The sequence below is a fragment of the Streptomyces celluloflavus genome, from assembly GCA_000720995.1.
Taxonomy (GTDB): Bacteria; Actinomycetota; Actinomycetes; order Streptomycetales; family Streptomycetaceae; genus Streptomyces; species Streptomyces celluloflavus.
The window spans coordinates 287,978-403,320 of sequence record JOEL01000001.1; the positions used below are offsets into that span (position 1 = coordinate 287,978).

The following is a 115,343-nucleotide window of genomic DNA, read 5'->3' on the forward strand; positions in this document are numbered from 1 at the left end:
CCCCGGCCGGGCGCGCCAGGGGAGGCAGGGAGGTGCCGGGGCCGCCGGGCCGAGCAATTAATTCGCGTTAAGATGCTGGGTATGAGCCCAAGAGCAGCGGCCCGCCCCGGAGGGCGCAGCGCCCGCGTTCAGCAATCGGTGCACACGGCGGTGCGCGAACTCCAGGCCGAACACGGCCGCGACGATCTCACCGTCCCGCAGATCGCCGCGCGCGCCGGCGTCACCCCGTCGACGGTCTACCGCCGCTGGGGGAGCCTGAGCGAACTGCTGTCGGACGTCGCGGTGGAGCGGCTGCGCCCGGAAGCACAGCCGGCCGACCACGGGAATCTGCGCGAGGACCTGGAGCACTGGGCCGCCGACTTCCTGGAGGAGATGTCCTCCCCGCCGGGGCGCTCCTACATCCGCGACGCGCTCTCCGGTGATCCGGACGGCAGCAACGCCGGACAGTGCTCCGGCTACGCCGTCGAACAGGTCACCACCATCCTCCACCGCGCCGCGGAGCGCGGTGAGGACGTGCCGGACACCGACACCGTCATGGACCACATCGTGGCCCCGCTGATGTACCGCATCCTCTTCCGCCCGGGGCTCCTCGACCCGCGCTACGCCCGCGATCTGGTCACCACCGTCTTCTACCGGCTCATGCCGCTGCCGTGACACGGCCGCCCGCCGGCCGACCGCCCCGCCCCCGTCGTCACTCCGGCCGGCCCTGACCGGCGGGCACGCCGCCGTCCAGTCCCGACACGGAGGCAGGGTCCGGTGCGGGCCGGGGTGTCCCCGGCGACGGCACCACCTCCGGTGCGGGGGCCGAGCCGACCACCGGACCGATCGCGCACGACGACGTCGTCACCACGTACCTGACCCGGTGGTCCAGCACCCCGATCAGCGCCGCGCCCGCGGTGAGGGGCAGGGCTGCGCCCGTCCTCCGCAGTGTTGACTGCCCCTGCATCCGGGCAGGGGCGTACAAATGCACCGCGACCACCCTCGGCACCGCGGCGACGGACCACCGGCGCCGGAGATCTGAGGCGGCCCCGCCCGCTCGGGGGCCGGGGCCGCCCCGCCCCCTGACGGCGCCCGCTCAGCCGGTCCCCTGTGCGGAGAAGAGCGCGGTGATGCCCAGGCCGCCGGCGATGCCCAGCATGGCCAGGCCCCGGGCGCCGAGCGGGGTGTCGGCGGCCGGGGCGCGGACGAGCTGGCTGAACAGGCGGGTCACCAGGATCGCGCCGGAGGCGCCGAAGGGGTGGCCGAGGGCGAGGGCGCCGCCGTCGAGGTTGACCCGTTCGTCCGCGATGCCGAGCGCGTCCAGCGAGGCGAGGACCTGGGAGGCGAACGCCTCGTTGAACTCGATGCGTTCGACCGTGGCCGGTACGGGACCCCCGGGACCGGCGCAGCCCGGGACGCCGGCGGCGAGGTCGGGGCGGCGGGCCAGCAGCCGCCGGGTCGAGGCGATCGGACCGGTGCCCAGCAGGTTCGGGTCCACCCCGGCGCTGCTCGCGTCGACGAAACCGAGCACGCGCCGGTGGCCGAGCGCACGGGCCACCGACCGGCTGGTGACCAGGACCATGGCCGCACCGTCGTTCAGCGGACAGGAGTTGCCCGCGGTGACCGTGCCCTCGCCGGGTGCGGCGAAGAGCGGACGCAGGGCGGCCAGCGCGGTCGGCGAGGTGTCGGGGCGCGGGCACTCGTCGGCGGTGACGGTGCCGCGGCCCGTCCGCACCGGGGTGATCTCGGCGGTGAAGCGGCCGTTCTCCCGGGCGTCGACCGCGCGCCGGTGGCTGCGCAGGGCGAACGCGTCCTGCCTGCGGCGGGTGATGCCGTAGTGCCGGGCGACGTTCTCCGCGGCCACCCCCATATCGGGGTCCCCCACCGACTCCGGGGCGAACCGGGCCCGTGCGTAGAACTCCGGGAGGGCACCCGGGCGTGCGGGCTGCCGCACCCGCCAGGGGGCGGTGCTCACACTCTCGCCGCCACCCGCGAGATAGACCTCACCGGCCCCGGCGGCGACCAGTCGGCAGGCGAGGACGATCGCCTCCAGACCGGAGCCGCACTGCCGGTCCACGGTGACGCCGGGGACCTCGGCCGGCAGTCCCGCCTCCAGCGCGGCCAGCCGCGCGAGGTTGCCGCCACCGCCGGCCGCGTTGCCGACGATGACGTCGCAGACCCGCGCGGGCTCGGCGCGGGAGTCGGCCAGCACGTCCCGGATCACGGCCGCGACCAGCTGGTACGCCTCGACCCCGGCCAGCGAGCCGGCCGCCCGGCCGATGGGGGTGCGGCGGGCGGCGACCACCACCGGCTGCCGGTCGTCGGGGAGTTCGCCGGGTCCGGCGGCCTCAGCCACGGGGCCCGTCCGGGAGCGGGACGATCCGTGCGTCGTCATGGGCGATCCACTCCTCGATCCGGCTCCGTGCGATCTTGCCGCTCGATGTCAGCGGCCAGGTGGCAAGCGTGAAGAAACGGCGGGGGACCATATAGCGCGGTAACACGGTGCCGCAGAGTTCGCGTACCGCGGCCTGGCTCAGTCCGTCCGTACCGGGCCCGGAGACGACGGCGACCAGCGCCTGGCCCAGATGGTCGTCGGGTACCGAGGTCACCACCGCCGTGTCGATCCGGGCCAGCCGGACGAGGGCGTTCTCCACCTCGGACGGATAGACGTTCAGGCCCCCGGTGATCACCATGCCGCCGCGGCCGACGAGATGGAGCCGGCCGTCCGCCGTGAGCCGGCCGATGTCCCCGACGGTGGACCAGCCCCCTTCGGTGCGGAAACCGCCCTCGCCCCACACATAGCCGTCGCACACCAGAGGGCTGCGCACATGCACCATGCCTGTCGCGCCGCGCGGTACGGGCACCCCCTCGGCATCGCGGATCTCCAGCGTGACGGAGGGGAAGGCCGTGCCGACATCGCGGGCGGCCGTTGCCGGGCCGGGGGAGCCGACGGTGACGAAGCCGAGTTCCGAGGCGCCGTAGTACTCCCGTATCCGCGCCTCGGGCAGCAGCGCGCCGACGGGCGCGAGCAGCCGCGGGGGGAGCTTGGCGCCGCCGCTGACCACCGCCTTGACGCCGGTGAACCGTCGCGCCGGGCCGTCCGCGGCGCCGCCGGCGGCCGCGCAGAGCGCGCTGAGCATGGTCGGCACCACGATCAGCCGGCGTACGGATGCCGCCGCCAGCAGCCGCAGCACCGCCCCGGCGTCGAACCTGCTCAGCCCGTGGAAGGCCGCCCCGCTCTCCAGGCACTCCGCCAGTGCGTAGAGGCTCAGGCCGTGGGCCAGCGGTCCCGGCGCGAGCGTGGACTGCTCGGCGTCCAGGCCCCAGACCCGTCGGCCTGCGGCGAGGCTGATCCGCCAGGAACCGCGGGTCCGGTGGAAGGCGTGCGGCAGACCGGAGGTCCCGGAGGTGAAGCCGACGAAGAAAGGGGCGGCGTCGTCGCCGGGCAGCAGATGTTCCGCCGGGGCCGCCCCGGACCAGCCGTCCCGCCATCTCTCGTACGTGCCAGGGGTGGTGTCGCCGTCGGCGGTCAGTGTCCGGATGCCGAGGCGGTCTGCCACGGCGTGCAGCGCGTCCTGTCCGGCCGCGAGGACCAGCAGATCGGGGCGGAGCCGGTCCAGTACGGCGGCGGTCTGCTCCGTGCCCCACTGCGGGTCGAGGACGGCGCAGACACCGTCACCCGCGGTCGCACCGGTGAACAGTTCGGCGAAGACCGGGTGGTTGCCCGTGCCGATGGCCAGCAGTCGGGCGCCCGTCGGCAGCCACTCGCGGCGGCCGGCGGGGACGGTCCGCAGTCCGGCCGCCACCGCGGCGGCCCGGTCGGCAAGTTGGCGATGGGTCAGCACCCGCCCGTCCAGGACGAAGGCGGGCTCCTCCTGGCGCGGTCCCGCCGCGGTCCGCGCGACCCGATGTGCCACCGGCATCCGTGCTCACCTCGGTTCGATCGGATAGGAGCGCCGTACGTGGTGCGCGACGGCCGCCGCGACCGCCGCCTTGAGCGTGTCCCCGATCGCGAAGTAGGCGGCGCCGAGGGCGGCCTTCCCGATTCCCAGGCCCGTGGTCATCGACGTCCACGGGACACCGACGGCGTAGACGACGAGGAGTCCGCCGACGAGGCAGGCGGCGAAGTGGGCGGCCAGCGACGTGAGGCGGCCGCCGGCCCGTACCGCGAACCGCTTCACCAGCCACCCGGTGACGAACGCGCCGGGGATCCAGCCCAGCAGATACCCGCCGGTCGGCCCCGGGATCACACCCAGTCCGCCCCGGCCGCCGGAGAGCACCGGCAGTCCGAGCACGGTCAGCAGCACGACCAGGGCGCAGGCACCGGCGCCGCGTACGGGACCCAGCACCGCTCCCGCGAGCATCACGCCCAGCGTCTGCAAGGTGACCGGCACCGGAATGACCGCGATGCTGACCGGTGGGAGCAGCCCCAGCGCGACGATGACCGCGCAGAACAGGGCGATCAGCACCAGGTCCTGAGTGCTCATGGGGCGTCGGGTGCGTACGGTCATCCGGGTGCCTTTCCGCTGAGCCGGTCGTCACGGTCGGGGTGCCGGGAGCGGGCCGGCGGGTAGCAGCGGGCGTCGATGGCGGCCGCGATGTCCTCCGCCGACCTCAGCACCCGGATCACCAGGGGCACGACGAGCGCGAGCGGACTGCCCCGCAGCCCGCGCGCCGCCTGGGCCTCCCGGATCTCCTGGAACTGCTGGAACACCTCCGGGATGAAGCGCAGCGCCAGCGACACGGCGAGCGCGACGGCCGGCGCGTTCACCAGCCCCGCCCGGTCCAGTGGACGCAGCATCACCTCCAGTACGCCCTGGAGTTCGGAGGTCCGGGTGGTGAGGGTGACGCTCAGCGCGGTCAGCAGCAGGATGACCAGACGCAGTCCCACGACGAGCGCCGCGTGCCCCGACTCGCTTAGGGCGGCGACCGCCACCACGGCGGCCAGGACCCACAGCGGGCCGCGCAACTGGCGGGCGAGCTGCTCCCGGGGGGCCCGTACGGTCAGCAGCAGGACCAGTGCGAGGCCGGCGGCCGGGCCGAGCAGCGTCACGGACCTGGTGAGGAACACGGCCACACCGCACAGCAGCAGCACCGCCAGCTTCCACCCGGCCGGGACCCGGTGCAGCGGCGAGGTGCCGGGCACGTACAGGGACATCCTCATGAGTGGTGCGCCACGTACCAGGGGACGGCGGTCCGCGGCGGGCCGTCGTACGCGATGCGGCCCGCGTCGAGGACCAGTACCCGGTCGAAGCCGTCGAGCAGACCGAGGTCGTGGGTCAGGACGACGGCCTGCTGCGGCAGGGCGGCGATCACGGCCCGGAGCCGATTGCGGTTGCGCAGGTCCAGCAGGGTGGTCGGCTCGTCGAACACCACCGTCTCCGGTCGCATGACCAACACCGCGGCCAGCGCGACGAGTTGCTTCTCGCCGCCGCTGAGGGCATGGCTGGGCCGGCCGGCCAGTGCGGCGATGCCGAGATCCGCCAGTTGCTCGCGGACCCGGCCGGGTATCTCCTTACGGGGCACGCCGGTGTTCCGCAGCCCGAAGGCCAGGTCCTCCTCGACGAGGGGCAGGACGATCTGGTTGTCCGGGTTCTGGAAGACGAAGCCCACCCGGCGGCGGATCCGGCGGGCGTCCGTCGCCGTGTCGTCCGCCCCGACCAGGACCGTTCCCGCACTCGGCAGGACCAGACCGTTGAGCAGCCGGGCGAAGGTGCTCTTGCCGGAACCGTTGGCGCCGATCACGCCGATCCGCCGCTCGGTCAGTTCGACGCTGACGGCGTCCAGTACCGTGCGCGGGCCGAACCGTACGGACACACCGTCCAGGGCTATCCGCACGGCTACCGGTCCCCGGTCCCGGGCCGTGGGGCGGCGGGCTCCGGGGCGGGAGGCACGGCGGCGAGGGCGTCGCGGGTCGGCGCGGGCACGGGGCGGGGCCGGCCGGTCTTCTTGTCGACGCAGACCCAGACGACCTCGGCCCGTGCGACCGGCGCCCCGTCCCCGGCGCGTACCACCGCGGCGGAGAAGGTCAGACTGCTGGTGCCGATCCGCCGCACGCCCGCGCTGATGTCCAGGAGGTCGTCGAAGCCCGCCGCACCCTCGTAGCAGAGCTCGATCTTCTTCACGTGGTAGACGACGCCGTGGGAGTCGGCCCGGGGGTCGAAACGATCGGAGAGGCCCGCCTCGCGGAGGAACTCGTTGATCGCGGTCTCCGCGTAGGAGCAGTAGACGCCGTTGTGCACATGACCGTGCATGTCCACATCGGAGAACGGAACTCGCTGCCGCACGAACCCCCCGCTCGCCGTGTAGGGTCACGGGCGGCCCGGGCCCGTGCGCACAGCACCGTACCCAGACCGCCACCACACTGTCACCACCATGTGAGGACTTCGCCGATGTCCCGAAGCCTCCGAGGCATCGTCAGGGAGTTCGGTCCCGCCGCCCAGGTGGTCGGCACGGAGCGCTACGAACCCACCCGGCCGGGGCCCGGACAGGTGGCCGTCCGCATGGTGCTGGCGAGCATCAACCCCTCCGACCTGGTGACCATCTCCGGTGCGTACGCCTCCCGCACCGTGCTGCCGTTCGTGCCCGGTTTCGAAGGCGTCGGGGTGGTCGAGGAGACCGGCCCCGGGGTGCGGGACCTCCGGGCCGGACAGCGGGTGCTCCCGCTCGGCAGCGCGGGCGCCTGGCAGCAGACCAAGGTCACCGACAGCCGGTGGTGCCTGGCCGTCCGACCCGAGCTCACCGACGAACAGGCCGCCACCGCGTACATCAACCCGCTCACCGCGCTGCTGATGACCCGGCACCATGTGCTGGACACCGGGGCCGAGGTGGTCGCGGTCAACGCCGCCGCCTCCGCCATCGGCCGGATGCTGATCCGGATGCTCAACCGGGCGGGGATCCGGCCCATCGCCCTCGTCCGCCGGCCGCACAGCCTGGCGCGGCTCGCCGGCACCGAGCTGACCGCCGCGGTGTGCACCGCCGACCGTCCGGCGGGGGAGGCCCTGCACGAGATCACCCGGGGTCGCGGTCTCGATGTGGCACTGGACGCGGTGGGCGGTACGGAGGGCGCGGAACTCGGCCGCGCGCTGGCCGCCGGCGGCACCCTGGTGCACTACGGCCTGCTCTCCGGACAACCGCTGCCACCGCAGTTGCCGGCCGAGCGGCGCGATGTGCGGATCGTCCTGTTCCGGCTCCGGGACTGGGTGCACACCGTTCAGGCCGAGGCCCCGGACCGGCTCGCCGACGCCCTGGCCGAGGTCTTCGGCCTGGTGCTGGACGGCACGGCCGCCTCGCAGGTGGCGGGCGTGTACCCGCTGTCCGCCGTACGACAGGCGCTGGAGCGGGACGCGGCACCGGGACGGCGGGGGAAGGTGCTGTTGCGCCTCACCGAGTGAACGGCCGGCCACCGGCGGTGCGGTGCGCGCCCGCCCGACGGGACCGTGCTCGTCCGGCGGCGATGCCCGGGGCCGGTCGCGTTCGCCCGGCATCACGTCCGGTACCCCGCAGACCGGCGGTGCCGCCGTGGCGACGGCGACGCGCCCGCCGTGGTCAGTCCCGTCTGGCAAGGACGGCGCGGAGGACCTCGGCGAGCGTCGCGGCCGGGTCCGGCGCGGCGGACGGGCTGCGCCAGGCGACGAAACCGTCCGGGCGGACGAGTACCGCACCGTCGGCGTCGATGCCGTGCGCCGTCTCACCGTCCTCGACGTCGATGTCCGCGCCGAGGACGTACGCCCGGACCGCCACGCCCATCGCGGCACCGAGGTCCTTCGCGGTCCCGGCCCATCCCTGGCCGTCGTGGCCGGCCAGGAGGACGAAAGTCTCGCCGTACAGGTCGAGGGTGGAACCGCCGTCCGCGGTCGGCCGGTGCGGTGCCCGCGTGCCGGGTTGCGCACGCAGCTCGACGGCGCGGATCGGGGCGGTCTCGCGGTTGCCGGGCACGGCCGCCGAGGCGTACCGGAAGCCCATCGTCACCGCCGAGTAGTCGAGCAGCTCCACCTGCGCGCCACCGGCCATCCGGTCGCCGAACCGGGCGAACGCCTGCCGCATGGCGAGCTCACCGTAGGGCCGCCGCTCGGCGTCGTAGGTGTCGAGCAACCCGGGACCGGCCCACCCGGTGAGGACGGCGGCGAGTTTCCAGGCCAGGTTGTGGACGTCCTGGATCCCGGTGCTCCCGCCGAACCCGCCCGTGGGCGGCTGGCTGCGGGCGGCGTCCCCGGCCAGGAACACCCGGCCCGAGCGGTACGAACGCGCGACCCGGGCGCCGACCGGGAAGCCGAGCACGGTCACGTCGGTGCCGGGTATCTGGGGCAGCAACGAGACGTCGACCCCGTCCAGTCCGGACGCCTCCCGCACCATCCCCGCCACGCGCTCGGCGGTGAAGTCCGCCACCGACTCGTGCCGCGGGTCGTACCCGGTGCTGAACAGCCAGCGCGAGCCCGCGGCGTCGTGCGGCATCACCGCGCTGAACGGGCGCGGCTTCTGCAGGTAGACGATGCCGATACTGCGGCCGCGCACGGCGGCCGAGAGGTCCGCGTCGACGATCGCCGTGATCGTGTGGAACAGCTCTCCCGGCCCGTCGGTCTCGATCCCCAGCCATGCGCGGATCCGGCTCCTCGACCCGTCGGCCGCGATGACGTAGTCCGCGCGGATCACTTCCTCGTCGCCGCTCGCGCGGTCCCGGACGGTCACCGTGACACCGTCGGCGTCCTGGTCCAGAGAGGTCATCTCGGTGAAGTGCCGGATATCGGCGCCGAGTTCGCGGGCGCGGTCGCGCAGCAGGAGTTCGAGCCGGTCCTGGTCGATCCCCGCGTTGGCCGATGGGCTGAAGGCGCGGGGGTCGATGAACTCCGTGTGGCTGGCCTCCTCCACCGGTTCGTACTCGTCCGCGAGCGTGTTCGCCCGCAGTGGCACGAAGCCGACGTCCTCGCCGCGGAAGCTCTCCTTGCGGATCGCCGGACCGAGCCCGACCTGGCGGAAGACCTCGACGGTCCGCGGTGTGATGCCGCGCAGCCTCGGGTGTAAGAGCAGGTCGGGATGGCGCTCCACCACCGTTGCCCGGATGCCCTGGTGGGCGAGGAAGACGGCGGCGCTCAGCCCGGTGAGGGCGCCTCCGACGACAAGTACCTGAGTCTTCTGCTGATGCATACCAACAGAATCAATCGCTTGGATGAGCTTGTCAATCAGATGGATGATTAAGTTAACCGGTCGGATGGCAGAATCCTGGCCATGACCAGTGAGAAGAGGGCCGCGGACGCACGGCGGACGACGCGGCGGGCGCCGGCCGCGCACGAGCGGCAGCGTGACCCGGAGCGCACCAAGGCGCTGATCCTCGACGCCGCGACCGAGGAGTTCTCCGCCAAGGGCTTCGCCGGCGCCCGGGTGGCCGAGATCGCCGCCCGCGCCGGCGTGAACCAGCAGCTCATCACGTACTACTTCGACGGCAAGGCGGGCCTGTACCGGGAGATCGGCCGACGATGGCGGGCCTACGAGAGCCAGGCGTTCCCCGACGACATGGACTACGCCGAGATGATCAAGAGCTATGTGCGGGTGAGCGTCGACCCCCGTCTCGGCGGGCGCCTCCTCGCCTGGGAAGGTCTCGCCGACACCGGCGAGGACGACGAGGAGGAAGCGGCCGAACGCAACGCCCGGCTGCGACACGAGGTGGCGGTGATCCGCGAGCGCCAGCTGGCCGGCGAACTCGACGACCGGTTCGACCCGGCCGCACTGCTGCTCATCACGATGAGCACGGCGAACGCGCTGACGGTCTACCCCCAGCTGGCCCGCGGCCTGTTCGGCGCCGACGCGAGCTCTCCCGAACTGGTCGAGCACTACGCCGAACAGCTCGCCCTCCTGATCGGCTGCCTCACGGGCGGCGGCTCCGGTCTGGCGGGTGGCGGCTCGGGTCAAGCCGACTGATCTTGGGCTGCGGGGCGGGGGAGGGTGCGGCCTCCGTCCCGACGGCGCGGCCTGTTCAGTAGTTCTTCGGTTTCGGCTCCGTGCCGACGTGCCGTGTCCGACTTCGGCGCTATGGCCCCAACGTCCCGCCATCACACGGAACATGACGAGGCGGAGCGCGTCGCCGCGCGAGCTGTAACATAGTAATGTGAAATTGCACTGACCCTGTACGCGTTCCGACGCACCCGCCGACGCACCTTCCGTTCAACCCTCCGCAGCACCTTTCCTTGCACCCTCCGCCGCACCTTCCGCTCGCGTCCTCTTCAGGGAGCCCTCGTGACCGAAGCCGTTGCCCACCCCGCTCCGGCGTTGCACACCGGCAGCCATGACCTGCCGGTCTCCGCCGAGTTGTCCCGCTTCATGGCGAGCGCCTGGGCCTCGTCCACCCTCCCCGACTCCGCGCGGGTCGCCGCGTACGCCGTCACCCCGGCGCGCCGGGACCGGCTCTCAGCCCACTTCCCCGGCGAGCGGCTGATCATCCCGGCCGGTGAGCTCACCGTCCGCTCCAACGACTGCGACCACCGGTTCCGCCCGCACAGCGCCTACGCCTGGCTGACCGGTCTGACGGGGGAGGACCAGGCCGGTCACGTCCTGGTCCTGGAGCCCTCGGGCCCGCACGGGCACGAGGCGGTGCTCCACCTGCGGCCGCGTTCACCGCGCGTCGACGGCAACGAGGAGTTCTACCGGGACCGGCGCTACGGCGAGTTCTGGGTCGGGCGCCGCCCCGACCTCGCCGAGGCGGAACGGCTCACCGGCCTCCGCTGCGCCCACCTGGACACCTTGGGCACCCCGACGGGGCGGAACGCCGCCACCGACGCCGAACTGGCCACCGCCCTCTCGGAACTGCGCCTGGTCAAGGACGCCTGGGAGGTCGAGCAGCTCCAGCTCGCCGTCGACCACACCACCACCGGGTTCGAGGACGTGGTCCGGGCCCTGCCGGGCGCGCTCGCACACCCGCGCGGAGAGCGCTGCGTCGAGGGGGTCTTCGGTCTGCGGGCCCGCGCCGAGGGCAACGGCACCGGCTACGAGACCATCGCGGCCTCCGGCGCCCACGCCTGCGTCCTGCACTGGATCCGCAACGACGGACGCCTGAACCGCGACGAACTGCTCCTCCTCGACGCGGGGGTGGAAACCGACAGCCTCTATACGGCCGACATCACGCGCACCCTGCCACTCTCCGGCCGCTTCGACCCCGTTCAACGCCAGGTGTACGAAGTGGTGCTGGCGGCCCAGGAGGCGGGAATCGCGGCGCTGCGTCCCGGCGCCAGCTTCCGCGACTTCCACCGGGCCGGTATGCGGGTCATCGCGGAAGGGCTGGCCGACTGGGGCGTGCTCAAGGACGCCGACGGCGATGCGCACCGCCGCTACACCCTGTGCAGCAGCGGCCATATGCTCGGCCTGGACGTCCACGACTGCGCCAAGGCACGGGCCGAGACATACCTGGACGGCGTTCTGGAGGAGGGCCAGGTCCTCACCGTGGAGCCCGGCCTCTACCTCCAGCCGGACGACGAAACCCTCCCGGCCGAACTGCGCGGTATCGGCGTACGGATCGAGGACGACCTCGTCATCACACCGGACGGCGCCCGCCTGATGTCGGGCGCGCTGCCGCGTACGGTCGCCGGCATCGAAGAATGGATGGGCACTCTGCTCGAAGGCAAGAGCTGAAGGTCGGCCTGGAGCCGGGCTGTCACCCCTGCTCGCCATGTGCGGGGCCGTCACTCCGGCTCGGGTGTTCCCCACCGAGATCCCCGGGGGCCACTGGGGTGGGGGCACGGGCAGAGCATACTCACCGCGGCGTTCCTGCACTTCCTGGGAGCCCCTCAGCCGTCCCAGACGTCGTAATCCAGCAATTCTTCAACACCGCCAAAGCCGGAGCGCCGATGGCCAACGGGCCATCGGCGCCCTGCTTGCAGTGCGCATCTCGGCCGGATCGAACCCAGCCGGGTCGGCTCAGCCGACCTTGAAGTTGTCGTCCATCAAGTGAGCAGCGCTGCTCGGGAGGGCAATGAGCTGGGCTCCGCGGACGCTTCACGCAGTCGACGTAGGTGCCGGTTCAGCGGGGGCATTCCACCAGACGAAGACCTCGGTGCTCGGCCGGCGTTCGGAGAACCGGCCCGACGGGGAGGCTTCCCGCAGTAGTCGACGCAGGTCTGCCTCGAAGTCGTCGCGGCGCGGACCGAACAGGTGCGGAGCCGAGAACGACATCGAGAACACCCCCGCGACGACATCGGCACACGTCCGCGTCAGTGCCTGTCCGCCGGGAACGACATGACGCTGCGGACCGGAGAATCCCGCCCGGGTGAGAACGGTGGCCTCACCGTCGGGTGTTCCCTGTGGCAGTACGCCCCGGCCGGCTCGTCGCACCGGTCCGAGATAGTGCCTGACCAACTCCTCCATTGCCGTATAGGGCACCGCCGGATGCGGAAGGCCGTCGACGGTTCGGGTCTCCGTCTTCAGGTCCGAGACGTGCACCAGCGCTCCGCCGGGCTGGAGCATGTCCCGGACGGTTGCCGCCACCAGGTCCTGGTCCATCCAGTGGAAGGACTGGCCGAAGGTCGCGACGGTGAACGTACCGAGTCCTGCGGGCAGATCCTCGGCCCGAGCTTGCACCCACTGCGTCTTCCCGGTCACCCCGCGCTCGGCGGCTTCGCGAGTGGCTTCGGCGATCATCCCGCTGTCCGGGTCCACGCCGACGACATCGCTGAACAAGTGCGCCAGGCTCAGGGCAAGGGTGCCCGGTCCGCATCCCACGTCGATGAGGCGTCCTCGCCTGTCGAGCTTCAGAACCTCGGCGAGCACGTCCGCCAGCCCGGGGGCGTAAGGCAGCCTGCCGCGCCGGTAGTAGGGGGCCGTACCCGAGAACAAGGTGTCGTCCCACTCCCAGTCGGCAGCCATGTCCACTTACCACCCCTCACAGAGATCACGTGCCTATCAGGCGGCTCGACGATGCCACGGCCTACGACTTGATCGGGGTTGAGGCGCTTCGTTCACGGAAGGGGCAACGCGGCTGACAGAGGCGCCGGTATATCCGGTATATGGGGACTGGCTTCCCGGCGTGATGTAGATCCGGGCGAATCGTCGGCTCAGGTGTGGTGTGTCGTGGCGAGGCAGAGTGCTTTGGGGTCGATCGACGGTGTGCGCCGCAGGTTCGCAGGACGAGGATCGGATTCGCCGCATCGCGATCTCGGGGAAGGCCGCAAGGTGGTGGCGGACTTGAGCGGGGCTGCCCTCTCGTCCGCTGGAGCGCCGGAGATTAGCCTGCGCTCATGGCCGAGTCAGCCCCCGATCCTCGTCAGCGGTCATTGACCAACCGACTCCGGCCGGGCCCGGTGCGGAGGGCGAAGGCCGTCGAGTTCGGCGGGGCAGATGTCCTCGTGAGTGGGTCTTGAGGGCTCGCGGGAGCGGAACGTCGAGGCCGGGCGCATCCCCCGGCATGAGACGTCGATACGCCGGGTTGACCACCCGCTTCGGTCAGCTCCCGCTGAAACGCCCGCCCGCGCTGACCCACGCCCTGCCCGTCGGCACTCCACCGTCGCCGGTGCTGGTCAATCCGGCCTACCAGGAGCAGTGGCGGCCGAGCCCGGGGGAGCCCTGCGCAGACCTGTTGGCGTGCGATCGGGGAGAGGCTCGGCCTGACCCGGAAGATCCGGCCCCAGACCCCGCGGCCGGCCATGCCGCCGTAGGTGTGCATGCCCTCGTAGAGGACGACCAGACCGCGTGCCTGCTCGGCCAGCTCGTCGTCGCGCAGGCCGAGCCAGCCGCCGATGTTGGCGAAGCTGTCCTTCTTCGCGGACATGGTGGCGCCGTCGGTGAGATCGCACATCGCGCGCAGGATGCCGGCGATGCTCCGGCCGGACCAGCCCGGTTCGCGTGACTTGACGAAGTACGCGTTCTCCACGGCACGGGCCGCGTCGAGGATGACCTTGATGCCGTGGCGCAGGGTGAGTTCGCGGACCCGGGCGAGGCATTCCATGCTGATCGGCTGCCCGCCTGCCATGTTCACCGGGGCTCCGACGCAGACGTACGGGATGGTGTCCGCGCCTGCCTCGCGGATCAGTGCCGCCAGCTTCGTGATATCGACGTCGCCCTTGAAGGGGCTCTCGTCGGCGGGGTCGTGCGCCTCGTCGACGATGACGTCGTGGAAGGTGCTGCCGTTGAGTTCCGGATGTGCGCGGGTGGTGGTGAAGTACATGTCGCCGGGTAGGCGATGGCCGGGCCGGATCAGGCAGCGGGAGAGGATGTTTTCCGCGCCGCGGCCCTGGTGGACGGGGATGGCGTGCTCGTATCCGTAGTACGCGCGGACGGTGTCGCGCAGCCGGTAGAAGCTGCTCGCGCCGCAGTACGACTCGTCGCCGCGGAACATCGCGGACCACCGGCGGTCGGACATGGCGCTGGTGCCGGAGTCGGTGAACAGGTCGATATACACGTCCTCGGCGCGCAGCAGGCACGGGTTGTAGGCGGCGGCGCGGAGGGCGGATTCGCGCTCGGCGTGGGTGGTGGTCCGGATCGGTTCCACCATCTTGATGCGCCAGGGCTCCGCGGGGTGGGCGGCCGTCATGAGTGCTTCTTCTCGCAATGGGAGGGGAGGGGAACGAGGGCCATATGCCCCTGGGAGACGGCTACTTGATGCCGGTGATGATCCCGTGCGGCGTCCAGGAGGCCGCGGACTTGCGGGTGATGGCGGCCCGGTCGAAGCCTGCCTCGTGCAGCCAGTGCTCGTACTGGTGCCAGGAGTAGATCATGCCGCCGCGGGCGGGGAGCGAGGCGAAGTAGACGCTGTCCAGAGCTGCCATGAGCGGGCCTTCACCCCGGTCGTCGGAGACCGAGCTGAAGATGATCAACCGGCCGCCCTCGGGCAGCGCCTCGTACGCGCGCCGCAACAGGGCGACGTTCTCCTGCGGCTCCCAGATGACCAGTTGGTGGGCGAACAGCACGCAGTCGGCGTCCGTCGGGAAGGGATCGCGGAACATATCGCCTTCGCACAGGGTGATCCGGTCGGTGAGGCCCTGGTCCGCGATCCGTTTGCGGGCGATGGCGACGGTGGCCGGGATCTCCAGAATGGTGATGTGCAGGTGGGGGTGGGCGCGGGCGAGGGCGATGGCGTTCACCGCGTCGCCGCCCCCGACGTCGAGGAACCGCCGGACCGCGGCGAAGCCGCCGTTCGCCAGCAGGAACGGATTCGACAGCTCCGACCAGGCGCGCATGTACCGGTAGAAGACGCGCTCCAGGTCCGGATTCTCCGCGAACCGGTGGTACAGGTCGCGGCCGGTGCCGGGGATGCGGCGCAGGCCCACGTTGGTGTTCTGCCGCAGGGATTCGGTGAAGTCGGCCTGGGCCTCGTAGACGATGTGGGCCTCGAAGGCCACCACGCTCGTGAAGTGGGCCCACCGGCCGTCGGCGAAGAGCTCCTTGATCGCCGGGGCGTTGCGGTAGCGGCCGTCCTCGTGGGCGGTCAGGCCGAGCGAGGTCGTGCCGAGCAGCAGGATGTCGGTGGCGCGTGGGGCCAAGGAGAGTTCCGCGCCCACCTGTGCCTTGTCGAGGTCCGGATTCTCCCGCAGCAGCTCGAACAGACCGAGTTCGCAACCGGAGTTGAGGCACTGGAAGGCGGCATGCCCGAAGAGCACGGGCGTCAGGTGGTCCAGAGTCCGCAGCGGAATCGTGGTCATGGTGCCTTCTCCAGGTCGGGGGATCAGGGGGCGAGGCGGGTCAGGGCCGGGCCTTGCGCGCCACGAGTGCGGCGGTGGTGGGTGCCCCGTCGAGAAGGGAGCCACGCTCGGTCCGCAGACCCACCTCCCGCAGCCAGGATGTGTACTCGGCCGCCGTGTAGTTGCGCCCCCACGCCTCGACCAGCATGTTGAGGCTCATCAGCGCGGCCGGCGCGGGGCCGCGCTTGTCGTCGCCGACGAAGGATTCGCAGATGATCAGGGTGCCGTCCGCCGGCAGGGCGTCGGCGCAGATGGCCAGGATGCGCCGGGCGTCCGCCTCGTTCCAGTCGTGCAGGATGTTGGAGAGGAGCACGGTGTCGTGGCCCTCGGGGAGCCGGTCGGCGAAGAAGTCCCCGGCGACGAACGGGATGCGGTCCGCCAGGCCCGCCGCGGTGATCCGGGTGCGCGTGAGGTCGCAGACGAATGGCAGGTCGAAGATGGTGACCCGGACTCCGGGGTGGTGCCGGCACAGCTCCACCGCGAACGCGCCCCCGCCGCCGCCCACGTCCAGGACGCGCCGGATGGCCGTGAAGTCCAGTTTCTCGGCGACCCTGCGGGCACTGAACGCGGACAGTGTGTACCTGCCCTCCCAGAAGAACTCCACCATGACCGGGTCGTCCGGCGCGAAGAGCGACTCCTGCCGCTCGGCGTCCCAGGTGACGGGATAGTTGCCGCGCAGTGAGTCCGCGAGCTTGAGGTACGCGGGGTACTCGTGGCGGTCCACGACGGCCACCCGGCCGCCGAAGTAGTACGGCTTGCCGCGGACGAGGAACTCCTGGGACAGCTCCGTGTTCGTATAGGTGCCCGAGTCGTCGAGGTGCAGCAGTCCCAGCGCGGTACAGGCGGTCAGCAGGAGTTCGGCGGGCCGCTCGTCGATGCCGTGCCGCTCGGCGAAGCGGGGCACCGTGGTACTGCTGCCGGACAACTCGGTGAACACTCCGAGGTCGGTGGCCAGGGCCAGTGCCTTGAAGGCGTGCACGCCGAAGGTGAGGTTCAGCAGGGGGAGCGGGACGACCTGGGAATTCATGGCAGTCCTCCGGACCTCGGACGACGGAGTGTGCACGGGCTGTGTGCACGGGCTCACGGCTTCGCGGCCTTCCGCGTACGGGGGAACGACCGGTCAGCCGTTCAGCCGTCGTGGTCCGCGGAGGACTCCGGCAGACCTGTGTCCGGGTGGCCGCGGCGGATTTCCGGGAACGCCGTTTTTCCCGCGGCGGGCTCCGGACGTGTCGGCCATGGACGTGTCCGCCATCCGGGCGACCGTGGTGCGGGCTGCGTCCCGTCGACGGCGGACGGACGGAAAGCCGGACGGAAAGCCGGACTGACAGCCAGTCCACCACGGCCGCCCCCGTGCCGCCACCGGGAGCGGAGGCCGGCCCGGCGACTTGCGGCGCGCGGGCCGCACCCGGACGGCGTCCTGGCGGGGAGTGCCCCGGCCCGGGGAGTTCGCCGCGCCGTGTGCGACCCCGGCTCCCGGGGGCGGGCACCCGGTGACCTGGCCGCCGGGCCGCCGTACGGCCGGGCCGGCCGGGTACGACGACGCGTACCGGCCGCCCGCCGGGTGCCGGTGCCGCGATGGCGGCCCAGTCGATGGCGGCGGCCTACTTGATGACGGCGTTGGCCATGGCTATCAGTACGCCGAGCGTCGCATCGGCGAAACCGAAGAGCAGGGTCGCTCTCCGGCGGTACCCCAGCCGTCGTGCGGAGACGACGCCCCAGACGAGCAGGAGCGCGGTGTTGAGGGTCAGCCCGGTCGCGGTGACCGGTGGCTCGGGCCAGTCGGACGCACCGGCGGCGATCAGCAGCAGGACGGTGGGCAGACACCCGGCGATCAGCGGCCATTCACCGAACAGGGTGCGGGCCAGCCGGTTCCAGCGGTGGCTGTCCGCACCGTGCTGATCGGACGTCATGTGGTGGGCGTAGCCGTGGGCGAGCGCGGAGGTGACCGCCGTCATCATGATCCACGCGGCGTGCTGGTAAGGGACGTATACGTCTCCCTCGGAGTGGAGGGCGGCGAGCAGGGCGCTGGCCAGCACGGTGCCGTAGACGCCGCCGAAGATCAGGCCCGCGCCGGAGGCAGGCGGGACACCGCCCGGCCGGCCGGGCGCGGGCTGGTCGGGACGGCGGCGGTGGTCCGTATCGGCGTGGTGCTGAGGCATGCAGACGATCCTGCGGGTCCCGACCTGAAGAGAACCTGAGGATTCTGAAGGTTCGGACGGGGTCTTCAGGAAGTGCGCGGGGGCGCGGAGAGGAGGGCCGCTCACGGGCCTTGAGCCGGCCCCTCCCGTTCCTCTTCCTGTTTCCCGGCGCGCACCGCCCCCGGCAAACCCGGAGGCGGCCCGGACGCCCCACTCGTGAACCGGCCCGCCGGGACGGAACCGCCCGGCCCGTAGCCGGCGCACCCCGCCCGGCCCCGCGCCGCCTGCTCAGTGCACGCGGGCGAGGGCCTCGGGCCCCACCGGATGTGCGGGCTCCCGCCCGTCCAGGAGCCGGCGGACCTCGTCGGCGGCGCTCGCCCCGAGACGGAGCCGGCCCTCGGCCGTGCCCGCCGCCTGGTGCGGGGTGAGCAGCACATTGGGCAGGGTCCGGAAGGGGTGGTCCACCGGGAGCGGCTCCGTGTCGAAGACGTCGATCGCCGCGTCGAGCCGTCCGCCGCGCACCTCGGCGAGCAGCGCCTCCTCGTCCACGAGCCAGGAGCGCGCGGTGTTCACCAGGCCCGCCCCGTCCGGCATCGAGGCCAGCCGCCGCGCGTCGAGGAGCCGCCGGGTCGCCGCGGTCGCGGGCGCGTGCACCGCCACCACCCGGCTGCCCCGCAGCAGCCGGCCGAGCGAGACCCGGCGTACGCCCAGCCGCGCCGCCTCCTCGGCGTCGAGGAAGGGGTCGCTGACCGAGACCCGGGCACCCAGGGCGCGGACCAGCTCGATATAGGCACGGCCGGTGCGCGAGGCGCCGATCACCCCGATCTCGCTCCCGTGGATCTCGTGCCGGGGCGGGGCCGTGCTCGCGCTCTCCCAGTCCGCGCCGGAGCGCAGCGCGTGATCGAAACGGTGCACGCGATGCAGCAGCGCGAGCGTGAACGCGAGCGCGACCTCGGCGACCGGGCGGGCCATCGCGTCCCCGGCCTGCGTCACCCGGATGTTCCGCGCGAAGACCTCGGGCGCGACATAGGGCGCCACCGCGGACCCCGTGTGCGCCACGAGCGCGAGCCGGTCCCCGGCGGCCAGCAGCGCGCCGGTCAGCCGCGGAGTGCCCCACGAGGTGATCAGGGCCCGCGCTCCGGGCAGGGCCGCGGCCAGCGCCGCCGCGTCCGTGTGGGCGTCCAGCACGGTCAGCTCCGCGGCGGACTCCAGCGCCGCCCACACCTCGGGGGCGAAGAACGCGGTGCGCAGCCGCGGCGGTACGGACACCACGACCCGCGGCCGGTCCCGCCCCGCGGCGCCGGGCCCCGGGCGGTCACGAGAGCCAGGCATCGCGGTGCTCCGCCACGAAGGTGTCGTCGGTCAGCCACGGATAGGCGGCGCTGACCCGCGTCAACTCCTCGGCCTGGCCCGGGGAGAGCGTCTCCTGCGGGTCCAGACAGCGGATGTCGTCCAGCAGTCCCTGGCGGCGCAGCACCTCGTGGACCCCGGCGATACAGCCCCGGAACGCGCCGCGCACGTCGAACACCGCGCCGTTGGCGTCGGTCAGTTCGGTCCGCCGCGCGAGGCAGCGCGCCATCGCCTCGGCATCGCCCTCCCGGGCCCGGCGCAGCTCCGCGAAGAGCCGCACGGCGGCGTGGGTCCACACCGCCCACTGGCCGAGCAGTCCGCCCGCCAGCCGGCGCCGCCGTCCGCCGGCGGTCGTGTACGAGGTGAGGAGGTCCCCGATGATGTCGTCGTCGTTGCCCGTGTAGAGGGTCACCTCGTCCGCCCGGTCGGCCCGCGCCACGGCCCGGACGACGTCGGCGGTGCGGTAGCGGTCGAAGGGGGCGATCTTCACGGCGGCCGTCGAGGGGAGGTCCGCGAACGCCGACCAGAAGTCCGGTGACAGGTACCGGCCGCCCACCGCCTCCTGGAGGTAGAAGCCGATCACCGGCAGGACCTCGCCCACCGCGCGGGCCCGGTCCAGCAGGCCCTTCTCGTCGGCGCCGGGCACGGCCGGGCTCAGCAGGACCGCGTCGTAGCCCAGCGACGCGGCGAGTTCGGCCTCGGCGACGGCCTGCGCGACGTAGCCGCACGCGCCCGCGACCTTCACGACCGGGCGCCCCGCCTCGGCGCGTACGGTCTCGGCGGCGAGTTCCAGCACCGGTGCGAGCAGGCCCACTTGCGGTTCCCGGATGGCGAACTGCGTGGTGTGCACGCCCACCGCGATCCCGCCGGCCTCCGAGGCCAGGTAGTAGCGGGTCAGGGCGCGCTGGCGGCGCTCGTCGAGGCCGCGTGCGGGCGTGAGGGCGAGGGGGTGGGCGGGGATCACCGTGCCCTGCGCGAGCAGGTCCAGTGCGGAGGTGGCGGCGGGGCCCCCGCCGGGCGGCGGGGTGGGGGAGGAGAGGGACATGGCGCGGTTCAGAACCTTCCGTCGCGAGTCTGGAACTTGGTGGGCCGGCCGGACAGCGGCAGCCCCCGGCGCAGCCAGTCGGCCTGCCAGTGGACGAGGGTGCGCAGCGGTACGCCGGGGTAGCCGAAGAGGGCGTGGCACCGGCTCGCGTCGGACAGCAGCGCGGTCGGCGCCTCGGTCCCGGTCAGGACCGGCGGCCGGCCCAGCTCGTGGCCGAACCACTCCGCGATCCGCCGTACCGAAGCGGTCTCCGGCCCGGTCAGGTTCAGCGTGAAGCCCTCTCCGGTGGTCGCGTGGCGCAGGGAGCGCAGGGCCACCTCGTTCGCGTAGCCCTGCCATACGACGTTGGCGTGGCCGGTGGTCAGGTCCACGGGTTCACCGGCCCGGACCCGGGCCCCGATGTCCGCGAGCACCCCGTACCGCAGGTCGACCGCGTAGTTGAGACGGATCAGGGCGACCCGCGCGTCCCGGGTGAGGGCCGCGTGCTGGAAGACGCGTTCACGCCCCAGGCAGGACATCGCGTACTCGCCGACCGGCGCCACCGCGTCGTCCTCGGTGCTGCCGCCGGAGCCGATCGGTACGAGCGGATAGACGTTGCCGGTCGAGAAGGCGGCGATCCGCGCCCCGGACCAGCGCCGCGCCACCCGGTCGGGCATCGCCGCGTTGACGGCCCACGCGTGCGCGGGCGCCCCGCTGGAGCCGAACTTGGCGCCCACCATGAACACCACGTTGCCCGCGTCGGGCAGCGCGGTGAGGTCGGCGTCCGGGTCCATCAGGTCGAACGCCACGGTGCGGACGCCGTGTTCGGCGAGCCGCTGCGCGGCGGCCGGATCGGACCAGCGCGACACCGCGTGCACCGTCACATCCCCGCGCCCGGCTTCGTCGAGCGCGCGCCGGGCCAGCCGGCACAGGCTCGGCCCCATCTTCCCGCCGGCGCCCAGCACCAGCAGGTCGCCCTCCAGCGCGGCCAGATCGCGGACCAGCGCGGGGGAGGGGGCGGTGAGCCGCTCCTCCAGCGCGGCTTCGCTCGGGAACCCGGGGCCGGTGCCCGTCAGTTCATCCGGCGGGGGAAGTACTGCGGAAGGAGTCATGTGAGGTTCTCATCCCTTGATTCCGGACGTCGTGACGCCCTCGGTGAAGTAGCGCTGCCCGACGAGGTAGGCGGCGAAGATCGGTACGAACGCGATGACGGAGCCGGACAGGACGACGTTGAGCGGCACGTTCTGCTGCTGGAGCGAGGCGATGCCGACCGTCAGGGTGCGCATATCGGTGGACTGGCCGATGACCAGCGGCCACAGGAAGTCGTTCCAGTGCCACAGGAAGACGAACACGCCGAGCGTCGCGAGGATCGGCTTGAGCAGCGGCAGCACGATCCGGTAGAAGATCTGCCACTCGCCGCACCCGTCCAGCCGGGCCGCCTCGAAGAGTTCGTCGGGCAGGCTCCGCACGAACTGGCGCATCAGGAAGACCGCCTGGGCGTTGGCGAGGGTGGGGATGATCAGCCCCCAGTAGGTGTCGACCCCGCCGAGCTTCGCGATCATGGCGAAGGTCGGGATCATCGTGACGTGGTACGGGACCATCACCATGGACAGGAACGACCAGAACATCGCCTCCCGGCCGGGGAACCGCTTCTTCGCGAAGGCGTAGCCGGCCAGCGCGGCGAGCAGCAGCACCCCGACCACCGAGACCAGCGAGTACACGAGGGTGTTGAGCAGCCAGCGCGGCACGCTCTGCGCGCCGAGCACCGTGCCGTACGCCTCGCCGGTGAGCGGCCAGGGCAGGAGGCTGCCGGGGAACTCGACGGCCGCGGACGGCTTCAGGGAGAGCACGACCATCGCGTAGAACGGGAAGACCGTCACGAGCGCGGCGAGGGTCAGCAGCACGCCCCGGACGATCCGCCCGCCGCGGGTGCCGCGCATCGCGTGCGGTACGCCGTCCCGTTCGGCGGCCCGGCGCCGCGCGCGCTCGGCCCGGCGCCCGGTGCGGTCCGGGCCCGGCGGGGCGGGCGCGGGCGGTGTGTGCGGTGTCCGCTCGGCGGAGGCGGTGGTCATGGTCACTGGTCCTTCCCGATGACGAGCCGCTGGACCAGTGCGACCACGAGGGTCAGCACGAACAGCGCGACCCCGATGGTCGCGGCGTAGCCCAGGTCGAAGTACTTGAAGCCCGCGTCGTAGAGCTGGAAGACGAGCGTGTAGCTCGCGTTGGCGGGGCCGCCGCCGGTCATCGTGTAGATCGCGTCGAAGACCTGGAAGGAGGAGGTGGTCTCGAGGACGGCGAGGAAGAACAACGCGGGCCGCAGCTGCGGGAGTACGAGGTACCGGAACCGCTGCCAGGGTCCCGCGCCGTCGGTCAGCGCGGCCTCCTCCAGCTCGCGCGGGATGTCCTGCATGCGCGCGAGCAGGATGAGCATGCCGTAGCCGAAGCGGGACCAGACCCCGACGATCGCGAGGGCCGGGAGCACGAAGACGTCGTCGCCGAGCCACCCCGAGTCGGAGAGGCCCAGCCAGCTCACGAACGTCGCCCAGGGGCCGCCGGTGGAGAAGATCCACACGAAGACCGTCGCGGCGAGGACGAGGGAGGTGACGACCGGCAGGAAGAACACCGAGCGGAACAGCTTGGCGCCCCGGAAGGCCCGCCGGGTCAGCAGGGCCAGCGCCACCGAGGCGAGCAGCGTCCCCGGCACGGCCATGACCGTGTAGAGGACGGTGACCTTGAGGGAGCTCCAGAACAGCGGGTCGTGCCACAGGCGGATGAAGTTGTCGAGGCCGATGAAGTGCCCGCCGCCGGTGAGCGAGTAGTCGGTGAAGCTCATCAGCACACCGGCGATGCCGGGGCCGAAGCGGAAGGCGAGGAAGAGGAGGAAACAGGGGAGGACGAAGAGCAGGCCGATCCGGGCCTCGCGGCGTGCCTGCGGCCCGCTGCGGCGGCCCCGGCGCCCGGGTTCCGCGACGACTGCCACGGGGACTCCTTACGGGGTGGTACGGGGAGGGTGAGGGGGAGGTGGTGGCGGGGCGGGTCAGCGGCCGAGCATCGCGTCGGCCGCGGTCGCGGCCGTGCGCAGCGCGTCCTCGGGGGACTTCTTGCCGAGCAGCGCCGCCTGGATCTCGGGGCCCAGCAGCCCCATCACCTCACGGGACTTGGCCGCCAGCGGGCCGGCGGCCATGCTCGGCAGCGTCTTGGACACCGCGCTCTGGAGGGGGTCACCCGGGTACAGGTCCTTCGCGGAGCGGCGGGCCGGGAAGTAGCCGGCCTCCTTCTCCAGGCCCGCCGCGTTCGCCGGCTCGGCCACGAAGTCGATCCACTCGCCGGCCGCCTTGGTGTTGCCGCCCTTGAGCAGGGACAGCGCGCCCACGGTCCCGTAGCCGACCGACTTGACGTCCTTGAGCGGCGGCAGCACGACGGTGTTCGCCTTGCCCCAGAAGGGTTCGACGTCGGCGGGGGTGTTCTGCCAGGTGCAGGCGACCTTGCCCCGGGCGACGGGGGTCTGCTCCAGCTTCGGGGTGGTCGTCACCATGTCGCGGTCGGTGTAGCCGCCGTCCACGAGCTTCTTCAGATACGTGAGGGCCTTGACGCCCGCCGCGTCGGCGAAGGCGGTCTTCTTGTCGTCCTTGCCGAAGACGTCCCCGCCCGCCTGCCACAGCAGCGGATAGAAGGTCAGGTTCAGGGTCTGCTGGGTGTCGCCGCTGTAACTCGTCGCGTAGTAGCCCTTCTCCTTGAGCCGGGGCGCGAGCCGTGCGAGGTCCTCCCAGGTGCCCGGGTACTGCTGCTCGCCGATCGCCGTGAACACCCGCTTATCGCAGATCAGCGGGTTGCCGCTGGTCAGTACGGGGGTGCCGAGGGTCTTGCCGTCGGCGGTGACCGACGTGAGGGCGAAGTCCGTGTAGTCCGCGCGGGCGTTCTTGGACATGTACTCCTCGGCCGGCACGATGTTCCGCGCGTACTTGGGGAGTTGGTCGGGGACGAGGTACACGACGTCGGGGCCCTTGCCGGACGCGATGGCGGTGGCGAGCGCGGTGTCGCGGTTGGCCCACGGGAAGGTCTCCACCTTGACCTTGATGCCGGTGTGCTGCTTCTCGAATGCCTTGACCAGCCCGTCCCAGTACGCCTTGTTCTTCGCCTCGTCGAAGATCACCGGGTAGGTCCACATCGTGACGGTGTCGCTGTCGCTCCCCCTGCCCGCGCCGCCGCAGCCGGCGAGGGTGGTGGCGGCCAGGGCGGCGGCGAGCGCCGGGACGGCGACCGCGCGCAGTCTGCGGCGCCGGCCGTCCGGGGCCGGGGTCCGGGAGATGAGGGACATGAGGGTGCCTCCGAAGGCATCGGTGGTGGGTCGGGAAGCGTGGGGGAGGGGTTGCCGCGAGGGATGGGTGGTGCGCACTCAGCGGGCGGGGACCTGCTGCACGGTGCGGGTGTGCCGGGCCCGTTCCGCGGCGAAGGCGGCGAGGTGGCTGCCCAGGGACGCGTCCGTGCCGGAGCGGATCGCGCCCGGGTCGCCGGTGGCGACCGCCCGGACGAAGGCTTCGACGAGCGCGGTGTCGCCGCCGCCGTGCCCCTCGGCCGCGTTCGAACCGCTCGCGCCGAGTTCGTGGACCCGGCTGTGCCCGGTGCGGAAGTCCTGCACGGTGACCCGCTCGCCGTCGCCGCTGAGCCAGCCGTGCGAGCCGAAGATCCTGGTCTGCCGGTGGGTCTGCTCGGTGAAGGCCATCATCTGGAAGGTCGCCGTGACGGAGCCGGTCAGCCGCATCGCGACCACCTGGTGGTCCACGACATCGTTGCCGCCCGCGTACACGCACGCGCCGTACGGGCCGGTGCGCAGCGCCTCGTGCAGCCCGGCCTCGTCGGTGGCCTCGGTGACATGGGTGACCGGCCACACCGGGCCCTGCTCGCGCAGGGTGGGCGGGTAGAGCTTGAGGGCGCTGTAGGGGCAGTCGGCCTCGACGGCGCAGTCCAGGCACCGCTCCCCGGCCCCGGCCGGCTTGTTCTGCGGGCGGAAGTGCTTGAGGCCGCCGAAGCTCGCGACCTCCTCGATCCGGGCGCCGAGGACGTAGCTGATCCAGTCCAGGTCGTGGCAGGACTTGGCGAGGAGCATCGGCGAGGAGTCCCGTTCGCTGTGCCACGGCCCGCGCACATAGCTGTGCGCGTAGTGCCACCAGCCGACCGGCTCCAGATGCTCCAGCGAGACGAGTTCGCCCAGCACCCCGGAGTCCACGACGCTCTTCACCAGATCCGTGTACGGCGTGTACCGCATGACATGGCAGACGGCGAACAGCACGCCCGCCGCGCGCACCCCCTCGACGAGCCTCCTGGTCTCCTCCTCGGTGGGCGCCAGCGGCTTCTCGGCGAGGATCGCGTATCCGGCCCGCGCCAGGGCCAGGACCGGTTCGACATGGTCGCGGTCCTGGGTCGCGACGATCACCGCGTCGGCGATCCGGTGCTCGGCGAGCGGGCGCCAGTCCTCGTACTCCAGGGGCGCCCCCGAGGCCGCGCGGGCGGCGGGCCGCGGGTCGGCCACGGCGACCAGTTCGGCGTGCTCCGGATGCGCCGCGATCCAGTCGGCGTAGGTGAGGCCGCGGTTGCCGGCGCCGACGAGGGCGACCCGGACCGGGCGGCCGGTGATCGGGGTGTGCAGGGTCACGAGAGTTCCCGGGGAGGTCTGAGGGAAGGGGAAGGGGGCGGTGGGGCCGCCGCCCGGTGCGGGCGGGGCGGCGGACGTGGCTCAGGGGCGGAGGTTGCCCTTGGTGTGGGCGATGCGCGTGTTCTCCTCGGGCATCGCGGCGCGGGTGGTGCCGTCCTCGACGCACGCGGTGTGCAGCAGATGGCTGCCCGCGCCGAAGCCGCCCGGCCGCAGGTCCAGGGCCCCTCCGGTGAAGGTGCAGCCGCTCGCGCGGTACCGGTTGGTCCCCTCCCCGATGCTCAGGTGGGCGCGGCCGTCGGGGGCTTTCGCGTCGACGCCGGTGAGCTGCCAGGTCACGGTGCGGTCGCCGCCGCCGCGGGAGAGCAGCGCGGCCCCGCCCCCGCTCGCGCCGAGCCGGACCCCGGCCAGCCGCAGCAGTTGGTCCCCGGTGCCGCTCAGCCGCACGGCGGCCTCGCGCAGTTCCCCGCCCTCGACATGGACCTCGCCGTGCCGGTACTCCACCGGGGCGGCGCCCTGGGACGCGGTGAGGACGCAGTGGTCGAGCACGAGCGGCCCGCTGCCGTTGAAGCGCGCGCCGTCGACCCCGGCGAGCGTCGTCCGCTCCAGCGTCAGCGGGGCGTCGACCGACTCCTGAGTGATCTCGGCGCCCTGGGCGAAGGCGAACGACGAGTCGGCGACGGTACTGGGCCGCTTGGACAGGGCGGAGGCCCGGGACACGATCAGCGGCCCGCTCGCGGTGCAGCCGCGCACCTGCAGTCCGTCCGCGTTGACCCAGAGCATCCCCGAGCCGTCGAGGGACTTCTTGCCGATGACGGTCATGTCCTCCAGGGTCAGGTCGGTGACCCTGACCCGGGCCACGAACCATGAGCAGGAGTGGCGGCGCACCGTGATCCGTTTGGCCGCCCCGCCCCAGGCCGTACCGGAGTTGGCGAAGGTCATCAGCCCGGAGTTGCCGGTGTAGACGAGATCGTGCTCGAACTGCCCGTGTGTGACGAAGGGGCCCTGGTCGTCGCCGTCGCCGTGGCAGTTGGTCACATAGCAGTAGGCGGAGGCGGTGAAGTCGTTGAGGTGGCGGGCGTTGGAGGTGTGACAGTCGGAGACGTGGCCGTAGAGGCAGTAGATCTGCTGCGTGAGGTAGCCGGCCCCGCCGTAGGTGACCGACCGGGGGTTGGCCAGCGAGCACTGTTCGGTGCGGTAGTGGGTGCACCAGCGGCGCATCACCACCGGCCAGAAGGTGCCGGTGGCCTCGATACCGGAGACGTCGCAGTGCACCGCGTACTCGTAGGCGACCGGGTGCGATCCGGTGTACTCGTCGTCCCCCGCCCCCTCGAAGACGAGGTTGCGCACATGGCTGCGGTTCACCGGCTCGATCCGGGTCCAGGTGAGGGTGCGGCCCGCCGCCAGCTCCCAGCCGATCTGGTAGGCGACCCGGATGTGGCCGCCGTCGACCACATCGGTGACCTGGACCAGGCGCTGGACCTCCTTCTCGTAGGTCCCCTTCAGCGCGTTCACCTCGACGGCCCACCACTGGCCGACGGCGAAACCGGCGGAGTCACCCACCTCGAAGAGGTCGCTCAGGTCGGGCATCACCGCGCCGAGGGTGTGCCGGTGCACGGTGTCGGTGACCTTGCCCCGGAAGGAGAACACCGCCCCGAAGGGGTTGTCCCGGGTGTTCTTCTCGATCCCGGCCGTACGCACGTGGTGGCCGCCGAAGTCCAGCTCGATGCCCGACCGGGACCACAGATGGCGGCTGCGGAACAGCAGATCGGTGCGGCCCTCGACGCGGTGCACGGCCGGGTCGGCGACCAGCGCGTCGAGCGCGTCGTCCGCAGGGGTCCCGGCGTCGAAGAGCCCGAAGGTCCGCAGGTCGACGGTGCCGTCGTGCAGTTGGAGCCAGCGGCCGCGGCGCGGCGCCGAGGCCGGTGCGAGCACGGTCCCGCCGTTGTGGGCGGCGGTTGCGGACGCCGACCAGCGGACCGCCATGGCGCCGCCGTCACCCGCCGCGCGGTAGCCGGCGAGCAGCGCGAGCGCGCCGTCCTCGGCCGCGGTGGGACGCAGTTCGCGCAGTCGCGCCACGGTGTCGAGGTGGCGGACCGTACCGGCGGCGTGCGGTGGCGCGGCGGGTGCGGCCGTGGCCGTACCCGATCCGGCCACCGCGCCGGCGGCGAGCAGCCCGGCCAGGCCCGAGGCGCGCAGCAGCGTACGCCGGGTGTTCGAGGGCGTAGGGCCGGAGGGGAGGGAGGGGGGAACGCTCATGACGGACTTCGCCTTCCGAGAAGTGCCGAAGGGGGAGCGTTCCTGCTCAGGGCTGCCGTGGGGCGGATGGCTGAGAAAGCTGGGAACACGGTGCGACCGGGGGCCGGGGCGTTCTGGGCAGGCGCCGGGGCGGGCCGCGATACGGGTCCGGTGCGCGCTCGCACCGTGGCCGCCGTGCCGCTGCGCGGCCGGTGGTGGCCACGGGCCGCGCGGTTGGCACGGAAGCTACGTGGGGCGTGCGGCCCGCGTCAAGGCCCGGTCGTGCTCCCGCCGTCCGGCCGTGCGGTCGGCGCGTCCCGCACCCGCGCCGGTTGCCGGACGGAATCCTCCGGTGCGCCCTCCTCCCGGCCCAGGCCCTCGCTGATCCGCCGCGCGGCGTCCCTGACCTGGCCGCCCAGCTCCTGGTAACGCCACGCGGGCAGGCCGAGCTTGAGGCCGGTGATGCTGATGGCGCCCACGCAGATGTCCAGGTGGTCGCGGACCGGGGCGCCGATGCAGATGACCCCCTCGGCGTCCTCCTCGTCGTCCAGCGCGTAGCCGATCCGCTCGATGTCGCGCAGATGCGCGAGGAAGGTCGCCGGGTCGGTGATCGTCCGGGGGGTGCGGCGCGGCAGCCCGAAACGCTCGACCACGAGCGCCGCCTCGGTGAGGGAGAAGGCGGCGAGCAGCGCCTTGCCCAGCCCGGTGCAGTGCGGCAGTTCGCGCTGCCCCATGCGCAGGTCGAGGCGGATGCGCTGGTCGATCTCCACCTGGTCCACCACCACGGCGTGGCCGTCCTCGGGCACCGCCAGGCGCGAGGCCATACCGGTGACGGCGGTCAGTTCGCGCAGCACCGGGTGGGCGATCGTGCGCAGGGACACCTGGGACCGGGCGCGGTCGCCGAGCCGCGCGAGCCCCATGCCCAGGCGGTAGCGCCGGCTCATGCCCTCGCCGTCGTCGGAGACGAACCCGTAGGCCCGCAGGGTCTGGAGCATGCCGAAGGTGGCGCTCTTGGCGATCCGGCAGGTCTGCGCGACCTCGGTGACGCTCATTCCCCGGCCCGGCTCGGCGGTGCCCAGGGCTTCGAGGATGTCCGCGGCCCGCGCCACGCTCTTGACCCAGTACTTCGGCTCGGCCGGAGCTTCTCTGTTCGTCATAGCAGAACAGCGTAGTGCCTACTCCTGTGGTTCTGGGGCGAGTTCGCGCCGAAAGGGGGTTGACCCCCGCGATTTTCGGCCCGTACGATCCTGAACTGTTCTGGAATACAGAACGCTGTTCTGAAAAATTTCCTGCGAAGACTGCCGGGCGGATGGCGCCAGGGCTCCCGGGGACCGGGCAGGACCCGGGGAGCCGACGACTCTCGACGCAAGGAGTACCGACCATGAGCGCAGAGCAGGACGGCACACCCGCCGCACGGCTCGCCCGGCGAGCCCGTCAGGTCGTGCCCGGTGGTGTGAACAGCGGCCAGCGCAGCATCCCCGGGCTGACCGACCTCGTCGTCACCGGCACCGCGGGCGCCCGCTTCCGCACCGCCGACGGACGCGAGTTCACGGACTTCCACGCCGCCTTCGGCCCCCCGCTGCTCGGCCACAACGACCCCGACGTGGCCCGCGCCACCGAGGAGGCCGGCCGGCGCCTCGGCCATATGGGCGTGGGCATCACCGAAGGCGAGGTCCACCTCGCCGAACAGCTCGCCGAGCTCATCCCCTCGGTCGAGAAACTGCTGCTCACCTCGACCGGCAGCGAGGCCACCTTCCACGCCCTGCGCGTCGCCCGCGCCGCGACCGGCCGCCGTCTGATCGTCAAGTTCCAGGGCTGCTACCACGGCTGGCACGACGCGGTCAGCCTCAACGTCATCTCGGCGCCCGAGAAGGTCGGCGGCCACGACCCGATCTCCACCGGCATCCTGCCCGAGGTCCTCGCCGCCACCCTCGTCCTGCCCTTCAACGACAGCGAGGCGGTCCGCGGCGCCTTCGCCGAGCACGGCCCGGACATCGCCGCCGTCATCGTCGAACCCGTACCCCACAACGTCGGTGCCCTCCTCCCGCACCAGGAGTTCCTGCGGACCCTGCGCGAGGAGACCACGAAGGCCGGCAGCGTCCTCGTCTTCGACGAAGTGATCACCGGCTTCCGCCACGACCTCGGCGGCTGGCAGCGCATCAGCGGCATCACCCCCGACCTCACGACCCTCGGCAAGGCCATCGCCAACGGCGCCCCCGTCGCGGCGCTGGGCGGACGGGCCGACCTGATGGACCTGTTCTCGACCACGCCCGGCGCCCCCGCCTTCTTCGCCGGCACCTACAACGGCCACCCCTCGGTCGTGGCCGCCGCCCTGGCCACCCTCCGCAAGCTCCGCGAGGAGCCGGTCCACGAGCACGTCTTCCGGCTCGGCGACCGCGTCCGCCGCGAACTCACCGCGCTCTACGACCGCCTCGGCGTACCCGCCGTCGTCACCGGCTACGGCTCCGTGTTCGTCACCTACTTCATGCCGGGCTTCACCCCCGACGCGCCGCCGCGCACCTACCGCGACCTGCTGGCCAACGACGCCTCCCTCTTCGTCGGCTACCGCCGCCACCTCACCGGGCACGGCCTGTTCGAACTGCCCCTCAACCTCAAGCGCAGCCATATCAGCTACGCCCACACCGACGCGGACATCGACCGCCTCCTCGAAGGCACCGAGGCCGCCGTCGGGGCCGCCCTCGCCGAGGGCGGCGTCCGCGACCTCAGCCACACCTCGACCATGGGCGGAGCCCTCGCCTGATGCTCACCGTCAACCACACCCGCCCCACCGGCCCGGCCGGCCGCGTCAGCCGGGTGGAAACCCTGATGCTCGGCACCGCGTGGCGCGACTTCGGCTACGTCCGCGTGCACACCGACGAAGGACTCTCCGGCATCGGCGAGATCACCCACCCCTACCGGGGAGCGGAGGTGTGCGCCCTCACCGAGTCCCTCGCCGGCCGGCACCTGCTCGGCGCCGACCCCTTCGACACCGAGGAGATCTGGCTCCGCCTCTACCAGGGCGACTTCCTGCGCGGCGGAGACCTCGGCGGTATCGCCCTCTCCGGCCTCGACCAGGCCCTGCACGACCTCATGGGCAAGGCCCTCGGCGTCCCCGTCTACCGGCTCACCGGCGGCGCCTGCCGCGACACCGTCCGCGTTTACGCCAACGGCTGGTACAACGGCGAACGCGACCCCGAGACCTTCGCCGCCAAGGCGCGGGAGACCCTCGCCAAGGGCTACAGCGCCCTCAAGTTCGACCCCTTCGGCCCCGGACTGCACGAACTGGAGCGGGCCGAACTGCGCCGCTCCGTCGACCTGGTCGCGGCCGTCCGCGAGGCCGTCGGCCCCGACACCGACCTCTTCATCGAGGGGCACGCGCGGTTCGCGATGCCCACCGCCGCCCGGCTGCTGCGCGAGCTCGAACCCTTCGACATCGGCTGGTTCGAGGAGCCGATGCCCTGGACCCATATCGAGCGCTACCGCGAACTGCGGCAGCGGGCCGCCTTCCCGATCTCCGGCGGCGAGCACTTCCACAACCGCTACGAGTACAAGCAGCTCTTCGCGACCGAGGCCGTCGACATCGTGCAGCCCGACCTCTCGATGGCCGGCGGCTTCACCGAGATACGCAAGATCGCCGCCACCGCCGACACCCACGGCATGCTCGTCGCCCCGCACAACTCCAACTCCCCGCTGTGCACGACGGCCTCCGCCCACGCGGCTCTCGGCATCCCGAACCTCAAGATCCTGGAGACCTTCGACAGCCTCCTGGAGGACCACGTCTTCGCGGCGCTGCGCGGCACCCTGCCCGTCGAGAACGGACACCTGCCGCTGCCCACCGCCCCCGGGCTCGGCGTGGAACTGGCCGACGAGGTCTTCGCGGAGCATCCGCCCACCCACCGCTTCTGGAACATGTTCAGCGAAGGCTGGGAGAAGAGGAACCGCACATGAGCCCGGCCCCCACCGCCCCCGGAAGACGCCGATGATCACCGACGTCCACTCCCACCTCTTCCGCCACAGTCACGATCTCGGCGAGCCCTTCACCTCCGACTCGGCACGCGCCCACGCGGGCGAGGTCGACCTCACCGTCACCTGGGACGAGTACGCCGCGACCTGCCCGCCCGGCACCCGCACGATCGTGGTCGGCGGCAAGGCCCGCCGCAGCGGCCTGTGGGTCGACGACACCGCCGTGGCCGCCTACACCGCCCGCCACCCCGACCGGCTCATCGGCTACCTCTCGCTGGACCCCACCCAGCCCGGCTGGCAGGACGAACTCCGTTACGGCCACCAGGAACTGGGCCTGCGCGGGATCAAACTCATGCCGATGTACGCCGGGTTCGACCCGGCCGCCGAGGAGTACGACGAGCTGTACACCTACGCCGAACGCCACGGGCTGCCGCTGCTCGTGCACACCGGCACCACCTTCGTCTCCGCGGCCCCGCTGGAGTGGGCGATGCCCCGCCACCTCGACGCCGTCGCCATCCGCCACCCCGAACTGCGGATGGTCCTCGCCCACCTCTCCCACCCCTTCGAGGGGGAGTGCATCGCCGTCATCCGCAAGCACCCGCACGTCTACGCCGACATCAGCGCCCTGCACTACCGGCCCTTCCAGCTCTGGCACAGCCTCCGCCTGGTCCAGGACTACGGAGTCTGGGACAAGCTGCTGTTCGGCAGCGACTACCCGTTCACCACGGTGGACGCCTCGGTCGCGGGCCTGCGCGAGATCGCGGCGATCCCCGGCATCCCCGGTCTGCCGCCACTCGACCCGGAGGCCGTCGAAGCCCTCATCCACCGGCCCTCCCTCGATCTGCTGGGCCTCGCGGACTGACGCGCCCCCGACCGACTGCCGACCGACTGCTGACCGACTGACCGACCGGCCCGCCCGTCCTGTCCGCCGCGATCACCCCGACCGCCCGAGCCGCCGCATCGCGTGCGCCGGTGGCCCGGCCCGCGGGCTCCCCGTCTCCGCACCGCACCCCTCCCGAGGACCACGCCGTGACCCATTCGCCAGCCCCGCGCGGCACCGACCGCTTCGACCTCACCGGACGCACCGCCCTGGTCACCGGCGCGGCCCGCGGCCTCGGCCGCGCCTTCGCGACCGGCCTCGCCGCTGCCGGGGCCGACCTCGTCCTCGTCGACCTCCCCGGCGCCGAGGGCCTCGAAGAGACCGCCGACCAGGTCCGCGCCCTCGGCCGCCGCTGCCACACCTACCCCCAGGACCTCGCCCACACCGAACAGCTCGCCGGCCTCGCCGACACCGTCCGCGCCGAGGTCGGGCCCGTACACATCCTCGTCAACAACGCGGGCACCGCCGCCCTGGAGCGCTGCAACGAGATCACCCCGGAGAGCTGGAGCCGGGTGATGAAGGTCAATGTCGACGCGGTCTTCTTCCTGACCCAGCGCGTCGCCGAGCACATGACCGCCGACGGCACACCCGGCCGCATCATCACCGTGACCTCGAAGAACGCCCTCGTCGCGGAAGCGGGCCTCGCCCACTACAACGCTTCCAAGGCCGCCGCGCAGCTGCTCACCGAGACCTTCGCGATCGAACTCGCCCCGCACGGCATCACCGCCAACACCCTCGCCCCCGGCATGGTCGACACCCCCATCGACGGGGACTTCCCGCTCGACCGGGAGCCCTTCGAGGCGGCCTGGCGCGAGCGCATCCCGCTCGGCCGCTACGCCCGGCCCGACGACTGCGTCGGCGCCCTGCTGCTCCTCGCCTCCGACGCGGGCGCCTACCTCACCGGCGCGCGCCTCGTGGTCGACGGCGGAGTCCTCGCCGACCAACTGCCCCGGATGCGCTGGATGCCGCCGTACCGCAACACCGTCGACGACACCGCCCGCCCGCACACCGGCGACTGACCCCGGCCGCCCGCCGACCGACCCGGTACGGGCACCCCGTACCGGGCCCGCGGTGCACGACCGGCCCGGCCGCCCCGGACCCGTACCCGCCCGCCGCCGCACACCCGTGGAGGAAACCGTGCACCGTCCGCCCGACGCCACCACCCGTCGCCGTGTCCTGGCCACCGCGGGACTCGCGGCCGGCGCCGCCGCCCTCCCGGCCGCCCCGGCCCACGCGGCGGCCGCCGCCCGCCCGCCCCTCGTACACACCGGTGTCCGCGCCCTCCTGGACCGGGGCGGGGACAAGCTCGCCGACGGCGACACGGCCCTCCTGACCGGCTACCGCGAGCCCGGTGACGGCGGGGGCATGCTGCTGCGCTGGGACCCCCGCTCCAGCGCTCCGCCCAACGGCGGCACCGTCCTCGCACCCGCGAACACCCGGCGCGGGCGCTGGCTCCGCGTCCACGAGGGCGTACTCGACTTCCGGTCCTTCGGCCACTTCGACGCGGCGCACCCCGCCGACGACGCACTCGACGCGATGCTCGCCGACCCCGCCGTCCACCGCATCGAGGCCCATACCGACCTGCTCCTGCGCAGACGCCACCGCATCCACCGCTCCCGGATCACCCTCGACTTCGGCGGGCACACCGTCCACACCACGGGCATCGAACGGGGCAGCCACGACGACCCCTTCAGCGCGGTCCTCTCCTTCTCCGGCACCCGCACCTCGACCACCCTCACCCACGCCCTCGCCGCGCCGGTGCCCGAACTCACCGACACCTACCCGGTGCCGGACTCCGGGGCCTTCCGCGTCGGGCAGTGGTGGGCTCTCGCCGTGGACCCCGTCGCAGGCGGCGGCCGCGACGAACGGGAACTCCAGAAACTCGTCGAGATCACCGAGATCGTCGACCCGACGCACGTCCGCGTCGGCTACCTCAGCGGCTGGGAACTCGCCGCGGGCCGCCGGCTGACCTGGACCCGCGTCGAACCCGTACGCGAAGCCCATGTCCGCGCCCTGCGCTTCGAGGGCGCCGGGGCCGACGAGTACACCGGCTCCCACCCCGTGGCCTACGAGTACGCGGTGGACTGCGATGTCCACGCGATCCACGCCGTCGGAACCTTCTGGCCGGTGATCATGCGCCGCTGGTGCACCCGCTTCCGCACCGAGAACTGCTCCCTCAAGAACCCGCCCACCGTCGAGTACGGCGGCGCCGGCTACCTCACCCAGAACATCTACTGCCTGTACGGCCGCATCGCCGACTGCACCACCAGCAACGTCCGCCACCTCAGCGACCTCACCGCCTCCGCGTACTGCCTCGTCGAGAACTGCCACGGGGACGGCGACGACGCGGGCGGCAACCCCTTCACCACGCACGGCCAGTACGAGCACGACCTGCTCTTCGACGGCAACTCCGGCCTCATGGACCTCGCCAACTCGGGCGCGCAGTGGGGCACTTCCGCCAAGCGCATCACCGTACGCAAGCACGTGTGCTCCTGGTTCACCGCCAACACGAGGATCACCGACCTCACCCTGGAGGACGTCCGGGTCATCGCCCGCCCCACCTTCGACCGGGCCGGGACCCTCACCGTCAACGCGGACGGCGCCCAGGTACGTGGCTGCACCGCGAAGACCTTCAGCCTCACCCAGCGCTCCACGCGCTCGCGGCGCCCCACCGTCGTCAGCGACTGCGCGTTCGCCGCACCGCCCGACACCGTGCTGATCCAGAGCGCGGTCACCACCCCCGTCCACTTCGTGCGCTGCGAGCTGACCGGCCTCGACGGCGCCGCCCTGCGCGGCACCGGCCCGGTCCGCCTCACCGACTGCCGCCTGGCCGCCGCCGAACACGGCGCCCCCCTGACCGTCGCCGCCGCCGAACTCCGCGTCCACGGCGGCCGCCTCGAAGGACTCGGCCTGCGGCTCACCGCCGAGCGGGACCAGCAGCTGCGGATCACCGGCGGTACGGCCCTGACCGGCACACCCGCGGGCGGCGCCTTCCTCAGCCGTGCCGCGAGCGAGGCCACCGTCGTATGGGACCTCTCGGACCTCACCGCCACCACTACCGCGAGCGGAACCGCGCACGCGCGCATCGACCACGGCGCCAATCACTGGTCGGCCACCGGCTGCCGCTTCACCGGCGGCACCCTCCACCTCGCCCCCGACGCCCTGCGCTCGACCCTGCACAGCACCTGCGTCGAGGACGGCACCCGCCGCACCGCCTTCCCCCAGCCCGGCGACACCGCCCAGATCACGGGAAACCTCCTGCTGTGACCCGCATCCGCACCGCGCGCCCCGCCGACGAGCCCGCCCTGCACGCCCTGTGGGCGGAGTGCTTCGCCGCTGCCCCCCACCTGCCCGCCCTGTACGCCCTGGACCCCGGCCGCCACCACCGCACCTTCCTCGCGGTCCGCGAGAACGGCACGGTCGACGCCGTCGTCGTCTACGTGCCCCGCGACATCCGCGACGCCGACGGCACCCCCGTGCGGGTCGGCGGCATCGGCAGCGTCGCGACCCGCCCCGAAGCCCGCGGCAGAGGGCTCGTCCGCGCGCTGCTCCAGGAGGCGGTCGCGACGATGCGGGCGGAGTCCTGCGCATGGTCGCTGCTGTTCACCGGTACGCCCCGCGTCTATACGGGCTCCGGCTGGCGGAGCTTCCCCACCCACCTTCACGAGGGCACCCTCAGCAGCGCCCCGCCCACCCGCTCGCCGTACCGGGTCCGCCCCGCACGCCCCGCCGACCTGCCGACTCTCGCCGGACTCGCCCGCACCCGCGCCCCGCTGACTGCGGTCCGGACCGGGGCGGACTGGCGGACGCGGCTGCCCGCCTGGTACGGCCCGCCCCGCGACTGGCTGGTCGCACAGGACCCGGACACCGCCCGGCCGGTGGGCTGGGCGGTCGCCGCCCACGGCGAGGGAACCGTGGACGTACACGAGTACGCGGCGACCGGGCCCGGCGCCCTGGCGGCGCTCTTCGCGGCCGTCGCCGCGCGCGCCCGCCGCGCGGGACTGCGCGAGGCGCGCTTTCGGGGCCCGGCCCCCGGCCCCGCCGTACGGGAGGCGCTGCCCCACCTCATGACCGGGGCCACGGCCCGCACCGAGCACACCGGAATGATCCGCCCGCTGCTGACCCCGCCGCAGCACGCGCACGCCGTGCCCCGCGTCCCCGGGGCGGTCCACTGGTATGGCGACTCCTTCTGACCGGACGCCCGCCCGCGACGGACCAGGCCGGCCCCTCCCGCGCGGGCGCCGACTCATCCCTTCGGAGGTGGAGCTACGCGAACGGAGGCCGCCCCCTCCCGCGCGGGTACCGAACGAGAGGATCGCCCCACAAGGAAGGTACGGACCCGCATGAACTCCCCTTCTCCCGCAGAGCCCGTCTGGTCGGACCGGCTCGACCTGGGCGAGGGCATCCGCTGGCTCCCGGGCGGACCCGTCCTGGTGGACATCCCGGGCGGCCGCCTCCTGCGCGGTCCACTCGGCCACCAAGGCGGCCCGCTCGACGAACTGGCACGGCTGGACGTCCCGCTGGGCGCCGTGGCCCCCGTCGCGGGCCGCCCCGGACAGTGGATCGCGGCAGCCGGCACCGGCATCTGCCTCTTCCGCACGGGGCACACCCGCGCCCGGCACGCCGCCCCGCACTGGCTCGCCCGGCCCGAGGACACCTCGCCGGTCCCCATCCGGATGAACGACGGCACCGCCGACCCGCACGGCCGGTTCTGGGCAGGCAGCATGCCGTACGCGGCGGACGAGGGCGCGGGCAGCCTCTACCGCGTGGACCACGACGGCACCGTGCACCGGGTGTTCGACGGCCTGACCGTGCCGAACGGCCCCGCCTTCCGGGCGGACGGGACAGCGCTGTACCTCGCGGACAGCGCCCGGGGCACCATCCTGATGTGCCGCATCGACCCGCGCACCGGAGAACCGGCCCACGCACCGGAGGAGTTCGCCACGGTGCGCGCGGGGTACCCGGACGGCATGGCGGTGGACATCGAGGGCGGGGTGTGGAGCGCGATATGGGGCGAGGGCCGCGTCCACCACTACCGCGCCGACGGCACCCTCGACCAGGTGCTGCCCCTCCCCGCCCGGCAACCGGCCGGTCTCTGCCTGGGCGGGGCCGACCTGCGCACGCTGTACATCACCACGGCCCGGACCGGCCTGACGGCCCCGGCCCCGGCGGACGGCGCGGTGTTCACCGCACGGGCAACTGTCCCCGGCTTCCCCACGGCCGCCTTCCGGCCGGCCGCGACCCTGTCCGTGGGCGCGCCCGCCTGCCGGTGATCACGCCGGTCGAGCGGCGCGAGGAGGCCGCGCGGGTCATCGGGACCGCCCACACCGCAGGGAACTGCCTCCGACTGTCCGGCCACCGCAGCCCCAGCCCCCGCTACCTGGCTCCTCTTCTCAAATCGCACCAGGGAACGGGCGCATGTACCGTCGAATCAAGGATCTCCCCGTCCTCTATTTGCGGAGTTCGACCGTGAACGCACGCATCGAAGACCGGGCGGCCATCGCTGACCTGATGACCGGGTGGATGCACCGTGACCTGGGTGAATGGGACCGCCTGCGGGATCTGTTCCACCCCGGTGCGACCATCGCGATCACCTGGTTCGACGGCCCGGCCGTCGACTTCGTGGAGGGCTCCGCCCGCATGGGCGCCTCCGATCTGCGCAGCAAACACCTGATCGCCAACCCCTCGATCACCTTCAACGGCGACCGGGCCCTGGTGGAGACCAACGCGATGATCATGGCGGAGAATCCCGCCCTGGACCTGGGCTGCACCACCCACAACCGCTTCTGGGACCAGGTCGAGAAGCGCGACGGCACCTGGCGCATCACCCGGCGCGAGAGCAGCTACGACATGAGCTCGTTCACCTTCCTGGCCAGGATCCCGGACATCGACGAGAAGGCGGTACGCCGCTACCCGCGGGAGTACGCCGCGCTGGCCTACCTGCTGGAGCGGTCCGGCTTCTCCGTCGCACGCGAGTTCCCGACCCGGGGCAGCGCGCTGGAGGCCGAGATGAAGGCCGCCGGGAACGCCTGGCTCAACCGGAGCTGAGCGCTGTGTGCCTCTCCGGAATGGCGGGGCCGGCCACCCGCTACGACAAGACACCGGACAGCTACCTCGCCGGGCTCCGCCTCCGCGGAGCCATGCTGTGGTGACGCAGCCTCCCGGCCGCTCCGTGATCTCCACTCCTGTCGCGGCCGGCGCGTCCGTGGGGGCCCGTTCGGGTCCCACCTGGGGACCCGAACATCGAGTCTTACCCGGGTGCCCTCACTTCCACGGGTCGGTGAACGACCTGCCGGGCACCGGCTTGGCGATGAGCGCCACGGGGATGAAGAAGTTCACCTGGCCGATCGCGAACATCAGCGTGGCGAGCGCCTTGGCCTCATAGTGCTCGGCTGCCTGCGCATACAGCTCGTCGGAGACCCTCTCGCCGTCTGCGGACGGCTGAAGCACGGCTTCCACAAGTGCCAGTGCGGCACGCTCGGCACCAGTGAAGTACGGAGAGTCCTGCCAGGACGCCACCGACGTGATCCGCTCCTCCGACTCCCCGGCCTTGTGCAGGAAGCCCGTGTGCAGAACGGTGAGGTAGGTGCTGCCGACGATCTGACCAGCACGCAGCTGAACCAGGCTGATCGTGGAGCGCGGTACCGAACGGTTGCCGGTGACCTTGAATAGCGCCGATGACACCTCCGCCAGTTCGGGGACGAGCTCAGTGGGGTCCTCGGACATCCGCGGAAGCATCGGGACCTCAGCCGTGATCGAACGTGTTTCCATCGCCGTCTCCTTCGGGCTTTCCTGTTGCTGTCACTGCGGTGACGGATCGCGACAGAGAAAGGTGACAGACGGAAGGCAGTCGTTCTCGGGCAGGCAGCGGCCCAGGTCCAAGCAGTGTCAACGAGTGGCGCTCGCGCTCACCGTGATCTCAGCTCAGAACAGGCCCTGGGAACCGCGTGCGCGGGTCAGCCTGCCGATGGCCCCGGTCGATAGCCGAGACGGTCTCCATATCGACGTTGACCGGAGACCGCCGGCCGAAGACGAGCGGTCGGCCGGCCGCCCTGGTCAGCCGGTCGGATCGGCCAGGTCCAGGCCGTTCAGCCGGCCGGGGTCGGACAGGATGTCGATCGCGGCAATCCTGCCGTCGGCCACGGTGAAGCTCATCACGGAGAACAGCTCGTCGTCGATGGTGTTGACCAGGCCGGCGTTGCCGTTGACCAGCGCCGGATGGGTGACCGCGATGGTGGCCATGCGCTGGAAGGTCCCCAGCTGCCCGGCCACGGCCGCAGCACCCCGGATGGCCTTCAGGCCGCCGGCGAGCACCCCGGCGTCGGCGCGCAGCACCACATCCGGATCGAGGATGGCCAGCAGCCCGTCGAAGTCGCCGCCGCGCGCGGCGGCCAGGAACGCGTCCACCACCCGGCGCTGATCCGCCCGATCGGAGTCGGCGCTGGGCACCGCGCCGCGCACCCGCTGCCGCGCCCGGCTGGCCAGCTTCTTGGCCGCCACGGGCGTGCGGTTCACGATGGGCCCGATCTGCACGAATGGCAGCCCGAACATGTCGTGCAGCACGAACGCCAGCCGTTCCGCCGGGCTCAGTGAGTCCATCACCACCAGCAGCGCCAGCCCCACCGAGTCGGCCAGCAGCGCCTGCTGCTCCGGATCGGCGGCATCCTCCAGGCTGACCACCGGATCCGGCAGCCGGTCCGCCATGGGCTCCTCGTGCCGCGCCTTGCGGGTACGGAGCATGTCCAGGCACACCCGGCCCACCACGGTGGTCAGCCAGCCCCCGAGGTTATCGATCTCGTCGGCGTCGGAACGGGCCAGTCGCAGCCACGACTCCTGCACGGCGTCCTCAGCCTCGGCCAGCGAGCCGAGCATGCGGTACGCGACCGACTTCAGACGGGGGCGGTGGCCCTCGAACTCGACGGCCAGAAAGTCGTGGGGTGTCACGGTCACGTTCTCTTTCCTCGGACGACTCAGGGACGACTGGTAACCCTGACGGATTGCTCCCGCGAAAGGTGACCGGACCCGGCTTCCGCCCGCACCGGTCACCTTCGCCCGGTGCGATCCGTCGGAGCAGTGACACACCGCTTCAGATCCCGAAGGGATGACGACCACCATGACCGTGCAGGACACTCGCCGGTCCACCCACGCTCGTGGGCGGGCCGCCCGCCATCAACATCTCTGATGGCGGGCAGCCGCGCGGTCCCTCATGACATGGTGGTCACCCCATCGCCCCCTTGACGTGCGCATACCACGTCTCCGGCCCGCCGCCGACGCCTACCGCGTTGAAGTACTCCCAGCCCGCGACGCCGCCGAAGTCCGGGTGGGCGGCGGTCAGCGAGCCGACGGTGGAGGCCAGCGTCGTCGGGTCCACATAGCCGCCGCAGGTGGCCGGGTTGGTGACGGCGCCGGTGACGACCTTGGCGGGGCGGAAGCCGTTGTTCATGATGGCGTCGTAGTCGCGGGTGCCGGTGAGGCTGCCCCAGCCGCAGTAGAACTGTGCGTTGTACCAGCTGATCTGGTTCCCGGCCTGTTGTTCCAGGGTGGCGTAGTCGAACCCGCCGGAGAAGTTCGTCGAACCGCTGAGGTCGCTCGCCACCGGGGCCAGCGAGATCACGAAGTCGGGGCCGAAGTCCGTACGGAGCTGGGCGATGAGGTGTTCGGTGTCGGCCAGGGAGAAGGTTTCCTCGATGTCGATGTCGACGCCGTCCAGGCGGTAGGTGCGCAGGGTGTCCCGCAGCAGGCCGTAGTACTTGGTGAAGTCGCGGTGGAGGTTGGCGTACGTGCCCTGAGCGGCTCCACCGAGCATCACCGAGACCCGGGTGCCCGATGCCTGGAGGGTGGCGACGTCCCGCCACATCTGATCGAACATCGGGTCGGCGGGCGGGTTGTCGTTGAGGTGGACGCTGCCGTCGTTATTCAGGTGCAGCGCCGCCACCTCGACGTCGGTGGCGATGCCCTTGAGCGGCAGCGGGGACACATAGGTCTTGGAGCCGTTGGATCCGGTGGTGTACTGCGTCTGGTAGTACGCGACCACCCGGTGTGGCGAGCTCGCGGTGTGTTCCTTCGCGACCGCGGGGCCGGTGCCGGGGCCGAGTACGGTGGCGGCGGTTGCCAGGAGCGCGGTGGCCGTACCGAGGAGGGCTCGGCGTAGGCGGTGGCAGGCGGAATGCATGGATCAGCCTCCTGTGTGCGGGATTTCGGTCGGTGCCGGTACCGCGCGGACGGGACGTCGCGTTCCTTCGTGTGACGTCGGGCCGTTGGCGGCACAACGGCGGGCTGCTTCCTGGCCTCGGGCCAGGGACAGCAGGTCATGGTGGGTGGGCGCAGCGCAAGGGGCCCGATCCCGGTCCGGGCGGTGCCCGGTGTTCGGCGCGGGCCGGGGCGCCGGGGTACGAGGCCGTGCTTCCCGGCGTGGTCGCGAGGCTGCTATGTGCTCGGTGATGTGCTCAGTTCCAGACGCGCAGGATGCGGCGGATGGCGTCGACGTGGTCGCGGTCGGCGCCGAAGTGGGCGAGGACGCTGAGGTGTTCGCGGAGGTGGAGGAGGTGCATCCGCTCTCGCCAGCCGTCGGTGAGGGGATGGATCTCCCGGTACGCGGTGAAGAAGTGCTCCGGGATTCCTCCGGTGCAGTAGGCCATGCTCAGGTCGGCTTCGGCCCACGTCCAGCAGACCGCGGGGTCGATGAAGACGGGCGCGCCGGCCGGGGTGGCGAGCAGGTTGCCGTGCCAGAGGTCGCCGTGGACGAGCACGGGCGGGGCCGGCGGGATCAGTTCGGGGAGCCGGCGGCACAGCCGCTCCAGCCCGGCGCGGTCCGCGGCGTCCAGGGCGCGCTCGGCCTTCGGCTCCGCCAGGTAGCGCAGGATGCGCTGCTCGGCGAAGAAAATGTGGCCGTCGTGGGACCAGGTGTTGCGCTGGGGGAGCCGTCCCAGCCAGCCGTCGCGGTGCCAGCCGTACCGGGGTCCGGTCACCGAGTGCAGCCGGGCCAGGCCGCGGCCTGCGGCTTCCCAGAAGGCAGGGGTGCGCGGGGCCGGTTCCTGTTCGGTGAGGATCAGATGGCGCGGCCCGACCTCCAGGACCTCGGGGGTGCGCAGGCCGCCTTGGGTGCGCAGGGTTTCCAGGCCCTCCGCTTCGACGGCGAAGAGGTCGGGTGCGGGGTCTTCCGCGGTCTTGACGACGACCCGGCTCCCGTCCCGGAGGGTGGCCCGCCACACCTGATTGGCGAATCCACCGCTGAGCGGTTCTGTCCGGCGGACCTGGGCGAGGCGGGCGCTGTGGTAGTCCGACCAGCTCTTCTCCTGCGGCTGCGGCACCGTGGTGCCCGTCCCGTCAGACATGGCGGTCGGGTCCGGGCCGGGATTCTTCCTTCGCGGGGCCGGTCGAGACCTCCCGCTGTGCTTCCCCGAGGGTGCGGGCCGCGTGGAACCGGGAGCGGACCGGCACGGTGTCCGGATTCGGCACGGCGAACCGCCGCTCGGGATCCAGGACGAGGTCCACCGCTGCGCGGGAGCCCGGCCCGTAGCCGGCCAGGGGCGTGCCGACGGGCAGTTCCGTAGCGGCCGGCCAGCCGGGACCGGACCGGATCACCGGCTCGGATATGACGTTCGGGAAGCTCATGCCTACGTGTTCTCCGTTCGCTGCGGTCCGCGGAGCGGTGCCCCGGGGCAGGATGTCAGACGAGGGGCGTCGAGTCGCCTCACTAGTCGAACGGGCAGCCGATGGGCAGGACTTCATCGCGGCGGAGACCCAGCGGTTCCAGGCGGCCGGGGGCCGTCGTCGGTCCGTGGCGCCGACGGCCCCCGCGTACCGCGGATACCGCTACCCCGGCCCGGTCCGCCGATCGATCAGGCCGAGGGGGAGCGGGAGCCGAGGCGTGCCGGTGCGGGGGCGGCCGAGGGGAGGGTGTTCTTGCGGATCTCGCCCGACTGGGCGACGAGCACGATGGTGTCCGGGGTGGCGAGCGAGGCGATGTCGGTGAGCGGGTCGGTGGCGGTCACGACGAAGTCGGCGAGTTTGCCGGGTTCCAGGGTTCCCAGGCGGTCCTCAAGTCCCAGCAGCCGGGCGGCGTTACGGGTTCCGGCCAGCAGCGCGTCCATGGGGCGCATCCCGAGGCCGACGAGGTGGCCCAGCTCCCGGAGGTTGGCTCCGTGCGGGCACACTCCCGAGTCCGTCCCCAACGCGACCGGGACGTCCGCCGCGATGGCCGCGGCGATGTTCTCCTCGATGGCCGCGGTCCAGCGGGCCTTCTTCTGCCACTGGTACTCGGGCACCGTGCCGCGCGCGGGCATCCGCAGCCCCGTGGAGAGCGTCGGGACGAGGACGGTGCCGTGCTTCAGCATCAGGTCCCGGCCTCCGGCATCCAGGCCGTAGCCGTGTTCCACGCTCGCCACTCCGCCGCGGATCGCGTGGTGGATTCCGGTGGTGCCCTGCGCATGGGCGGCGACGGGGCAGCCCCGGTTGCGCGCGGCCTCCTCCACGACGGTCCGGATCTCCTCTTCTGTCAGCCCCTCGTCCTCGGGCTGATCGGTGGGCGAGGACATACCGCCGGTCGCACACACCTTGATCACATCTGCGCCGTCGCGCAGCAGCTTGCGGGTCTGGAGGCGCGCCTCGTCGGGCGTGTCGACGAGTGCGGTCTGCTCCTCGAAGAGGCGGAGTCCGGAGGGCAGCGTGAAGTCCGCATGCCCGCCTGTGTGCCCCACGACCCGTACGGCGACCTGCAGGCGCGGTCCCTCGATCAGACCGCGCGCGACGGCCTCGCGACAGCCGGCGTCGATGCCCCCGAGGTCTCGCGCGGTGGTGATGCCCGCGTGCAGCGTCTCGCGCATCAGGCGGGCGCTCTCGAACAGCAGGGTCGAGGGGCGGCTCATGAGGACCGCCGTCGGCCCGCCGCCGGACCCGAGCCCGAAGTGGACATGGCAGTCGAAGAACCCCGGAAGGAGGGTGCGGCCCCCGAGGTCGACGGAGGTCTCCCCGGGGGCCGCGGCCGGGGCGTTCCCGGCCGGGCCCGCGTAACGGATCGTGCCGTCGTCGGCGACGACGAGAACGGCGTCCTCGACGGGGGCCGCGCCCGTGCCGTCGATGAGGCGGGCGTTGACGTACCGGGACTGCTCGGTGTGCATGGGGGGACCTGCGTTCCTGTGCTCGTGGGCGGTTTTCGGGGGCTGTTCCGCATGTACGGAAGGAAGGGGGAGCGGGCGGCGGACCCTGTTCCGGAACGGGAGGGGGCCGCGGGGCGGGATCAGGTGATGGCCGTCATGGCGAAGGCGACGGCCGCCGTGACCACGAAGCCCGTCAGTGCCGGAACCATGAAGGAGTTGTCGACGAGATGGCGGCCATTGCCGGTGGAGCCGGTCTTGTCGACCTGAATGGCCATCTGGGCGGCGCCGTTGAAGGGCAGACACGTATTGGTGGTGACGCCCATATAGCAGGCGGCGATCACCGGGGCGCTCAGTCCGGCGGCTATTCCCAGTGGCAGGAATATATTGGCGATGGCGGTCTGTGACGCGATAATGGCGCCGGCGACGGCAATGAGCAGGACGAAGAGTCCGACCCAGGTTGTCAGCATCGCGTCGATCGTTCTGTTGATGCCGGACAGATGGGCGTTGATAAGGGTGGTGTAGGGCCAGGAAACCGCTACGAGTACCAAGGTGGCGGTGAGCCCGCCGCGCAGCGTGCTGGAGTTCATCACCGAACCGCCGGCCGGGCGGCCGACCGCCAGAATGAGTGCGGCGACCGCGAATTCGATGATCAGCAGCGCGTCCGTGGAGGCCAGCCGGGACCCGTCGGGAAAGGCCGGCGCCAGACCGTCGAAGATGCCGAGGACCACGATGGCGGTGACGCCGGCGAGGAAGATCCACACACTCGCCTTGGCCCTGGCGCCGGAGCGCGGTCCGCTCCGGTCGCCGTTGTCCGGGCCGGGTGCCGGCCGGGACTCCGCCGGCTCCGGGCGGTCCCGGAGAACCGGATCGCCGGGGAGGTCCTCGCCCTTGCGGACGCAGACCGCCGCGACGGCGACGACGCCGATCAGGATCGCGGGGACGGTGATGAGCAGATAGCCGCCCAGCGAGCCGCCGACAGGTGTGGTGAGGGCGACGACCGTGAGGACGGAGGCGGAGACGGGCGAGGCGACCACGGCCATCTGTGAGGCGACCACCGAGGCCGCCAGGGGGCGTTCGGGCCGGATGCCGTTGGCGCGGGCGGTCTCGTAGATGACCGGGATGAAGGGGAAGAAGATGTTTCCGGTGCCGGCCAGTGCGCACAGGACGAGGGTGAGCAGCGGTGCGAGGAAGGTGATGCGGCTCGGATGCCTGCGCAGAATTCTTGTGGCCAGTTCGAGCAGATAGCCCGTACCGCCTGATGCTTCCATCGCACCGGCCGCGAACGTCACGATGAGAATGACCTCCATCGCGGCGACGGGCAGGTCTCCGGGTTTTTGTTGGAGGCCGAATACCAGCAGGGCCGTAGTGCCTCCGCCGAACGCGATGAGCCCGGCCGGACCGCCGAGTTTGGAGCCGTACACCATCAGTCCGAAGACGGCCAGGAACTCTATGATCAGCATCGCGGAATGCACGCCAGATCCCATCGCTCGTTGTCTGAACCGGTAGTCCCGAAGGGACTTGAGGAATCCGTGGGGCGAGATGCCGGGGATTCTTTCCCGGATTTTCGTGGCCCATCGGCATGTACCATTAGAGGCGAACGAAAGGGTTTTCCCGGTATGTTCGCGTGAAATCTCCGGATTGAATCTTCCGCTGCCCGGCGGCAGCAGGATCTGCGCAGGTGGTTCAGAGAAATGCAGCAAAGCAGCCACGAGCCGGTCGCCTCCCGGCAGCTCACCCCCGCGGACCTCGCGCTGGTCCAAGTGCTCCAGACGGACCCGCGGATGTCCTGGGCCCGGGTCGGGGCGCTGCTCGACATCGACGCGGTGACGGCGATGCGGCGGTGGCGGCGGCTGGAGACGACCGGCAGGGCGTGGACGGCGGCCACACCGGGTTACGGATGCGCCGGGCTGCTGCACCTCACCTTCATCGAAGTCGAGGTGGCGGCGGGGCGGCTGGACGACGTCGCCGGGTTCTGCGCCCGGCTGCCGCATGTGCTCACCGCGGAGGGCATGTCCGGCCGGCAGAACCTCCTGCTGACGGTCGTCACCCCGGATCTGCCGACGCTCCACGACCTCCTGGAGGGACGGATCGCCGCGCATCCCGGCGCCACCGCCGTCCGGGCCCACCACGTCACGCGGGTGTTCACGGAGGGCAGCCGGTGGACGGTATGCCGGACCGTGCCCGCCCGCGACGCCCGTTGCCGTCCCGCGGCCCTCCCGCCGGAAGCCAGGGGGTGCGCGGGTGACGCGATACGGACGCTGCTGCCCCTGCTCTCGACGGATGCCCGCACCGACGCGGCGGCCCTGGCCCGGGAGGCCGGTGTCTCACCGGCCACCGCGCGCCGTCGCCTGGCCCAGGCCCTGGGCGCGCGGGAGATCACGCTGCGCTGCGATGTCGCCCGGTCCCTCACCGACTGGCCGGTCTCCGCGAAGATCTGGGCGCGGATACCGCCGGATCGGCTGACGGAGGCGGCGTGCAGGCTGTCCGCGCTCGCCGAGGTCCGGCTCTGCGCGGCCGTCACGGGCCGGGAGAACCTGCTCGTCACGCTCTGGCTGCGGTCGGTGGAGGAACTCCTCGGCCTCACGGAGCAGATCGCGAAGACCCTCCCGCGCATCCAACTGGCCAACGTCGAAGTGGCCTTGCGCCAGTACAAACGCGCGGGGCGCCTGGTGGGTCCGCACGACCTGTCTCTCGGGGCGGTGCCGATCGATCCCTGCGACGAACTGGCGACGCGGCGGTGGTGAGGTGCCGGCGAGAGGGACCGGCCTCGGCCGTCGACGCCGCCTGCCGCCAACCCCCTTTGCGGAGCACGTAGTTGAGGCAGGAAAGCGCAGTACCCCCGGCCGGGCGGTCAAACCCGGCCAGGGGCCCTGGCACACCGGGCCGCGTGAGTGATCGGGGGACGGCGCGGCCCTGTTCTTCAGTTGTCCGGCCCCGCGCATCCTGCCCTTGCGGGCGGCCGGTCGAGCCCTGTCAGCGCGCGTATCGCCCCGGGGGGCGAGGGCGGGCTCGCGTCAATCACGTTAGCCGGGGCGGACAGGGCACCACATGGGTCGAAGTCCCTTGGGTGAGGGGCATTTCGTCACGAGTGGGGGCCATCGGCGGGCGTGGGCGTGCGCGGCGGACCCGGCCGCGTGATCGCCCCTCGGAGCGCCGTGCGGCGGACCGGGCGGTGGTCCCGGTGCGGGTCCCGCCGCCCCTCATGCCACCAGCGGCGCCGACGGACTCTAGGGCCCGCCCGGAGACGGCGGCTCCAGGCCGCTCTGCCAGGCCCAGCGCGCCAACTACACCCTGTTCTGGGCCCGTACCTTGCGCCGGCAGCCGGAGACCGTCTTCTTCACCGCGGACACCGACACCCCCGTGGAGCAGGCGATCTCCCGGTCGGTGCGGCCGACGGCGACCATCGCGGCCACCTGCCGCTCCCGCGGACTGAGCGGGCGCCGCGGCTCCGGCGGGGCATGCCGGGGCGGCCCGTCGAGGAGATCGCGCAGACTGCCGGCGGCCGCGGGCGACAGCGCGTACGCCCCCGCCGCCACCAGCCGGATGCTCTGCCGCAACAGCCGCGGTGTCACGGACTTGTGGAGATAGGCGTGGGCTCCGCCGCCCATCGCGGTGCGGAAGTCGTCGTCCGCCGTCGAACCGGTCAGCACGACCGCCCGGCACCCCGTACCGGGGAGGGCGGCCACCCGCCGGACCACTTCGAGCCCGCCGAAACCGGTGAGCGAGGTACCGACCACGCAGACGTCGGGCCGGGTGGTGCGGACCAGTCCGACGGTGTCCCGGCCGTCTCCGGATTCCCCCACGATCAGGAACCCCCGCTCCCGGGACAGGATGGTGCGCAGTCCCACCCGCACCACTTCGTCCGCGTCCGCGACCAGCACTCTGATGGACATGTCAGGCTCCCCATATCCCGCCTCACCGGGCGTACTCCTGTGTGCTCGTGCCCTCATGGGCAACGTACGTGGCGGGCAGCACGTCTCAGGGGGGACGAGCGGCCACTGTGCGCAGGGGCGGACGGCCCTGCCGGCCGTGCCTCGCACTGCCGGAAAGGACAGGGCCGAAGGGGCGCCGGAGCAGGCCGGAAGGACATCCGGGCTCGGGCGGAGCGGGCCTTTCGGCGCCCTCGTGCGGGGTTCCGGCGCTCCTAACGTCGAGAGCGCAGGGCCGCCGCAACGGTGCGGCGGCCAGGAGTTGGGAGCGCCCGTGTCATTCCACGTGGATTCCGAAGTCGGCCGCCTCAAGCAGGTCATCCTGCACCGCCCCGATCTGGAACTCAGGCGGCTGACACCCGGCAACAAGGACGAGCTGCTCTTCGACGACGTGCTCTGGGTGGAGAGGGCCCGCGAGGAGCACGACGCCTTCGTCGGCACGCTGCGCGAACGCGGTGTCGCCGTCCACCTCTTCACCGATCTGCTGACCGAGACCCTCGCCGAGCCCGGCGCCCGCGACCTGGTCCTGGGGCGGCTCTTCGACGAGCGGGAGTACGGGCCGATCGCCACCGACCGCGCCCGCGGCGTCTTCGAGGGGTTCGCCCCCGAGGAGCTCACCCAGTACCTGGTCGGCGGCATCACCAAGCGGGAACTCGTCGAGAGGATGGGACGCCCGCGCAGCGTCCGGGTCCAGACCATGGACGACGACGATTTCGTCATCGCGCCGCTGCCCAACCATCTGTTCACCCGCGACACCTCGTGCTGGGTGTACGACGGGGTCGCCGTCAACGCGATGCGCAAGACCGCCCGCCGGCGGGAGACCGTGCACTTCGAGGCGGTTTACCGGTACCACCCGCTCTTCGCCGGCCAGGATTTCAAGGTCTGGAACGAGGGCCAGGCGGCCTTCCCCGCCACCATGGAGGGCGGGGACGTCCTGGTCATCGGCAACGGCGCGGTACTGGTGGGGGTCAGCGAACGCACCACCCCGCAGGGCGTCGAGCGCCTCGCCGTACAGCTGTTCAAGGAAGGCGCCGCGCGGCGCATCGTGGCGCTCGACCTGCCCAGGCAGCGGGCCTTCATGCACCTCGACACGGTGCTGACGATGGTGAACGGGGACACCTTCACCAAGTACGCCGGGCTGGGCATGCTGCCCTCGTACACGATCGAGCCCCAGGACGCCCCCGACGACCTGCTCGTCACCCGGCACGCGCCCGACCGGATGCACGCCGTGCTCGCCGACGCCCTCGGCCTGGACGACATCAGGGTCCTCACCCCGGCCCAGGACGTGCACGCCGCCGCCCGCGAGCAGTGGGACGACGGCTGCAACGTCCTGGCCGTCGAGCCGGGGGTGGTCGTCGCCTACGACCGCAACGTCACCTCCAACGCGTATCTGCGGGCCAACGGCATCGAGGTCGTCACCGTACGGGGCAGCGAACTGGGACGCGGGCGCGGCGGACCGCGCTGTATGAGCTGCCCCATCGAGCGCGACGCCGCCTGAGGCTTCCCGCGCCTGCCCGCACCGGCGCGCGTACGAGAGAGCCCGCCGGACCGCACCACCTCGCACGAGAACGAGAAAGACATCCCATGGCCCGCAATCTGCGTCACCGTAGTTTTCTCCGGGAACTCGACTTCACCCCTGGTGAGCTGGAGTACCTCATCGACCTCGCCGCCGAACTGAAGTCCGCCAAGCGCACCGGCACCGAACGGCCCCGGCTGCGCGGCAAGAACATCGCGCTGATCTTCGAGAAGACCTCCACCCGCACCCGGTGCGCCTTCGAGGTCGCCGCGCACGACCAGGGTGCCCATGTCACCTATCTGGATCCGGCCGGCTCCCAGATAGGCCACAAGGAGTCCATGAAGGACACCGCACGGGTGCTCGGCCGGATGTACGACGGCATCGAGTACCGGGGCGCCTCGCAGCGCCTCGTGACGGAACTGGCCGAGTACTCCGGGGTACCGGTGTGGAACGGACTCACCGACGACTGGCACCCCACCCAGACGCTCGCCGACTTCCTCACCATGCGCGAGCACTCCGGCAAGCCGCTGCACGAGATCTCCCTCGCGTACGTCGGCGACGCCCGCAACAACGTCGGCAACTCCCTGCTCGTCATGGGCGCCCTGATGGGTGCGGACGTACGGATCGTCGCGCCGAAGCCGCTGTGGAACACGCCGGAGATCATCGGACGGGCCGAGGAGGTGGCCGCCACGACCGGGGCCCGGGTGCGCCACACCACGGACCTCTGCCGGGGCGTCGACGGCGCCGACTTCGTCTACACCGACGTCTGGGTCTCCATGGGCGAGCCCCCGGAGGTGTGGGACGAGCGCATCGAGCTGCTCTCCCCTTACCAGGTCACCGCGGGGGTGATGGCGGCGACCGGCAACCCGCGGGCGAGGTTCCTGCACTGCCTGCCGGCCTTCCACGACCGCGCCACCACGGTGGGCGCCGACCTCTACGACCGGACCGGCCTGGAGTCGCTGGAAGTCACCGACGAGGTCTTCGAGTCGGACCGCTCGGTCGTCTTCGACCAGGCCGAGAACCGGATGCACACCATCAAGGCCGTACTGGTCGCCACCCTCGGCGGCTGACGCCGTCCGGCGGCACGCGGACTCCCGCCCCGGCCGGAGTCCGCGTGCCACCGGGCGCCCGCCCCAGCCCCCGTACCCACCGCCCCGCCTTGAACGGAGACCCTCGTGCGCGTAGTCGTAGCACTGGGCGGAAACGCCCTTCTCAAACGCGGTGACAAGCCCGACGCCGATATCCAGCTGACCAATGTGCGCCGGGCCGTGGCCGCCCTCGCCCCCCTCGCCCGGGAACACGAACTCGTCGTCACCCACGGCAACGGCCCCCAGGTCGGTGTGCTCGCCCTGCAGAGCGCCGCCGACCCCGCGCTCACCCACCCCTATCCCTTCGACGTCCTGGGGGCGGAGACCCAGGGCATGATCGGCTACTGGCTCCTCCAGTCCCTGCAGAACGTCCTGCCGGACCGCCAGGTCTGCGCACTGATCAACCAGACGCTGGTGTCGGTCGCCGACCCGGCTTTCGCCGAACCGACCAAGTTCGTCGGCCAGAGCTACGACGAGCCGACCGCCAGGCGGCTGGCCGCCGGGCGGGGGTGGACCGTCCGGCAGGACGGCGCGTACTGGCGGCGCGTGGTCCCGTCCCCGAGGCCGCAGCGGATCGTCGAGACCCGGCTGATCCGGCAACTGCTGTCGCACGGGGCGGTCGCGGTGTGCGCGGGCGGTGGCGGCGTCCCGGTCATCCGGGACGAGAACGGCCTGCTCCGCGGGGTGGAAGCGGTCGTCGACAAGGACCTCACCGCCGCCCTGCTCGCCGAGTCCCTGGAGGCCGACGCGCTGCTGCTGCTCACCGACGTACCCCGCGTCGTAAGCGGCTTCGGCACCCCCGACGCCACCCCCCTCACCCACACCACCCCCGCCGCGCTGCGCGCCGAGAGCTTCCCGGCCGGGTCGATGGGTCCGAAGGTCGAGGCGGTGTGCCGTTTCGTCGAACTCACCGGGGACATGGCCGCCATCGGCGCCCTGGACCAGGCGGCGGACATCCTCGCCGGTACGGCGGGCACCCTCGTCACGCCCAGCGGCCGCTACCCCCACACCGGTGCCTGCCCGCCGCCGGCCACCGGGCCCGGAGCGGCCCCCGCGCCGGAAGGATCACCGTCATGAGCGGCACGGCCCCGCCCGGAGCCCCCGCCGGCCGGCCGGTTCCACAGGCAGAGAGCGATGGGGCGGAACCGGACCGTGTGCCGCCCACGGACCGGCCGGAGCGGAGCTTCCGCTTCCCGTCGGCCTTCACCGTGCTGGCCGTGGTCACCGTGGCGGTCTGGCTGCTGGCCTTCATCATCCCGGCCGGCGCCTACCGGACCAGTGACAGCGGGGCCCCGATACCCGGCTCGTACCACTCCGTCGAAGCCTCCGGGTCCTTCCTGAGCCGGCTCCGGGACCTCTTCCTCGCGCCCGTCAACGGGCTGTACGGCGTCACCGGCGCGGACGGGCAGACCGCCCCCGGCGGCACCGGCACCCTGGCCGGCGCGGCCGCGGTCTTCCTCTTCATCCTGGCCGTCGGCGCGTTCATCACCGTCGCCATGAAGTCCGGTGCCCTGGACGCCGCGATCGGCCGCCTCGCCCAGCGGCTCAGCCACCGCAAGGCGCTGCTGATCGCCATCCTGATGTGCGTCTTCTCGCTCGGCGGCAGTACCTACGGCATGGCCGAGGAGACCCTGGGGTTCTACGCCCTGGTGATCCCGCTGGCCCTGCGGCTCGGCTACGACCGGATGGTCGGGGCGGCCGTGATCATGGTTGGCGCGGGCGTCGGCACCCTCGCCTCCACCGTCAATCCCTTCGCCACGGGAGTCGCCTCGGCGGGCGCCGGCATCGGCACCGGCGACGGCATCGTGCTGCGCCTGGTGATGTGGGTGGTGCTGACCGCGATCGCCATCGCCTTCGTGCTGCGGTACGCACGCAAGGTGGCCAAGGACCCCGCCCGCTCACTCGTGGGCGCGGCCGGCGACGACGACCTCGGCCGGAGCACCGGCGACGTCCCCGCCCTGACCGGGCGTCACAAAGCCGTCATCGCGGTGTTCGGGGCGACGTTCGCCCTGATGATCTTCGCGATCATCCCCTGGGCGGACCTGGGCGTCACCGCCCTGCCCTCGCTGGGGTGGTCCTTCCCGGAGCTGGCGGGGCTGTTCACGGTCTCCGCCATCGTGACCGGCCTGATCGCCGGGCTGGGGGAGAAGGGCACGGTCGACGCGATCGTGTCGGGCGCGGGCGACTTCATCGGCGCGGCACTGATCATCGTGCTCGCCCGCGGTGTCACCGTCATCATGAACAACGCCCACATCACGGACACCATCCTCAATGCGCTGAACAAGGCGGTGGAGGGGACCAGTTCCGGGGTCTTCGCCGTGCTGACCTTCCTGGTGAACATCCCGCTGGCGTTCTTCGTCCCCTCCTCCTCCGGACACGCCACGCTCGCCATGCCGATCCTGGCACCGCTGGCCGACTTCGCCGGAGTGGGCCGCAGCATGGTCGTCACCGCGTACCAGACGGCCTCGGGCTGGGTGAACCTGATCACCCCGACCTCCGCGGTCATCATGGGCGGACTGGCCCTGTCCAAGGTGCGCTACGACCGCTATCTGCGGTTCATCTGGCCCCTGCTGGCCACCCTGCTGGCCGTCTCCATCGTGTTCATGGCCCTCGGGGCGGTGCTGAGCTGATGCCCGCCGCCCCGTCCGCCGGCGGCCGCGCACGACCGCCCCGCGCCCGCACCGACGCGCACCCGGCCGGCGGACGGGGGCCCCGCGCCGCCGCCTCGCCGCGGAACATGGTCCTCGACGCGGCCCGGACGGGCGGCACGGTCGTCCTGCGCACCCCGCCCGGCGGCGCCCGTCTGGTCGCCTCGCTGATCGACGTGACACCGGACCTCGACGTGCTGGGCTGTGTGGCGGGCAACGATGTGGTGGTGGCCGTCTGCCGGGACGGCACCGCCGGCGACCAGGTCCTGCGGTTCTTCCGCACCACAGCGGAGAGCTGACGGCACCCGGCCCGCGCGCCGCCGAGCGGCCGCCGTTACCCGCCCCGCCGAGGAGGCGGGGCGGGTGCCGCCCTGATCAGTGGTGCACGCGGCGGCTGCCGGCGGCCTGCCGGTGCCGGATGGGCCACTGGTTACGGCGGACATAGGTGCGCTGCAACCAGCGGTCCGACCCGTCGTATCGGGGTGTGAAGCGGGTGCGGGCGTGCAGGCCCTTCCTGTTGTTGATCAGCAGGGCTTCACCGGGACGGAGGTGGACCTCGTGCGCGGCCTCGCGGCAGGCGGCCTGGAGCCGGACGAGTGCTGCCTCCGCCTCTTTGGTGAGGGCGCGCACCCCGTTGGCCGACGAGGAGATCTCCGGAGCGTCCTGCGGACCGCCGATGAGCCCGACCGGGTCGGAGAGGACCTCGCTTCCGCCGGCGACGTCCCGCACATAGCTGCCCGGTGCGTTCAGCCGGAAGAGCGGACTGCGCAGCACCTCCAGGGTGTGGGCGTCGAGGGCTCGGGCGATGTCCCGGGCGTCGGCGTAATGGGTGGCCGCGACGCCTTCGTGGTCGGCGCGCAGGCAGTTGAGGACGAGGAAGTCGGGGTTGCTGACGTCATAGCGGCCGCCGGCGTCGTGCACGATGTCGTTGTGGAAGTTCAGGAAGACGGTGGAGCCCTGGTTGGTCTGGCTCGTGGCACCACTGGGAACGGGGACCACATCGTGGATGAGCTGCCCGTTCTTCTCCGTGAGGAAGCCGACCGGTTCGCCGAGCAGGCCCGAGAGCCCGAGCAGCACACCCTCGGCGACATAGGAGCGCTTACCGCCCGCGGGGCCGCCGTCGGTGGGGGTGGCGGGGAGTTCGGGATCGACCGGCAGATTGCGGACGTACCCGACGCCCGGTGTGTCGGCGTGCCGCCCGAAGTCCAGTATCTGCTGGAGCAGCCCGGTGGGCAGGGTGGCGAAGATCTGGAGGTACCGGGTCGTGGCACGGTCGATGTCCGGCTGCGGATCGGGCTCCGCGGCGAGCTGCCGGCCGAGCGCGTCACGGACGGCGTCCGGCAGGTCGATGCGGGCGAGCGTCTGCGCGGGGGCGTCCGGGCTCTGACGGTGCGGGACGGACGTGGTCATGGCGGACCCTTCGTGATCGGGGACGGAGGTCGGAGGGGCGGTGCGGCGATGCGCGTGCCGAGCCGTTCGGCGCGTCATGCGCCGAGCAGGACGACGTGCACCACGTACGGGAGGATGTCGACGGCCTGCGGGTCGTGGTCCAGCAGGAGGACGGCGGAGGTGTAGCCCTGGGCCCGCAGCGCCTCCAAGGGGCGTTGGTGCTCGGTCGGCGGCACGGGCCCCCGCGCGGCGGCCGGCGGGAGCTCCTGCTCGGGCGCGATGGCGGACACCCGGAAGGGATCCGGGCCGGGCCCGGTGACCGCGTGCGGCGGTCCCGCGCCCAGCGCGCGCCCGGCGGCGGTCCGTACCGCCGCCGCCAGGGTGCCGCCCGTGGCGAGCGCGGCGGCCTGGCCGATGCGTACCGCACAGGCGGGCAGGGATAACAGCGCGGACAGGTCGTGGGCGCGCGGGCTGCCCTTCGCCCTGAGCAGCCGCAGGAGGCGGCCGGTGCCCTCATCACCCACGTACGCGTCGAGGTCGAGGCGGGCCACACGGGTCCCTGGTTCGTCCAGGCGCCGCACGAGCAGGGCCTCGCAGTGCTGGGCGAGCCCGGCCTCCACCGCGTTGACCCAGGTGAGGCCCGCGGCCGCGCCCACGGGCCGCCGGAAGGGCAGCCCCGGGGCCGGCGGCGCGGCGGCGTCCACGGCGTCCACCACGCGCAGCGCACCGGAGTCCAGGTCCAGCCCCCAGACGGCGGGCGAGGCACCACCGGGGGCGGCGTGGTGACGGGCGGCGGCCAGCGCACCGTAGGTGGCGAGGCCGGCGAGCACCGCGGCGAGACGCCCCTCCTCGCCGCAGCCGCGGGTCCGGGCCAGGGCCGACTCCAGCAGGGGGCCGAGCGGCCGGGGCGCGGACCCGGCCGCCTCCGCCACCCGGGAGAGGAGCTCGTCCGGTTCGAGCGCCCGGCCGCCCATGCGCTCCACGAACACGGCCCGAGCCCGGGTCTCGTCGGGGGCGCGCGACCGGACACCGTTCAGGCCCGAGGCACCGGTGTCCAGACGCTGTGTCATGTCCTTCTCTCCTCGGGCGGTTCCGCTGCTGACAAGCCCTCTCGCAGCAACGGAACACGGCGACGATAGGCGCGCGATCCATCCCCGATATCCGCCCGGTCTACGGCACGGCGGATCAGGCCGGGATGAGCGTGCGCAGCAGCTGCACGAACTGCCCCGCCGTCGAGTGGTGGTAGAACTGCCTGCTCGACACCCTGGGCAGGCCGCTGGCGCGCAGTTCCGCGAGGAGACGCACCACCAGCAGCGAATTCCCGCCCAGTTCGAAGAAGTTGTCGCCCAGCCGCACCTCCGTGTTCAGGACCCGGCTCCAGACGCGGATGATGTCGTCGGTGAGGTCTCCCGACGGCTCCACGGTGGCGGGCGCTCGCGGTGTGAGGGGGAGCGGGGCCGGCAGCCGGGACGGATCCAGCTTCCCGTTCACCGTCAGGGGCAGCGCGGCGACCGGGGTGAGGGTGGCCGGGACCATGTAGTCGGGCAGGAACCGGCGCGCATGCGCGAGGATGTCGCGCACGTCCGCCGCGTCCATCGGGGCTGCCTCCTGCGCCGTGCCGCTCCCGACGGCGTACGCGTCGAGGCGGCTGCTCGCGGGATCGCCCGGCGTCTCCTGCCGGATGGCCAGGGCGACGGCGCTCACCCGGGGGTGCTTGAGCAGCACGGCGCGGATCTCGTCGAGTTCGACGCGGTGCCCGCGGATCTTCACCTGGCTGTCGAGGCGCCCGAGGTGTTCGAGACTGCCGTCGGGGCGCAGCCGCCCCTTGTCCCCGCTGCGGTAGACACGCTGCCCGGTGACCGGGTCGGTGCGGAACCGCTCGGCGGTGAGGTCCGGTTGCCCGAGGTAGTGGCTCGCCACGCCCGCGCCGCCCACGTAGATCTCGCCCACCGGTCCCGGCGGCAGGACCCGGCCGTGCCGGTCGCGGACCGAGAGCGACCAGCCGGGGAGGGCCCGGCCGACGGAGCGCGAGCCCGCCACGACGTCCTCGGGGGTGACGGTGTGGGCGGTCGTGTGCACCGTGGTCTCGGTGATGCCGAACATGTTCACCAGACGGCAGTCGGCGGGGGAGTGCCGGGCGAACCACGGGGCCAGCATGCGGACGTCGAGGGGCTCACCGCCGAAGACGACGAGGCGGAGCGCCAGGTCGCGGGCCGACTCCCGGTCCGCCCGGATGAGCTGGGAGAACGCCGAGGGCGTCTGGCTGAGCACGGTCACCCGCTCGTCGGCGAGCAGCTCGTGGAACTCCTCCGTGTCCCGCGTCGTCCAGTACGGCACGACCACCAGCCGGCCGCCGCTGAGCAGGCAGCCCCAGATCTCCCATACGGAGAAGTCGAAGGCGCTGGAGTGGAAGAGGGTCCAGGTGTCGTGGGGGCCGAGCCCGAAGTCGTCGGCGGTCGCGTCGACCAGGGCCACGACGTTGGCGTGGGGCACCACGACGCCCTTCGGACGGCCGGTGGAGCCCGACGTGTAGATCACGTAGGCGGCCTGCCCGGGGTCGAGGTGCGGGGGCTCGCCGGGCGCGTCCGCCGCGGCGCCGAGTTCACGCAGCTCCCCGGGGGCGACGACCGCCACCCCCGCCAGGGCGGGGAACTGCCCGGCCGATGCCACGACCACGGGCAGTTGCGCCTGCTCGGTGATGTAGCGCAGCCGCTCCTGCGGATAGTGCACATCCATCGGCACATAGGCGCAGCCGGACTTCAGCACCCCGAGCAGCGTGACGACCAGCCCGGCGTCCCGCTCCAGGCAGACCCCGACCCGGCTGCCCGGGGCGACGCCCTTCGCTCGCAGTCCCGCCGCCACCTCTTCCGCCGCGTCATCGAGCTGCCGGTATGTCAACTGCGTGGTGCCGTCGCCGAGTGCCGGGGCGTCGGGCCCGCTCCGCACCCGCTCCTCGAACAGCCCGACGAGGTGACCGCCGCTCGTGCGGACGGGCGCGGAGCTCCCCGCCCGGAGGACGCTCCCGTGCTCCGCCGCCGTCAGCAGTTCGAGGTGGGACACCGGGCGCGCGCCGGGGCTCTCGGCCAGCTGGGCCGCGAGGTGCGCGACGTGGGCGCAGAACCGCTCGGCGAGCTGCGGCGCGACCGTTCCCTCGTCGAACCAGCACGTGCCGCGGAGCGTGCCGTCCGCCTGCCGCTCCGCATGGAGGGTGAGCGGGAAGACCGGGGCGAGACACGGCCGGTGGCTGCGGCCGGGCTGCGCGGTACCCACGATCAGCCCCGCGGCGGGGACCCGTGGTGCGGTCGCAGGCGCGGTGTCGAACTGGGCGAGGAAGTCGGCGGTGCTCGGCTCATCGTCGGTCCGCACCGTGTACGCGCGGATGTCGTCGTACCCGCGCAGGGCGGCGGACTCGACCCGGCCGACGGTCACGCCGGCGTCGGCGCCCTCGTCCCCCGCCGCGTACCGGGCCAGGGCGAGCGCGAGAGCGCCGACGAGGTGCCGTACGTCGAGGCCCGCACGCTCCGGGAGGGGCAGGGGAACGGTCCCGGTCGTGCCGGCCCGCCCGGGAAGCCCCAGCCCCCACGGGACGGGGTCGTGCTCGGGGGCGGGCGGGAACGGTGCGCACGCCGGGATGTCCGGCGCGTCGTCCCAGGCGTCCGCCGCCCCGTCCAGGAGGAGAGCGGCCAGCCGGTCGAGGGCCGGGCGCGGCACGGATATGCGGGCGGCCACCAGCACCAGGTCGGCCGCGCCGTCGGAGCAGTGGACCAGCACGGCCCGCACGGGGAACATGTCCGGCCGTACCGGCCGGGCAGCCTCCGCCCGTGCCCTGCGCTCTGCCGCGGCGGTGCCGGACGGCGCCGCGACCGCGGTGTGCCAGAGCCGCAGCGGACGGAGCGCCGGCCGGCGGCGGGCGCCCGCCGCCAGGTTCCGGTCGAGACGGCCGGGGTCGACGGGGCCGGGCACCCGCACGGTGAGGCTGTGGCACAGCCCGGCCCACTCGCGCGCGGTGCGCACGTCGGGGGTGCGCGCCCCGGGCGCGGCGGCTCGGGGGTCGGGTTCTTCGCTCATGGCATTCACGGGTTCCTTCTGCCGGGGGTGGTGCGGAGTGCGGCCGGGCTGCGTCACCGGGCCGTGAATCCTCCGTCGACGGTCAGGACGCTGCCGGTCACCCGGCGGGAGTCGTCGCTCGCCAGCCAGAGCGCGGCGGCGGCGATATCGGCGGGCTCGATCAGATCGTTCGTGGGCTGGTCCCGGACGAAGATCTCCTCGTGCTCCTCGACGGGCACATCGAGGGAGCGGGCGATCTCGGACAGCATCCGGCCCTCCACGACGGGGTCGTCGCGCACCGATCCGGGGCACAGCGCGTTCACCCGGACACCCAGCGGGGCGTAGTCGAGGGCCGCGGCCTTGGTGAGCCCGATCAAGCCGTGCTTGGCCGTGACGTACCCGGCGAAGTGGCGGTAGCCGACCAGTCCCGCGGTCGACGAGACATTGATGACGCTGCCCGCCCGCTGTCCCACCATGGCCGGGGCGGCGGCCTTCATCATCCGCCAGGCGCCGGACAGATCGGTGTCGAGCATGAGCGCCCATTCGGCCGCCGTGATGTCGTGGGTGACCTTTCCGGACGGCGCCGCGATGCCCGCGTTGTTGACCAGGACGTCCACGGCACCGAACCTGTCGAGCGCCGCATCGATCACGCCCTGGCAGTCCGCGGCGTCCCGTACGTCCGCCACCTTGGCCACGACGGCACCGCCCGCCTTCTCGCACAGCGCGGCGGTGTGCGCCAACTGGCCGCGCGACCCCAGCGGGTAGGGCACTCCCGCCACGTCCTGCGCGATGTCCATCAGCAGGAGATCGGCGCCTTCCGCCGCGAACCTGACCGCGCATGCGCGCCCGAGACCGCGCGCCGCCCCCGTGATGACGGCGGTCTTCCCGCTCAGTCGCATCTGCTTCTCCTCTTCTCGTGCCGTCGGCGGGCCGCGCCGTCAGTGGGCGGCCACGGCCTGCAGCAGGACGTCGGGATGGTCGATCAGGTACATGTGTCCGCCGCGGATCTCCCGGTACGCGAACCGGTCGCGGGTGGTGGCGGACCACTCCTCCGCCTGGGTGCGCGAGACCAGCGTGTCGTCACAGCCGCGCAGCGACGTGACGGGGACGGCGAGCGGTTCGGACGAGGACGGCTCGTACGACTCGTGCATCTCCACGTCGGCGCGGAGCAGCGGCAGGAACATCTCCCGCATGTCCGGGTCCTCGAACACCTCTGACTGGTATCCGGCGAACTCCTGCACCCGGCCGAGGAATTCCTCGTCGCTCAGGCCGCTCGCCCGCTCGGCGCGGCCGTTGTGTGGTCCGGGCGAACCGCTCACGAACAGGTGCCGCAGGCCGGGGTGCCCCCGCCGGGTGAGTTCGAGCGCGATCTCGTAGGCGAGCACGGCGCCGAAGCTGTGCCCGAACAGCGCGAGAGGGGTGTCGTCGTCCGTGCCGTCCAGCACCCGGCGGGTCAGTTCCCGGACGGCCTCCGGCATATCGGTGAACGGGTCGTCGAGGAACTGTTCCTCCCTGCCCGGCAGTTGTATCGGGACGATCTCGAACTCGACGTCGAACTGCGTCCGCCACGGGCGGTAGAAGCCGGCGCCGCTGCCTGCGAAGGGCAGGCAGACAAGAGCGAAAGGCTGATTCGCCATGTCCCCTCATCCATGTCGTGAGTGATCTCTACTGGGTTGGTGCGATGGTCCGGTCGGCTGCCGCCGCGGTCGGCGCGGCACTCCTCAGGCGTCGGTGCGGGGTGTCTCGGCGCGTTGTGGGAAGTCACGCAGGGCGCGGATCGGGCTCACCAGCAGGACCAGGTTGGCCGTCACGAGGACGCCGGCCATGATCCAGATCGTGCCCCTGGTGCCCAGCGCCTCGCCCAGATAGCCGCCCAGCAGCGCCCCGACGGGAATCGCGCCGTAGTTGACGGTGGACGAGCTGGCCCTGACCCGGCCGAGCATCTCCGGCGGGCAGTAACTCTGCGAGAAGCTGCTGGAGATGACGTTCGCGGTGACCACCCCGCCGACCCCGAGGGCCCAGCCGAGCACGCTCACCGGCAGTGGCAGCCCGCTTCCGGCGAAGGGCAGCAGCACGATGCCCGGGGCCACCACCAGGTAGCTGAGCAGCAGACCGCGTGCGGTGCCGAACCGGCGGACGATCCGGCCGGCCGCCCACACCCCGGCCAGGCCCCCGGTACTGACGGCCGCGAACACCAACCCCACCGCGCCCCCGTCCAGGTGGACGTCGCGGACGAGGAACACGGTCTGCACGGCCTGGATCCCGTTCAGCGCCAGATTGCCCAGGGCGCCGAAACAGGCCAGCGTCCGCAGGAACGGATCGCGGACGACGAACCGGATCCCCTCGGTGATCTCGCGCCGGATGCCGTCCCGCGCGGCCGCCGCCGGGGGCTTCTCCCGGGGTTTGATCGCGCCCAGGCAGAGCGCGGAGACCAGATAGGAGAAGGAGTCGACCAGCAGTCCGCCGACCGCCCCGAAGACCTGGGCGATGAAACCCGCCACCCCGGGACCGGCGATCTCCCCGGCCGTCTCCCCGCCCCGCAGCTTGGCGTTGGCCTCCAGCAGGTCGGGCTTGGCCACCAGCGTGGGGATGAGGGCCGCGTAGGCGGTGCTGAGGAACACCTTCGCCACGCCCACCAGTACGGCGACGACCAGGAGTTGCCCGATGGTCAGCACCCCCAGCCAGGCGGCCACCGGCACGCTGGCGAAGAGGACCAGCAGGGCCAGGTCGCTGACGAGCATCACCCGGCGGCGCGGCCACCGGTCCACCCAGGCCCCGGCGGGCAGCCCGATGAGGAGCCACGGCAGCCAGGTCAGTGCCGTCAGCACGCCCATGGTGGCCGGGTCCGCCTTCAGGACGACGACCGCGACCAGGGACAGTGAGACGTGTCCGACGGCGGTGCCCAGGCTGCTGGTCGTCTCGCCGATCCACAGCCGGCGGAAGTCGGCCTCGGCCCACAGTCCCCAGCGGCGCCGTACCGGCTCGCCGGTGGCCGGGGAGGCGGGCGGCGGTGTGGTGGTCCGGTTCATGTCACTGCTCTCCACGGTGCTCCGTCCGGTGTGCGGCGCGGAGCTTGTCCGCGACGACGGCCCCGATCCGGGCGATCGGCTCCGGCCGGGTCAGCTCGCCGTGCGCGCAGGCGATCCGGTGCTCCTCGATCCGGCCGGTGATGTGCCCGCGCCAGGCGTCCGCGTACGGCCAGTCGCCGGGCTTGTCGAGGGTGGCGCCGAAGAAGACGGCGTCGCCCCGGTAGTGGCGGGGGGTGTGCTCGTTCAGGAGCTTGTGGTGGGTGGCGAAGACATCGGCCAGGGCGCCCGCCGCCTCGCCGAGCAGCGGCTCCAGCACGGCGAGGCCGTCCGGTGCGGCGGGGTCCAGGCCCAGTGAGGCGAGCAGCGCGGCGAACATCTCCGCGGCGTCGTCGGGCAGGACCGGGTCGGCCGCCCCCGGGACGGCCGGGTAGCCGTCGAGGAGCGCGAGCAGGGCGACCTCTTCCCCTTCGGCCTGGAGCCGTACGGCCATCTCCTGGGCGACCGTCGCGCCGAAGGACCAGCCGAGCAGGTGGTAGGGCCCGGCGGGCTGGACCTCCTTGATCCGGCGGAGATAGTCCTCGGCCATCTCCCCGACACTCTCCGGGGCCTGCCCCGTCAGGCCGCTCGCCTGGAGGCCGTAGACCGGGTGCGCGGCGTCGACGGCCCGCAGCAGACCCGAGTAGACCCAGCTGATGCCGGCGGCGGGATGCACACAGAACAGCGGCGGGCGCGTGCCGCGCGAGCGCAGCGGCAGGAGCACGTCCAGGGCGTCGTGCGAGGTCTTCGCGCCGAGCCGGCCGGACAGTTCGGCCACCGTCGGGGACTCGAAGACGGTCCGGATGCTCAGTTCGGCCCCCAGCACCGAGCGCACCCGGCTGAGCAGCGTGGTGGCCAGCAGTGAGTGGCCGCCCAGGTCGAAGAAGCTGTCGTCGATGCCCACATCGGGCACGCCGAGCACATCCGCGAACAGTCCGCACAGCACCTCCTCCAGGGGGGTGCGCGGACCGCGCCCCGGGGACGGCGCCGCGTAGTCGGGTGCCGGCAGCGCCGTGCGGTCCAGCTTCCCGTTCGGGTTCAGCGGCAGGGCGTCCAGGACGACCACCGCGGACGGGACCATATAGGCGGGCAGCGCGGCCGTGCAGAAGCGGCGCAGCTCGGTGCCGTCGGGGGCATCCGACGGATCTTCTCCGACCACGTACGCCACCAGGCGGATGTCGCCCGGGGTGTCCTCCCGCGCCATCACCACCGCCTGGGCGACCTCCGCACGGCCCGTCAGGGCGGTCTCGATCTCACCCGGTTCGATCCGGAAGCCGCGCACCTTCACCTGGTGGTCGGTCCGGCCCAGGCACTCCAGCTCGCCGTCCCGCCGCCAACGCGCCAGGTCCCCGGTGCGGTACATCCGGGCCCCGGCCGTGAACGGGCAGGCCACGAACCGCTCGGCGGTCAGCCCGGCGCGGCCGAGGTAGCCCCGGGCCAGGCCCTCGCCCGAGAGGTACAGCTCGCCGGTGACGCCTTCCGGAACCGGGTTCAGGTCCCGGTCGAGGACATAGGCGCGGGTGTTGAGGAGGGGGCGGCCGATGGCCGGCGGGCCGGCCGCGCCGAGCCGGGCCGCCGTGGACCACACCGTGGTCTCCGTCGGCCCGTACAGATTGGTCACCTCGCTGCCCCACCGGTGCAGTTCGGCGGCGAGCGCCGGCGGCAGGGCCTCGGCGCCGACGAGCATCCGCAGCCCGCGGACCGCTTCGGGCCGCTCAGAGAGCAGGGCGTGCCACAGGCTCGGCGTCGCCTGGACGACGGTGACCGCGGCCCGCTCGATCAGCGCGGCGAGCGCCGCCGGATCGCGCACCGTGTCGTCGTCGGCGACGACCGCCGCGGCGCCCGTGACCAGCGGCAGATAGATCTCCGGGACGGCCATGTCGAAGGCCGGTGTGGTGGCGGCGAGCAGCCGGTCGCCCTCGTCCAGCGGCACCTGCCCGGCCAGGGAGACCAGGAGGTTGCGCAGACCGCCATGGGTGACGACCACGCCCTTGGGGGCGCCGGTCGAGCCGGATGTGTAGATCACGTAGGCGGCGTGCCCGCGGGTCACCGGCACGGGGGCCGACGGCCGCTCGCCGTGGTCGCCGGCCGCGTCGATCCGCACCACCGGGCAGTCCGCGGCCGGCCGGTCGGCCCGGCCGTCGGTCAGCATCAGCACCGGTGCGGCCTCGTCCAGGATCGCCGCGATCCGCTGCGCGGGATGCCGCGGATCCAGCGGTACGTACGCCGCTCCCGTGCCGAGCACCGCGAGGACGGCGACGTAGAAGTCCGCGGACCGGGGCAGCGCGATCGCCACGAGGCGTTCGGGGGCGGCGCCCGCCGCGGCGAGGCGCCCGGCGAGCCGCGCTGCGCGGGCGTCCAGCTCCCCGTAGGTGAGGACGGTGTCCCCGTCGATCACCACGGGCGCACCGGGCGTGCGGGCCGCCCGCTGCCGTACCAGGTCGGGCAGGGAGACGAACGGTACGGCGTGATCGGTGTCGTTCCGGTCGCGGAGCAGGCGGCGGCGGTCGGCGTCCGAGAGGAGGCCGAGGGTGGCGAGGGGAGCGTCGGGTGCCCGGACCACGGCGGCCAGCAGGCGCCCCAGCGCGTCCGTCATCCGAGCGGCCGTCTCGCCGTCGAAGAGGTCGGTGGCGTATTCGAGTCCGCCCTCGATCCCCGCGGGCCGGCCTTCGGCGTCCCGCTGTTCGCCGATGCCGAACAGCAAGTCGAACTTGGCGACGCCGTCCTGCGACACGGGCGCGAACTCGGCGTCCAGGCCCGGGAATTCGAGGGTCGCCTCGGCGGTGTTGTTGTAGGCGAACATCACCTGGAACAGCGGGTGCCGGGCCAGCGAACGGGCCGGGTTCAGCTCCTCCACCAGCCGTTCGAAGGGGACGTCCTGATGGGCGAGGGCGGCCAGGTTCATGGCCCGCACCCGGCCCAGCAGCTCGTGGAAGCTCGGGCGTCCCGACAGGTCGACCCGGAGCACCAGGGTGTTGGCGAAGAACCCGACGAGCTCGTCGAGGGCCTCGTCCGTGCGGCCCGCGGCCGGGGAGCCGATGGGAATGTCCTCACCCGCGCCGAACCTGTTCAGGAGGGCGGCGAGGGCGGCCTGGAGCACCATGAACAGGGTGACGCCGTGTTCCTGGGCCAGCTCGGTCAGCCGCAGGTGCAGCCCGGAGTCGAACGCGAACCGCGCCACCTCGCCCCGGTGGCTCGCCACCGCCGGGCGCGGCCGGTCCACGGGCAGCGACAGCTCGTCCGGAAGACCGGCCAGTGTCTCCTGCCAGAAGGCGAGTTGCCGGGCGAGCGGGCTGTCCGCGTCGCCCTCCGAGCCGAGCAGCTCCCGCTGCCACAGCGTGTAGTCCGCGTACTGCACCGGGAGCGCGTCCCACTCGGGCGCCCGGCCCAGGCAGCGGGCGCCGTACGCCTGCGCCAGGTCCCGCAGCAGCGGGCGCAGCGACCAGCCGTCGCTCGCGACGTGGTGCAGCACCAGGACGAGGACGTGCTCCGCGGGAGCGTCGCCCGGCAGGACGTAGCCGTGGACCGGCAGTTCGGTGGCGAGGTCGAAGACGTGCCCGACCACCTCGGACACCGGGCGGTCGCAGACGGTGACGAGGCGCCCCGTCGGGCCGGCCGTGACGTGCTGCCGGGGGACGCCCTCGTGGACGGGGAAGACGGTGCGCAGGGCCTCGTGCCGCAGCACCACGTCGCCGAGCGCGCGCTCCAGCGCCGCCACGTCCAGGGCGCCGCGCAGCCGGACGCCGAGGGGAATGTTGTACGTCGCGCTCGGGCCCTCGACCTGGCCGATGAACCAGAGCCGCTGCTGGGCGTAGGAGAGCGGCAGTATCTCCGGGCGGGGCCGGGCGGTCAGGGCCGGCCGGCTGGAGGCGCCGGCCAGGCGGGCGCTCAGCCCGGCCGGGGTCGGCGTCCGGAACAGGTCCGTGATGCCCAGCTCGACGCCCAGCGCCGCCCGCACCCGGCTCACCACACGGGTGGCCAGCAGGGAGTGGCCGCCGAGCGCGAAGAAGTCGTCGTCGATGGTGACCGCGTCGACACCGAGCAGCTCACCGAACAGCTCGCACAGCAGCCGTTCCTGGGGCGTCCGCGGTGCGCGGCCCCGCTGGTCGGCCGTGTGCACCGGTGCGGGCAGCGCCTTGCGGTCCACCTTCCCGTTCGGGTTCAGCGGCAGGGCGTCCAGGACGACCACGGCGGACGGCACCATGTACGCGGGCAGTGAGGCGGTGGCGAACCAGCCCAGTTCCGCGGCCAGTTCGGGGTGATCCCCGGCCGGGGTGCAGTACGCCACGAGCCGGCGGTCACCGGCGATGTCCTCCCGGGCGACGACGAGGACCTGGCCGACGCCCGCGCAGCGGGCGAGCACCGCCTCGATCTCGCCGGGTTCGATCCGGAACCCGCGCAGCTTGACCTGGTGATCGGTGCGGCCCAGATACTCCACGGTGCCGTCGCCGCGCAGCCGGCACCGGTCACCCGTGCGGTACATGCGCTCGCCGGTGCCGAAGGGACTGGCCACGAACCGCTCGGCGGTCAGCACGGAGCGCCGCCAGTAGCCGCGGGCCAGCCCGGCGCCCGCCACGTACAGTTCCCCGGGCGCGCCGACCGGGACCGGGCGCAGACGGCCGTCCAGGACGTACGCCCGCATATTGTCCAGCGGGCGCCCGATCGGCACCCGCGCGCCCGCCACATCCGCGGCGGACAGCAGATGGTGCGTGGCGAAGGTGGTGGTCTCCGTCGGGCCGTACCCGTTGGCGAGACGCAGGTCCGGACAGGCCGCGAGGACGCGGCGGAGCATGACGGGCGAGCCGGCGTCGCCGCCGGTGGTCACCGCGCGCAGGCCCGCGAAGGTGTGCGGACTCTCCTCCGCGACGACGTCGAACAGGCCCTTGGTGAGCCACAGCGCGGTGACCGCGTGGCGCTCCACCACGGCGCGCAGCCCCGCGGGGTCGAGCGCACCGGGCGGTGCCACCACGACGGTGCCGCCCGAGAGCAGCGGCACCCACAGCTCGTAGGTGGCCGCGTCGAAGGCCATCGGCGAGTGCAGCAGCACCCGGCGGTGGTCCCCGCCGCGCCACCGGCGGTCACCGGCCAGGGCGACCACATCGCGGTGGCGGACCGCCACCCCCTTGGGCAGCCCGGTCGAACCGGAGGTGTACATCACGTAGGCCAGTTGGCCGGGGTGTATGCGGACGGCGGGGGCGGCGGCGCCGGACGGTTCGTCCGCCGGGCGGATCACCCGCGCGCGGTGCGGGAAGTCCACCTCGGTCCGGTCGGTGATCAGGAGGCGGGCGTCGCTGTCCTCGATCACCCAGGACATCCGCTCGGGCGGCAGCCCGGTGTGCAGCGGCACATACGCCGCGCCCGCCCTGGCGACCGCCAGCGTGGCCACCACGGCGTCCACCGACCGCTCCAGGAGCAGCGCCACCCGGGTCTCCGCCGTGGCGCCGGCCGCCAGCAGACGGTGCGCGAGGCGGCCGGCCCGCGCGTCGAGCTCCGCGTACGTCAGGGCGGCGCCGTCCGCGGCGACGGCGACCGCGTCGGGGGTGCGCGCCGCCTGCTCCGCGAACGCCTGCGGCAGCGAGATGGCGGGCGCCGCCACCGCGGTGTCGTTCCAGTCGACGAGGAGGCGTGCGCGCTCCTCGTCGCCGAGCGCGTCCAGCTCCCCGATGGCGGTGCCGGGGGTGCTCGCCGCGGCCGACAGCAGGCGGGCGAGCACGGCCGCCATGGACTCCACCGTGTCCCGGTCGAAGAGGTCCACCGCGAAGTCGATCGAGCAGTCGATGCCCGCCGGACCGTCGGGGCCGTACGACTCCTCCATGACGAAGGTGAGGTCGAACTTGGCGCCGCCGGTGTCGCTCGGCTCCGACGAGGTCTCCAGGCCCGCGAGGTCCAGTTCGGCCTGCTCGTTGTTCTGCAGCACCAGCATCACCTGGACGAGCGGGTGGCGCGCCAGGGAGCGGACCGGGTTGATCTCCTCCACCAGCCGCTCGAACGGCACGTCCTGGTGGGCGTACGCGGCGAGGTCGCTCTCGCGGATCCGGGCCAGCAGCTCGCCGAACGTGGGGTCGCCCGAGGTATCGGTGCGCAGTACGAGGGTGTTGACGAAGAAGCCGACCAGATCGTCGAGGAGTTGCTCCGAGCGGCCGGCCACCACCGCCCCGATCGGTATGTCCTCGCCCGCGCCCCAGCGGGACAGCAGCGCCGCGACACCCGCCTGCACCACCATGAACAAGGTCACCTGATGGGTGCGTGCCACGTCGAGCAGGGCGGCGTGCAGCCGCGCGTCCAGGGGCATCATGACGCGCTCCGCCCGGACGCAGGGCACGGTGCCGCGCGGCCGGTCGAACGGCAGCTCCAGCTCCTCCGGCAGCCCGGCGAGGGCCTTGCGCCAGTGGGTCAGCTGGCGTGCGTACAGGCTGCGGGGGTCCGCTTCGTCACCGAGCAGCTCCCGCTGCCACAGGGTGTAGTCGGCGTACTGCACCGGCAGCGGGGCCCAGTCGGGGGCGTGGCCCGCGCGGCGGGCGGCGTAGGCCCGCGCGAGGTCGCGCATCAGGGGGCCCAGCGACCAGCCGTCGCTCACGATGTGGTGCAGGACGAGCAGCAGTACATGATCGTCGGGGGCGGTCTCCAGGACGGTGACGCGCAGCGGCAGATCGGCGGCGAGGTCGAACGGCCGCCGCGACGCCGCGTTCACCAGAGCCTCGGCCTCCTCCCCGCGGCACCGCACGGCCTCGACCACCGAGGGCGCCTCGGCGGCCGCCAGCACCAGCTGGCAGGGCGCGCCGTCGATCTCCCTGATGACGGTGCGCAGGGTCTCGTGCCGGGCGAGGAGGTCGGCGACCGCCGCCGTCAGCGCCTCCCGGTCGAGCGGGCCGCGCAGCCGCAGCGCGACCGGCACGTTGTAGTAGGCGCCCGCGCCCTGCATCCGGTCGATCAGCCACAGGCGCTGCTGGGCGAAGGACAGCGGCATGGCGTCCGGCCGGGTCCGGGCGGCCAGCACGGGCCGGGTGCTCTTCTCCGTGTCCAGCTGCCGGACGAGCCCGGCGACGGTGGGATCCTCGAAGAAGGCCCGGATGCGGATATCGGCGCCGGTCACCGAGCGCACCCGGGCCAGCAGCCGGGTCGCCAGCAGGGAGTGGCCGCCCAGCTCGAAGAAGTTGTCCTGGACGCCGACCGTGTCGCGTCCCAGGAGGTCGGCGAAGAGCCGGCCCACCACGGCCTCCTCGCGCAGCGCCTCCTGCCGCGCCCCGTCTCCCGGCGACTCGGCGGAGCGCGGGCGGCCGGGCGCGGGCAGCGCGGCGTGGTCGAGCTCGTGGTCCGTGGTGCGCGGCAGCCGGTCGAGGACCACCACCTGCGGGACCAGATAGCCGGGCAGCGACCCGGCCGCGAACCGGCGCAGTTCCGCGGCCAGTTCGGGCCGCTCCCCGGCAGGGGTGCAGTACGCGACCAGGCGCCGGTCTCCCGGGCCGTCCTCGCGGACGACCACCACGGCCTGCCCGACCCCGTCGTACCGGCCCAGGACCGCCTCGATCTCCCCGGGCTCGACGCGGCAGCCGGCGATCTCGGCCCGCTCGTCCGCCCGGCCGAGGTGTTCCAGGACACCGTCCGCGCGCCGGCGCGCCAGGTCACCGGTGCGGTACATGCGCTCGCCCGGCATGAACGGGCAGGGCACGAAACGCTCCGCGGTCGGGCCCGGCCGGTTGAGGTGACCGCGGGCCAGGCCCGCGCCCGCCACGTACAGTTCGCCGACGACCCCGGGCGCGACCGGTTCGAGGCGCGCGTCCAGGACGTACCCGCGGAGGTGGCCGAGGGGGCGGCCGATCGGCACCCGGCCGGTGGCCGATTCCTGGGCCGACAGGGCGTGGGCGGTGGCGGCCGTGGCGTGCCCGGCCGGGCCGTAGAGGTGGTGCAGTACGAGGTCCGGGTGGGCCGCGAGGGCGCGCCGCACGGCGGCCGCCGACGCCCGGCCGCCACCGGTGGCCAGCGTGCGCAGTCCGGTGAACGCCTCCGGGCACTCCTCGGCGACCTGGTCGAAGAGGCCCTTGGTGAGGAAGAGCGCGGTGACCGCGTGGCGCTGCAGCACGGCGCGCAGCCCCGCGGGGCCGGGCGCACCGGCCGGTGCCACCACGACCGTGCCGCCCGAGAGCAGCGGCACCCACAGCTCGTAGATGGCCGCGTCGAGGGTCTGCGGCGAGTGCAGCAGCACACGGTCCGGGGCCGTGCCGCGCCACCGGCGGTCGGTCGCGAACGCGGCCACGTCACGGTGGCACACGGCCACCCCCGCGGGCCCGTCCGCCGGGTCGGCGGGATACCTCAGGTACGCGAGCTGATCCGGATGGACCGCAACGGCGGGATCGGTGGCCTCCCCGGACCGGCCGTCGCCCGGCCGGACCACCCGTACGCCGCCGGGTACGGCACCGGGCGCGCGGTCGGTGAACAGCACGGCGGCGCCGGCGTCCTCCATCACCCGGGCCGCCCGGTCCGCGGGCAGACCGGGGTGCAGCGGCACACAGACACCGCCGGCCTTGAGGATCGCCAGGGTGGCGGCCACGGCGTCCGCCGACGGCTCCACGAGCAGCGCCACCGGGGTCTCCGGTCCGACGCCGAGGCCGGTCAGATGGTGCGCGAGCCGGTTCGCCCGCGCGTCGAGCTCCGCGTAGGTGAGGGTGTCCTCGCCCGCGACGGCGAGGGCGTCGGGGGTGCGTGCCGCCTGGTCCGCGAACGCCCGGGGCAGGGACACGGCGGCCGCGGCGCCGTTCCCCCCGGAGAGGAGCCGTGACCGCTCCGCCGCCCCGAGCACATCGATCCGCCCGACGGGCAGACCCGGGTCCGCGGCGGCCGCGGACAGCAGGCGGGCCAGCCGCACCGTCAGCGCCTCGACCGTGTCGCGGTCGAACAGGTCGGCCGCGTACTCGACGCTGCCCGTGATGCCCGCGGGCGCGCCGTCGGCGTCGAACGCCTCCGCCAGGCCGATGTTGAGGTCGAACTTGGCGACCCGCATCCCGATCGGCTCCGGGCAGGTGTCGAGGCCGGGCAGGTCGAGACCGGTCTCCGCGGTGTCCTGGAGGACCAGCATCACCTGGAACAGCGGGTGCCGGGCCAGCGACCGCACCGGGTTCACCTCTTCGACCAGCCGCTCGAAGGGGATCTCCGCGTGGGCGTGCGCCTCCAGCTGGGTCTCGCGGACCCGGGCCAGCAGCTCGGTGAACGTGGGGTCGCCCGAGGTGTCGGTGCGCAGCACCAGGGTGTTGACGAAGAATCCGACGACGTCGTGCAGCGCGTCGTCGGAGCGCCCGGCGACCACCGTGCCGAGCGGGACGTCGGTGCCCGCGCCCAGCCGGGTCAGCAGGGCGGCGAGGCCCGCCTGCAGCACCATGAACAGGGTGGCCCGGTGCGCCCGCGCCACATCGAGGAGTGCGGCGTGCAGGTCCGCGTCGAAGCGGAGCCCGACCGCGTCGGCGCAGGCTCCCTGTACCGGCGGCCGGGGGCGGTCCGCCGGCAGCGTCACCTCCTGGGGCGTCCCGCTCAGGTGGTCGCGCCAGTACGCCAGCTCCCGGGAGAGCACGCTGTGCGGATCGGTGTCGCTGCCCAGCAACTCCCGCTGCCACAGGGCGTAGTCCGCGTACTGCACCGGCAGTGGGGACCAGTCGGGGGAGCGGCCGGCGTGCCGCGCCGTGCAGGCGGCGGCCAGGTCGCGCAGGAACAGCCCCTGCGACCAGCCGTCCCCCGCGATGTGGTGCACCACCACCAGCAGGACGTGCTCCTGGGGGGCGAGCGCGAAGACCGTCATGCGCAGGGGCAGTTCCCCGCCCAGGTCGAAGTGGTGCGCCGCGGCCGCGTCGCGCAGCGCCGGAAACTCGTCCGGACCGCAGCGGACCGTCTCGAAGTGCAGCCGGGTCTCCGCGGCCGGTACGACCTGCTGTACGGGGACGCCGTCGACCGCGGGGAACACGGTGCGCAGCGCCTCGTGCCGGATGACGACGTCGCGCGCGGCGTCCCGCAGCGCGGCCTCGTCCAGGGGTCCGCGCATCCGGATCGCGAACGGCAGGTTGTACCGCGGGCTCGGACCGTCGAGCTGGTCGGCCAGCCAGAGGCGCTGCTGCGCAAACGAAACCGGAATCACGGATTTTCCTTTCCTTCAGGTCACATCGGCGGTACGCACACGGAAGCTTCGGCAAGCGGCCCGACCGGTTCGGCGAGGCGTTCCCCGGGTAATTCCGGGCCGCTTCCGATCGCTTCCGGTCGTATCCGGCCGAGGGAATTCACGCCTTTCGGCCGGCTCTGCGGGCGGGGAATTCGGTGCCCTGACGGGTGGCCGGTCTCACCGTCCGCCGAGGGCGGCGATCAGACTGGCCGGGCGGATATCGGTCCAGTTCTCCTCGATGTGGTCGAGGCAGCCCTGCCGGGTGTCCTCCTCGTGCGCCACCGACCAGCCGGCCGGCACATCGAGCCAGGACGGCCAGAGGGAGTGCTGGTTCTCCTCGTTGACCAGGACCAGGTACCGCGCGTTCTCGTCCTCGAACGGGTTCGTCACAATGATCGACCTCCTTGGTTGTCTGCGAATCTATCGACGGGCGTCCGGCCCGCGCGGAAGTAGGTCCGGCAGGAAAGCGGCAGTTGTACGAGCCCGTTTCGCCCGCCGGTGAGCGGCGGATTTCCGCCCGGGTGCGCCGCCGGAAAGCGAACGGCGGCTTGACTGCGGTCAGCCGGTGACCAGGCGCACGGGGAAATGGTCGAGGCCGAAATTGATGATGGAGCCGTTGTGGCGCAGCGGCCCCGTCGGCCGGATCTCCGTCACACGGCGCAGCATCGCGGAGAACAGCCCCTCCAGCTCCGCCTTGGCCAGCGGCGCCCCGATGCAGTAGTGCGCCCCCAGGCCCAGCGCCAGGTGTTTGTTGGGCGAGCGGTCCAGGATGATGTCGTGCGGGCGGTCGAAGGCCGCCGCGTCGTGGTTGGCGGCCCAGGTCCAGACGACGACCCGTTCGCCGCGCCGGATCAGCTGTCCGCCCAGCTCGGTGTCCCGGCTCGCGGTGCGCAGCGTGTGCAGGCCGACCGAGGTCCAGCGCAGCAGCTCGTCGAGCGCGGCCCCGATCTCCGCCTCCCCGTCGCGCAACTGCCGCCACAGCTCGGGGTGCTGGACCAGCGCCAGCAGACCCATGGCCGCCGTGTGCCGGACGGTCTGCACACCGCCGACGACGATGTTGTCCAGGTTGAGGACGACGTCCTCCACCGGCATCGGCCGCCCCTGGACCCGGTAGGTGGCCACCTTGCTGATCAGATCGTCGCCGGGGTCGGCCCGGCGCAGCAGGACCTGCTGGAACAGGTACGGCAGCAGCCGCTGGTGGCCCGCCCGGCGCTCCTCGGGGGTGCGGCACAGGAAGGCGTCGTCGCAGACCCGGACCACCATGTCCCGGTCCTCGTCCGGGATTTCGAGCAGATCGCACATGACGGCGAGCGGCAGCGCGGCGACGGTGTCCACCAGGTCCACCTCGCCGCGGGCGACCGCCTCGGCGACGAGGGAGTCCGCCAGCTCGGCGATACTGCGGGAGGCGTTGCGGACGCCACCGGACGAGAAGAACGGCGTGGCCGGCGCCCGGAGGTCACGGTGGCGGGGCGGATCGGTCAGGGCCATCATCCGGCCCGAGCCGACCGGTGTCCGGCCCTCGCCGCTGCCCAGCAGCGACCCGCCCTCCGAGCTGTAGACGGCGGTGTTCCGCAGGACCTCGGCGGCCAGTTCGTACGAGAGCACCGACCAGACGGGGCCGTCGTCGGCCGTCTCGGTGCGCTGCACCGGGGACTTCGCCCGCAGTGCGTCGATGACGGCGGGCAGGTCGGGGCGTGACCACAGGCCCGGATCCGTGAGATCGGTCATCGTGCTGAGCACGGCAGCTCCCTTGCGTGGGTGGGGCTCATCGGGCGGTTCTGTCGCGGGCGACCAGGGCCGGTCGGCCGACCGGCCCCGCCTGGGTCCGTTCGCGCACCGCGCGGGTGAAACCGGCGAGGTCGTCGGCGTCGAGCAGGTGGCGCAACTGGAGGTCGATGTCGAGGGTGCGGCGCAGCTTGTGGACGACGCGCAACGCGGCGAGCGAATGGCCGCCGAGCGACAGGAAGTTGTCGGTCTGCGCGACGGAGGCGACCCCGAGCACCGTGCGCCACTCCTGGGCGACCCGCTCCTGGAGCGCGTCGCCCTGCGGCGCCCCGGACCCGGCGGCCGCGGGGGCCGCGACGGCCGGTGCGGGCAGGGCCGCGTAGTCGGTCTTGCCGTTGGGGGTGAGCGGCAGGCCGTCGAGGACGGTCAGGGTGTGCGGGACCAGGTGCGCCGGCAGTTGCGCGCGCAGCGCGGCCAGCACGGCGGGGCCGCCCGCCGCGGCCGGGCCGGTGACGTACGCGGCGATGCGCAGGTCCCCGGGGGCCGCCTCGCGCACGGTGACGGCGGCCGCGGTCACCTCGGGGCGGCGGGCGAGGACGGACTCGATCTCGCCGAGTTCGATCCGGTGGCCGAGCACCTTGACCTGCCGGTCGACGCGGCCGGCGAACTCCAGCAGCCCGTCGGCGCCCCGGCGGGCCCGGTCCCCGGTGCGGTACATGCGGCCGCCGGCCGGCCCGTCCGGGTCGGCGACGAAGCATGCCGCGGTCAGCCCCGGACGGTGCAGATAGCCGTGGGCGAGGCGGGGCCCGGCGAGGTACAGCTCACCGGTGACCCCGTCGGGCACCGGCCGGAGCCCGTCGTCCAGGAGGCGCAGCCGCACACCGGGCAGCGGGTCGCCGAGGTGGGGGCGGGGCCCGGTGATCGCGGCGACCGTGGCGTCCACGGTGCACTCGGTGGGGCCGTAGAGGTTGACGGCGTCGGCGCCGCCGTCGGCGAGCTCCCGCCAGGTCCGCTCGGGGACCGGTTCGCCCCCCATGAACAGCCGCACCTGGCGCCCGGTGAGCGTTTCGCGCAGCAGTTCCCAGTGCGACGGCGTCAGGTCCAGGTCGGTGACGCCGGTCGCGTCGAGGACGGCCGCCAGCGCGGCGGGGTCGGCGCGCTGCTCGTCGCCGATGAGTACCACCGTGTCGCCGCGGCAGACGCGGGCCCACTGCTGGACCGAGGCGTCGAAGGACATGCTCGCGTTCCAGCCGACGACCGAGGGCCCGGCGCGGTAGACGCCGCGCTCCTCCAGCCCGGCGACGAGGTCCGCGACACCGCCGCGGGTGAGTTCGACGCCCTTGGGCACACCGGTGGACCCGGAGGTGTAGATGACATACGCGGGATCCCGCGGGTCCGGCTCCGCCGCCGGGCGGGGCGCGGCGGCGGCGTCCGGGCCGAGCACCGGGACCCCCGGCCGCGGTGGCGCGGCGCCGTCCGCGCCGATCAGCAGGGCGATCCGGGCGTCCTCGGCCATGAGGGCGAGCCGGGCCGGGGGATAGGCGGGGTCGAGCGGGACATAGGCGGCGCCCGCCCGCCACACCGCGAGCAGCGCGACCACCAGGTCCGCGGTGCGGGGCAGTTGGACCCCGACCCGGTCCCCGCGGCCGATGCCGTGCGCGTGCAGTGCGGCCGCGAGGCCCGCCGTGCGGCGGTCGAGTTCGGCGAAGGTCAGCTCGGTGCCGCCGGCCCGGACGGCCGGGCGGCCCGGGGCGGTCCGGACCGCTCGGGCGAAGCGGGCCAGCAGGTCGACGGGGCGCCGGTCGGCGCCGGTCGGGGCGGTCATCTCGGGTTCCTCTCCTTGTCCGTGGTGTGTCCGCAGGACGCGGCCATCCGCTGGAGGGCCGCGGTGTAGGCGTCGTGGTACGCGTCGACGAGTGCGTCGGGGACCACCGACCGCTGGTGGTCCACGGCCAGCAGGACGCGTTCGGTGACCGGGTCCTGGACGAGCGAGGCGCAGAAGGTGAAGTTGTTCGGCTCGTGGCGCATGACGGGTTCGCAGCCGATCAGCCCGTCGTCCACGATCCGCGCGGCGTCGAGCTGGCCGAGCGCGTGGAAGCGCAGATAGGCGAACTGGCCGTCGAGGCGGGTGCTGGTCATCATGCGGGCGAGCCGTGCGAAGGGCACCCGCCGGTGCGGCATCATGTCCAGCTCCTCGTGGTGCACGGCGCGCACCAGCGCGAGCGGGTCGTCCCCGGCCACCTCGCAGGTCAGCGGCACGGTGTTGAGGAACAGGCCGTAGGTGTCCGTGCCGCCGAGCCGCTCCAGGCGGCCGTTCACGGTCAGTCCGGTGGTGACCCGGTCCCGTGCGGTGATCTGCCCCAGCGCCCTCATGTGCGCGGCGAGCGCCACCGCCTTGACCGGCACCCCGGCCGCGTCGGCGGCCCGGCGCAGCTGTCCGGGCGCCTGCGGCAGCACCCGCTGGACGGTGCGCGGCAGTTCGGGGTGGTCGGGGACTGCGTCCCACAACTCACCGCTGACACCGCGGAGTTTGCCCCGCCAGTACCCGAGCGCCGCAGGATCGGCGGCGGCCCGTCCCTCCGCGGCGACGAAGTCGCGGAAGGACGACGCCGGGGGCGGGGCGGCGGCGCTGTCCGGGGCGGCGGCGAGTGCGCCGTGCCGCCGCAGCAGTTCGCTCAGGAGCGAGGTGAAGCTCCAGCCGTCGAGGATGGCGTGGTGCTCGGAGATGGTGAGGTGGAAGGCGTCGTCCGCCGTCCGCTGCACGGTGATCCGGAAGAGCGGCGGGCACAGCAGGTCGAACGGGGTCCGGCGGTGGTGCTCGAAGACGTCCAGGATCGCCTTCTGCTGCTCGTCGGCCGCCAGGTCGCGCAGATCGTCGCACTCGACCGGCGGCGCCAGCTCCGCGTGGACCAGCTGGAGCGGCTCACCGAAGCCGGCGATGTCCAGACCGGTCCGCAGGACGGGGTGGCGTGCCATCGCCTCTGCGACGCTCTGCCGGAAGGCCGGCTCGTCCCAGGCTCCGGCGATCCGGTAGCTGTTGACGTTGTGGTAGCTGTCGGTGGCGCCGGCGAGCTCCATGTGGAAGACCATGCTGAGCTGCATGGCGACCATCGGGTAGGCGTCCACCAGACCGGCCGGCAGCTCCCGCCGGTCCTCGTCCCGCACCAGGGCGAAGGGCGCGGCGTCGGCGTCGTCGTCGGTCACCGGTTGGGCCAGCGGTGCGAGGCCGGCGATGGTGGGCGCGTCGAAGATGTCGCGGAGCGAGACCTGCCAGCCCCGCTCGTGCAGGCCGCCGGCCATGTGGACGGCCCGGATCGAATCGCCGCCGAGATGGAAGAAGTTGTCGTGCACACCGACGTCGGGCACCTCCAGCACCCGCGACCAGACCGTGGCGAAGTCCCGCTCGGCCGCGGTGCGCGGCGCGACATGACCGGCCTCGGCCGGCCGGAATCCGGGGGCCGGCAGCGCCGCGCGGTCGACCTTGCCGTTGACGGTCAGCGGGAACGCGTCCAGGACGGTGCAACTGGCCGGGATCATGTAGTCGGGCAGCGTCCCGGCGAGGAACTCCCGTACCCCGTCCGGTTCCCGGCCGGTGACATAGGCCGCCAGCCGCTGGTCGCGCACGGTGACGACGCAGGCATCCACGTCCGGGTGCCGGCCCAGCGCGTTCTCGATCTCGCCCAGTTCGATCCGGAACCCGCGCAGCTTCACCTGGAAGTCCGCGCGCCCCAGGTATTCGAGACCCCCGTCCGGCAGCCGCCGGGCCACATCGCCGGTGCGGTACATCCGCGCCCCCGCGCGGGCGGCGTACGGATCGGCGAGGAAGCGCCCCGCGGTCAGCGAGGACCGTCCCCAGTAGCCGAGCGCCAGGCTGTCGCCGCCGATGTACAGCTCGCCGGGGACACCGGCCGGGCAGGGGCGCAGCCAGTCGTCGAGGACCATCGCCGTCAGATGCGGCATCGCCGTACCGATCAGGCTCCGCCGGAAGCCCGCACCGGATTCCTCGATATCGCAGGTGGTGACGTGGACGGTGGTCTCGGTGATGCCGTACAGGTTGCACATCCGCGCCGGGGGCCGCGGGTCGAGCCCGTACCAGCGCTCCACCACGGCCGGGTCGAGCGCCTCCCCGCCCAGCATGATCCGTTTCAGTGCGGGGAGCGCGCGCGGACGGCGCCTGAGGACGGCCTCCAGCTGCCGCAGCGCCGAGGGGGTCAGGCAGAGGAAGGAGACGCGCTCCGCGTCGAGCAGTTCGGCGAACTCCTCGGGCGAACGGCTCGTCAGATACGGCACCACCACCAGCCGCGCGCCGTGGTGCAGGGCTCCCCAGAGCTCCCAGACCGTCCAGTCGAAGGCGAAGCTGTGGAAGAGCGTCCACACCTCGCCGGGACCGAAGCCGAAGTGACCGGCACCGGAGGCCAGCAGCCTGCTGACGTGCTCGTGGGTGACCGCCACGCCCTTGGGCCGCCCGGTGGAACCCGAGGTGAAGATGAGGTACGCGGTGTCCTGGGCCCGCACCGTTCGCGCGGGCCGCTCCGCGGGCATCCGGGCCGTATCCCCGGCCCGCGCGGCCAGGTGGAACAGTTCCCAGGGCCCCTCGGGCACCCGGTCGGGCCGGTCGGTGACCACCACGGCGACGCCCGTGTCCCCCCAGGCCGCCGCCGCCCGCCCGGCGGGCGCGGTCGGGTCCACCGGGACATAGGCCGCACCGGCCTTGAGCACCGCGAGCACCGAGACCGGGATGTCATGGGTGCGTTCGAGCAGCAGCCCGACCCGGTCGCCGGTGCGGACACCGGCCGCGATCAGCGCATGGGCCAGGCGGTTGGCGCGCGCGTCGAGTTCGGCGTAGCTCAGCGACACGGCACCCGAGGTCACCGCAGTACGCTCCGCGTACGCGTCCACCGCGTCCTCGAAGAGCCGGTGCAGACAGCGCCCTTCGACCGGCCCGGCCGCCGGAGCGGGCGGCTCGGGGCGGGTCAGACCGCGCAGCGGGCGGTCGCTGTCGTCCAGGGCCGCGGTCAGCACCCGCTGCCACTCCGCGGCCATCGCCCGGATCGTGGCCGCGTCGAACAGGTCGGTGGCGTACTCGGCCTCGCCGCGCAGCTCGCCGTCGTCGAAGACGGACCACGTCAGATCGAACTTGCTGGTGCCGTTGGACGCCACCCGCCGCTGCGCCCGGACCGGCCCGAACCGCAGGGGCTCACGGCTCTCGGCGTGCGCGCCGAACACCACCTGGACCAGCGGGGGATGCTGCGCCGAGCGGTCCAGCGCCAGCTGGTCGACGATCTGGTCGAAGGGCATGTCCAGATAGGCGTAGGCGTCGAAGGCGACGTCCTGGACGTGCTGCACCAGCTCGCGGAAGGTCAGCTGCGGGGCCAGCTCGATGCGCAGCGGCAGCAGATTGACGAAACAGCCGACCAGATGCTCCAGTTCGGGCCGGTTCCGGGTGGTCACCGGGGTGCCGATGACCATGTCCGACGCGCCCGTGTACCGGTTCAGGAGTACCGCGAACGCGGCCAGCTGGACCATGAACGGGGTCACGCCCTCGGCCTCGGCGAACTCCCGGACGCGGGCGGCCGTGCCCGCGGGCACCGCGAACGGCTCGGTATGCCCGCGGTAGGTCTGGACGGCGGGCCGGGTGCGGTCGCCGGGCAGTTGCAGCAGACGGGGCGCGCCGTCGAGGCGGGACGCCCAGTAGGCGCGGTGCTCGTCGTACGCCTCGTGCCGCTCCTCGGTGGCGTAGTCGGCGTACTGCTCGGTCAGTTCGGGCAGGACGGGCGCCCGCCCGTCGGCCAGCGCCGTGTACGTCTCGGCCAGTTCGCGTTCGAAGACCTCGGCCGACCAGCCGTCCCAGATGATGTGGTGGACGGTGAAGACGACGCCGGTCTCCTCGTCACCGCGGCGGATCGCCGTGGCCCGGATCAGCGGACCGCTCCGCAGGTCCAGGGCGGCGGCGCCCTCGGCCACGACGAGGTCCCGCACCCGGGCGGCCCGGTCGCCCTCGGCGAGGTGCCGCAGATCGACCACCGCGAGCGGCACGGCCATCCGGTCGTGTACCAGCTGGACGGGCTCCTCGGTCCCCAGGGCGAACGTGGTACGCAGCGCCTCGTGCCGCCGGACCAGAATCCCAAGCGCCTCCTCCAGGAGCCGCAGGTCCAGGGGGCCGCTGAAGTCGAAGACCCAGGGGGTGTTGTACGTCGCCGCGCCGGGGTTCCACCGGTCGAGGAACCACAGCCCCCGTTGCAGCCCCGAGACGGGGGCGGTGCGGGCCGGCGCTCCGGATGAGGTCACTGTCGTCCTGCCTTCCGTGCGGATGCCGTCGGGGTTCATGAGGTGGCCGGGAGCCGTGCGGCGATGGCGCTGACCGTTTTGGCCCGGAACACGATCTGGGGCGTGATGCGGGTGCCGGTGGACCGGGAGAGCTGCATCGCGACGCGGACCGCGGCCAGCGAATTGCCGCCGATGCGGAAGAAGTTGTCCTCGGCGGCGATCTCCGCGACCCCCAGGACCTGGCTCATGGCGTCGGCGACCAGCCGCTGGGCGCCGGTCAGGGCGGTGCCGTCACCGGAGCCGCGCCGCTCGCCGGGTGCGGGCAGCGCGCGGCGGTCGATCTTGCCGTTGGGGGTCAGCGGCAGCGCGTCCAGGATGTCGAGGGTGGTGGGCACCATGTAGTCGGGCAGCCGCTCGGACAGGTACTCCAGGAGGGCGTCGGCGTCGGCCGCCGGGGAGTCCGCGGTGATGTAGGCGGCGAGCCGGCGGTCGCCCGCGGACGGCTCATGGACGGTGACCGCGCTCTGCCGCACGTCCGGGTGGCGGGTGAGCAGCTCCGCTATCTCGCCGGGCTCGACGCGGAAACCGCGGATCTTCACCTGGTCGTCGGCCCGCCCGGTGATCTCCAGGCCGCCCTCGGCCGACCAGCGGCCCAGGTCGCCGGTCCGGTACAGGCGCGCGCCCGGCTCCCCGCAGGGGCTGGCGACGAACCGCTCCGCGGTCAGGGCGGGCTGACCGACGTACCCGAAGGCCAGACCGCCCCCCGCGCAGTACACCTCGCCCGTCTCCCCGGGCTCGACCGGGCGCAGCGCGGCATCGAGGACATGGACGTCCTTGCCGGTCAGCGCGGTGCCGACCGGCACCGAGGAATCCGGGATGTTGTCCGCGTCCGCCAGGTGGCAGGTGGTGAAGCCGAGGCTCTCCACCGGACCGTAGCCGTTGCCCACGACCAGGCCGGGGAAGGTCGCCAGGGCCTTGGCGACATGCGTGGCGGAGGCCCGCTCCCCGCCGGTGAAGGCGGTCTTCAGCCCCCGGAAGGCTTGCGGGAACTCCTCCAGCAGGAAGTTGAACAGGCTCGCCGAGAGCTGGAGCTGGGTGACGCCGTGCCGCACGGTGAGGTCGGCGATGGTCTCCGGATCGGGCCGCTGTCCCGGCTGGAGCACACAGGCGCCGCCGAACAGCAGCGCTCCGAAGAGCTCCAGGGCGAAGGCGTCCCAGGAGACCGGCGAATGCTGGAGCCACACCTCGTCCGGGCCGAAACGCGCGTAGTCCTGCGCCAGATAGGTCGTGGTCAGCGCGCGGTGCGGCACCGCCACGCCCTTGGGCCGGCCCGTGGAGCCGGAGGTGAACATCACGCAGGCCAGGTCGTCGCCCGAGGCGGGCAGCCGCGGGTCGTGGTCCGGACAGCCCGCCACCTCGGCGCCGACGGCGTCCAGATCGAGGTGGTCCGGTCCGCCGGCCGGCGGGGGCCCGCCGCGCTGGGTGAGGACGAGCGTGGCCCCGCTGTCCGCCACCGCCGCGGCCAGCCGCTCCGCGGGGAAGTCGGGGTCCAGGAGGGTGTAGGCGGCGCCGGTCTTGAGCACCGCGAGCAGCGCCACGATCAGGTCGCCGCCCCGCTCGACCAGGATCGCGACGGCCGAGCCGCGGGTGATACCGCGGCCGGCCAGGAAGTGGGCCAGCCTGTTGGCGCGCCCGTTGAGCTCGGCGTAGCTCAGCCGCCGGTCGCCGAAGACGAGGGCGGTGGCGTCCGGGACCCGGGCCGCCTGCTCCTCGAAGAGGCTGTGCACGGGCAGCCCGACGGAGACCGCCAGGGTGCCCAGCCAGCTCTCGCACAGCTCCCGCATGGTCGATTCGTCGAACAGATCGCGGTCGTACTCGAAGCGGCCGGTGAAGTCCGTGCCCCGGTCGTCCACGGAGATCGACAGATCGAAGCGGGACACCTCGTTCATGTGCAGATGGCGCGTCACCGGAACGCCGCCGACGTCCAGCGGACGGGAGTCCAGCGGATGCATTTCGAGGACCACCTGGCAGAGGGGGTTGCGGTCCTCCGGGCGGTCCTCGAGAACGAGGTCGATGATGTCGTCGAAGGGGACTTCCTGGTGCCGGTAGCCGCCGATGGCCACCTCGCGCACCTGCCGGACCAGATCGCGGAAGGACATACCGGCGCCGACGCCGACGCGCAGCGGCAGCAGATTCACGAAGTAGCCGACCAGATCGGCCAGTTCGGCGCGCGAGCGGGTGTTCACCGGCGTGCCCAGCACCAGGTCCCGCTCACCGGAGCGGTGGTGCAGTGTCAGCGCGAGGCCCGCGAGCAGCACCATGAACGGCGTCACGTCCTCGTCGCGCGCGAACTCGCGGACGGCCCGCGCGAGCTCCCCGGGCATCGCGAAGGAGTGGAAGGCCCCCCGGAAGGACTGGAGCTCCGGGCGCGGGTGGTCGGTGGCCAGCACCGGCGCCTGCGGGGCGTCCCGCAGCTGCGCACGCCAGTACGCGAGCGGCTCGTCGGGGAGCCCGCCCTCCTGCTGCCAGACGCTGAAGTCCGCGTACTGCACGGGCAGTTCGGGCAGCCGGTGCGCTCTGCCCTCGTCGAGTGCCGCGTACAGCTCCCGCAGGTCGCGCTCGAAGACGGGCAGCGACCCCTCGTCCCAGACGATGTGGTGGAAGACGAGCAGCAGCACGGTCTCGCCCTCCGCGGTACGGATGGCGTGGGCGCGCAGCAGCGGCCCCGTCTCCAGGTCGAACGGCTCGGCCGCCGCGCGGGCGATCACCCCCTCGACCTGCGCCTCCGGCGCGTCGATGACCGTGCAGGGCAGCTCCATCCCCTCGTGGACCACCTGCTCGGGACCGTCCTCGCCGAGGACGAAGGTGGTGCGCAGGACCTCGTGCCGGTCCGCGACGGCGCGCAGCGCGGTGTGCAGCAGCTCGATGTCCATGGCGGCCGCGAAGCGGAACACCCAGGGCACGTTGTAGGTGGGCGCACCGGGATTCCACTGGTCCAGGAACCACAGCCCGCGCTGGTACTTCGACAGCGGCGCACGGGTGAGGTGCGTACGGACCGGGGCCGGGCGCTCGCTCGCGGCGCCGCCGGTCACCGCCGCGGCGAACTCGGCGAGCGTCGGGGCCTCGAAGATGATGTGCGGCGAGACCATGCCGAAGGCGTCGACGATGCGGCCCACCACGCGCATCGCCGTGAGGGAGTCGCCGCCGAGGTGGAAGAAGTTGTCGTGGGCGCCGACCCGGGGCACGCCGAGCACATCGGACCAGACGGCGGCGATCAGCTGTTCGGCCGGGGTGTGCGGCAGGCGCCCCCCGCCGGTGCCCGCCGGCCGGGCGCCGGGCGCGGGGAGCGCGGCCCGGTCGACCTTTCCGCCGGGGGTGAGCGGCAGCGCGTCGAGCACGGTGAGACTGCCGGGCACCATGGGCTCGGGCAGCTCGGCGGCGAGGAACGCGCGGACCGCGTCGAACTGCGGGGCGCCGCCGGTGACATAGGCCGCCAGCCGCCCCTCGTGCACGGTGACCGCGCACGAGGTCACCCCCGGGAAGCGGCCCAGGGCCTCCTCGACCTCGCCGAGCTCGACCCGGAAACCGCGGATCTTCACCTGGTGGTCGACGCGTCCGACGAACTCCAGGGGCGCGTCCGGCGCCGCCCGTCGGACGGTGTCCCCGGTGCGGTACAGACGGGCGCCGGGCACGTCGGAGAAGGGGTCCGCCACGAAGCGCTCCGCCGTGAGCGCGGGCCGCCCCCAGTAGCCGGACGCGAGGGCGCCGCCGCCGAGGTACAGCTCGCCCGCGGTCCCCGGCGGGCAGGGCCGGAGCCGGTCGTCCAGGACGTGCGCGCTGCGCTGCCCCAGTGCCCGGCCGATCGGGACCGTGTCGCCGGCGGTCTCCCGCGCGGCGTCGTGGGCGGTGGCGGTGATCACCGTCTCGGTCGGGCCGTAGGCGTTGACGAGCGGTATGCCGGTGCGCGCGTACCAGGTGGCGGCGGTGCCGGGGTGGAGCCGGTCGCTGCCGGAGATCATCAGGCGCAGTCCCGCGGGCGGGCGCGCCCCGTCCCGGACCGCCGCGGCCACCTCGTGGAAGTGCCCCGCGGACAGGTTGGCGACCGTCACGCCCTCGGTGTCGAGCAGGCCGAGCAGCTCCGCCGGTGCCATCAGCTGCCGCTCCGGTATCACCAGGCGGGCACCGCTGGTCAGCGCCGTGAGGACCTGCTCGATCGCCACGTCGACATGCGGCCGGGCGGCGTGCAGCACGACGTCCTCGTCCGTGATCTTGAACCGGTCGGCCGCCGCGGCGATATGCGCGGCCAGCACGCCCTCGGCGACGTGCACGCCCTTCGGGCGACCGGTGGTTCCCGAGGTGTAGAGGACGTATCCGCCGCCGCCCGGCGGGTGGTCGCGCCCAGGTCTCGTCGTGAGGACCCCGTCGGCCAGGACCGCGTTCGCGCCGGCGTCGTCGAGGATGAACGCGGTGCGCTCGTCGGGCGCCTCGGCGTCCAGCGGCAGATAGGTGGCGCCCGCCCTGAGCACGCCCAGCAGTGCGACGACGTGGTCGAGCCGGTCACGGCAGGTCACCGCGACGACGTGGCCGGGCGTGAGCTGTGCGGCGAGCGCGTCGGCCAGCTCGTCCAGTTCTTGGCAGGTGACGGTCCGGTCGCCCCTGCGCACCGCGGGGCGCCGGGGCGCGTGAAGCGCGGCCGCTGGGAATCGGATACCGCATGAGGACATGGTTCAACCCCGGTGGATTGGCGTGACGATGCGATGCGCCGACGCTAGGCCGCGGGCGGGCGGCAGATCGGCAGGAGAGGGAGCAGAAAGGGGGCAGTATCACCTGCCGTCGCCGGGGGCCCAGACGTCGTCCGGGCCGAGCGCGCCCGGGGTGTACTGCCCCAGGGCGCTGACGAGGAGCCGCATTTCCGTGGCCAGGCACTCCAGGAAGCGGATCAGGCCGTCGTGCGGGTCCTCCGCCGTGGCGAGCAGCGCCGCCCGGCCCAGGCCGACCGCCCGCGCCCCGAGGGCCAGGCTCTTGACGGCCCGGCCGCCTTCCCATATGCGGCCCGACACCAGCAGACACGGCGGGGGTTCGGGCAGCCGCCGCAGACACTCCGCCAGCGGCAGCCCGACCTGCGCGGGGAACACCGTCGGCGCCCAGCCGGTCCCGCCCTCGGCGCCGTCCACCGTCACGGCGTCGGCACCGGCCTCGACGGCGACCCGCACCGCCGCCGCCAGGTCCCGGCCGGGATAGAGCTTCACCCAGACCCGTGCCCGGGGGAAGTTGTTCCGCATCAGGCGGATCTGCTGCCGCAGGATCTCCGCCGTGAAGGTGCCGGGGCTGCTGGCGCGCAGTACCCGGTCGCCGAAGAGCGGGTCGATGCCGAACTGGTCCTCCAGCCCGGCCGCCGCCGCGGCGTCGAGCACGGTCATCCCGCCCAGGCCCGGTTTGGCCCCCTGGCCGACCTTGAGCTCGAACGCGAGCCGTCCGGAGTCGAGCAGCGGCCGGGCGGTCGGGTCGCTGTAAACGAGGTTCCACACCTCCGCGTCGGCGTCCTCGGTGCTCTGCTGGACGACCACACCGCCCAGTCCGTCGCCGACGTGCTCGGCGTAGGCGGTGAGACGGCCCAGCAGGGAACGCGAGGCGTCGCCGTCGAGCCGCCCGTATCCGTTCACCGGGACGATGTTCTCGCCGATGACCATCGGTACGCCGACCGCCGCGGCCTGGCGGCTGAGCGCGAGGCCCAGGTCACCGCCGGCCGCACGGGTGGAGCCCAGGGCGGACACATAGACCGGGAGCGTGGCGTGGAACCCGCCGATGTCCGTGGCGAGTTCGACGTCCTGGTACGTCGGTTCCCGGCCGAGGTCGATGAGTTTCGCGAGCCGCCGCTCCATGAAGACCGGCGGGACGAGCCGCATCGCGTCCAGGAGGTCGTGCGGCTCGCCGGGTTCCGCCCCGAACAGCACGCGCCCGTAGCCGTCCGCGGGCGGGAAGACGGCGGACGCGCCCCGCCGGGCCCGCCGGCGCACCTGCTTCTCCGGGAATCCCGGAGCCATCAGATCGCTCACGGCGACACCACCCCGGGCAGCTTGGGGAAGGCGTTCGCCTGCCATACCGCATCGAGGCCCGCCACATAGCGGGTGAAGCGCTCGACACCGAGGCCGAACCCCGCGCTCGCCGGGATGCCCTCCCGCATCAGGTCCAGGTACCAGCTGTACTTCCTGGGGTTCTCGCCGGTCTCCCGCATCCGCGTGACGGCCTCCGCGTACTCGAAGGTGCGCTCGCTGCCGCTGCACAGTTCCCCGAAGCCGTCCGACGCGATGAGGTCGAAGTTGCGCAGCATCCCGGGCGCGGTGGGGGATTCCCGGTCCGTGAAACCGCGCGACCCCTTCGGATAGTCGGTCACGAAGAACGGCCGGTCGGACTGGGCGGAGAGCAACGCCTCACCGTCCCAGTCGAGTTCGGCGTCGGGGCTCTGCCCGTGGCCGAGGGCGTGCAGCCGCTCGACGGCCTCGGCGTGGGTGATCCTCGGGAACACCCCCTTGACCAGGCCCGCGAACATGCCGACGTCCCGGCCGAGTACCTCGAACTCCTGCGGGAGCTCCGCCACCGCGCGGCGCACCATCTGGGCCACCAGGTCCTCCGCGAGCTGGACGGCCTGCTCCTTGGAGGCACCCGCCCACTCCACGTCGAGCTGGTGGAACTCGGCGAGATGACGGCTGGTGTCGGCGGTCTCCAGCGGTTCGAGCCGCACGTTGGGAGCGATGCAGTAGATCTTGTCGAAGGCCAGCAGGGACGCCTGCTTGTACAGGATGGCGCTGGTCATCAGCTTGTAGCGGTGGCCGTAGTAGTCGACGTCGACCTGCTTGGACCCGCGGCTGCACGGGTCGGTGACCGGCCCGATGACCGGCGGGTGGATCTCCGTGAAACCGGCCTCCGCGAGGTGGTCGCGGGCGGCGGCGAGCAGCTTGTTCTGGATGCGCAGAGTGGCGTGCAGGGCCGGGGAAGTCAGATGCGCGCGGGGATTGGCGGGGCCGGTGAGGTGGTTCTCGGTCATGAAGGTCCTCGTGTCGTGGGCGGCATGACGCAGTCAGGGAGATCAGAGAGTTCAGGGAGATCAGGGAGAAAGGGGCAGGGGAGCGGCCACCGTCCGAAAGGCCCGCTCGTCGAAGGTCCTCTGCACATACGACAGGGCGTCCAGCAGTTCCCGGGAGCCGGTCGCGGACCGTCCGGCTCCGGCGCGGCCCGCGACCGGCATCGCACCGGCGTCGGTCCAGTAGAGGCGGCCGGAGGAGTCGAGGCCGCTGCGGGCGCGCCCCGCGTTGTCCGGGTGCAGGCAGTACGGCACGTCCAGCCGTCCCTTGGCGAAGGAGCGGACGAGCGCCCGGCCGATGTCCGCATCGAGGTCGAGCACGGCGTCGATCAGCGCACACGCCTCCTCGTGGATCCCGGTGTCGGCGATGCCGGTGCGCGGTGCCCGGCCCTCCTCGCCCGCGACGACGGCCGCGGTCTCCAGGGCCCGGACGTTCTCCTCGACGGTGGGGATGCGGTGGGCCTCGGCCGTCGTTTTCACGATCAGCCGGGCCGCGCCGGTCCGCACCGAGAGGCGGGCCGCCTCGTCGAGCAGCAGCTGCGCCCCGCCGGGGGACTGCGGATACACCCCCATATAGGCGTAGATGACGATGTGCCAGTCGATGTCCGGCAGCCGGTCGGCGGCGATCCGGATCAGCGCGGCCACCGACTCCTCGTCCTGGCCGGTGTGCGTCTGCTGCGCGTAGCTGAGCGAGATGCTGCGCAGTCCGTGCTGGCGGAAGAACATCCCTTCCAGCACGCTGAGCGCGATGAGGAGGGACGGCGGGCACAGCTGCCCCATCATGCAGCCGCCGAACGTCTCCAGATGCGGTTGCGCCCCCGCCTCCTGGGCGGCGGCCAGCAGTTCGCAGCACCGCTGCCAGCTGGTCACCGCCTCGCGCAGCGGGAGGCGGCTGTACGGCAGGCAGTACGAGACCGGTCCGCCCTCCGTCGCGTCCAGGCCCGCCGCGAGGAGCGCGGCGACGATCCGCTCCGGCCGGGCCGACCCGTGCCGGACCTGGACCGGGAACTCCTCGTCCGCGATCCCGCGCAGCAGCGACCGGGTCACGTCCGGCGGGTAGGAGGCGATGGGGTAGCCGTTGAGCGCCGTCCCGTCGTCGATGGCCCGGCGCGCCTCGTCGAGCGCGCCCGTTCTCGTATAGCTGTCCACCGTGAGGGTGCCGACCGTGGTCGCCGCGGCGTTCCTGGTGGCGTACAGGCCGAGCCGCATCTCGTCGAGGCGGCTCATCCCCATGCGCGGCTGTACGACCAGGCGGCCCTGGCTCCGGGCACGGGCGACGAAGGCGCCGAACGCCGTCACGCCGGTACTCCCGCCGCCAGTCTCTGGACGAAGACCTTGAACGCGTCGACCGCCCCCACGTCCGTGAAGACCCCGTCGAAGCCGGCGGCGAGCAGACCGCGCGCCGCCGTGTCGTCGCCGTCGGCCGCGCCCGTGATGCCGAGCTTGCCGCCGATCACGACGGGCGTCTCCAGGAGTTCGGGGCAGGCGCGCAGCGCCGGGAGCACCCGTCTGCCGTCGTGGTGGCCGTGGCCGTTGACACTGCTGAGCACGATCAAATCCGGCTGACGGCGCCGGCACTCCTCGACGAGGACGTCATCGGGGACACAGGCCCCGAGATTGGTCACCCGGTGGCCGAGCTCCTCCAGCAGCAGCTGGAGGAAGACCAGGTTCCAGGTGTGTGAGTCCGACGCCATGGTCGTCACGACGATGTCCAGGCCGCTGGGCTCGGCCGCGGTGTGCTCCACTGCAAGTCCTCTGCGTTCAAAAGGGGAAGGAGAGTCGGGTGGGACGGGACGGCGCGCTCACCTGGCCAGCGCTTCGAGCACGGGGAGGCCGGCCGCGGCCGGTTCCCCGGCGCCGTCCGGCCGCCGGGTGTCGCGGGCCTCGCGCCACAGCACGCGGAAGAGGTTCAGGGCGGCGAAGCGGACACCGTCGTCGGCGGCCACGGAACGGATCACTCCGCGGCACAGCAGTTCGTGCACGGTCTGCAGGCACTCCGGCAGGGGCCGGCCGCTCTCCGCGGCGATCTCCTCCACGGACCGGTCGCCCTCCTCGGCCGTCAGCTGGTCCAGCACCAGCAACTGGTGCGGCGTCAGTTCCCCCAGGGCCGTGCGCAGCGACTGGTGGACGTCCCCGCGCGGGCGGGGGACCACCGGGGGAGCGGGCAGGGTGAAGGGCGTGTCCGTGAGCTGCCGCAGGATCTGGCGCGGCGACTGGACCAGGCTCCAGCCGGCCACGTACTCCAGCGCACGGGGCAGCCCGTCCAGATAGCGGCACAGTTCGGCGAGTACGGGGGCGTCCTCGGGCAACGGCGCGTATCCGGGCCTCAGCCGGCGCAGCCGCGACGCCAGCAGGCGCACCGCCGCGGACTCGGACAGGGCCTGCGGAGGGTGCTCGGGGCCGGGCGCCGGGGTCGGGAGGGGGGCCAGCGGAACGACCTGCTCACCGGTGAGTCCCCGGGGTGTCCGGGCGGTGACCAGGACGCGCAACTCGCGGCAGCCGCGCAGGAGGTCGTCGAGCGCCGCCGCCTCGACGCCGTCGTCGGCCCCGTCGAGCACCAGCAGCGCGGGCCGGTCGCCGACCTGCTCGGCCAGCCCGTCGAACCGGCCGCAGGGGGTCAGGGCCCGCAGCGCGCCGGAGTGGGCGGGCCGGCCCGCGGACCGGCGCTCGTCGCAGGCCACCCAGTGCACCGACCAGGAGGCCCCGAGGTAGATACGCCACGCCACTTCCAGGGCCAGCCGGGACTTGCCCACGCCGCTCAGGCCGACGAGGGAGACCAGCCGGTCGCCGTGCTCGGTCAGGGCCCGGGTCAGGGCCTCGGTCTCCGCCTCGCGCCCGACCAGCGCCGTGTGCGCGGTCGGCGGGGCGACGGGTTCCGCCTCGAACTCCCGCTGCCTGGCGGCGGCTTCGAAGGCGGCCCGCGTCCGGCCTTCGAGCCGGAGGGCGTCGGCGATCAGCCGTACCGTCTCGTGCCGCGGGCGGCGCACGCGACCCGCTTCCATATCGCGCAGCGCGCGCACGCTGAGGGTGGCGTGGTCGGCCAGGCCCTGCTGCGTCAGGCCGATGCGTTCGCGCTGCGCCTTGAGCAGTTCCCCGAAACGCGGTACCAGGCGTCCGCCGCCGTCCATGCCCTCACCCCTACTCCCTCACCGTTCTCCGACGGCGCCCGATGGCAGCCGGTCCGGTTTCCCGCTGGTGGCGATGGTTCATGAGGCGGATATACGTGCGATCCGCGAACGCCGAATACCGGCCGTCAGGTTGGCAATCCACCATCTATCGGCCGTAGATCAGTTCGGAGAAGACTTCGGGCCGACAGCGAAACCACCTGAACCATCCGAAGGAATGGCACTCCTCATGAAGAGATCTCTCCCGTCCCTCTCCGCGCGCGCCGTCCCGGCTCTGATCACGGTCGGCTGCACCTCCGCCCTGCTGGCGGGCCTCATCGCCTCGGCCGTCCCCTCCTCCGGCCTGCGGGCGGCGGACCGGTGGGCGGCCGGCGTGGTGTCGACCGCCACGCCGCTCGCCCTGGGCAACGGGAGGGACTCCGGCACTTCCGAGTGGAACAGCAAGGGCTGACACCCCGTGCCGCGCAGCGGGCCGGGACCGGGCCGGGCGGGGCGGGATCAGCCGTGCGCGACCGCCGTGAGGCGGCCGGCCAGGTCCCGCGCCTCCCGTACGTCGGGCAGTCCCAGCCCCGCGAAGACGGCGTCCGCCTGACGGGCGCGGGTCAACGCCCCCCGGGCGTCGCCCAGGCCCGCCAGCACGCGGGCCAGGATGAGCAGCGCGTACCCGCGGTCGTGTTCCGCGCCGCGCTCCTCGCACATGACCAGTGAGCGCTCCGCCTCGGACCGCGCCTCGTCGAACCGCCCCAGGACGCGCAGGGTCTCCGCCAGCCGGAACCGGGCCTGCGCTTCCTGGCCCCTGATCCCCGCGGCGGCGCAGACGTCCAGGCATTCCCGGTACCGGGCGACGGCCGCGGCGTGCGACTTCAGTTCGTGCAGCGCCTGGCCGTGCACGAAGAGGGCGTACGCGATGCAGTGCTGTTCCGCGGCGCCGTGCAGCGCCCCGAGCGCCTGCTCGCAGATCCGCGCGGCCTCCTCGGCGCCGCCACTGCGCAGCCGGGCCTGCGCGGCGTTCAGGATGGCCGTCAACTCGCCCGACCGGTGGCCCAGTTCACGGGCCAGGCCGATCGCCTGCTCGTAGCAGCGCACGGCGTCCCCGTACCGCTGCTGGAACTGGGCGATCAGACCGCGGTCGTTGAGGGTCTGCTGCAGGATGACCCGGTCGTCGGCGCGGTGGCACGCCTTCGACGCCAGGGCGGTGTGGCGGGCCGCCTCGTCCAGCCGGGCGTTCTGCAGGGCGGCGTTCCCGCAGACGAACCTCGCGCGCCCCGTGGTGTAGTCGTCACCCTGCGCCGCGGCCACCTCCGCGACCTCCCTGGCGGCCTCGGCCAGCCGGCCGTACGGGATGCTCTTGCCGAACGGGCTGAGGGCGACCAGCAGATCGGCGGCCATGCGCAGCGTGCGCGCGGGGACCGGCGCCGGTCCGCGGGCGGCCACCAGGACGGCGTTGACGATGCAGTCGAACTCGGTGCTCACCCAGTCCTGTGCCTCGGACAGCCCGGGGAACCGGGGGCCGGGCACGGAACTCGCGGTCAGGATGACCTCGGCCGGGTCACCCGGCACCATGTGCTGGAAGGCCGAGCAGCCGCCGGCCAGCAGGTGGCCGAGCAGCCGGGCCAGCGTCGCGGCATCGTCCTCGCCGGAGTCCTTGGACGCGGTGGTGAGCTGGAGGGCGAAGGCCCGCACCAGATCGTGGAACCGGTACCGCTCCGGGAGCGGCGCTTCCAGCATGGCGGCGTCGACGAGGGCCTCCAGCAGATCCTCGGCTTCGTGCTCACCGAGACCCAGCGCGGCCGCCGCGCAGGCCAGGGAGATGCTCGGCCGGGCCACCGGGGCGAGCCTGCGGAACGCTCGCGCCTGACTCTCGGTCAGTTGCCGGTAGCCCAGTTCGAAGGCCGCGGCCACCGCCAGGTCGCCGGCCCGCAACTCGCCGATGCGGCGGCGCTCGTCGGCCAGCCGGCCGACCATCGTCGCGATCTGCCACTGCGGCCGGGCGGCCAGCCGCGCCGCCACGATCCGTACGGCCAGCGGGAGATGACCGCAGGCCGTGACCAGTTCGAGGGCGGCCCCGGGTTCGTCGCTGACGCGCCGGGCCCCGGCGGTCGACGCCAGCAGTTCGAGCGAGTCATCGGTGCCGAAGACGTCCAGGGCGGTCTGGAGCGTGGTGGGCAGGCCGGTGAGCCGGACCCGGCTGGTGACGACCACCGCGCAGTCGGCCGATCCGGGCAGCAACGGTCTGACCTGGGCCGGGTCACGGGCGTTGTCCAGGAGGAGCAGGATGTGGCGGCCGTCGAGCGTGCTGCGGAAGAGCCGCGCGCGGTCCTCCAGCAGGGCCGGCAGGGTGTGTCCGGAGACTCCCAGGGCGGTCAGGAAGCTGTCGAGGACGATTCCCGGATCGGCGGGTTCCAGCCCGTTGCCGCCGAGGTCCGCGTAGAGCTGGCCGTCGACGAAGTGCTGCTTGGCCTGGTGGGCCAGGCGCAGGGCCAGCGTCGTCTTGCCGATGCCGCCCATCCCGGTGATGGAGACCACGGGCATGGCGGTGCCCCCGGCGTCGGTGAGCACCTGGCACATCTCGCGCATCTCGTGCGCCCGCCCGATGAAGTCGGCGGTGTCGGCGGGCAGCTGGGCGGGACGGAAGAGAGCGGGCTGCGCCGGCCGCGCCTCGTCGGGCGCCGCCGGGCCCGGCGGCGCCGCCAGGTGTACCGGCGCGCGTTGGGGCGCCCGTCCGGGCGCCGGGGGCAGCGGCTCACCGGCGAGCACCTGGGCCTGCAGGGCGGTCAGCTCCGGGCCGGGGTCGACGCCCAGCTCCTCGGCCAGGAGGCGCCGGGCCCGGGTGAACACCGCGAGGGCGTCCGCCTGTCTTCCGCAGGCGTACAGCGCGCGCATCTGAAAGCCGTAAACCCGCTCTCGTAACGGATATTCCTCGGCGAAGGCGGCGAGTTCCGGTATGACGAAGCTGTGCCGCCCCAGCCGCAGATCGCTGTCGAAACGTTCCTCCAGCAGGGCGAGGCGCAGCTCGCCGAGGCGCGAGCGCTGCTGTTCGGCGAACGGGCCGGGGAGACCGGCGAGGGGCTCGCCCCGCCACAGCTCCAGCGCCTGCGTCAGCAGCCGCCGGCACTCCTCGTCCAGGCCCGCCTCCCGGGCCTGCACCGCGTCGGCGGCCAGTTTCTCGGCCAGATGGGCGTCCACACTCACCGGCAGCACCACCAGCTGATAGCCGTCGCGCAGCGAGACGAGGAGCCTGGGCTCGGCCCGGTCCTCCTCCAGCATCTGCCGCAGCCGCCAGGCGTACGTCCGCAGACTGGCGAGGGCGGAACCCGGGGCGTCCTCCCCCCAGATGGCGCCGATGAGTTCATGCGCGGAGGCCCCCCGGCCGGCGCGGAGCAGCAGAGCGGCGAGCAGGGCCTGTTGCTGCGGAGGGCCGGCGGTGAGGTCCTTCCCGCCCCGGCATACGCGCACGGCTCCGAGCACCGAGAACCATATGTCGTACCGCATCAATGTCCTGCCCTCTTTCCGCCCCCGGCACCCTGACTTCGTGGGTCGGTACGGGGGGCGACAATTCATTGATCACTGCGCCAACCGGACTCTACGCTCGGGGCTGGTCGCTGGCATAGATCCCGCTCGCCCGACTTCAGGGCGATTGGGCGAACGCCATATCCGGTCGGCGACCGCCGGAGAGCTCGCGTTCCGCGGCGCTCGCGACGGCCGCTCGGGCGGACGGCCGGCGTCCGCCCGGGTCCGCGCGCCCGCCCGGGACGGGTAACTCACCGCGTCCGCCGCGGTGTTCCGGCAGCGGCCCGGCGGCCGCGCTCCGCACCGTCGCGAAACCGCCCGCTCCCGGGTGCGGGTGCCGGTTCGGGTGCGCGCTGCCCGCGGTATGAGGCGTCGTCGCGGCCGACGCCCGCGCACCGGCCGCCCCGGACGGGGCCGACGGCGACCGGCGGCGCCCTCGCCCCTTGTCAGTATCCAGAATCCTGGTTACTGTCTGGTTTGTGAACGGTTTCGACGATCGCTTCCTGACCCGCAACGGGCTCGCCGCCCGGCAGCTCGCCGTGCTCCTGCTCCACCACGAGCCCGACACCCGGCTGCCCCGCGTCCGCGACTTCGCCCAGGAGCTGGGGTACGGCAACGGCACGATCCAGGCGGCGCTCGCCCTGCTCGAAGAGGCCGGCGCGATCGAGACCACCGCCCGCGGCCACCTCGGCACGTTCCTGGTCAGCTCCGACCGCGCCATACTCTGGCGCCTGTCCGGGCTCGGCACCCTGCTCGCCGCGATGCCGCTCCCGTACTCCCGCCGCTACGAGGGCCTGGCCACCGGTCTGCGCGCCGCCTTCGAGGAGGCCGGTACGCCGTTCGCGATCACGTTCATGCGGGGCGCCGGCACCCGGACCGCGGCCCTGCTGGAGGGCAAGACCGATCTGGTCGTCCTGTCGCGCTTCGCGGCCGACCGGCTGATCGAGGAGCACCCGGGCCGGCTGACCCTGGTCGCCGACCTCGGCCCCGCCACCTATGTGGGCGCGCACGGGCTGCTGCTGCGCGAGGGCGCCTCGCTCGACATGCCCGGTCTGCGGGTGGCGGTCGACCACGCCTCCGAGGACCAGTGGATGCTCGCCGAGCGGGCGTTCGCCGGGCGCTCGGACATCGAGTGGGTGGAGTCGTCGTACATGCAGATGGGGGATCTGCTCGCGCAGAACCAGGCCGACGCCACCGTCTGGAACCTCGACGAGGTGCAGGGCCGGAGCGCGGGGGTGGACGTCCTGCCGCTGGGCGACGAGGTCACCCGCGAGCTGGCGCTGCGCAACTCCAGCGCGGCGATCATCGGCAGGTCCGAGGGTGCGAAGGCGCTGACCGCGGTGCGGGACGCGCTGGACCTCTCCCGGGTCACCTCCCTCCAGGCCGAGGTGCTGCGGGGGGAGCGCATCCCCTCGTACTGACCCGGGCCGGACCCCCGGTCCCAGGCTTTATCCGGAACTTACGACCCTCCCGCGAAGGACCTTTGGCCCACGTCAAAATCCAGAATCCTGATTACTGTCGAATTGAGGAAGGGATCACCATGGACGATCAACTGGCACTGCGCATCCAGCTCTTCCGCGAAGGCGGCCAGGTCAGGCCCGAGGTCGCCGACTTCGTGACCGCCGAGCTGACCGCCCTCGCCGCAGCGGGCAGCACCGTCACCGAGGACAGCGCCGGCATGCTCACCAGCCATCTGATGATGGCGCTCACCCGGCTCCTCGACGGTGAACCGATCGAGCAGTTCCTCACCGACGAGCAGGTGGCCGCCGAACTGGCCGGACACCCCGACGCCGTCGCACGGGCCCACCGCGTCGCCGACCGGGCCCGCGAGGAACTCGGCGCGCAACTGCCCGACTCCGAGATCAACTTTCTCGCCATGCACCTCGCCGTACTGGCGTCGCAGCCCACCCGCCACTGACCCCGCGCGCTTCGCACAGAAAAGGAATCCAGCCATGACGAAGATCCTCACCGGCGGTGTCGCCAAGGTCGAGACCGCCGACGCGGTGCGCAAGCTCGACCGGCCCGGCATCGAGGTCACCGTCTCCTCCGACATGGACGCGGCGATGAAGCTCCGGATGAACCAGGCCGACTACTACTTCGGCACCTGCCACACCGGCGCCGGCGCCTCCCTCGGCGTCCTGGTCGGGCTGATGGGCAGCGCCGCGTGCCACACCTTCGGCCGCTCGATCCCCACCGAAGAGCAGATCACCGCGCTCCTCGACGACGGCAAGAAGGTCTTCGGCTTCTCCATGGACCAGGTCGACGCCGTGGTCCCGCTCCTCGTCTCCGCCCTCGCCGCCCGCGGCTGACCCGTTCACCCTCCGGGCACAAAGGAGTGACCCCCCTGTGAGCACCACCCTCGCCGCCGGCGCCTCGCTGGAGCTGTCGACGGTCCAGCAGATCTTCGTCATAGCCCTGTGCGCGCTGACCGCGTTCATCTCGCACATGGCCCTGGCCGTCTTCAACGACGGCGTCCGCCCCTTCCTGCTGGACTTCATCCAGGGGCGCTCCAAGCGCAGCTCCGTCACGGCCGTCTCGTTCGGCCTGTCGGCGGGCTTCATCTTCGGCCTGGGCGCGCCGATGGCGCTGTCCACCGGTGTGCTCAACCCGTGGCTGCTGTTCCTGCCGACCGACATCCTCGGTCTGCTCGCCCCCAAGAAGTGGCTCGCGCCGATCCTCGGCGGCGCCTGGGGCGCGCTCGTGGTCTTCGGCCTCAACGGCGCCAACAGCGTCGCGCACGACCTGCCCGTCGACTTCCTGACGGCGATGCAGCAGATGTCGACGCCGATCCTCTTCCTGTTCACGCTGTTCCCGGTCCTCGCGATCACCAAGCAGTTCGGCAGGATGTGGGGCGGTATCGCGGGCCTGGTCGAGGTCGTCCTCGTCGTCGCCACGATGAAGCTGTGGCCGAACATGTTCGCCGGCGCGCTCGCCATGGCCGTGGGCGTCCTGCTGCTGATCGGTCTGGCCGTCGCCAAGGACCTGCGCCGGCGCAAGGCAGACCGGGCGGCCGGGGTCACCGAGCCGGTGATCGAGGGCGAGGACCCGATGGCCTCGCTCTTCTCCGCCAGCGCCGCACGGCTGCGCAAGTACCTGCCGCTCTTCATGGTTCTCGGCGCGGGCGTCTGCGTCCTCGCCCAGATGCACGTCTTCGGCGGCGGCGAGGCGAGCAGCTTCCTGATAGCCAAGGGGCAGTACGCCGAGGCCGCACAGCTCGACTTCTACCGGGTCTTCGGCTTCATCCCGCTGATCGCGACCACGGCGCTGGCCTCGGGCGCGTACGGCATCGCGGGCTTCACGCTCGTGTACCCGATCGGCTACCTGATGCCGAACCCGTTCCTCGCGGCCGTCGTCGGCGCGGCGGTCTTCGCCGTCGAGGTCCTGCTCCTGTCGTACATCGGCAAGCTCCTGGGCAAGCTGCCCAGCGTCCGCGACTCCTCGGAGCACCTGCGCAACGCGATCACCGACACCCTCCAGCTGGCCATCCTGTTCGGTTCGCTGATGGCGGCCAACGCCATGGGCGGCGGCCTCGGCATCCTCATCGTCGGCGGGCTCTACCTGCTCAACGAGGCGATGAACCGGCCGGTCGTCCGGATGGCCGCGGCGCCCACCGCGGTGATCATCGGCGGCGTCGTGCTCAACGTCCTGTACTGGCTCGACCTGTTCACCCCGCTCAAGGGCTGAACCGGCACCCCGCGCAGGGGCCGGGCCCGCTCCGCCGACACCCGGGGCCGAGACCGGCGACGTACGCCGGCAGCGAGGAAGGAACACCCTCATGAGCACCACCACCCCCCACGGAACACCGCACACCCTCCGCACCGTCACCGGCCCGCTCGCCGTCGAGGCCGTACAGGGCCCCGTCCTCTCCCATGAGCACCTGGTCCTCGACCTCGACAAGAAGGGCGACCGCGCGGCCGTCCTGGAAGCCGGGACGCACGGCGCCGCGGTCACCGCCGAACTGGCCGCACTGCGCGAGGAGTTCGGGCTCTCCGTGGTCATCGAGCTGACCTGCCGGGGCATGGGCCGCGACGCCGGCGCGCTGCGCCGCATCTCCCGGGAAGCGAACGTCGCCGTCGTCGCCGCCACCGGCTGGTACTACGAACCGTTCCACCCGCACGACCTGGACGGCGCCGGCGTCGAGCAGCTCACCGAAACCCTCGTCCGCGAGATCGACGGCGGCATCGGCGCCACCGGCATCACACCGGGCGTGCTCGGTGAGGTCGGCAGCCACGGCGACACCCCCAGCGAGCCGGAGACGCGCGTACTGCGGGCCGCCGCGCGGGCCGCCGTCACCACCGGCCTGTCCGTCTCCACGCACGCCCAGCTCGGACACGGCGGACCGGCCCAGCTGGCGCTGCTGACCGGCGAGGGCCTGCCCCCGCACCGCATCGCGATCGGCCACCAGGATCTCCTCGACGACCCGGCCGTCCACCGGGACCTGGCCGCGGCCGGGGCGTACGTGGCCTTCGACACGGTCGGCAAGGAGAGCTACCAGTCCGACGACGTACGGCTGCGGCTGCTGCTCGCGCTGATCGAGGCCGGGCACGCCGACCGGGCTCTGCTGAGCTGCGACATCTCGCGCCACGGCTACCTGGCGACCGAGGGCGGCCAGGGCTACGGCCACCTGCTGAGGTCCTTCCTGCCCAAGGTGCGGGCGGCGGGCGTGGACGAGGACCTGATCGACCTGATGACGCGCCGCAACCCGCTGCGCTTCCTGACCGGCGCGAGCGTGGAGGAGATCTGATCATGACCGCCGAAGGACCCGCCCTCCCCGAGACCTTCCCGCTCGCCACCGTCCCGGTGGACGACGCCGTCGCCACGCAGTTCCGGCTGCTGGAGCACGTCGCCGCGCACTTCGAGGGCGACGAACTGTTCACCGCCGACGCCGGTGTCGTCCCCGGCCTCGGCCGGCCGCGGACGACCGCCAAGGTCGAGGCCGTGCTCGCCGACTTCTTCGGCGCCGAGGACGCCGCGCTCGTCCAGGGCGCCGGCACCGGGGCGATCCGCGCCGCCCTCAACGCCGCCGTCGGCGCCGGCGACCCGCTGCTCATCCACCGGGCACCCGTCTACCGCACCACCGACGTCACCCTGCGCGGTATCGGCGTCGAGACCATCGAGGCCGACTTCAACGACCCGGCGGCCCTGACCGAAGCCCTGGGCTCCGGCCGGTTCCGCTGGGCCTATGTGCAGCACACCCGGCAGCGGCTCGGCGACTCCTACGACCCGGGCGCGGTCCTCGCGGCCTGCGCCGAGGCCGGGGTGCGCACCCTCGTCGACGACAACTACGCCGTACTGCGGGTACCCGCCGCCGGCGTCGAACTCGGCGCGGACGCCTCCTGCTTCTCCCTGTTCAAACTGCACGGGCCCGAGGGCGTCGGGGCCGTCGTCGGCGCCCGCGACCTCGTCGCACGCGTCCGCGAGGACAACTACTCGGGCGGCGGCCAGGTCCAGGGCCACCAGGCGCTCGACGCGCTGCGCGCCCTCACCCACGTGCCCGTCATGTGGGCCGTGCAGTCCCGCGTCGGCGCGGAGGTCGCCGAACGGCTCACCGCCGGCGAGGTGCCGGGCGTGGCCGAGGTGCGGCTCGCCAACGCGCAGGACCGCTGCCTCCTCGTCCGCCTCGACCGCCCCGTGGCCCGCGAACTGCCCGCCACGGCCAAGAAGTTCGGCGCGGCGCCCTACCCCGTGGGTTCCAACTCCCGGTACGAGATCGCGCCGCTCTTCTACCGCATGTCCAGCTCGTCCCTCGACGATTCCCCCGGACTCGCCGACTGGACGGTTCGGATCAACCCGATGCGCGCGGGCGCGGACCTCGTGATCGACATCCTGCGCCGCTCGCTCGACGCGACGGCCGCGGACCCGGCACCAGTGAAGGACTGACCGACCGTGTTCCTCGACAGCCTGCTCACCCGCAACCCCGAGCTGGCCGACGCCGCGGCCGACCTCCACCGGCGCGGCGCGATCCCGCCCGACACCTACGTCATGGACCTCGACGCCATCGAGTCCAACGCCCGGCTGCTCGCGGCCGAGGCCGACCGGCTCGGCCTGACCCTGTGGTTCGTCGTCAAGCAGCTCGGCCGCAATCCCGAGCTGATCAAGGCCATCGCCCGGCACATCCCGCGGTACGCCGCCATCGACGCGCCCGAGGCCCGCACCCTGCACACGGCGGGCGCCCGCGCGGGCAACCTCGGCCACCTCGTGCAGATCCCGCACCGCGACCTGCCCGAGATGCTCGCCTGGCGGCCGGAGACGGTCACCGTCTACGACCTGGCCAACGCCCGCGCGGTCTCCGCCGCCGCCCAGGACCTCGGCTTCAGGCAGGACATCCTCATCCGCCTCGAAGGCGCGCCCGGATCGGTCTACCCGGGCCAGGAAGGCGGGATTCCGATGGCCGGGCTCGACGGGTTCGCGGCGGCGGTGGAGCAGCTGCCGGGCGTACGCATCGCGGGTGTCACGGCCTTCCCCTGCGTCCTGTGCGATCCGCACACCGGGGTGCCGCGGCCCACGCCCACCTTCGAACTGGTCCTCAAGGCCCGCGCGCTGCTGGCAGGGCGCGGGCACCAGGACCTGAAGCTGAGCGCCCCGAGCGCGACCTCGGTGGCCTCGCTGCCGCTCCTCGCCGAACTGGGCGCCACCCACGGGGAGCCGGGCCACTCCCTCACCGGCACCACACCGCTGCACGCCCACGACCTCACCCAGCCCGAGAAGCCCGCGTACGTCTACGTCACCGAGGTCGCGCACACCCTCGCGGACGGCCGCCCGGCAGTGTTCGGCGGCGGCTTCTACCCCCGCGCGCACATCCGGAGCGCACTGCTGCCGCGCACCGGCCTGCGCCTGCCGGTGCAGGACTCGCCCGCCGAGAACATCGACTACTACCGCCTCCTCGACGCGCCCGCGCCGGGGCAGGACGTGCGGGCGGGCGACACCGCCCTGCTCGCCTTCCGCACGCAGATCTTCGTCACCCGCGCCAAGGTCGCCGTCGTCGCCGGCCTGTTCACCGGCGAGCCGCGCCTGGCCGGTCTGTACGACGCCCAGGGAAGGGAGTACTGATCATGGCCAAGACCGTCATCGTCGTCATCGACGGATTCGGCATCGGCGCGATGCCGGACGCGGGGGCCCTGCGCCCCGGCGACCTGGCCGCCGACACCTGCGGGCACGTCCTGGACCGGTGCCGCGAGGCGTTCGGCCGTCCGCTCCGGCTGCCCGCGCTGGGCGCGCTCGGCCTGGGCCTGGTCCACCCCCACCCGGACCTGGCCCGGCACACCCGCCTCCCGGTCGCCGTGGGCCGGGCCGCGCTCGGCTACCCCGGCGCGGACACCTTCGCGGGCCATCAGACGATGATGGGCGCCGACTTCAGCAAGGTGACGGTGGCGCGGCTCGCCGCCCACCTGGACGAGGTCACCCAGACCCTGGAGGACGCCGGCCACCGGGTCGAACTCCTCGGCGGAAAGCCCCTGTTGATCGTCGACGGCGCCGTCCTCGTGCACGACAACCTGGAGGCCGACCCGGGCATCAACTGGAACGCCTCGGCCCGGCTGGAGGACATCGGCTTCGACGGGCTGCTCTCCATCGCCCGCACGGTGCGGTCCGTGGCGCCCGTCGCCCGGGTCATCGCGGTGGGCGGGCACGCGGAGCGGCCGCTGTCGGAGTCCGTCCGCGAAGGGGACACCGGCACGATCGGGCTGGACACCCCGGCGACCGGCTTCTACCGCAACGGCGGGCTCCAGGTGCAGCATCTGGGCGCCGCCCTCGACCACGCCCGGCAACTGCCCGACCTCGCCGCGCGGGCCGGGATTCCGGTGACGCTGGTCGGCAAGGCGGCGGACATCCTGGCCTGTGACGAGGCGGTGCGGCGGCCCGCGGTGCCCACCGCGGACGTCCTCGCCCACACCCTGGAGGCCGTCCGCGCCGAGGGCGACGCCCTGGTCGTGGCCAACGTCCAGGAGAGCGACCTGGCGGGACACCAGCAGGACGCCGAGCGCTACGGACGGATACTGGAGCAGACCGACGCGGGCCTGACGGCGCTGACCGCGCTGCTCGCCGCCCCGGGCGACCGGCTCATCGTCACCGGCGACCACGGCAACGACCCGACGATCGGGCACGCCTACCACACGCGCGAGTACGTCCCCGTGCTCATCCACCGCCCCGGCATCCCCGGAGTGGAACTGCTGCCGGACGCGGGAAGCCTCGCGGACGTGGGGGCGACGGCGGCGGTTTCGCTGGGCCTGGACCCGGCCGGACTGGCGAACGGGGCGGAGATCGGACGGGCCCCGGCGACGGAGGCGTGAGCGGCAGGGGTCCGGCGACCTGATCGGGCGGGCGCGCCTGCGCATCCGGCGCGGGGAAGCACCGGGAGGCGACCACCGTCCGCGCCGGACATGCCGCCGAGCGCCTGGCCGTTCCGAGGGCCGGGCGCCGCGAGAAGTCCCGAAGAGGTGGCCTCGCGACGGGTGACGGTCAGGTTGTGCACCGGGGCTCCCCTCCATCTCCCGTACGACAACGGGAGGTTGAGGGTCTGCGTGGATGCCGTGGCCCCTCGGCCTCCCCGCCGGTGGCCTCCCGGCCCTCGCCCGCTCCGTACCGCCCGCTCACCCGCCGGGAATCGTCCAGGTGAGAACGGTGGATTGCAGAAAGGCGAGGACGCAGAAGACCGCGAGCAGGGCGAGGCTCCAGCCGATGACCTTGCGCAGGATGTCGCCCTCCCTTCCGGGAAGTCCCACGGCGCCGGCGGCGATGGCGAGATTCTGCATCGCGGCGGCCTTTCCCTGGACCCCGCCCGTGCTGTTGGTGGCGGCCATGAGGAGGGGGGAAATCCCGATGCGGTGCGCCGCGGCGATCTGCATTCCTCCGAAGAGCGCGTTCGAGGAGGTGTCGGATCCGGTGAGGGCCACGCCGAACCAGCCGAGGAATCCGGAGAGCAGGGCGAATACGCTGCCCAGCCCGGCGAGCCAAGTGCCGAGCGAAACGGCCATACCGGAGAGGTTCATGACGTAGGAGAGCGCGAGGACGCAGCTGATGGTCAGTACGGCCCAGCGGATCTGCCGGAACGCCTGGCCGTAGCAGCGCAGGGCGGTGGCGCCGGTCGCGGTGGTGGCGGCGACCAGGTCGGTGAGCTGCTCCGCGAAGAAGTTGGAGCAGACGAACTGGCCGGCCCCGAAGCCCAGTCCCGCCACGAGCGCGGCCGGCCACACCTGGCGCAGCCCGCGCCTGCCGTCGAGGATCATCAGCAGGGCGAAGGGGGACGAGGAACGCGATGACCGCCGACTGGCGGCCGACCATGGCCCCCAGTTCGCCGGCCGGCAGCGAGGTGGCCTTCGCCAGGGCCTCGATGGGGTTGCCCACCGAACCGAACGCCGCCGGGGCGCGCGGCAGACTCCGGCACCGTGCTCGTGGCCACCGGCGTCTCCTGCCGCCAGCAGGTCTCCCACGGAACGCAACGCCTGGCGCCCGGTCCAGCTGCTGCGCGAAGCAGTGCTGTGAGGCGATGCGGTCCTGTGCGGCGATGCGGTCCTGTGAGGGGACGCGATCATGGCTCCGGCCGCTGTCGCGGCGGTCTTCGGGGGTAGGTGGCGGGGCGGTGCGGCGGTCGGCGGGCAGGCAGGCGAGGGAGACCTCGGCCTTTCCGACGAGGAATCCCCGAGGAACCCCGTCTCCTCAGGCAGTTCGGCCGTCAGTGCGGTGCCGTCGGCGGCCACATGGAGGGGTTTCTGATCTGGTCGCGAACCGGGGTAAACCGGGTTTGAAAAATCATGTCCTGTCGGACGCGAATGGACTGCCTCCGGTCGTCGACCTCTCCGCTGCCCACGCCCGACAGCGAAGGCTTGAAGCCGATAGTCGAGGGGCGTCTAACGAGACATGACTCGCGGCAGGTGTGCCAAACCCCGATGCCTGCCCGCGGACAAGGCTTACGACGTTTCTCACCTGCGGAAATGGCTCTGTGGTATGCGGATTGATGTCCGCATCGCATGCGAGGGCATTGCTTCCGGCGAACGACCGGGACGGCGCCCTTGGGTGATCGAGCGCACCATCTCCTGACGGACCGGCTACCGAAGACCCGATCCCCGCTATGCACGTGATCCCCATAACTACCTGGCCTTCCTCGGACTCACTGCTGCTGTCTGCCGCTACAAGCACCTGATCCGTCTCACCGCACAGGACACGTTTTTCTTGGAGCGTGTCCTATGCGGTGAGACAGATTGATGGGCAGCGCACGCTCTGGCCGGATGTGGTTCTGTAATCGGAAAGATCTGCATGTCAATGCCGCTTTGCCATTCAGCCCTGGTGCGGTGTCGCATATCGTGCGTGGGTGCGTCCCATCGGACCCGAGTGGTCTGAGGTGGAGAGATGAGTAGAGTGCGATGGGGGGACCATGGGCGACATTCGTCTGGACACGACCAAAGTTCGCAATACCGGCGAGGATATGAAGGCCCTGTCGAATGACACCCAGCGAAGGCTGGGGCACACACTCGACACCACGTACGACGTCTACCGCGACCACATGTTCTGGCAGTGCGGGAGCTCCTTGCTGGCGTGCCGTGACGCCTGGCAGGGCCACATGATCGAGCTTGCACGGCAGATGGGGGATTTGGGGCAACGGCTACAGGACTCCGCCGATGGCTACGACGCTGCGGACCAGGATGCCGTCGCGCGACTGCGGGCAGGAATGAAGGACTTGGGGAGTGGCTGACATGGTTACCTACGCAGAGCTCATCAGCGCCCATCCCCGGAAGTGGAAGGATGCCGCCGGCGACTGGGCGGCACTGGCGAAATACGCGCTGAACGCGGCGAACGACGTACGCGAGCAGGGCGCCAAGCCTCTCGCTGAGAACTGGGCCGACGAGGTCGGCGCCGCGGCAGCCGCAGATTTCGTGAAACTGGCCAATCAACTGGAGTCCGCTTACGATCTGCTGCTCAGCGTCAAGATGGTGATGGAAGGGATGTACACCAGCCTCGACTTGGCGATGAGTACAGCCCACCAGCTCACCGATCTCGCCAGGGCGCATGACCTTGCGCTGGGTGAGGATGGTCTGCCGCTCGAATGCCCCGCGCCGAGCGCAGAGGCTGGCAAGCAGCAGGCGTACGCCGAGATCGTTTGCCTGCGCGATCAGGCGTTGAGACAGGCCACCGAGGCGGACGAGCGCACGAAATCCGAGTTGGATCGGTTGGCCGCCGCGGTCGGCATCAGCGACCCAGGGGAGGCCCTGAAAGAGCAGAACAGGGCCTCCCACACCGAAATGGAGATGCTGGCCGCTGACATCCCGAAGGAAGGCACCAACCCAGCAGCTGTGCGGGCCTGGTGGAACGGGCTGAGTCAGGAGCAACAGCACGTCCTGATGCGAGCCGAGCCAGTGGAACTTGCCGGCCTTGACGGAATCCCCGAGAACGTCAAACGAGAGATGCGCGGCACGGATGGGAAATTCGACCGTGTGAAGATGGTGCAGTATGCGCTGGAACATTGGGACAAGAAAGATCCGATCCAGTTCGACAACAACTGCACCAACTTCGTCTCTCAGGCGCTTGACCACGCCGGGATGCAGCACAAGATCGCCCCCTGGGCAGGTGCCCGGGGCGATGACACGTGGGGAAACACCGGAGGCATCGGCATCGACACGATCGACGCAAGCATGTACTACTCCAAGACGTGGGCCGGAGCCGAGAATCAGCAGAATTTCATGCTCAAGCACGGAGGGGAGGAAGTTCCGGCGTCCCAGGCCCGTCCCGGCGACATCATCTACTACGAGCAGCAGGGCCCCAACGAAGAAATCGAGCACGGCAACACGCATCACGCTGCCGTGGTCACCGCAGTGATGCCGGATGGCGAGATCAAGTACACCCAGCATCAGGACTCGTATCAGAACGTGAGTCTTCAAGGCCGGCTCCCGGCGACGGAAAGGGCTGAGGGCCAACAGAGGATTCGCGTTGTCCGTCCGCACCCGGATTGGTACTGATCATGTCGACCGAATTCGTGTCGCAGCCTCGAAACGTCAGTCAGTATCCCTCAGTGCGATGGAAAGCGGCGATCCTCTCCGTGCCGCTACTCGCAGCTGGATCCATCGTCAGTTTCGGCGCCTCGATTTCGCTGTCCAACGGACACCATGAATTCCAGTCGACGCACTGTCGTTACACGTTGGTGCCGTGGACGCACTTCGCGGTGTCGTACGCAGGTCTGGCAGCTGCCGGACTGGCCGTGGCTGTTCGGTTCCTGATGTTCCGATCAGTTCGGCGATCGGGTAGGCACCCGCAGCGTGGATGGCAGAGCGCGCTCGCCAACCTTTTCTCCGTCGTTGCCTGCGTAATAGTCCTCTTTGCGGCGGCCATGGTCGTGGTAGCCCACGTGGACGCAGCTCATTCCGCTGCGAATATAGGGAAGCCCATCTGCGAAGGATGAGATCGTCTCACCACATAGGGCACGGTCTGAACGGTATGGTCAAGACGGTAGTCGGAAGCCGGATTCAGGATATCCTGAATCCGGCTTCCGGTATTATTGATCGAAAACAAGGGGGCGGTATGTGGTCAGGTGGGCATAACGGCTACTTAGAGCAAACCGGACGGATGATCGCCGAGGAGTTGCAGCGAAACCGCTCCCGACAGCGCGCCAAGGCCACCAAGTACAGCAGAGAACTGGTGGAGCAGAGCCGCAAGATCGCCCATGAAACCGAAGCGGTCGAACTGGAGCGCCTGGCAGTCCTCGGGCAGATCCCGCAGGCCGAATACAAGGCCCGCATGGCCGCACTGGAAGAAGAGGCCGACGAAGACGCGCCGAATGCTCGGCCTCAACGTGGCGGGCATCAGCACGGCTGTCCGTGTGAGGGGGGCGACGAATCGAACCCCATGTCGCCTTGGTCTCGTTGGCCTGCGGACTGATCTGCCGGTGCCGCCTCAGGAACGCCGACTCGTGGCCGTGGTGCGAACGTGTAGGCCGCGTAGGCCGTCGGCCCTGCCCTGAAATCACAGCCAGGTCGTCGCCAGCCAGATGGTTACGGCCGCAGTGAGCATGAGTGTGATGTTGAGGGCTATCTGACGGTCCGCGCGGCTCAGGTGAACCCCGGTCGCGCCGATCTGCAGGACCACGAACCCGGTGGACGCGGCCAGGGCCAACCAGGGCGCGATACCGGTCAGCGGCGGGAGGATCAGCCCGATCGCGCCGAGCACTTCGATCACCCCGATGGCTCTGACAACCGGCATCGGTGTGCTCTCCACCCAGGCCATCATCGGGCGGAGCTGCTGGCGGCTCCGGACCATCTTCATCCCGCCCCGTAGAGATAGAACAGAGCGAGCAGGCCGGCAGCGATCCAATAAGCGACGTTCACGATTCCCCTCCACGCAGCCAGAGACAGGTGGCCCCGTCGTCACCAGGGGCACAGCGAAAGGCGCAGGCGCAGGCGCGTGCGCGAGTGTGTAAGTGGTCCGGACCCTCAGGGGCAGGAGCGCCCTCGGCCGATACGGATCCGGCACGGGCAGCCAGGCGGGGTTGTCCTCCTCCTGGCCTTTCTTCAGCTGACGTCGGTGGCGGGCTCGGTGGCGTAACGGCTCATCACTCGGATGTGCGCCTGGGGGGTCAATGCCTGGCCGCCGGCGATCATGTCCTGGAGGTCGCGGAAGTACTGCACGTACAGGTCCGGTGTGAAAGTGCTGAGCATGACGGCCGGTTGATCGGTCACGTTGGCGAAGGTGTGCGGTGCGCCGGGCGGGACCATCACGAGCGTGCCCGCAGTCGCGTCGTAGTCCTTCTCTCCGACCGTGAACCGCACCATGCCCGAGATCACGTAGAAACCCTCGTCGTGCTGGGCGTGGCGGTGCTGCGGCGGTCCGGGTGTGTGCGGTGCGAGGACGGACTCGGCGAGCCCGATGCGGTGCCCGGTGTTGCTGCCGTCTTCGAGTACACGGAGTCGCGTGGTGCCCAGGACGATCGTCTCACCGTCGCCCGGACCGACCACCGATACGGCGGGCTCGGCGATTGGCTCACTGGTCTTCAGCTCGTTGTTCATGCCTCGATTCCACCGCCGGGGCACTGCGACTGTCCAAGACCTGTTCCATGACCTCGATACCGTCCGGGTATCGTTGCAGCATGGAGCTACGCACATTGCGCTATTTCGTGGCGGTCGCCGAAGAGCTCCACTTCGGCCGCGCGGCCGCCCGGCTGCATATGAGCCAGCCGCCGCTGAGCCGGGCGATCAAGCAGCTGGAGACGGAGATCGGCGCCACGCTGTTCGACCGGTCTTCCGCCGGTGTCACGCTCACTCCGGTGGGGGCGGTGCTGCTCGATGAGGCGCGCTCCCTGCTCGACCAGGCCGACCGCGTACGGGTACGCGTGGCCGCGGCGGCCGGTGCCGCGACCCTCACCGTCGGCATCCTGGGAGACAGCACCGACCCGGGCGTGACCCGGCTGGCCGGTGCCTACCGCCGGCGGCACCCGCATGTTGAGGTCCGCATCCGCGAGACCGACCTGACCGACCCCACCTGCGGCTTGCACGCCGGACTGGTCGACGTCGCCCTGACCCGCGCGCCGTTCGACGAGACCGCCCTGACCGTGCACGAGCTGCGCGCCGACCCGGTGGGAGCGCTACTGCGCGCCGACGATCCGCTGGCCCGCCGCGACGGTCTGAGGCTGGCCGACCTGGCCGACCGTCGCTGGTTCGTCTTCCCGGAGGGCACCGACTCCCTCTGGCAGTCGTACTGGAGCGGCGGAGAATCCCGTAAGGGGCCGGTGGTGCGCGCCGTCGTGGAATGTCAGCAAGCCGTTCTCTGGAACGGCACGGTCGGCGTGACACTCCTGGACCACCGGCCGGCAGCGGGGCTCACTGTGGTGCCGCTGACCGACATGGAGCCGAGCCGCGTGGTGGCGGCATGGAACGAGGGCGACACGAATCCACTGATCCGCTCGTTCGTCCAGATCGCGAGCACCGCCTACCGGCACTGAGCGCCTCACCGGTGGCACGCCGGCACGAACAGCACAATCGTCATACCGTGCACCGCCATCGTCGGTCTCGATCCACGAGATGGTGCTGCGGCCCCTATTCGCGGCCACGCCACGGGGGTGCTCTCCCAACGCGGCCTGCTCGCATTCGGCTTGGGAATGCCCCGTAAGGGGCGCCTCCGCAGGCTGGGCGCTTCCCGTTTACAACATCGCTTTCTGGGGTTGCGTGGGTACCACGATGACGGTGGTGGTGCCGGCGGTCAGGGCCGCCTTGAACTCCCTTTCCAGGTCCTGAGCGGTCTCCACGTCGACCGCGCGGCATCCGAAGCCGCGGGCCACGGAGGCGATGTCGAGCCCCGGCAGGTCGAGCCCTGGGACGCCCGGTGTCTCCTCCAGCACCGCGAACGATTTGAGGATGGAGTACTCGTGGTTGCGCATGACCACGTAGACGATCGGGAGGCTGTGCTGCGCCGCCGTCCAGATGGCCTGTACGGAGTACTGGAAGGAACCGTCGCCGATCAGGCCGATCACCGGCCGTTCGACGCCCCGGTCCCGGTCGCCGAGTGCGACGCCCACCGCGGCGGGGGTGCCCCAGCCGATCCCGCCGCTGGCCGTGGCGAAGAACGATCCGGTGCTGACCGTCGGGAGCCATTCGACCTGCTGCGCCATCGTGGAGGTCGATTCGTTGACGATGACGGCGTCGGGTGGCCGGACTCTGCTCAGGGCGGCAAAGACCTCCGGTGGGGTGAGCGTGCTGTTCGGCACCCGCGGCAGCTCACGGGGCCGCACCATCGGCTCCGGAGCGGTCCGCGCCGATCCCTCGGCGACCATGTCCAGGAGCAGCTCGATCGCCATCCGGGGATCGCCCAGGAGGCTGTCGCCCACCCGCGCCGCCGCGGCAACCTCCGGATCGCCGGTGAGGTGCAGGAGCTCCGTGCCCTCGGGGAGGTAGTCGCCGGGCACGTAGGGGTAGTACCGGAACACCTCCGCGCCGATCACGGCCACCAAGTCGTGCCCCGCCAGCCGGTCGCCGATGGTCTTCACCGACATGCCGAGCGGGCCGCCGAAGAGGGGGTGGTTCTCGGGGAAGGATGCGCGGTCCAGCAGCGGGGCGCCGTAGACGGAAGCGCGCAGCTTCTCCGCCAGTGCGACGGCCGCGTCCCAGCCGCCGCTGCGGTCGACCTCCGGCCCGAAGACCAGTGCCGGACGACGGCTTGCGGAGAGGCGATCGGCGAAGCCGCGCAGCCGCTCCGGGTCGGGGGCGAAGCGGTCGCTCACCGTTCGCACCCGGGCAAAACCGGACAGGGGCCGCTTCCAGTCGTCCATGGGAATCGACAGGTAGACCGGTCCCGCCGGCGGCTGCAACGCCTCCGCGTAGGCCCGCATGAATGCCTCGGGGACGTCTTCGGCGCGGGCCGGCTCATAGGACCATTTCACCCACGGCTTCGGCAGCGTGGTGGCCTCCCGGTTGCCGAGATACGGCTCACCGATCACCAGTTCCCGATGCTGCTGTCCCGAGGTGATGATCAGGGGTGTGTTTCCGTGGTGGGCCGCCACCAGGTTGCCCACGGCGTTGCCCAGCCCGGCCGAGGAGTGCACGTTGACCAGTGCGGGGCGCCGGGTCACCTGGGCGAAGGCGTCGGCCATCGCGATGACGGACGCCTCCTGGAGTGCCAGGACGTAGGCGAAGTCCTCGGGGAAATCCTGGAGGAAGGGCTGTTCGGTGGAGCCGGGATTACCGAAAACCGTGGTGAGTTTCAGGATGCGCAGCAGGTCGAAGGTCACGCTGCGGACGGTGGAGTTCTCAGTCATCGTTGCCGCCGACTTTCGTGCTGGGGCCGGGCATCGGGTGAGCGGCTCCGCCAGTGGCGGCGAGCGCTGCTCGGCGCGGGCTCGGGCGCCTACCTCGGCGTCGCGGGACGCCGGAAACGGTGCGACAGTCCGATCCTGCTCGACGGAGGCGTTTTCGTCGCGAATTGCGGTCCGTTCGGTGACGACGATTCGTTTGATGGCAGTGACGGCAATGACGGCAATGACGGCAGTGACGGCTGCCACGGCTGCGATCTGCGGCGGTTGCCACGGCCGGCACGCCGGCACGCGCCAGGTGACCTGGACCGGCGTGGGCGTGCGGATCCGGCCCTGGCCGGTTGGCGGTGTCAGGTGCGGCGGCGGAGGGCGTCGGCGGTGAGGTCGGCGAGGGGGTGGCCGTCGACGGCTCGGTGTTCACCCGCTACAAGACACCGGCCTTCGTCGCCCCCGGCTACACCCCGACGTTCACACCGGTACCGCTGCGCAAGGACTTCGACCTCGACCCGCCGAAGGCCAGGCCAGGCACCGGCCGAGGCGGAGGCGGGCCCGCGCGTCTCCCTCAGCTGGCCTGTGCCCAGGCATACAGGTGCTCGGGCCGCCCCGTGTCGCCGTACTTGAGGGTCAGCCGGATACGGCCGGTACGTTCGAGGTGCTTGAGGTAGCGCTGGGCGGTGGAGCGGCTGACCCCGGCGCGTTCGGCGACCTCGTGGGCGGAGAGCGGGAGCCCGGCCTCGTCCAGGATCCGGCGGATCAGGTCGACGGTCGCCGCCGAGTGGCCCTTGGGCAGCTCGGAGTGCGGGGAACCGGGGGTCCGGAGGGCCGCGAAGATCCGGTCCACCTGCTCCTGCCCGGCCTCACCGCGCCCGCTGACGCCCTCGACGGTACGGCGCAGCGCGGCATAGCCGTCCAGCTTGGCGCGCAGCCCCGCGAACCCGAACGGCTTGACCAGGTATTGCAGCGCGCCGTACCGCATCGCGGCCTGGACGGTGGCCACGTCGCGGGCCGCCGTCACCATGATCACGTCGGCGTGGTGGCCGAGCTGCCGCAGCCGTCGCACCAGGGTCAGGCCCGTCTCGTCCGGCAGGTAGTGGTCGAGCAGCACCAGATCGACCGGGGTGCGCTGCAACGTCGCCAGCGCCTGGGCCGCCGTATGGGCCCGGCCGGCGACGCGGAAGCCGGGCACCTGGGACACATACGCGGCATTGATCTCCGCGACGCGGAAGTCGTCGTCCACGACAAGGACATCGATCACGGTGACTCTCCTGCGGTCGTGAGCTGACGAAGGGGAAGACCGGCGTGGAGCGCCGTCTTCCGGGGGTGGAGGCCGGGTGACGGGAGGGCGGGGAAGGGGGCGTCGTCCCGGGCCAGCCGCTCGGGCGCGAGCGCCTCGGGCAGCACGACGGTGAAGACCGCCCCGCCGCCCGCGCGGGCGGTCACCCGGGCCATCCCGCCGTAGCGCTCGGAGAGCCGCCGCACCAGGGCGAGGCCGATACCCCGGCCCCGGGGGGAGCCGGTGGCGCTCTTCGTGGACCAGCCCTCGGCGAAGATCCGCTCGCGCGTCTCGGGCGGCACCCCGGGCCCGGTGTCGCTGACCCGTACGACCGCGGTGGTGTCTTCCGCGCGGAGCTCCACCTCGACGAAGGGCTCGGCGCAGCGGCGCTCCGCGGTGGCGTCCAGTGCGTTGTCGATCAGATTGCCCAGGACGGTCACCAGGTCGCGGGGGTCGACCACCGCGTCGGGCAGCAGCGTCGCCGGGGAGATCCGCAGTGCGACACCGCGCTCGGCGGCGATGGCCGCCTTGCCGACCAGCAGCGCGGACAGCAGCGGGTCGTGCACCCGCTCGGCGATCTGCTCCGCGGACGCCCGGTGGGCGCTGGCGACCTCCGCGACGAACTCCACCGCCATGTCGTACCGGCCCAGTTCGAGCAGTCCGCGGACCGTGTGCAGTTGGTTGGCGTGCTCGTGGTCCTGGGCCCGCAGGGCGTCCAGCAGGCCCTGGGTGCTGTCGAGTTCCCGGCCCAGTAGCTCCAGCTCGGTGCGGTCGCGCAGGGTCACCACGGCCCCGCCGTCGCTGGTCGCCACACGGTTGGCGACCAGCACCCGCCCGCCGCTGACGGCCAGCAGATCGCTGCCGTCCACCCGTCCCGCCAGGACGTCCGTGGTGCGGCCCGGCGGCAGCACCTCGTCCAGGGCGCGGCCCGCGGCGCCCGCGTCGAGCCCGAGCAGTCGCCCGGCCTCGTCGTTGACCAGCCGGATCCGGCCCTTCCGGTCGAAGGCGACCACCCCCTCCCGGATGCCGTGCAGCATCGCCTCGCGCTCGTCCAGCAGCGCGGAGATGTCGGCGGTGGCGACCCCGTGCGTACGGCGGCGCAGACTGCGGGCGACCCCCACCGCGGCCAGTACGCCGACCGCGAGCGCGGCGCCCGCGTACCGCAGCAGCCCGGGGATGGCGTTCAGTAGCAGCCCGTGCACGCTGTCGTAGGCGATCCCGACCGAGACCGCGCCGACGATATCGCCGCCGGGGTCGCGCAGCGGCACCTTCGCACGGGCCGAGCGGCCCAGCGTGCCGGTGTCGATCTGCCGGACCTCCCGGCCGGCCAGGGTCCGGCCGGGGTCGGTGGAGACATGGCGGCCGATCTCGGCGGTGTTGGTGTGCGACCAGCGCACCCCGCGGGTGTCCATCACCACGATGTACAGCGCCCCGGTGGACCGGCGGATCTGCTCCGCCGCGGACTGGACCGGGCCGCGCGGCGTGGGCGCGGAGGCGGCCAGCTCGCGCGCCAGATCCGGGTCCGCGGCGGCGGTCTGGGCGATGGACAGCGCCCGGCGCATCGCCTGGTCGTCCAGCGCATGGCTGAACGGGGCGAGGAACAGGCCGGTGGCCAGCACCATCACCCCCGTCGTGATCGCCACCTGCGCGATCAGGACCTGTGCGAAGACGCGACGGGGCCAGTGGATCCGCATGCGGTCCCCCTTGTCTCGGCGGCCCGGCGCAGCTTTGCGGAACCGACTCTTTCTGTTGGCCTCGGATCAACGCAACGTAAGCCGCCGCGGCCCGGCTGCCCAGCCCCCGTCGAACTTTTGTTGTTCTAGCGTGAGCAAAATGGGCACAACAGGGTTTGCGCGCAGAAAGACGGCTTGCGCCCACAAGGCTGCCGCTGTGGCCCCGCTCACTCCTAGCCTCCCGCTCCATGAACAGCCACACGAGCCCCGCCATCGAGCTACGGGGAGCGAGCAAGACCTTCCGCACCCCCTCGGGCGGACTGCACACCGCCGTCCGGGACCTGGACCTGACCGTCGGCCGCGGCGAGTTCGTCGCCGTGGTCGGCCCCACCGGATGCGGTAAGTCGACGACCCTGACCCTGGTCAGCGGCCTGGAGGAGCCCACCGAGGGCGACGTCCTGGTCGCCGGTGAACCGGTCCGCGGCATCGGCGACAAGGTCGGCTTCGTCTTCCAGCAGGACGCCGTCTTCCCCTGGCGCACCGTGCTGTCCAACGTGATGGCCGGCCCGCGCTTCCGCGGCGTACCCAAGGCCGAGGCCAGGGAACGGGCCCGTGAATGGCTCGCCCGGGTCGGTCTCGGCGCCTTCGAGGACCGCTACCCGCACCAGCTCTCCGGCGGCCAGCGCAAGCGCGTCGCCCTCGCCGCGACGTTCGTCAACGACCCCGAGATCCTGCTCATGGACGAGCCGTTCTCCGCGCTCGACGTCCAGACCCGGGCCCTGATGTCGGACGAGCTGCTGGACCTGTGGTCCGGAACCGGCGCGTCCGTCGTCTTCGTCACCCATGACCTTGAAGAGTCCATCGCGCTCGCCGACAAGGTCGTCGTCATGACCGCCGGCCCGGCGACCGTCAAGGAGGTCTTCGCCATCGACCTGCCGCGGCCCCGCCGGGTCGAGTCGGTGCGGCTGGAGCCGCGGTTCCTGGAGATCTACCGGGAGATCTGGTCCTCGCTCGGCGAAGAGGTCCGCATCACCCGCGAAAGGGGCGCCGCCCATGCCGCCTGAGACCGCCATCGCACCGGCCGGCGCAGCCAAGCCCGACCCCGCCGGATCCCGTACGCAGGCCAGGGCCCGAGCCGCCCGGAACCACAAGCTCCTTGTCTAC

Annotated in this window: 86 protein-coding genes and 2 pseudogenes (1 of these 88 cut by a window edge); 34 read left to right on the top strand and 54 right to left on the bottom strand. The window is 72.5% G+C overall.

Translation table 11 applies throughout. The features are described from left to right. Positions 1-81: 81 nt before the first annotated feature. Complete coding sequence (locus IH09_RS01075) at positions 82-654, top strand: TetR/AcrR family transcriptional regulator (RefSeq protein ID WP_052853430.1); 573 nt, start codon at positions 82-84, stop codon at positions 652-654. A gap of 37 nt (positions 655-691) precedes the next feature. On the opposite strand, the gene IH09_RS01080 is transcribed toward IH09_RS01075, so the two are convergent. From IH09_RS01080 to IH09_RS01110, 7 genes are all read right to left on the bottom strand, one after another. After that, positions 692-946 carry a hypothetical protein gene (locus tag IH09_RS01080; RefSeq protein WP_190233173.1) on the bottom strand — a complete coding sequence of 85 codons (255 nt, stop codon included), beginning with the start codon at positions 944-946 and terminating at the stop codon, positions 692-694. Between the two features lie 129 nt (positions 947-1,075). Then, complete coding sequence (locus tag IH09_RS01085; protein WP_110951978.1) at positions 1,076-2,374, bottom strand: thiolase family protein; 1,299 nt, start codon at positions 2,372-2,374, stop codon at positions 1,076-1,078. Continuing rightward, entirely contained in the window at positions 2,328-3,902 is a 1,575-nt protein-coding gene (locus IH09_RS01090; protein WP_052853290.1) for an AMP-binding protein, read from the bottom strand. Before IH09_RS01090 ends, IH09_RS01085 begins: the two co-directional genes overlap by 47 nt. 6 nt (positions 3,903-3,908) lie before the next feature. Continuing rightward, positions 3,909-4,466, bottom strand: coding sequence for a biotin transporter BioY (locus IH09_RS01095; protein ID WP_110951979.1), 558 nt, complete (start codon positions 4,464-4,466; stop codon positions 3,909-3,911). A 20-nt stretch (positions 4,467-4,486) separates the two neighbouring features. Next, positions 4,487-5,137: an energy-coupling factor transporter transmembrane component T family protein gene (locus IH09_RS01100; protein ID WP_240150963.1), complete on the bottom strand. Its 651-nt coding sequence runs from the start codon at positions 5,135-5,137 to the stop codon at positions 4,487-4,489. 2 nt (positions 5,138-5,139) lie between these two features. Beyond that, complete coding sequence (locus IH09_RS01105; RefSeq protein ID WP_052853293.1) at positions 5,140-5,817, bottom strand: energy-coupling factor ABC transporter ATP-binding protein; 678 nt, start codon at positions 5,815-5,817, stop codon at positions 5,140-5,142. Between the two features lie 2 nt (positions 5,818-5,819). Next, on the bottom strand, positions 5,820-6,266 hold the full coding sequence (locus IH09_RS01110; protein ID WP_052853294.1) for an acyl-CoA thioesterase: 447 nt from the start codon (positions 6,264-6,266) through the stop codon (positions 5,820-5,822). Between the two features lie 105 nt (positions 6,267-6,371). Between IH09_RS01110 and IH09_RS01115 the strand changes: the two genes are divergently transcribed. Beyond that, entirely contained in the window at positions 6,372-7,373 is a 1,002-nt protein-coding gene (locus IH09_RS01115) for a zinc-dependent alcohol dehydrogenase family protein (RefSeq protein WP_052853295.1), read from the top strand. Positions 7,374-7,527: 154 nt separating this feature from the next. Here the strand turns inward: IH09_RS01115 and IH09_RS01120 are convergent, their stop codons facing one another. Beyond that, complete coding sequence (locus IH09_RS01120) at positions 7,528-9,123, bottom strand: FAD-dependent monooxygenase (protein ID WP_052853296.1); 1,596 nt, start codon at positions 9,121-9,123, stop codon at positions 7,528-7,530. A gap of 81 nt (positions 9,124-9,204) precedes the next feature. Here IH09_RS01120 and IH09_RS01125 point away from each other — a divergent pair, with 81 nt between their 5' ends. Together IH09_RS01125 and IH09_RS01130 are read left to right on the top strand one after the other, a co-directional pair. Next, positions 9,205-9,894, top strand: a complete 690-nt coding sequence (locus IH09_RS01125; RefSeq protein WP_052853297.1) for a TetR/AcrR family transcriptional regulator — start codon at positions 9,205-9,207, stop codon at positions 9,892-9,894. Between the two features lie 315 nt (positions 9,895-10,209). Continuing rightward, positions 10,210-11,598 (top strand): aminopeptidase P family protein, encoded by a 1,389-nt coding sequence (locus IH09_RS01130; RefSeq protein WP_318279362.1) that lies wholly within the window; start codon positions 10,210-10,212, stop codon positions 11,596-11,598. Between the two features lie 363 nt (positions 11,599-11,961). Here the strand turns inward: IH09_RS01130 and IH09_RS01135 are convergent, their stop codons facing one another. The 14 genes from IH09_RS01135 to IH09_RS01200 form a co-directional block, all read right to left on the bottom strand. Beyond that, positions 11,962-12,828: a class I SAM-dependent methyltransferase gene (locus tag IH09_RS01135; protein ID WP_052853436.1), complete on the bottom strand. Its 867-nt coding sequence runs from the start codon at positions 12,826-12,828 to the stop codon at positions 11,962-11,964. 397 nt (positions 12,829-13,225) lie between these two features. After that, positions 13,226-14,491, bottom strand: coding sequence for a tryptophanase (locus IH09_RS01140; RefSeq protein WP_110951981.1), 1,266 nt, complete (start codon positions 14,489-14,491; stop codon positions 13,226-13,228). Between the two features lie 61 nt (positions 14,492-14,552). Next, positions 14,553-15,599 carry a methyltransferase gene (locus IH09_RS01145; RefSeq protein WP_052853298.1) on the bottom strand — a complete coding sequence of 349 codons (1,047 nt, stop codon included), beginning with the start codon at positions 15,597-15,599 and terminating at the stop codon, positions 14,553-14,555. A gap of 40 nt (positions 15,600-15,639) precedes the next feature. Beyond that, on the bottom strand, positions 15,640-16,665 hold the full coding sequence (locus IH09_RS01150) for a methyltransferase (protein WP_052853299.1): 1,026 nt from the start codon (positions 16,663-16,665) through the stop codon (positions 15,640-15,642). 574 nt (positions 16,666-17,239) lie between these two features. Then, positions 17,240-17,797, bottom strand: coding sequence for a hypothetical protein (locus IH09_RS01155; RefSeq protein ID WP_240150964.1), 558 nt, complete (start codon positions 17,795-17,797; stop codon positions 17,240-17,242). Positions 17,798-18,064: 267 nt separating this feature from the next. After that, positions 18,065-19,108, bottom strand: coding sequence for a hydroxyacid dehydrogenase (locus tag IH09_RS01160; protein WP_052853300.1), 1,044 nt, complete (start codon positions 19,106-19,108; stop codon positions 18,065-18,067). After that, a complete protein-coding gene (locus IH09_RS01165) occupies positions 19,092-20,171 on the bottom strand; it encodes a dihydrodipicolinate synthase family protein (RefSeq protein WP_052853301.1) in 1,080 nt (359 codons plus the stop codon). The genes IH09_RS01160 and IH09_RS01165 overlap by 17 nt, the downstream gene beginning before the upstream one ends. 8 nt (positions 20,172-20,179) lie before the next feature. Further along, positions 20,180-21,262, bottom strand: a complete 1,083-nt coding sequence (locus IH09_RS01170) for an NAD-dependent epimerase/dehydratase family protein (protein ID WP_052853302.1) — start codon at positions 21,260-21,262, stop codon at positions 20,180-20,182. Between the two features lie 9 nt (positions 21,263-21,271). Then, positions 21,272-22,222 carry a carbohydrate ABC transporter permease gene (locus IH09_RS01175; RefSeq protein WP_052853303.1) on the bottom strand — a complete coding sequence of 317 codons (951 nt, stop codon included), beginning with the start codon at positions 22,220-22,222 and terminating at the stop codon, positions 21,272-21,274. Positions 22,223-22,224: 2 nt separating this feature from the next. Further along, the gene (locus tag IH09_RS01180; protein ID WP_052853304.1) at positions 22,225-23,130 is read right to left on the bottom strand and encodes a carbohydrate ABC transporter permease; all 906 of its coding nucleotides are present in this window, start codon (positions 23,128-23,130) and stop codon (positions 22,225-22,227) included. A gap of 57 nt (positions 23,131-23,187) precedes the next feature. Next, positions 23,188-24,468 (bottom strand): extracellular solute-binding protein, encoded by a 1,281-nt coding sequence (locus tag IH09_RS01185; protein WP_052853305.1) that lies wholly within the window; start codon positions 24,466-24,468, stop codon positions 23,188-23,190. 78 nt (positions 24,469-24,546) lie between these two features. After that, positions 24,547-25,803: a Gfo/Idh/MocA family oxidoreductase gene (locus tag IH09_RS01190; protein ID WP_052853306.1), complete on the bottom strand. Its 1,257-nt coding sequence runs from the start codon at positions 25,801-25,803 to the stop codon at positions 24,547-24,549. Between the two features lie 81 nt (positions 25,804-25,884). Then, complete coding sequence (locus IH09_RS01195) at positions 25,885-28,059, bottom strand: peptidase C14 (RefSeq protein ID WP_240150965.1); 2,175 nt, start codon at positions 28,057-28,059, stop codon at positions 25,885-25,887. A gap of 248 nt (positions 28,060-28,307) precedes the next feature. Further along, positions 28,308-29,195 (bottom strand): IclR family transcriptional regulator, encoded by an 888-nt coding sequence (locus IH09_RS01200; protein ID WP_052853307.1) that lies wholly within the window; start codon positions 29,193-29,195, stop codon positions 28,308-28,310. A gap of 224 nt (positions 29,196-29,419) precedes the next feature. Here IH09_RS01200 and IH09_RS01205 point away from each other — a divergent pair, with 224 nt between their 5' ends. From IH09_RS01205 to IH09_RS01240, 8 genes are all read left to right on the top strand, one after another. Next, a complete protein-coding gene (locus tag IH09_RS01205) occupies positions 29,420-30,799 on the top strand; it encodes an aspartate aminotransferase family protein (protein WP_052853308.1) in 1,380 nt (459 codons plus the stop codon). Then, positions 30,799-31,986: a mandelate racemase/muconate lactonizing enzyme family protein gene (locus tag IH09_RS01210; protein ID WP_052853309.1), complete on the top strand. Its 1,188-nt coding sequence runs from the start codon at positions 30,799-30,801 to the stop codon at positions 31,984-31,986. The genes IH09_RS01205 and IH09_RS01210 overlap by 1 nt, the downstream gene beginning before the upstream one ends. 31 nt (positions 31,987-32,017) lie before the next feature. Beyond that, positions 32,018-32,863, top strand: a complete 846-nt coding sequence (locus tag IH09_RS01215; protein WP_052853310.1) for an amidohydrolase family protein — start codon at positions 32,018-32,020, stop codon at positions 32,861-32,863. Between the two features lie 167 nt (positions 32,864-33,030). After that, positions 33,031-33,900 carry an SDR family oxidoreductase gene (locus IH09_RS01220; protein ID WP_052853311.1) on the top strand — a complete coding sequence of 290 codons (870 nt, stop codon included), beginning with the start codon at positions 33,031-33,033 and terminating at the stop codon, positions 33,898-33,900. Between the two features lie 118 nt (positions 33,901-34,018). After that, entirely contained in the window at positions 34,019-36,148 is a 2,130-nt protein-coding gene (locus IH09_RS01225; RefSeq protein ID WP_110952003.1) for a peptidase C14, read from the top strand. After that, positions 36,145-37,074, top strand: coding sequence for a GNAT family N-acetyltransferase (locus tag IH09_RS01230; protein WP_052853312.1), 930 nt, complete (start codon positions 36,145-36,147; stop codon positions 37,072-37,074). The genes IH09_RS01225 and IH09_RS01230 overlap by 4 nt, the downstream gene beginning before the upstream one ends. Positions 37,075-37,224: 150 nt before the next feature. Then, a complete protein-coding gene (locus IH09_RS01235) occupies positions 37,225-38,154 on the top strand; it encodes an SMP-30/gluconolactonase/LRE family protein (protein WP_052853313.1) in 930 nt (309 codons plus the stop codon). Positions 38,155-38,350: 196 nt separating this feature from the next. Beyond that, positions 38,351-38,929 (top strand): nuclear transport factor 2 family protein, encoded by a 579-nt coding sequence (locus IH09_RS01240; RefSeq protein ID WP_110952004.1) that lies wholly within the window; start codon positions 38,351-38,353, stop codon positions 38,927-38,929. A gap of 216 nt (positions 38,930-39,145) precedes the next feature. Here IH09_RS01240 and IH09_RS01245 read toward each other — a convergent pair whose 3' ends face one another. The 7 genes from IH09_RS01245 to IH09_RS01275 all read right to left on the bottom strand — a co-directional run bounded on the left by IH09_RS01245 (position 39,146) and on the right by IH09_RS01275 (position 46,439). Continuing rightward, positions 39,146-39,652, bottom strand: coding sequence for a carboxymuconolactone decarboxylase family protein (locus IH09_RS01245; RefSeq protein ID WP_052853314.1), 507 nt, complete (start codon positions 39,650-39,652; stop codon positions 39,146-39,148). A gap of 285 nt (positions 39,653-39,937) precedes the next feature. Next, positions 39,938-40,831: a sigma-70 family RNA polymerase sigma factor gene (locus tag IH09_RS01250; RefSeq protein ID WP_052853315.1), complete on the bottom strand. Its 894-nt coding sequence runs from the start codon at positions 40,829-40,831 to the stop codon at positions 39,938-39,940. Positions 40,832-41,099: 268 nt separating this feature from the next. Then, a complete protein-coding gene (locus tag IH09_RS01255; RefSeq protein ID WP_052853316.1) occupies positions 41,100-42,053 on the bottom strand; it encodes a glycosyl hydrolase family 18 protein in 954 nt (317 codons plus the stop codon). 274 nt (positions 42,054-42,327) lie between these two features. After that, a complete protein-coding gene (locus IH09_RS01260) occupies positions 42,328-43,215 on the bottom strand; it encodes a fructosamine kinase family protein (RefSeq protein WP_110951983.1) in 888 nt (295 codons plus the stop codon). Beyond that, positions 43,208-43,495 carry a hypothetical protein gene (locus IH09_RS01265; RefSeq protein WP_052853317.1) on the bottom strand — a complete coding sequence of 96 codons (288 nt, stop codon included), beginning with the start codon at positions 43,493-43,495 and terminating at the stop codon, positions 43,208-43,210. Before IH09_RS01265 ends, IH09_RS01260 begins: the two co-directional genes overlap by 8 nt. A gap of 227 nt (positions 43,496-43,722) precedes the next feature. Continuing rightward, positions 43,723-45,000 carry a metal-dependent hydrolase family protein gene (locus IH09_RS01270; protein WP_052853318.1) on the bottom strand — a complete coding sequence of 426 codons (1,278 nt, stop codon included), beginning with the start codon at positions 44,998-45,000 and terminating at the stop codon, positions 43,723-43,725. 119 nt (positions 45,001-45,119) lie between these two features. Next, on the bottom strand, positions 45,120-46,439 hold the full coding sequence (locus tag IH09_RS01275; RefSeq protein ID WP_052853319.1) for an anaerobic C4-dicarboxylate transporter family protein: 1,320 nt from the start codon (positions 46,437-46,439) through the stop codon (positions 45,120-45,122). Between the two features lie 231 nt (positions 46,440-46,670). Here IH09_RS01275 and IH09_RS01280 point away from each other — a divergent pair, with 231 nt between their 5' ends. Then, entirely contained in the window at positions 46,671-47,723 is a 1,053-nt protein-coding gene (locus tag IH09_RS01280) for an Lrp/AsnC family transcriptional regulator (protein ID WP_052853320.1), read from the top strand. A 540-nt stretch (positions 47,724-48,263) separates the two neighbouring features. Here IH09_RS01280 and IH09_RS38735 read toward each other — a convergent pair. Then, positions 48,264-48,872: a response regulator transcription factor gene (locus tag IH09_RS38735; RefSeq protein ID WP_190233174.1), complete on the bottom strand. Its 609-nt coding sequence runs from the start codon at positions 48,870-48,872 to the stop codon at positions 48,264-48,266. Positions 48,873-49,182: 310 nt separating this feature from the next. Here IH09_RS38735 and IH09_RS01290 point away from each other — a divergent pair, with 310 nt between their 5' ends. The 5 genes from IH09_RS01290 (at position 49,183) to IH09_RS01310 (ending at position 54,459) form a co-directional block, all read left to right on the top strand. Further along, on the top strand, positions 49,183-50,406 hold the full coding sequence (locus IH09_RS01290) for an arginine deiminase (RefSeq protein ID WP_052853322.1): 1,224 nt from the start codon (positions 49,183-49,185) through the stop codon (positions 50,404-50,406). 86 nt (positions 50,407-50,492) lie between these two features. After that, positions 50,493-51,494: an ornithine carbamoyltransferase gene (gene argF / locus IH09_RS01295; RefSeq protein WP_052853323.1), complete on the top strand. Its 1,002-nt coding sequence runs from the start codon at positions 50,493-50,495 to the stop codon at positions 51,492-51,494. Positions 51,495-51,599: 105 nt separating this feature from the next. Further along, positions 51,600-52,589, top strand: a complete 990-nt coding sequence (gene arcC / locus IH09_RS01300; protein ID WP_052853324.1) for a carbamate kinase — start codon at positions 51,600-51,602, stop codon at positions 52,587-52,589. 77 nt (positions 52,590-52,666) lie between these two features. Continuing rightward, positions 52,667-54,142 (top strand): YfcC family protein, encoded by a 1,476-nt coding sequence (locus IH09_RS01305; RefSeq protein WP_052853325.1) that lies wholly within the window; start codon positions 52,667-52,669, stop codon positions 54,140-54,142. Continuing rightward, positions 54,142-54,459 (top strand): arginine repressor, encoded by a 318-nt coding sequence (locus tag IH09_RS01310; protein ID WP_052853326.1) that lies wholly within the window; start codon positions 54,142-54,144, stop codon positions 54,457-54,459. The genes IH09_RS01305 and IH09_RS01310 overlap by 1 nt, the downstream gene beginning before the upstream one ends. 76 nt (positions 54,460-54,535) lie before the next feature. On the opposite strand, the gene IH09_RS01315 is transcribed toward IH09_RS01310, so the two are convergent. The 17 genes from IH09_RS01315 to IH09_RS01395 all read right to left on the bottom strand — a co-directional run bounded on the left by IH09_RS01315 (position 54,536) and on the right by IH09_RS01395 (position 91,003). Then, positions 54,536-55,570, bottom strand: coding sequence for a TauD/TfdA family dioxygenase (locus IH09_RS01315; RefSeq protein ID WP_052853327.1), 1,035 nt, complete (start codon positions 55,568-55,570; stop codon positions 54,536-54,538). 74 nt (positions 55,571-55,644) lie between these two features. Beyond that, the gene (locus IH09_RS01320) at positions 55,645-56,619 is read right to left on the bottom strand and encodes a hypothetical protein (protein ID WP_052853328.1); all 975 of its coding nucleotides are present in this window, start codon (positions 56,617-56,619) and stop codon (positions 55,645-55,647) included. Between the two features lie 115 nt (positions 56,620-56,734). Next, complete coding sequence (locus IH09_RS01325) at positions 56,735-59,617, bottom strand: non-ribosomal peptide synthetase (RefSeq protein WP_052853329.1); 2,883 nt, start codon at positions 59,615-59,617, stop codon at positions 56,735-56,737. A 53-nt stretch (positions 59,618-59,670) separates the two neighbouring features. Continuing rightward, positions 59,671-60,495, bottom strand: coding sequence for an SDR family oxidoreductase (locus IH09_RS01330; protein WP_052853330.1), 825 nt, complete (start codon positions 60,493-60,495; stop codon positions 59,671-59,673). Positions 60,496-60,534: 39 nt separating this feature from the next. Then, positions 60,535-61,233, bottom strand: a complete 699-nt coding sequence (locus IH09_RS01335) for a thioesterase II family protein (protein WP_052853331.1) — start codon at positions 61,231-61,233, stop codon at positions 60,535-60,537. Between the two features lie 84 nt (positions 61,234-61,317). Further along, positions 61,318-62,625 carry an MFS transporter gene (locus tag IH09_RS01340; protein WP_094792856.1) on the bottom strand — a complete coding sequence of 436 codons (1,308 nt, stop codon included), beginning with the start codon at positions 62,623-62,625 and terminating at the stop codon, positions 61,318-61,320. Position 62,626: 1 nt separating this feature from the next. Continuing rightward, positions 62,627-72,781, bottom strand: coding sequence for an amino acid adenylation domain-containing protein (locus IH09_RS01345; RefSeq protein ID WP_052853332.1), 10,155 nt, complete (start codon positions 72,779-72,781; stop codon positions 62,627-62,629). 198 nt (positions 72,782-72,979) lie between these two features. Then, complete coding sequence (locus tag IH09_RS01350) at positions 72,980-73,192, bottom strand: MbtH family protein (RefSeq protein ID WP_052853333.1); 213 nt, start codon at positions 73,190-73,192, stop codon at positions 72,980-72,982. Positions 73,193-73,360: 168 nt separating this feature from the next. After that, positions 73,361-74,542, bottom strand: a complete 1,182-nt coding sequence (locus IH09_RS01355; RefSeq protein WP_318279363.1) for a cytochrome P450 — start codon at positions 74,540-74,542, stop codon at positions 73,361-73,363. A 25-nt stretch (positions 74,543-74,567) separates the two neighbouring features. Further along, entirely contained in the window at positions 74,568-76,352 is a 1,785-nt protein-coding gene (locus IH09_RS01360; protein ID WP_052853334.1) for a non-ribosomal peptide synthetase, read from the bottom strand. Next, on the bottom strand, positions 76,349-80,815 hold the full coding sequence (locus IH09_RS01365) for an amino acid adenylation domain-containing protein (protein WP_318279364.1): 4,467 nt from the start codon (positions 80,813-80,815) through the stop codon (positions 76,349-76,351). Before IH09_RS01365 ends, IH09_RS01360 begins: the two co-directional genes overlap by 4 nt. A gap of 35 nt (positions 80,816-80,850) precedes the next feature. Further along, the gene (locus IH09_RS01370) at positions 80,851-85,518 is read right to left on the bottom strand and encodes a non-ribosomal peptide synthetase (RefSeq protein ID WP_052853335.1); all 4,668 of its coding nucleotides are present in this window, start codon (positions 85,516-85,518) and stop codon (positions 80,851-80,853) included. A 99-nt stretch (positions 85,519-85,617) separates the two neighbouring features. Next, the gene (locus tag IH09_RS01375; RefSeq protein WP_052853336.1) at positions 85,618-86,850 is read right to left on the bottom strand and encodes a glutamate synthase-related protein; all 1,233 of its coding nucleotides are present in this window, start codon (positions 86,848-86,850) and stop codon (positions 85,618-85,620) included. Beyond that, positions 86,847-87,839: an asparagine synthetase A gene (locus tag IH09_RS01380; RefSeq protein ID WP_052853337.1), complete on the bottom strand. Its 993-nt coding sequence runs from the start codon at positions 87,837-87,839 to the stop codon at positions 86,847-86,849. The genes IH09_RS01375 and IH09_RS01380 overlap by 4 nt, the downstream gene beginning before the upstream one ends. A 60-nt stretch (positions 87,840-87,899) precedes the next feature. Continuing rightward, positions 87,900-89,174 carry a methylaspartate mutase gene (locus IH09_RS01385; RefSeq protein WP_052853338.1) on the bottom strand — a complete coding sequence of 425 codons (1,275 nt, stop codon included), beginning with the start codon at positions 89,172-89,174 and terminating at the stop codon, positions 87,900-87,902. Beyond that, a complete protein-coding gene (locus IH09_RS01390; RefSeq protein WP_278192681.1) occupies positions 89,171-89,620 on the bottom strand; it encodes a cobalamin B12-binding domain-containing protein in 450 nt (149 codons plus the stop codon). The genes IH09_RS01385 and IH09_RS01390 overlap by 4 nt, the downstream gene beginning before the upstream one ends. Positions 89,621-89,677: 57 nt before the next feature. Next, on the bottom strand, positions 89,678-91,003 hold the full coding sequence (locus IH09_RS01395; protein WP_094792863.1) for a helix-turn-helix domain-containing protein: 1,326 nt from the start codon (positions 91,001-91,003) through the stop codon (positions 89,678-89,680). A gap of 226 nt (positions 91,004-91,229) precedes the next feature. On the opposite strand from IH09_RS01395, the gene IH09_RS01400 reads away from it, so the two are divergent. Beyond that, positions 91,230-91,451 carry a hypothetical protein gene (locus IH09_RS01400; RefSeq protein WP_052853339.1) on the top strand — a complete coding sequence of 74 codons (222 nt, stop codon included), beginning with the start codon at positions 91,230-91,232 and terminating at the stop codon, positions 91,449-91,451. A 47-nt stretch (positions 91,452-91,498) separates the two neighbouring features. Here the strand turns inward: IH09_RS01400 and IH09_RS01405 are convergent, their stop codons facing one another. Beyond that, positions 91,499-94,492: an AfsR/SARP family transcriptional regulator gene (locus IH09_RS01405; RefSeq protein WP_052853340.1), complete on the bottom strand. Its 2,994-nt coding sequence runs from the start codon at positions 94,490-94,492 to the stop codon at positions 91,499-91,501. 497 nt (positions 94,493-94,989) lie between these two features. On the opposite strand from IH09_RS01405, the gene yhfZ reads away from it, so the two are divergent. The 8 genes from yhfZ (at position 94,990) to IH09_RS01445 (ending at position 102,798) form a co-directional block, all read left to right on the top strand. Further along, entirely contained in the window at positions 94,990-95,931 is a 942-nt protein-coding gene (yhfZ, locus tag IH09_RS01410) for a GntR family transcriptional regulator YhfZ (RefSeq protein WP_052853341.1), read from the top strand. 119 nt (positions 95,932-96,050) lie between these two features. Next, positions 96,051-96,428 carry a PRD domain-containing protein gene (locus IH09_RS01415; RefSeq protein ID WP_052853342.1) on the top strand — a complete coding sequence of 126 codons (378 nt, stop codon included), beginning with the start codon at positions 96,051-96,053 and terminating at the stop codon, positions 96,426-96,428. 34 nt (positions 96,429-96,462) lie between these two features. Next, a complete protein-coding gene (locus tag IH09_RS01420) occupies positions 96,463-96,819 on the top strand; it encodes a DUF2620 domain-containing protein (protein ID WP_052853343.1) in 357 nt (118 codons plus the stop codon). Between the two features lie 37 nt (positions 96,820-96,856). Then, complete coding sequence (locus IH09_RS01425; protein ID WP_052853344.1) at positions 96,857-98,194, top strand: YhfT family protein; 1,338 nt, start codon at positions 96,857-96,859, stop codon at positions 98,192-98,194. 91 nt (positions 98,195-98,285) lie between these two features. Next, entirely contained in the window at positions 98,286-99,254 is a 969-nt protein-coding gene (locus IH09_RS01430; protein ID WP_052853345.1) for a phosphotriesterase family protein, read from the top strand. A gap of 2 nt (positions 99,255-99,256) precedes the next feature. Beyond that, entirely contained in the window at positions 99,257-100,390 is a 1,134-nt protein-coding gene (locus tag IH09_RS01435) for an aminotransferase class V-fold PLP-dependent enzyme (protein WP_052853346.1), read from the top strand. 6 nt (positions 100,391-100,396) lie between these two features. Further along, a complete protein-coding gene (locus tag IH09_RS01440; RefSeq protein WP_052853347.1) occupies positions 100,397-101,560 on the top strand; it encodes an alanine racemase in 1,164 nt (387 codons plus the stop codon). A gap of 2 nt (positions 101,561-101,562) precedes the next feature. Then, the gene (locus tag IH09_RS01445) at positions 101,563-102,798 is read left to right on the top strand and encodes a phosphopentomutase (RefSeq protein WP_052853348.1); all 1,236 of its coding nucleotides are present in this window, start codon (positions 101,563-101,565) and stop codon (positions 102,796-102,798) included. A 300-nt stretch (positions 102,799-103,098) separates the two neighbouring features. Here the strand turns inward: IH09_RS01445 and IH09_RS01450 are convergent, their stop codons facing one another. Next, positions 103,099-103,734: an L-lactate permease gene (locus IH09_RS01450; protein WP_052853349.1), complete on the bottom strand. Its 636-nt coding sequence runs from the start codon at positions 103,732-103,734 to the stop codon at positions 103,099-103,101. 470 nt (positions 103,735-104,204) lie between these two features. Here IH09_RS01450 and IH09_RS39555 point away from each other — a divergent pair. The 4 genes and pseudogenes from IH09_RS39555 to IH09_RS38740 form a co-directional block, all read left to right on the top strand. Further along, positions 104,205-104,710, top strand: a pseudogene (locus IH09_RS39555) (transposase); the annotation flags it as partial. A gap of 169 nt (positions 104,711-104,879) precedes the next feature. Next, the gene (locus tag IH09_RS01455; protein WP_052853350.1) at positions 104,880-105,197 is read left to right on the top strand and encodes a hypothetical protein; all 318 of its coding nucleotides are present in this window, start codon (positions 104,880-104,882) and stop codon (positions 105,195-105,197) included. Between the two features lies 1 nt (position 105,198). Continuing rightward, positions 105,199-106,458, top strand: a complete 1,260-nt coding sequence (locus IH09_RS01460; protein WP_240150994.1) for an amidase domain-containing protein — start codon at positions 105,199-105,201, stop codon at positions 106,456-106,458. A gap of 475 nt (positions 106,459-106,933) precedes the next feature. Continuing rightward, complete coding sequence (locus tag IH09_RS38740; RefSeq protein WP_190233175.1) at positions 106,934-107,374, top strand: hypothetical protein; 441 nt, start codon at positions 106,934-106,936, stop codon at positions 107,372-107,374. An 84-nt stretch (positions 107,375-107,458) separates the two neighbouring features. On the opposite strand, the pseudogene IH09_RS01470 reads toward IH09_RS38740, so the two are convergent. Further along, positions 107,459-107,820: pseudogene (locus IH09_RS01470) on the bottom strand (DoxX family protein). A gap of 183 nt (positions 107,821-108,003) precedes the next feature. Then, positions 108,004-108,498, bottom strand: a complete 495-nt coding sequence (locus IH09_RS01475) for a cupin domain-containing protein (protein WP_052853353.1) — start codon at positions 108,496-108,498, stop codon at positions 108,004-108,006. 80 nt (positions 108,499-108,578) lie between these two features. Between IH09_RS01475 and IH09_RS01480 the strand changes: the two genes are divergently transcribed. Continuing rightward, complete coding sequence (locus IH09_RS01480) at positions 108,579-109,430, top strand: LysR family transcriptional regulator (RefSeq protein ID WP_110951987.1); 852 nt, start codon at positions 108,579-108,581, stop codon at positions 109,428-109,430. 198 nt (positions 109,431-109,628) lie between these two features. On the opposite strand, the gene mdlC is transcribed toward IH09_RS01480, so the two are convergent. From mdlC to IH09_RS01495, 3 genes are all read right to left on the bottom strand, one after another. Next, positions 109,629-111,239: a benzoylformate decarboxylase gene (gene mdlC / locus IH09_RS01485; RefSeq protein ID WP_052853355.1), complete on the bottom strand. Its 1,611-nt coding sequence runs from the start codon at positions 111,237-111,239 to the stop codon at positions 109,629-109,631. A 556-nt stretch (positions 111,240-111,795) separates the two neighbouring features. Then, positions 111,796-112,488 carry a response regulator gene (locus IH09_RS01490; protein ID WP_052853356.1) on the bottom strand — a complete coding sequence of 231 codons (693 nt, stop codon included), beginning with the start codon at positions 112,486-112,488 and terminating at the stop codon, positions 111,796-111,798. Further along, positions 112,485-114,200, bottom strand: a complete 1,716-nt coding sequence (locus tag IH09_RS01495; protein ID WP_052853357.1) for a sensor histidine kinase — start codon at positions 114,198-114,200, stop codon at positions 112,485-112,487. Before IH09_RS01495 ends, IH09_RS01490 begins: the two co-directional genes overlap by 4 nt. Positions 114,201-114,427: 227 nt before the next feature. Here IH09_RS01495 and IH09_RS01500 point away from each other — a divergent pair, with 227 nt between their 5' ends. Both IH09_RS01500 and IH09_RS01505 read left to right on the top strand, forming a co-directional pair. Continuing rightward, positions 114,428-115,243, top strand: coding sequence for an ABC transporter ATP-binding protein (locus IH09_RS01500; RefSeq protein WP_052853358.1), 816 nt, complete (start codon positions 114,428-114,430; stop codon positions 115,241-115,243). Beyond that, positions 115,233-115,343 carry the beginning of an ABC transporter permease gene (locus IH09_RS01505; protein WP_052853359.1) on the top strand. Its footprint extends 765 nt past the window's final position, so only the first 111 of its 876 coding nucleotides appear in the window; it begins with the start codon at positions 115,233-115,235; its stop codon lies beyond the right edge, outside the window. Before IH09_RS01500 ends, IH09_RS01505 begins: the two co-directional genes overlap by 11 nt.

What these genes read in the sequence shown, in the direction of transcription:
- IH09_RS01430 (WP_052853345.1), top strand. Translation starts at nt 98,286, where the DNA reads ATGAGCACCACCACCCCCCACGGAACACCGCACACCCTCCGCACCGTC.
- IH09_RS01255 (WP_052853316.1), bottom strand. Translation starts at nt 42,053, where the DNA reads ATGCATTCCGCCTGCCACCGCCTACGCCGAGCCCTCCTCGGTACGGCC.
- IH09_RS01275 (WP_052853319.1), bottom strand. Translation starts at nt 46,439, where the DNA reads ATGCTGATCATAGAGTTCCTGGCCGTCTTCGGACTGATGGTGTACGGC.
- IH09_RS01160 (WP_052853300.1), bottom strand. Translation starts at nt 19,108, where the DNA reads ATGCCTGGCTCTCGTGACCGCCCGGGGCCCGGCGCCGCGGGGCGGGAC.
- IH09_RS38735 (WP_190233174.1), bottom strand. Translation starts at nt 48,872, where the DNA reads ATGTCCATCAGAGTGCTGGTCGCGGACGCGGACGAAGTGGTGCGGGTG.
- IH09_RS01185 (WP_052853305.1), bottom strand. Translation starts at nt 24,468, where the DNA reads ATGTCCCTCATCTCCCGGACCCCGGCCCCGGACGGCCGGCGCCGCAGA.
- IH09_RS01120 (WP_052853296.1), bottom strand. Translation starts at nt 9,123, where the DNA reads ATGCATCAGCAGAAGACTCAGGTACTTGTCGTCGGAGGCGCCCTCACC.
- IH09_RS01235 (WP_052853313.1), top strand. Translation starts at nt 37,225, where the DNA reads ATGAACTCCCCTTCTCCCGCAGAGCCCGTCTGGTCGGACCGGCTCGAC.
- IH09_RS01435 (WP_052853346.1), top strand. Translation starts at nt 99,257, where the DNA reads ATGACCGCCGAAGGACCCGCCCTCCCCGAGACCTTCCCGCTCGCCACC.
- IH09_RS01080 (WP_190233173.1), bottom strand. Translation starts at nt 946, where the DNA reads ATGCAGGGGCAGTCAACACTGCGGAGGACGGGCGCAGCCCTGCCCCTC.
- IH09_RS01245 (WP_052853314.1), bottom strand. Translation starts at nt 39,652, where the DNA reads ATGGAAACACGTTCGATCACGGCTGAGGTCCCGATGCTTCCGCGGATG.
- IH09_RS01140 (WP_110951981.1), bottom strand. Translation starts at nt 14,491, where the DNA reads ATGACGGCCGCCCACCCCGCGGAGCCCTGGCGCATCAAGATGGTGGAA.
- IH09_RS01310 (WP_052853326.1), top strand. Translation starts at nt 54,142, where the DNA reads ATGCCCGCCGCCCCGTCCGCCGGCGGCCGCGCACGACCGCCCCGCGCC.
- IH09_RS01420 (WP_052853343.1), top strand. Translation starts at nt 96,463, where the DNA reads ATGACGAAGATCCTCACCGGCGGTGTCGCCAAGGTCGAGACCGCCGAC.
- IH09_RS01330 (WP_052853330.1), bottom strand. Translation starts at nt 60,495, where the DNA reads ATGCGACTGAGCGGGAAGACCGCCGTCATCACGGGGGCGGCGCGCGGT.
- IH09_RS01215 (WP_052853310.1), top strand. Translation starts at nt 32,018, where the DNA reads ATGATCACCGACGTCCACTCCCACCTCTTCCGCCACAGTCACGATCTC.
- IH09_RS01335 (WP_052853331.1), bottom strand. Translation starts at nt 61,233, where the DNA reads ATGGCGAATCAGCCTTTCGCTCTTGTCTGCCTGCCCTTCGCAGGCAGC.
- IH09_RS01145 (WP_052853298.1), bottom strand. Translation starts at nt 15,599, where the DNA reads ATGACCACGATTCCGCTGCGGACTCTGGACCACCTGACGCCCGTGCTC.
- IH09_RS01395 (WP_094792863.1), bottom strand. Translation starts at nt 91,003, where the DNA reads ATGGACGGCGGCGGACGCCTGGTACCGCGTTTCGGGGAACTGCTCAAG.
- IH09_RS01195 (WP_240150965.1), bottom strand. Translation starts at nt 28,059, where the DNA reads ATGAGCGTTCCCCCCTCCCTCCCCTCCGGCCCTACGCCCTCGAACACC.
- IH09_RS01210 (WP_052853309.1), top strand. Translation starts at nt 30,799, where the DNA reads ATGCTCACCGTCAACCACACCCGCCCCACCGGCCCGGCCGGCCGCGTC.
- IH09_RS01475 (WP_052853353.1), bottom strand. Translation starts at nt 108,498, where the DNA reads ATGAACAACGAGCTGAAGACCAGTGAGCCAATCGCCGAGCCCGCCGTA.
- IH09_RS01455 (WP_052853350.1), top strand. Translation starts at nt 104,880, where the DNA reads ATGGGCGACATTCGTCTGGACACGACCAAAGTTCGCAATACCGGCGAG.
- IH09_RS01170 (WP_052853302.1), bottom strand. Translation starts at nt 21,262, where the DNA reads ATGACTCCTTCCGCAGTACTTCCCCCGCCGGATGAACTGACGGGCACC.
- IH09_RS01280 (WP_052853320.1), top strand. Translation starts at nt 46,671, where the DNA reads ATGCAGCAAAGCAGCCACGAGCCGGTCGCCTCCCGGCAGCTCACCCCC.
- IH09_RS01405 (WP_052853340.1), bottom strand. Translation starts at nt 94,492, where the DNA reads ATGCGGTACGACATATGGTTCTCGGTGCTCGGAGCCGTGCGCGTATGC.
- IH09_RS01150 (WP_052853299.1), bottom strand. Translation starts at nt 16,665, where the DNA reads ATGAATTCCCAGGTCGTCCCGCTCCCCCTGCTGAACCTCACCTTCGGC.
- IH09_RS01205 (WP_052853308.1), top strand. Translation starts at nt 29,420, where the DNA reads ATGAGCGCAGAGCAGGACGGCACACCCGCCGCACGGCTCGCCCGGCGA.
- IH09_RS01460 (WP_240150994.1), top strand. Translation starts at nt 105,199, where the DNA reads ATGGTTACCTACGCAGAGCTCATCAGCGCCCATCCCCGGAAGTGGAAG.
- IH09_RS01380 (WP_052853337.1), bottom strand. Translation starts at nt 87,839, where the DNA reads ATGACCGAGAACCACCTCACCGGCCCCGCCAATCCCCGCGCGCATCTG.
- IH09_RS01155 (WP_240150964.1), bottom strand. Translation starts at nt 17,797, where the DNA reads ATGCCTCAGCACCACGCCGATACGGACCACCGCCGCCGTCCCGACCAG.
- IH09_RS01265 (WP_052853317.1), bottom strand. Translation starts at nt 43,495, where the DNA reads ATGAGCTTCCCGAACGTCATATCCGAGCCGGTGATCCGGTCCGGTCCC.
- IH09_RS01360 (WP_052853334.1), bottom strand. Translation starts at nt 76,352, where the DNA reads ATGACCGCCCCGACCGGCGCCGACCGGCGCCCCGTCGACCTGCTGGCC.
- IH09_RS01445 (WP_052853348.1), top strand. Translation starts at nt 101,563, where the DNA reads ATGGCCAAGACCGTCATCGTCGTCATCGACGGATTCGGCATCGGCGCG.
- IH09_RS01085 (WP_110951978.1), bottom strand. Translation starts at nt 2,374, where the DNA reads ATGACGACGCACGGATCGTCCCGCTCCCGGACGGGCCCCGTGGCTGAG.
- IH09_RS01270 (WP_052853318.1), bottom strand. Translation starts at nt 45,000, where the DNA reads ATGCACACCGAGCAGTCCCGGTACGTCAACGCCCGCCTCATCGACGGC.
- IH09_RS01325 (WP_052853329.1), bottom strand. Translation starts at nt 59,617, where the DNA reads ATGAGCGAAGAACCCGACCCCCGAGCCGCCGCGCCCGGGGCGCGCACC.
- IH09_RS01400 (WP_052853339.1), top strand. Translation starts at nt 91,230, where the DNA reads ATGAAGAGATCTCTCCCGTCCCTCTCCGCGCGCGCCGTCCCGGCTCTG.
- IH09_RS01200 (WP_052853307.1), bottom strand. Translation starts at nt 29,195, where the DNA reads ATGACGAACAGAGAAGCTCCGGCCGAGCCGAAGTACTGGGTCAAGAGC.
- IH09_RS01115 (WP_052853295.1), top strand. Translation starts at nt 6,372, where the DNA reads ATGTCCCGAAGCCTCCGAGGCATCGTCAGGGAGTTCGGTCCCGCCGCC.
- IH09_RS01340 (WP_094792856.1), bottom strand. Translation starts at nt 62,625, where the DNA reads ATGAACCGGACCACCACACCGCCGCCCGCCTCCCCGGCCACCGGCGAG.
- IH09_RS38740 (WP_190233175.1), top strand. Translation starts at nt 106,934, where the DNA reads ATGGTCAAGACGGTAGTCGGAAGCCGGATTCAGGATATCCTGAATCCG.
- IH09_RS01415 (WP_052853342.1), top strand. Translation starts at nt 96,051, where the DNA reads ATGGACGATCAACTGGCACTGCGCATCCAGCTCTTCCGCGAAGGCGGC.
- IH09_RS01165 (WP_052853301.1), bottom strand. Translation starts at nt 20,171, where the DNA reads ATGTCCCTCTCCTCCCCCACCCCGCCGCCCGGCGGGGGCCCCGCCGCC.
- IH09_RS01090 (WP_052853290.1), bottom strand. Translation starts at nt 3,902, where the DNA reads ATGCCGGTGGCACATCGGGTCGCGCGGACCGCGGCGGGACCGCGCCAG.
- IH09_RS01100 (WP_240150963.1), bottom strand. Translation starts at nt 5,137, where the DNA reads ATGTCCCTGTACGTGCCCGGCACCTCGCCGCTGCACCGGGTCCCGGCC.
- IH09_RS01125 (WP_052853297.1), top strand. Translation starts at nt 9,205, where the DNA reads ATGACCAGTGAGAAGAGGGCCGCGGACGCACGGCGGACGACGCGGCGG.
- IH09_RS01450 (WP_052853349.1), bottom strand. Translation starts at nt 103,734, where the DNA reads ATGATCCTCGACGGCAGGCGCGGGCTGCGCCAGGTGTGGCCGGCCGCG.
- IH09_RS01480 (WP_110951987.1), top strand. Translation starts at nt 108,579, where the DNA reads ATGGAGCTACGCACATTGCGCTATTTCGTGGCGGTCGCCGAAGAGCTC.
- IH09_RS01315 (WP_052853327.1), bottom strand. Translation starts at nt 55,570, where the DNA reads ATGACCACGTCCGTCCCGCACCGTCAGAGCCCGGACGCCCCCGCGCAG.
- IH09_RS01095 (WP_110951979.1), bottom strand. Translation starts at nt 4,466, where the DNA reads ATGAGCACTCAGGACCTGGTGCTGATCGCCCTGTTCTGCGCGGTCATC.
- IH09_RS01320 (WP_052853328.1), bottom strand. Translation starts at nt 56,619, where the DNA reads ATGACACAGCGTCTGGACACCGGTGCCTCGGGCCTGAACGGTGTCCGG.
- mdlC (WP_052853355.1), bottom strand. Translation starts at nt 111,239, where the DNA reads ATGACTGAGAACTCCACCGTCCGCAGCGTGACCTTCGACCTGCTGCGC.
- argF (WP_052853323.1), top strand. Translation starts at nt 50,493, where the DNA reads ATGGCCCGCAATCTGCGTCACCGTAGTTTTCTCCGGGAACTCGACTTC.
- IH09_RS01495 (WP_052853357.1), bottom strand. Translation starts at nt 114,200, where the DNA reads ATGCGGATCCACTGGCCCCGTCGCGTCTTCGCACAGGTCCTGATCGCG.
- IH09_RS01500 (WP_052853358.1), top strand. Translation starts at nt 114,428, where the DNA reads ATGAACAGCCACACGAGCCCCGCCATCGAGCTACGGGGAGCGAGCAAG.
- IH09_RS01175 (WP_052853303.1), bottom strand. Translation starts at nt 22,222, where the DNA reads ATGACCACCGCCTCCGCCGAGCGGACACCGCACACACCGCCCGCGCCC.
- IH09_RS01260 (WP_110951983.1), bottom strand. Translation starts at nt 43,215, where the DNA reads ATGTCTGACGGGACGGGCACCACGGTGCCGCAGCCGCAGGAGAAGAGC.
- IH09_RS01370 (WP_052853335.1), bottom strand. Translation starts at nt 85,518, where the DNA reads ATGTCCTCATGCGGTATCCGATTCCCAGCGGCCGCGCTTCACGCGCCC.
- IH09_RS01075 (WP_052853430.1), top strand. Translation starts at nt 82, where the DNA reads ATGAGCCCAAGAGCAGCGGCCCGCCCCGGAGGGCGCAGCGCCCGCGTT.
- IH09_RS01135 (WP_052853436.1), bottom strand. Translation starts at nt 12,828, where the DNA reads ATGGCTGCCGACTGGGAGTGGGACGACACCTTGTTCTCGGGTACGGCC.